Source organism: Proteus sp. TSJ240517, assembly GCF_047921575.1.
Taxonomy (GTDB): domain Bacteria; phylum Pseudomonadota; class Gammaproteobacteria; order Enterobacterales; family Enterobacteriaceae; genus Proteus.
This window is the reverse complement of the sequence record NZ_JBLRMH010000001.1, coordinates 1-115,343: the sequence shown is the minus strand read 5'-3', so window position 1 is coordinate 115,343 and position 115,343 is coordinate 1. Positions and strand designations below refer to the sequence as shown.

Genomic DNA, 115,343 nt, shown 5'->3' with positions numbered 1-115,343 from the left:
ATAAATTATTATTAAAAAAAACAGATGCTTAAGGCATCTGTTTTTTTACAATATCATCCAATCTTAGTAGGCTGTAACCTCTACAGGAATACCTGAACGTCGAATAAGCTCTGCATCGACTTTATTTTTATCGACTTTGCCACTTTCATACCAAGTATTGAATTGTTTCGTGAATGTAAGAGGCATGGTTTGTGGATCATCATTTTCATTACGTGATAATGGCTGATGGACTTCAATAAACTGTCTGCCATCAGCAGTTTCAGTAAATTTAATCGGTTTATTGATAATTTGAACACGACTGCCTTTAGGAACCACATTAAACAAGGTTTCAATATCATTTGGTCTTAAACGAATACAACCTGAGCTCACTCTTAATCCAATACCAAAATCTGCATTTGTACCGTGAATTAAATATTCGCCACGACTATGAGCCAATCTTAATGCATAAGCCCCCATTGGATTTTCAGGGCCAGCAGGAACGACCGCAGGGAGCGAGATCCCTTTTGCTGCATAGTTTTTACGAATATTGGCCGTTGGAGTCCATGTAGGATCTTTAATCAACTGAGAAATAGACGTCACCATTTCAGGCGTTTCTCGTCCTAATTGACCAATGCCGATAGGATAAACATCAACGGTGCCACCCTCTTTCGGGTAATAATAAAGACGTAATTCGGCAAGATTGATGACAATACCTTTATGTACCGTATCAGGCAAAATCATCTGCAATGGAATATTTAATGTTTTACCTGCATCAGGTAAAAGCGGATCAATACCAGGATTTGCTTCCATCATATTAAGCAATCCCACTTGATATTCAGACGCAATAGCTTCTAGTGAACGCTTATCATCTGGCACGATATACGAAACATTCTCGCCGATAATACGCTGACCATCAGTGGGTAACAGGTATTCTGTCGCATAAGATAAGTGGCTGTTCATCCCTAACAGCGATACTCCCAATAGGGTTAACCATTTATTCATCGTTTATCCCGTGTGTTAGAAATAAAATAAACTGACTATTATGATGATAACATTATCATTGTTATGCTATTCATATAATAAGTCAGTTTAGAACATTAATGTGGGATTAGGTAACATTTATGCTACAGCGTATTCTGAAAAACGCTTAATCAGTGTCGTGACCATCGCATGCAAGCCTTGAGTTCGAGAAGGTGTTAAGTGGCTTTCTAGCGCTAGTGATGAAAAATACTGTTTTACATCTGTGGATAATGCTTGTTCGAGCGTCTTCCCCTGAAATAAGATAATTACCAAGGCAACAAGCCCTTTGACAATGCCTGCATCGCTATCACCCGCGAGAATCAGTTGCTTATTCTCATTAAGAGCAACAGCGATCCACACTTGACTTTGGCAACCCTCAATAAAATTAGCTGAAGTGCGTTGTTCATCTGTTAATGGTGGAAGGCGCTCGCCTAACTCCATCATATAGAGATAACGTTGTTCCCAATCCTGACAACGAGAGAAATTGCGTAATAATTTTGCTTCATCTGGCAAATTGGCCACTGCCATGAATAACCTCTTTTTTAATCTTTAACCTAATAACATTTCAACACGTAATAACGCATTAACCAACGCATCGATATCATTTTTATCGGTATATAAACCAAGAGATGCACGACACATTGCAGGAACTTGGTAATAATCCATAATTGGCATTGCACAATGATGCCCTGTACGAATCGCAATACCATAATTATCAAGAAATGCCCCAACATCATAAGCATGGTGTTTACCTAAATTAAACGCTATCACACCTTGTCGAGAATCATTGCCATAAAGCGTTAAAGATTTTACTTTTTGCAACTGCTCTTGGGCATACTTCATTATACTATTTTCATACTCAGCAATATTATTCATACCTAACTGTGAAAGATAATCTAATGCAGCACCTAAGCCAATCATTCCCATTATATTAGGTGTTCCCGCTTCAAAGCGCCAAGGTGCATCTGCGTAGGTAATATCACCATTAATATGAACATGTTTTATCATTGCGCCACCGCCTTCCCAAGGCGGTAATTCATCCAGTATCGCTTTTTTACCATACAGCAAACCAATGCCAGTAGGCCCATAAAGTTTATGGCCGCTACAAACAAAAAAGTCACAATCAAGTTGTGAAACATTAATCGATTGATGCATAGCACTTTGCGCCCCATCAACCAATATATGTAGCTCCCCTCCTTGATCAATAGCATATTGGCGAGCATCACGAATAATTTGAGCGATAGGATTCACTGTGCCCAATACATTTGATTGGTGCGTAAGGCTGAATAATTTAGTTCGTTCGTCGATTAAGCGAGGTAATTGAGCTAAATCGAGCGTGCCGTCTTGCAATAGCGGTAACACACGAACATTAAAACCATACTGTTTTGCCAACATATACCAAGGAACAATATTTGCATGATGTTCCATTTCTGTGATGATGATATTGTCACCATCATTCAAAAATCGTTGGCTATAAACATTCGCAATTAAGTTGATGCCTTCGGTTGTTCCTTTAACAAAAATAATCTCGTCTTCGCTATTGGCACCTAAAAAATCACTGGCTTTTTTACGGACATTTTCAACTAAGGTTGTCGCATTTGCACTCAAGGTATGAATGCCGCGGTGAACCGCGGCATATTGTGTTAAGGCAAATTGTTTTTCATGTTCAATGACGCAAGCCGGTTTTTGAGCACTTGCGGCACTGTCGAGATAAACCAGTGGTTTTTCTTTCACTTGCTGTGAAAGAATTGGAAAATCATCTCGCGCTTTTTCAATGGAATGCGTCATAATGCCCTATTTTATACCTCTAATAAGCGCTGATTAATTCTGTCTAATACATGCGCCTTGATCACACTATTTTCTAGCGATTCAGTTAATTCAGCCGCAAATGCATGGATGATCATTTTACGTGCGTTACTTAAAGAAATACCGCGTGAACGCAAATAAAATAGTTGCTCATCATCAATTCGCCCCACAGTGGCTCCATGACTACATTTCACATCATCAGCATAGATTTCAAGCTGTGGTTTAGTATCGATTTGCGCTTTCTCACCCAGCAACAGATTATTATTAGTCATTTGACCATCTGTTTTTAAGGCTTGAGGTGTCACCGTGATCATACCGTTAAATACAGCTTTCCCTGCATCCATCGCAATACTTTTATGCAGTTGACGACTCTGGCAATTTTTCTCACTATGAACCAGCCATGTACGGGTGTCCGCTATTTCGCCTGCTTTAGGTAATACAACGCTATTCATTGAAAGCTCTGTATTTTCACCTTTTAGTGCCGAACTCGTGTGATGACGACTAAGTTTAGCGCCTAATAAGAAAGCATAACTATTGACACGAGCATCACGCCCTATTGTCAGATCGTTATGAGCAAAATGCTGACTTACGCTATTCTCAAAACTTAATTTGATATGGTTAAAAGAGGCATTATCACCAATCGTTGCGGTTAATCTTGCCCCTGTAAAGTGACGGTTTTCGTTGTCACTGCTGATATAATGCTCTACCACTTGCATCTGAGTATTTGCACTAACATCAAGGTGAAAACGATAATTTGCACTATTTACCTCTGCGCTTTGATCACCTTGAGTAATATTGAGGATATAAAGTGGTTTATCCGCAATAACACCCGCTTTCAGGGTAATCAACAAAGGATGTGGCGCTAAGCTTTCAACTAAATGCAGGAAAATTTCACCATTTACCGCTGTAGGTAATTCACTTTGATTATCAAGTAACGTCACTTGATAAGGACCAAAATCTTTACTGCTTTCTGTCGGTGAGAATGTGCCATTCACCATTACAATACGATAGCAATCAAAAGATAAAGCTTGTTTAGCTATTAAGCTTTGCACATCAAAAGGTGGCAATTGTTGATAACTTTGGCTTAACGTTTCGTCTAATGGCGTATAGTGCCAATCTTCATGACGATAAGCGGGAAAGCCCATTTTTTCAACTTGCAACCAGTGATTACGTGCATTCAGATTTTCGTCACCTTTACGTTGATGATATAACGTTGAAAACGTTTTTAATGCTTGTTGATTACGCAGTTCAACTTGGCGCTGTTTTTCACGCTTTTCATTGAGGGTCAATAAGCCAGCCATAACCTTGTTCCTCCAATTTTTGCGCCAATGAAAAATCACCAGATTTAATGATTTTTCCCTGATAAAGCACATGTACAAAATCAGGTTTAATATAGTCAAGAATGCGTTGGTAATGTGTTACAACAATAAAAGCACGTTTACCATCACGTAAGCTATTAACACCATTAGAAACGATTTTTAATGCGTCGATATCAAGTCCTGAGTCTGTTTCATCTAAAATACATAATTCCGGCTCTAACGCAGCCATTTGCAAAATATCGTTACGTTTTTTTTCACCACCAGAAAATCCCACGTTAACTGAGCGTGTTAACAAATCTTGTGGCATATCTAGCAATTTAATTTTATCTTCAATAAAGTCTTCAAAATCAAAGCGATCTAATGGCTCTTGACCACGATATTCTCTCACTGCATTTACAGAAGATTGTAAGAAAAATTGATTGCTGACACCGGGTATTTCAACAGGATATTGAAATGCCATAAAGATGCCTTCACCTGCGCGATCTTCTGGTTCTAATTCCAATAAATCTTTATTTTTAAAGGTGATTGAACCTTCATCGACTTCATATTCATCACGACCAGCAAGTGTTGCTGATAAGGTACTTTTACCCGAGCCATTTGGCCCCATAATCGCGTGAACTTCACCTGCACGAACCTGCAAATCTAATCCTTTTAGGATCTCGTTGCCTTCAACACTGACATGTAAATTTTTAATCTCTAACATAATATATGCCTTCGGTATCTTTATACTCAGAATTTGGTTAATAGTTAACCGACGCTATGTTCTAAGCTGATAGCTAATAATTTTTGTGCTTCCACAGCAAATTCCAGCGGTAATTCTGAGAACACATCTTTACAAAATCCGTTTACAATCATTGAGATTGCATCATCTTCGCTTAATCCACGCTGACGACAATAGAACAACTGATCCTCACCAATACGTGACGTTGTCGCTTCGTGTTCAAGCTGTGCTGAGTTGTTCATTACTTCAACATAAGGGAAAGTATGCGCACCGCACTGCGTACCAATTAACATGGAATCACATTGGGTAAAGTTACGGGCATTTTGCGCACTAGGGAGTACTTTTACGAGTCCACGGTAACTGTTTTGGCTTTTACCTGCAGAAATACCTTTAGAGATAATGGTTGATTTGGTATTTTTGCCGATATGGATCATCTTAGTGCCCGTATCTGCTTGTTGATTGCCATTGGTTAAGGCAACAGAGAAAAATTCAGCGCTTGAATTATCCCCTTTTAAAATCACACTTGGATATTTCCATGTGATCGCAGAACCGGTTTCTGATTGCGTCCATGACATTTTGGCGTTTTCGCCTTCGCAAATTGCACGTTTAGTCACAAAATTAAGAATGCCGCCTTCACTATCGCCACCAGAGAACCAGTTTTGCACAGTAGAGTATTTTACTTCGGCATCTTTATGGATAATAACTTCAACCACAGCGGCATGAAGCTGATAGCTATCACGAACAGGTGCTGAACAACCTTCGATATAACTAACGTAACTACCTTCATCAGCAACCAAAATAGTTCGTTCAAATTGACCTGTTTGAGCCGCATTAATACGAAAATAAGTCGATAATTCCATTGGGCAACGAACCCCTTTTGGAATATAAACAAAAGTACCATCAGATGCGACCGCAGCGTTTAATGCAGCAAAGTAGTTATCATGGCTTGATACAACGGTGCCTAAATATTGGCGCACTAAATCAGGATATTCTTGAATAGCTTCGCTAAATGAACAGAAAATAATGCCATGTTCAGCAAGCTCTTCACGATATGTTGTTGAAACGGAAACAGAATCAAAAATAGCATCAACAGCAACGGCTTGCCCTTCTCTTACAGGCACACCGAGTTGGTTAAAAGCATCTTCAACTTCTTTGGTTAAATAATCTTGCGTGGCTTGTTTATCACTCGTAACCGCTTCATTCGCGCCACCAGCACAACTGCCATTAGCGCAACATGAACTACAAGATGGCGCTGAATAATAGCTATAATCTTGATAATTAAGCGATGGATAATCTGCTTTTAGCCAATGAGGCTCTTCCATTTCTAACCAATGGCGATAAGCATCTAAACGAAATTCCAGCATCCACTCTGGTTCGTTTCTTTTTGCCGATATTGCACGTACAACCGCTTCGTTTAATCCTTTTTCTAAGGTATCGGTTGAGATATCGGTATAAAAACCTTCTTTATAGTGGTGATCGCTTAGCCATCCCTGAACTTCATCACCAATTTCAACATTGCTCTGAGACATAATCTGACTTCACTATGTTATACCCCGAAGCTCTCACCACATCCGCAGACGTTTTGAGCTTTAGGATTATTAAATTTAAACATTTGATTAAGTCCTTCACGAACATAATCAACAACCAACCCATCGATAAATGGCATTGCTTTTAATGAGACAAAGAGTTTTGCTCCATTATGTTCATAAACAAGATCATCATCATTTGGGGCAGTAGCGAGTTCAATAACATAACCATACCCTGTACAACCAGAGGGTTTAATACTTAAGGAAAGCCCTTGTTTTTCTGGGTTTTTCTCAACTAAATGGCAGATATGCTTTGCTGCATTATCCGTTAATACAATGCCTTGCCAAGGTATGTCATTAAGAGAAAAAGTTTCAACGTTGTTTGTCATTTCTGACCTCATTTCGAAAGGAGATTGATATCTTTCCTGACACTAATGGTAATGATAACCCTTATCACTTCAACCATGTCTTTTGAAAGGATATTCTATAAATGTGTATTTTTTGTTCTATTTTTGAGATTACCTTGTTAACAATTAATGTTAACACAATGTAATATAACACTTTTCTGCTCTTTCATTACAAAAAATAAAACTTTTAATTTTTCTTATATTTCGCACAATACGCATATAAGTTGCAATATAAATACACTTTATATGTTATCACTGAAATTTAGAGAAAAAAGCATAAAAATGTGTTTTTACATTACAGCCTATTAGCTCTGTTCACATTCACTTTTATGCTTATTATGAAGGATAAGATAGCACCACTTATGTGATGACCTCTTATTGGATTGTGTGCTCTTTGAACTTATTTACTGATAGTGATGGTTTGAATATATTTGTTTGTACATTCAAGGATTTGACTGTTTTTTTGTTTGTTCGATTGGCTATTGAAGTTGCTAATCAATTGTAGTTGCCATACTCGGTTCGTTTTAAGATCAGCCGCTAAAACACCTTCATAGCTCACATTCTCTTTTGCGTATTCCCCTTCAAAAAAGACATGTCGGCTTTCCACATTTGGGATAGTTAATGGTTTTATCGATGTGGATGTTTCATTCATACCATCTATTATCGCAATATTATCAACTATGCCTTGTGCTCCTGCATCCACATCGTAACTCATTGCATCAATCATTTTAAAATAAACCAGACGAACTTCTGTCAAATCACAAATAGGTTCTGATTTATAAACCATCATTTCTGTTGTGACGTCCTGAATATTATCTGGTAATGATTTAAAATAATTTTCAGTATCTTCTCTGCTCATTGTAAATGAAGTGGGATAAGCCATATTAAAGCCAGAAATAGTTTGTACTGGAATATTACTTATATCATTACTCGTTTCAGAGGTAGAATTATTATCGCATCCGCTGATTAATAAACCTGCAATTAATAATACTGTAGTGTTGAATTTAGAAATAGTTAACATTATTGATCGTCTTATCTTTTATTATGAAGATAATGATTATCATTAAAAATAAAATCTAAATAAAGAAATAATTCTATTTTCTCTCTATTTTTATTCTTTTTGACATTATCTATAAACATAAAAAAACGCACAAAGCGAGTATTTCACTTTGTGCATATGTCTTTTTTATTCTTTAAGAAATAACAGATGTTGTTAATCTAGAAATACACACTTGACGACCTTCATCATCAAATATTTCTATTGACCAGACTTGGTGTGAGCGCCCTAAATGAATAGGTTTGCATACACCTCTTACCTTGCCGTCTCTAGCAGAACGAATGTGGTTAGCGTTAATTTCTAAGCCCACAATTTTCTGTTCGCCTTCAGTACAAAGATAACCCGCAACAGAGCCCAATGTTTCAGCTAAAACAACAGAAGCACCACCATGCAAAAGCCCCAAAGGCTGCTTAGTACGATGATCAACCGGCATTGTTCCTTCAAGATAATCATCACCAAGGCAGGTCAATTCAATACCTAGATGGCTCATCATATTATTTTGCCCAATATGATTAAGATGCTCGAGTGTCGTTTCACGTTTCCATATCATGGCATAATCTCCAAAAGTGCCTGTAGTGGGTGTTTTAGCTCAATATTATCAATACGTTTCACTTGACTACGACAAGAGTAACCGGTGCTTAAACAACGCATTGTTGGTAATGTTTTTAATACATTACCCCATGAGAGTTGATAAATGCCCAACGAGTTTTCATAATTATTTAGTTCATGTCCATAAGTACCTGCCATTCCACAACATCCCGTGCTCACAAATTCGAGTTGCTGCCCATAACGTTGGAAAATAGCCTGCCACTGTTTCATACTTTGTGGTAGCGCCGTCACTTCTGTACAGTGCCCGAAAAGATACCATTTTTCAGCATCATCGCGAACTGCTATTGGCTCAGATACCAATTTACTTAGCCATTCATGAACAAGTTGAACATTAAAATCCCCACGTTTATCACCCAGTATTTCACGATATTCATCACGATAACAAAGCACTAATGCAGGATCGACTCCCACCATAGGGATACCTAATTTTGCAACACGATTAAGCATGGTTGAGGTTTTTTGCGCCGTTTTACTAAATTGCTGTAAAAAACCTTTAATATGCTGTGCTTTACCGTTAGGTGAGAATGGCAATAAAACGGGCTTAAATCCAATTTTTTCAATCAGTTTGATAAAATCTGCGACGACTTTCGCATCGTAATAGCTGGTGAAAGGATCTTGAACCACCAGCACATGATGACTACGTTGCTTTTCAGATAACCGCTCTAAGTCTTCTAACGTCATATCTAACGCTTTATGCCCAGCCAATTGCTGTTTTAATGTCGGTGATGACAATAAAGGTAAATCGACCATACCAATAGCGTGTTTACTTAACGATTGCACCAACGGTTGCTTCATAAAAAAGTTAAAGAATCCCGGTGCTTTTGCCATAATCGGCGTTGTTAATTCAACATTAGCAACAATATGGTCTTTTAACGGACGTAAATAACGCTGGTGATAAAGTTCAGTAAACTTAGAACGAAACGATGGTACATCAATTTTAATCGGACATTGCGTTGAACAAGCTTTACAAGCCAAACAACCGTTCATTGCAGCTTTAACTTCATGAGAAAAGTCATATTCGCCACGTTTGGCTTTCCAAGTATTACGTGTTTTCTCGATTAAACCTCTTAAGCTAGGTTTGTTATTTTCTAGGCTAGATTCAAGTTGTTTTGGGCTAACGCCTTGCTCTGTTAATAAGCGTAGCCACTCTCTTACAAGTGCCGCTCGTCCTTTCGGCGAATGAATGCGTTGCCCACTGATTTTCATTGAAGGACACATTGGGCTTTTGGCATCAAAGTTAAAGCAAAGTCCATTACCATTACAATCTAATGCACCTTTAAAATCTTGACGCACAGATAAAGGAATTGTGCGATCAAAAGTACCTCGTTTGATAGTATCAACCTGCTTCATAGGTTCATCGACCTCTAATGGAGGGCATATTTTCCCAGGATTCAGTCTATTTCGAGGATCGAACACCGTTTTGATTTGACGCAGTTCATGATAGAGCGTTTCACCGAAAAATTCGGGGCTGTATTGCGCTCTAAAGCCTTTTCCATGTTCCCCCCAGAGTAACCCACCATATTTGGCTGTTAACGTGACAATGTCATCTGAGATGGATTTCATCAATAATTCTTGTTGTGGATCACACATATCAAGCGCAGGTCTTACGTGCAATACGCCTGCGTCAACATGTCCAAACATGCCATAATTGAGCTGATGGCTGTCAAGTAATGCTCTAAATTCTGTAATATAATCAGCAAGATGCTCTGGTGGCACACAGGTATCTTCTACAAAAGGAATTGGCTTTGCTTGCCCTTTTGCATTACCTAATAAACCAACCGCTTTTTTACGCATGGCATAAATACGGTTTATATCTGCCAGATCTTCACAGACTTGATAACCGATAACACCACTCTGACCTTCTTTCATTAATAAATCTAAGCGTTGGCATAATGATGCGACTTGTGAAGCGATAAGATTTTCATCATCACCTGCAAATTCAACAATATTAAGGCCTTGCATATCTTTATCAGGGATATCAGTGATCAACTCTTTGACGGAGTGCCACACAATATCTTCACGAGCAAGATTTAAGACTTTGGAATCAACAGTTTCAACAGAAAGTGCATTCGCTTTAACTAAGAAAGGTGCATTACGTAATGCTGAGTCAAAAGAATCGTATTTTACATTGACTAGACTGCGCTGTTTAGGAATTGGCGTGATATCCAGCGTTGCCTCAGTAATAAACGCAAGTGTTCCTTCGGAGCCTGTTAAAATTCTTGTTAAATCAAATCGTTTCATGTCATCACTAAAAACATGACGTAAATCATACCCAGTTAAAAAGCGATTTAATTTAGGAAATTTTTCAAGAATAAGCTTTCGCTGCTCTTTGCAACGAGATAAAACGGTACGATAAACTTTACCGATCGCAGAGCTCTCTTGGGCAATATTTTCTGCTAACGCGGTATCCATAGCCCGCGTTTCAAGCAGTTCACCACCTAATAAAACTGCTCTAACACCGAGAACGTGATCAGAGGTTTTACCATAAACCATTGAACCTTGCCCTGATGCATCGGTATTGATCATTCCGCCTAATGTGGCGCGGTTACTGGTAGATAGCTCAGGTGCAAAAAAGAAGCCATACGGTTTTAAAAAGAGGTTTAATTCATCTTTAATGACACCAGCTTCCACTTTTACCCAACGTTCTTCTGGGTTTATCTCGATAATACGTTTCATATAGCGAGATAAATCGACGACAATGCCATCTGTTAAAGCCTGTCCATTAGTCCCTGTTCCTCCTCCTCTTGGAGTCAGAGAAAGAGAATGAAATCGAGGTTCATCAACTAAGCGAGCAATAATAGTTACATCGGCTGTTGAGCGAGGAAAAACAACCGCCTGTGGCAATAACTGGTAAATACTATTATCTGTTGCCATAGTGAGTCTGTCAGCGTAACTGCTGGAGATATCACCGGTAAAACCGTTTTTTCGAAGGGTATCAAGAAATTCTGTTGTGAGTTCACTGACTTGCGGTGCTTGCGATATACGTGGGATCATTTGTTATAGCTCTTTAATCTAATAGTCCACATTGCTTAATTTTAGATGTTGAAATGTATGCTAAGAGGTACTTTGCCTCATTTTGTACTTTCAGACCGATACCTGTTCACCTTATCATACAATTCTGGCAAATTGCGTAGTGATATAAACAACGTGATATTTGCAATGTTTATTCATCTGCTTCTAGCATTTTTATTCGTGTAGGGATTTAAAACCATGGAAAAACCGCAGATCCATACAGATATACCCAAAGTTTTATTCACTGTTCTTTTTATTTCTTTTTTTATTATCGCCAGTTTTTGGATCCTAAACCCCTTTATTGTGGGTTTCATTTGGGCTGGAATGATTGTTGTAGCAACGTGGCCTTTACTTCTTATTATTGAAAAACGGGTAAAATATCGTTGGCTATCAACCATGATAATGATGATTTTGATATTACTGATCTTCGTTATCCCTATTATCTTATTAATTAGTAGCGTCATTGATAATAGTGCCCCCTTAATTGAATTAGCGAAATCACCATCGAATATTCAACCACCGCAATTATTATGGCTTAACGATGTCCCTATGATAGGGAGTAAGCTTTATGATACATGGCACTCTATTCTTGTCTCAGGGGGTAATGCGCTAATCTCAAAAATCCAACCTTATGTTGGGCAAGCTGCAAACTGGTTTTTTGCTCAAGCCTTAAATATTGGTCGATTTGCCCTACATTTGGGGGTGATGTTGTTATTTTCTGGCTTACTGTTTTTACAAGGTGAAAATGTCGTTTCTTGGTTGCGTCATTTTGCTATTCGCTTAGCAGGCCAACGCGGGGATGCCGCAATCTTACTTGCTTCTATGTCTATTCGCGCCGTTGCATTAGGTGTGGTTTTAACTGCCTTAATTCAGGCTATTGTTGGTGGTATCGGCCTTGCTGTATCTGGCGTACCTTATGCTACGGTATTAACCGTCCTTATGTTTATTTGCTGCCTTGCTCAATTAGGTCCTTTATTAGTATTGATCCCTTCAATTTTATGGCTATTTTGGACGGGTGATACCACTTGGGGCATTGTCATGGTGATTTGGGGGGGGGTTGTTGCAACAATGGATGGCGTATTACGACCTTATTTAATCAAGATGGGTGCCGATTTGCCTATGGTATTAATTCTCACAGGCGTTATTGGTGGGATTTTAACATTAGGTATGATTGGTTTATTTATTGGCCCTGTTGTTCTCGCTGTTGCACATAGTTTATTAAATGCATGGATTAATGAAGTACCAAAACCTAATCCTGATTTAACTGAAACAGTAGAATTTATGAATAAAAACTTTATCGAAAAAGAATAAATAATAATGGAGCATGTAAGTGTAGCTACTTACATGCTCTAAAAATAACAGAGCAAAGTTTAATAAAGATTATCAATTTAGGAATAAATCATTATATTTCTATATTAAAACTTACATCTTGAAACAAATTACATTTTTTTAAACCTGTTTGTTACCAGCAAGTTATATTCAATTTTAAATAAACCAATATTCTTTTTATTGAGATAATTCTTAGAGCATAATTAACGCATTTCTCTTAATATAAATATCAACGAAACAAATGTTTCATCGAATTAATAATTTCGCCGTTCATATTAATAGATTAATTGGCGGGATTAAAGAATATAAAATATTGCTGTGTGTAGTCTTTGCCTGTCAGCCCATGATAGGCTTTTTTTTTGCCTATTATTTAATAATTGTATAAAAAAAGCTCACATAATATTGTGAGCTTTTTATTTATAACGATGATATTAATTCTATTGTGCTAATTTTACCCAAGTTTTAATTACGGTATCTGGGTTTAACGATAAACTATCAATTCCCTCTTCCATTAGCCATTGTGCGAAATCTTCATGATCAGAAGGTCCTTGACCACAAATACCCACATATTTTCCATTACGTTTTGCGGCTTGGATTGCCATTGATAATAAGGCTTTCACTGCATCATTGCGTTCATCAAACAGTGCAGAAACCACACCTGAATCTCGGTCAAGACCTAATGTTAATTGGGTCATGTCGTTAGAGCCGATAGAAAAACCATCAAAGTGTTCTAAGAATTTATCCGCTAATAAGGCATTTGATGGAATTTCACACATCATAATGACTTTTAAGCCGTTCTCACCTCGTTTCAGACCGTTTGCCGCTAATTCGTCAATCACTTCTTCAGCTTGGCGTACAGTACGAACAAATGGGATCATGACTTCAACATTTTCTAAACCCATATCATTACGAACACGTTTGACTGCTTCACACTCAAGGGAGAAGCAGCGACGGAAATCGTCAGAAACATAACGACCCGCACCACGGAATCCTAGCATTGGGTTCTCTTCATCTGGCTCATAACGATCGCCCCCTACTAAGTTGGCATATTCGTTAGATTTAAAGTCAGATAAACGAACAATAACGCGTTTAGGCCAGAATGCCGCTGCTAATGTTGCAATCCCTTCCGTTAGTTTACTGATGTAATACTCAACTGGAGATTCATAGCCCGCCATCATTTCATTGATTTCGGCTTTCAGTGCTTCAGTTTGGTCGTCATACTCTAATAATGCACGAGGATGCACACCAATCATGCGGTTAATAATAAATTCTAAACGCGCAAGACCGACACCATCATTTGGTAGGCCAGCAAAATCGAATGCACGATCAGGATTGCCGACGTTCATCATAATTTTGAGCCCTAATTCAGGCATATTATCGATTGCGGAGCTTTGAATAGAAAAATCCAGTTTGCCATCGTAAACAAATCCTGTATCACCTTCAGCACAAGAAACGGTTACAACTTCTCCTTCAGCAATACATTCTGTTGCATCACCACAACCTACAACAGCTGGAATACCCAATTCACGGGCAATAATTGCAGCGTGACATGTTCTACCACCACGGTTAGTTACAATCGCAGAGGCTTTTTTCATGATAGGTTCCCAATCTGGGTCTGTCATGTCAGTAACCAGCACATCACCCGCTTCAATTCTATCCATCTCACTTAAGTTATGAATAACTTTAACGGCACCTGTACCAATACGATGACCAATAGCACGACCTTCAATAATAACAGAGCCACTTTCATTTAACTGATAGCGCTCCATAACTTGTTGGTTAGAACGAACTGTTTCTGGACGTGCCTGAACAATGTATAAACGGCCATTATGTCCATCTTTAGCCCATTCGATATCCATTGGACGACCATAGTGACGTTCAATCAATACAGCTTGTTTAGCCAGCTCTTGAACTTCATGATCAGTCAAAGAGAAACGATTGCGCAGTGACTCTGGTGTATCTTCGATACGAACTTGTTTACCATGTTCAACACTATCCGCGTAAACCATTTGGATCTTTTTAGAGCCAAGATTACGACGAACAATAGAAGGTAAACCTTTTGCTAAAGTTGGCTTGTGTACATAGAACTCATCCGGGTTAACAGCCCCCTGTACTACCATTTCACCTAAACCATAAGCTGATGTAATAAAGACAACTTGATCAAAGCCAGATTCAGTATCGATAGTAAACATCACACCTGAAGAAGCAAGATCAGAACGCACCATACGTTGAACACCCGCAGATAATGCAACACCACGATGATCATAACCTTGGTGAACACGATAAGAGATTGCTCGATCGTTAAATAACGAGGCAAATACATGTTTGATTGCAACGAGTATGGCATCAATACCTTGAACGTTTAAAAACGTCTCTTGTTGACCTGCAAAAGAAGCATCAGGCATATCTTCTGCAGTCGCAGATGAACGAACGGCAAATGAAGCTTCAGATTCACCTTCACTTAATGTGAGATAAGCATCGCGAATATCTTTTTCAAACTGAGGCGTAAAAGGTGTATCAATTACCCACTGGCGAATTTGATTACCTGCTTGAGCCAGTTGATTAACATCATCAACATCAACGCTATCAAGCAATTCATAAATACGCTGATTGATACCGCTCTGTTCCAGAAAATCATTAAACGCTTGCGCTGTGGTAGCAAACCCATTAGGAACAGAAACACCCAGTTCCGCTAGGTTTGTGATCATTTCACCGAGGGAAGCATTTTTCCCACCAACACGATCAACGTCATTCATACCTAATTGGTTATACCAAAGCACATTGCACGGGGTGAGGCTATTGCTGGACATTGAGAACAATCCTTTTTTAAACAATTATGAGAGAGAGAAAAAAAGAAAAACCCGCTGTCAAAACGACAACTGAAATAAGCGTATCACAATGTGATGCTGAATATAGAAAGGTGAATCGATCAACCAGAAAACTTTATTTTTTTATCCTTTATAATCACTAAAAATGCTTTAGATAATATTGTTTGATTTGCTAATTCAGCTAAAAAAAGGTGAGCGTTATGATATTAAGCTTGAATTCTATTAATTGTGATAATAATGAACCCATTGATAGAACAGTCTTTTTTATCTCTGATGGTACAGCGATTACGGCAGAGGTATTAGGCCATGCGGTACTTTCTCAATTTCCATTAAAAATGAAAAGTTATACATTACCTTTTGTTTCTACTGTGGAAAGAGCTGAAGAAATAAAACAGAAAATCTCTGAAATTTATAAAAAGAGTGGCGTTAAGCCCCTTGTTTTTTATTCTATTATCAGTCCTGAAGTTAAACAGATAATAAATAGCAGTGAAGGTTTTTGTCAGGATATTGTGCAATCTCTCGTAATACCACTTGAAAAAGAAGTAGGGATCCAGGCATCGCCAAAATTAAATAAAACTCATGGACTGACTGAAAAAAATCTTAGTAAATACGATGCTCGTATTGCCGCCATCGAATACACTCTTTCCCATGATGATGGCATATCATTACGTAATCTCGATCAAGCACAAGTGATCTTAATTGGTGTTTCTCGTTGCGGGAAAACCCCCACCAGCCTCTATTTAGCAATGCAATTTGGTATTCAAGCAGCTAACTATCCATTTACTGCGGATGATATGGATTTCTTAAAACTCCCCGCAGAACTAAAAGAATATCAGCATAAATTATTTGGCTTAACCATTGCGCCAGAACGTCTTGCCGCTATTCGTGGTGAACGCCGCGAAAATAGCCGTTATGCCTCTATTCGTCAATGCAGAATTGAATTGTCCGAAGTAGAAGCACTTTTTAGAAAAAACAATATCCCTTATCTCAACACCACGAATTATTCTGTTGAAGAAATTTCAACCAAGGTAATTGATTCTATGGGATTAGCAAGAAGAATGTTTTAACCCTTTATGGCGACTTTTTTATTCGTTTTTCTCTGTGAACGCTGTTGAAATTAGCTGAATTTCGTTTATTGTGATCTTAATCACTGGGTAGACTTACCCTGTATATTTATTGAGATGAATTATGTTAAAGACAGACGAACTACGGACTAAGGCTTTAGACAGTCTGGTAACACCAGAAACCTTAGCAAAAGAGTTCCCCATTTCTGATGAGATAATCCAAAATATCACATCAGCACGTAAACGCATTGAAGCGATCCTTACCGGAGAAGACAAGCGACTATTAGTGATTGTAGGGCCTTGCTCTATTCATGATCCTAAAGCTGCCAAAGAGTACGCCACTAAGCTTAATCAGCTAAAAGAACGCTATCATGACCGCTTAGAAATCGTCATGAGAACCTACTTTGAAAAGCCACGTACGGTCATTGGCTGGAAAGGTTTAATCTCTGATCCTTACCTCGATAACTCTTGCAACGTCAACGAAGGTATTCGCCTTGCAAGAAAGCTATTAATTGAAATAAATGCGTTAGGTTTACCCACTGCAACTGAATTTCTCGATATGGTCACAGGCCAATATATTGCAGATTTAATTAGTTGGGGCGCCATTGGTGCTAGAACGACTGAAAGCCAAGTTCATCGCGAAATGGCTTCTGCGCTTTCTTGCCCTGTTGGCTTTAAAAATGGCACTGATGGTAATACCCGTATTGCGATTGATGCTATCCGTGCCTCTCGTGTTGGTCACACCTTCTTATCGCCAGATAAAAATGGCCGTATGACAATTTACCAAACCAGTGGTAATCCTTATGGTCATATTATTCTGCGTGGAGGTAAAAAACCGAATTATCACGCAAGCGATATCGCTGATGCGGTTGATGCACTAAAACAAGTGGATTTACCAGAGCATCTTATTATCGATTTTAGCCATGGTAACTGTGAAAAAATTCATCGTCGTCAATTAGAAGTAGCCAGAAATGTTGGTCAACAAATTAAAGATGGCTCACAAGCGATTGTTGGCGTGATGGCTGAAAGTTTTTTACAAGAAGGTTCACAAAAAGTGATACAAGATAAACCGCTTAATTACGGACAATCTATCACCGATCCTTGTTTAAGCTGGAATGACACAGAACAACTTCTTGAATTATTAGCACAAGCCGTTGAAAGTCGATTTCAATAAGCTAAATACTAATAAATAGCAAAAAGGAGAGCCTCTGCTCTCCTTTTTTATTGTGTCATTCACACAAAAAAATTGTGTTAACGCAATAATTCACCTTGAGATTGAATAATACTTTGATACCAATAAAAACTTTTTTTACGTTTTCTTTCTAATGAGCCTTTTCCTTGATCATCTCTATCCACATAAATAAAACCATAACGTTTAGACATCTCGGCTTTTGACGCACTCACTAAATCAATCGGTCCCCAACTGGTGTATCCCATTACATCAATACCATCTTCAATCGCTTCACCAATTTGCACCAGATGGTCATTGATGTATTGAATACGGTAATCATCATTGATTTCACCTTCTGGCGTAACTTTATCAATCGCACCAAGCCCATTTTCCACAACAAATAAAGGTCTTTGATAGCGATCCCACAATAGATTAAGCACGATGCGAATACCTTTAGGATCGATTTGCCATCCCCATTCAGAGCTTTCTAAATAAGGATTTGGCACCATACTGAGAATATTCCCTCGCTTCATCTCATATTCTTCTTTATCTGCTGTAATACAACCCGTCATGTAATAACTAAATGACACAAAGTCTACAGTTTGCTTGAGATCCTGACGGTCTTCATCCGTTATCACAACATCAATATGATTATCTTTAAAATAACGCAGCATATAAGAAGGATATTGACCACGACATTGCACATCACCAAAAAATAGCCATTTACGATTTTCGTTCATAGCTTCCCAAACATCATCTGGCTTGCACGTTAATGGATAAACTAAGCCTCCCAATAACATATTGCCGATTTTTGCATCTGGAATAATTTGATGACACGCTTTAACAACCCTGGCACTGGCAACTAACTGATGATGTATGGCTTGATAAATTTCTGATTGCGTTCTTTCACCCGCTAATCCAACTCCCGTCATTGGCGCATGTAATGACATGTTAATTTCATTAAAGGTGAGCCAAAGTTTGACTTTATTTTTATAACGCTGAAAAACACTACGGGCATAATGCTCAAAGAATTCGATAGTTTTACGATTTCCCCAACCACCATATTCTGTTACCAGATGATAAGGCATTTCATAATGAGATAAAGTTATAATTGGCTGAATATTGTATTTAGCCATTTCATCAAATACACGATCATAAAATGCCAGCCCCTCTTCATTAGGCTCAGATTCATTTCCCAATGGAAATATACGACTCCACGCAATAGAGGTTCTTAAACAGGTAAATCCCATTTCGGCAAAAAGTGAGATATCTTTTTCATATTGATGATAAAAATCGATGGCAATATCTTTGATACAAAAACCATTTCTTGTTCTTTCAACCACAGAACCAAAAATACCTTGTGGTTGAACATCTGAAGTACTTAATCCTTTACCCGCAGTTAAATAAGCGCCTTCAACTTGATTAGCGGCGACAGCACCACCCCATAAAAATGTATTAGGAAATTTTTTCATTGTTAACTCCTTATTTGTAATTAACGCTGATAAGCGCTGAACCTGAACTCATCGATTTATTTAATTCCAATCCAGTAATTGAACTGTAATCATCGGTATTACTCACAATAACGGGGGTTGTTAAATCGTAACCAGCCTCAAGAATTTTTTTACGATCAAAGGTGAGTAATAAGTCGCCAGTTTTAAATTTATCCCCTACTTTAACTTTCGGTGAAAAATACATTCCATCTAACTTAACGGTATCAATTCCAACATGAATAAATAACTCGATACCCTTCTCACTTAATAAGCCCAAGGCATGACCCGTTTTAAAAAATGACGCAACTTCACCATCAAAAGGCGCATAAACCTCACCAATACTTGGAATAATGGCGACGCCATCGCCTAATAAACCACTAGCAAAGGTTTCATCTGGTGTGTTTTTTAATAAGATCACCACACCTGATAACGGTGAAAAAATAGTTTCTTGCGTTGGATTTTTCCCAGCGCTATTAAATGGCGTTGCTGGTAATTGAATAGAAGATCTAGACTCTGCGTTATTTTCCTTTTTCAACCCAAATAAGCACGTTGCTATACACGCAAAAACAAATGAAATTAACGAGCCAATAATGGCACCCCAGACGGTGCTATCAATTCCCGTTGCAGGAATAATTTGTGTGAAAGTGAAAATATTTACCAGACCAAACGAAAACGTAAGTGTGTTGCTATAACCGACAATCGCCCCACCAATTCCCCCCCCAATACAAGCAAAAATAAAAGGTCGACGCAGAGGTAAAGTCACTCCATACACCGCGGGCTCAGTAATACCAAAGATACCCGCTGTTACCGATGAACCAGCCATAATACGTAATTTAGTATCACGAGTTGCCCAGAAAACCCCAAGTGTTGCGCCCACTTGTCCTGCAATTGCGGGTAATAATAGAGGTACAAGCGCATCTTGACCCAATACACTCAGATTATTAATACTAATCGGTATAATGCCCCAATGCAGACCAAAAATAACGCACACTTGCCAAATTGCCCCCATAATCGCACCGGCCACAACAGGTGTTACGTTATAAACAGCTTGGAAACCGTCTGCAATCAGCAAACTTATCCATGTTGCTAAAGGCCCTATAACTAAAAAAGTCAGCGGAACAATAATTAATAGGCACAATAACGGAGAAATAAAATTTTTCATGGATGAAGGCAAAATAGTGTTTAATTTTTTTTCTAATAAACAGCTCACCCACGCAGCAAAAATAATAGGAATAACCGACGCACTGTAATTAATAAATGTGACTGGAATACCTAAAAAGTATTCCGTGGTTTGTTGTTGAAATGCCGCAAGCATTAACGGATGCACTAATGCACCACCAATCGCCATAGTTAAAAATGGATTTCCTCCAAATTTATTTCCCGCGGTATAGCCTAAAACAAGCGGGAAAAAATAGAATAGTGAATCACTTGCAGCAAATAGGATCTGATAAGTTCCATTTGAGGCTGACAACCAATTTAAAGTGACGACTAATGATAATAGCCCTTTTAAAATCCCCGACGCAGCCATGATCCCTAATACTGGGGTGAAAATACTGGAAACAATATCTATAAAATGGCTAAAGATATTATCCTTACGTTTTTTCTTTTTGTTATTACTGCTATTTTCACTTTGAGTATTTCTATTTTGTACTTCACCGATAAGAGCAATAATCGCTTTATAAACCTCACTAACATGATTACCAATAACAACCTGAAATTGCCCTCCACTTTCAACGACTGTAATAATGCCTGTGTTCTGCTTTAACACTTCAGCATTGGCTTTAGTGTCATCTTCCAGTTTAAAACGCAAACGTGTTGCACAATGTATAACACTGGCGATATTGCCTTTTCCACCTACATTATCAATGATCTGTTCTGCTAATGTTCGGTATTCCATACTCAATTCCTTTATGACTTAAATAATGAAATGCTTAACCACCAATGAATATGTAAAAAAAAACCTGACTACCCCCATTAATAAATGAGAGTAAATCAGGTTTTGCCTACCGAATATCGGTAGTAACAATCCATCACATTTTAATTTAATATTTTTATATCAACACAATATACCTTAACAATTAATCGTGTCGTTTCTTTCTTATCCGTTCAATATGGATCACTAAAAACATACGCTCTTCATCCGTTAACTCGCGCTGATATTTATTCAGTAAAAACTGACTTATTTTTTCTGCACAGCACCAAGAAAGCGGATAATTTTCTTTGATAACAATATGCATAGAAATATCATCATTAGGCACTGTGTCTCGACTCATCATTCTGTGGGTAAAAAACTTCAAATGCGTAACAAATCTTTGGTAATCTAAAGTATCTTCTTGATATTCAATATTAAAATGATACTTAACAATATTCATGACTTCATGCATGATAGTCATGGTTTCCATCACAGCTGGCATATCACCCGTTAATTGCGCATTAACAAAGTGAAGAGCGATAAATCCCGCTTCATCAACCGGTAATGTTACTTGTAACTTTTGTTCAATCAGCTTTAATCCTTCTAATCCAAGTCGATACTCTTTAGGATATAAACGCTGAATTTCCCACATCATCGTATTTGAAATAGCCAAGCCTTTTTTCTGTCTTTCAATAGCATAATTGCAGTGATCTGTTAACGCGATATAAATATTTTCATTAAGCTCTCCTAATTGGCAGCGAGCAACAGAAATAATACTATCGCAGACTTTCATGACAGAAATTGGAATGTGGCTTAATAACTCACTTAACCGAGAAATAAGTTCGTTGCTACGTAACTCAAATATTTTCTCAATTTTATCTTGTTCAACGTCTTCATTTACTTTCTTTTGAAACGCCAATCCCCTTCCCATAACAACGAGCTCTTGGTTATTTTCACTTAAGGCAATGACCACATTGTTATTTAATATTTTTGCGATCTTCATTTTATTTCCCCAAAAATGAAAAAACCCGATAGTCCCATGACAATTCATGGTCTTATCAGGTTTTGCCTACCAATATCATTGGCAGTAACAATCCAGTAAACTCGCTTTTACTGTAAACAAATCCGAACCGTTATTCAAATCACAAATTTTAAAAGTGTGAGTTTCACATCATTTTTATGCCTCAAAAAGTTTTTTTCATTAGATTTATTTCTCAATTAAACCATTTTATTTATTATTGATTAATTTATTCATTTTTTAATTTTATTTCTTATCTATAAGAGTAAAAATTTTAATCTAACACCACATTCAATCTATTATTTATAAATAATAAAATATGTCCAATTTATTATTATCATATGAACTTGATCACACTTATTAATACTAATCATAAATAGTGTATTTTTTTATTATATTTGGTGCTAACGTTATCGATGTTGGATTGTTACTGTTAAAAACAGGCGAAACCTACGTAAGATAAATAGAACAAGCATAATGCCATTTATGTCTTGTCTCATTTCTCTAGCGTAGGTTTTTTTTTGCTTATTAAAAAGACCATTCTATGGGGATTATTATGAAAAAATGGCTTATAGCATTAATTTTAGCAATAAGTACAACAACCAGTTTTGCTGCAGAAACAGCTATGGATGTTAAAGAAGATGACGGTATCACTATCTATTTTGCTCGTCATGGCAAAACGTTGCTAAATACTTTTGATAGAGTTCAAGGTTGGGTAGATTCGCCATTAACAGAAGATGGTATTCGTGTTGCTCGTTATTTAGGTGAGGGTTTAAAAGGGATCCCTTTTGATAATTTTTATTCTAGCGACGCTGGACGTCAACGTGAAACAATGAGCGTAATATTAAAACAAGCGGGTATCGAGAATTATAAATTAAATGAACTTAATGGATTACGCGAAGCTTTCTTTGGTGGATTTGAAGGCGGATATAATAAAGATATGGCGGATGCAGGTGCAAAACAATTAGGCCTTAAAGATGGCGCGGCTTTATTTGCTCAAATGAAAGCTGGCACCATCACTGCAGAGAAAAACCAAAACGCGTTAGCCGCAGCTGATCCTAAAAAAATGACAGAGAATTATCAGCAAGTAAAGGAACGGACTCAAGCTGCACTTCAGACCATTGTTAAAAATGCCCAAGAACGTGGTGATAAAAATATTCTGGCAATTTCATCGGGCATTGCAATGCAAATTATGATCTCTGATTTAACTAATGATATTGCAAAAAATAAACCACTCTCTAATGCCGCTATTGTTAAAATTATTTATAAAGATGACCAATATACTGTAACTGAAATTGGCACATTAAAATATGTCGAGTTAGGAAAACAGTCTTTAGATAAAAAATAAAATTAATATCTAATCATTCAATGTAGTTATTAAATATAGTTATTCAATATGGTTATTCAGGCGAAATATTTTCGCTTGAGTAACTACGCCTATACCTCGGGGAATATTATGAAAATAAAGATGATAAGTATCATCATACTTTTATTAATTAATCCAATAAAAGCATTAGCTGAAACAGCAGAAAATAATATCAAAGAAACTACTTTTATTAATAATGTATTTGAAGATCCTTTATTTAGCCAATCTACTATGTCGCTATCATTAAAAAATTATTGGAAATACTTAAAAGAAGAGGATACAGGTAAAACCCGTGTCCATAATGCATGGGGACAAGGCGTTGGGCTTGATTTTAAATCTGGTTATTTCGCTGATATTATCGGCTTTGACGTTGCTTATTACGGGGCGGTTAAATTGGGTGCGAGTGATTATTTTAATTCTCGTGGCGTTTTGTATAATCGCGGTGAAGGGAATAATAAAAACAATGCCGAAGGTTACTCTAAATTTGGTCAACGTAATATAAAATTACAATATCAACTTGCTGATATTAATTTTAGTACCCGTTGGGGTTGGCAGACAATAAAAAATTTTGGTGTAATTTCTAATTCAACACGTTTATCACCAACTACTTATTCAGGTTGGACTGGAGCGATCAATTATGGTGCACTAACATTACGAGGTGCTTATATTGAAAACTCTATGGATCGTAATTCACCTGATAAAAAACAATTTCAAACCAATAGTGGCAAATATATTAATCATATCGCTAGTGGTGATTTATTGTGGAAAAGTAACAATCTAAATATACAATATGGATATGGTGAAAGCGATAATTACCTACGCCGAAATATCTTATTTTTAAATATAAAGCCTATAAAAGAGCTAAATATAGGTACACAAATTTATGCAACTCAGGCCTTAGATAAATATAAAATAATGCCTGCGAATAAACGTGACTTTGATAATAATGCTTGGCATTTTGCCATAGATGGTAAATGGCAGGCGGATAATTGGAGCACTAAATGGGGATTAGGTTATACCAATGCAGATAAATCCAATGAAGTGGGTTTTTATCCTCGAGCAATGAGTAAAAACTCACGAGGTACGTTTACTTCAATGGCGTTTGCTGGAAATGATTATATGCGTGATGGTGAAATTGTACTTTCAACGATGACTGATTATAACCTAACTCCTGAGCTAGCCATTGGGATTGCAAGTAATATTGCTCAATTTAACTATCGAGGTAATCATATTCGCACAGGTGAAATTAATACATTCAGCCGTTGGGTTCCGACTAATTCAAAACTCAAAAATCTCACTGTTTGGGCAATGTTTGGGCCTGGTTGGTCTTATCAAATGAAAGGTAAAACCCCTGTTCTAACTGAGGGTAAATATCATCACGCCAATACGCTCTCGTCAGAAGTTATCATCGAATATAAATTTAATTTATTTTAATTATTATGTCTCATCATTTTGGTGAGACATATTCCCTCTTCCCTATCGCATATTTAACGCTTAATCACGATAGCATTATAAAAAAATACCTTTTGTCATTCAGGTTATTAATCCTTTGTGTGATTTTTCTTCAGTTTCTCTTTCACATCGCCCAAATGATTCACAATATGACTTAAATTTACGTTTTCACGTTAAAAAAAGCTTGTCTAAACACTTTTGTTAACGATAATGATTATCAGAATGATAACGCTTATTACTCTTAGTGTATTATGAATAAAAAAGCTAATAATTTGGAGAGTTCTTTAATCAGACAGAACTCTCATTCTTCAATAATTCAATCTATTAATAGCGTTGAATTATTAGGCAAAGATGGCGTGGTTTACATTCAACATAACGGAGAGTTGTATCAACTACGTCAAACAAAAGCAGGAAAACTGATCCTGACTAAATAATCTTTTTTGACAATAACGTGCAAGCCACCTATCGACTCAGCTAGGCAGCCAGCTAAATAACTCCATATACAAGGGCTTTTTATGGATATTTATGGTATGTGTATGCTGAAAAAACATTTCAAATATTCAGGTATAGCAACAGCACTTTGTCTGCTGTATTCCCCTATTACCTCTGCACACCTTGAAAATACAGGAACGGACGCTCTTACTGTTATTGGCTATAACGACGATCGATCCTCAGATTTTCACTCTGTTATTGATGCTTCTTCAGCTAAAACACAAACCGCTTCAACTGCGGGAGAAATATTAAAAGATGTTGCTGGTGTAACGTTATCAGGAACAGGTATCACGAATGGCGCAAATATTCTGATGCGAGGATACGATCAAAAAGGCGTCAAGATCCTCGTTGATGGTATTTATCAACCACTAGAAAACACCATAAATAATTTAGGTGGTGTCTTTCTTGATCCTGCTTTAATTAAACGTGTTGATGTAAAACACGGCTCTGCATCCACTTTGCATGGTGCTGGTGCTATGGGGGGAGTTGTCGCGTTTAATACTCTTGATCCTCAATCTATATTAAGTACGGATAAAAAATTAGGCGCAAAACTATTTAGCTCAGTTTCATCAGCAGATCGCCATTTTTCTTATGGTGGCATTATTGCAGCAAGACACGATATTGCAGAAGGCTTATTTGCGTATAGCCAACGTCAACGTGGTCCTATTCGTCTTGCTAATGGTGATAAATTAGAAAATCACGAGCATATTAAAAATTTCTTTGCAAAAGCCTATTTTTATCCAACTGAAAATCAAACGCTTATTATTTCAGCTCGCCATTATGATAATTCAGGTGAACAACGAGAAGTTTTGCATCGAATGGGTGGATTTGGCAAGAATGAAAGTAACCAGATGCAGCGCGATACTCAGCAAAAAAATTATGCGCTCACTCACCACTATGCTTCTGATACAAACTCATGGTTAGATTTAACCACTTATCTTTACTATTCACAGTTTGATATTAACCAAACTTTTTTAACGGATACTAAATTAACAACGTCAGATTTAAAAAAAAATATCCAAGGTAAAATAGGTAAATACGAAGCACGTACACAATCAACTTACGGGCTTAAATTTGAAGATAATGCCAGTATCAATTGGTTTGACACATTCAATCAATCTGTGATTATTGGTACAGAAGCTTATCAGCAGAAAATGCAATCAAATGAAGAAGCAAAAAACTTTCCTTTAGCGAAAATGAATTATATCGCAGGTTGGTTGCAAAGTTCTCTCAGTACACCATCACTCCCTCTCACACTCACAACGGGTATACGTTATCACTATTACAAAAATATACCTGGTGAAGGACTTGATCCTTTCTTCAGTAAATTTTCGGCTAAAACATTACAAGCAGAAAAACATACATCGAGTTATCGAGGAACAACTGAAAATATCACGTTAGCATTCACACCAACACGTTGGTTACAACTTTATTCTACCTATTCAACTGCGTTTCGCGCGCCAACTTTAAATGAAATGTTTAATGATTCATTCCATTTTAAAGCGGGTTTTTTTAATGCGCATTGGGTGCCTAATCCAAACTTAAAACCTGAAAGAAATAGCACTTGGGAATATGGCGCTGATTTCTCATTTAAACAGCTTTTATCACAACAAGATAAACTCATTTTAAAAGCAGCTTATTTTGATACTAAATCAAAGGATTACATTACTTATGGTCCTTGGCATTCAAGTTCATTTGCGGGTAAATTAAATCTCCAAGCATTTAATATTCCCGAAGCAATGATTGAAGGTATTGATCTTAGTCTGCGTTATTCACACCCATTAATTTCTCTAGGTTTAAGTTATAACCGTACTCATACCCTTGAGTTAACCACACATGAAACCATTTCGCCTGTTCGCCCTGAAATACTGACGACCTTTATTCAACTTCCTGTTACTAAAACCCCATTCTCATTAGGGTGGTCAGGAAAATTCGCTAGTGCTACTGCCAATAAAGGTACACATCGAGGACAAGCGCCTCATGTAAAAGGCAAAACCACAAATCGAATGCAAGAACTTATTACCCAATATCCGGGCTATGGTATTCACGATTTTTCAATTAGTTATCAATCTCAAAACAATAAAGATATTCAAGCCGCGTTAGTGCTCGCCAATGCGTTTAATCGAGAATATTTCTCAGCATTAGGTGTGCCACAAGAAGGTCGAAATATCAAAATGTCCATCAGTTATCGCTGGTAGATGAGGAGCAATAATCTACATAACAAAGGGCTGTATTTAACAGCCCATTAAATAACGGAGATCCATCTACATGTCTCAGTCATCCCTATTGATTAAATTCAGTTTGCTGGCAATTGCAGTTTCTTCTGCTTGTGTATCTGCACAAGAGAAGACGCAAACTAATGAGAAGAAAAAAACAGAAGTGCTTACAGTTTATGCGACGGGTAATGAGCGTGATAGCTTTACATTACCTATGATGTCAACAGTTATAAAAAATAACAATGCGTTGTCAGAAACAGCAGGAAGTGCTTCTGAATTACTTCGCCATGTGCCTGGCATTTCAATTTCAGGCGCAGGTCGTACTAATGGTGAAACCATCAGTATGCGTGGATACAGTAAAAATGGAATACTGACACTTGTAGATGGCGTTCGCCAAGGAACAGACACCGGTCATATCGACAGTATTTTTGTTGATCCTCTGCTTATAAAACAAGTTGAAGTTATTCGTGGTCCTTCTGCTCTTTTATACGGTAGCGGTGCCCTTGGCGGTGTTATCGCTTACGATACGGTTGATGCAAGCGATCTACTTTCAAAAAACGAACAAGGCGGCGTACGTGTTACAGGTCTTGGTAATACAGCACAACATAGCCAAGGTCTTGGTGTAACAGCTTTTGGCCGACATGATAACCTTGATGGACTCGTTGCATTATCAGCCCGTGATAAAGGTGATACTCGTTACGGTGGGGGTTATCGCGCTCAAAATGACGAAACCATTATTAATCTCCTTTCTAAAGGACGCTGGTTAATTGATGATAGCAACACATTAAGTGGGCAATTCCGCTATTACCATAACAATACAAATCAACCTAAAAATCCTCAAGTTGCCAGTGACCCAACATCTGCAAACGTAGAAACTGATCGCACCACGACACAAAAAGATGTTCAGTTAACCTATCAATTTGATCCTTCAGATTCACAATGGATTAATTTGAAAACACAGGCTTATTACAGTGAAGTTGATATCAATGCCAAAACGATACAAAAAGGATTTGAAGGTCGAGAGCAAAAAACCTATGGCGTAAAACTGGAAAACCGCTCACAAGTGGGTACGTACAGCTTTGCATCACATGGCTTTACTTATGGTGGCGAGGTTTATAAACAAAAACAATCACCAAGCCAAAATGCAGAAAGCTTCCCACAAGCCGATATCCGTTTTATGTCCGGTTGGGTACAAGATGAAGTCACTTTACGTGATTTACCTGTCTCCCTAATTTTAGGAACACGTTTTGACAAATATAAGAGCCAAAACGATCGTTATGATGATATTACCGCAGACAAATGGTCATCAAAAGGTGCAATAAGTATTACACCTACCGACTGGTCAATGCTTTATACCTCTTACTCACAAGCATTTAGAGCACCAACTTTAGGTGAGATGTATAACGATGCGAAACATTTTGATGCACCTTTCCCTGGAGCACCAACAAACTATTGGCGCCCAAATCCTAATTTAAAGCCTGAAACCAATTCAACCACTGAATATGGATTCGGTTTTCAATTCGACGACTTATTATCTAATAATGATAATCTGAAAATTAAAGCTGCCCATTTCAATACTCGCGCAAAAGATTATATTGATGCAGATGTTGCTATTTTTCAGGGATATACACAGTCAACAAATATTCCAAGAGCAACTATTTGGGGATGGGATGTTTCGATGAGCTATCAATCAAAATTCTTTAATTGGGATTTAGCTTATAACCATACCAAAGGAAAAGATAATGCGACAAATGCCTCAATTACCTCAATTGAGCCAGATACATTAACCAGTCGCTTTGATGTTCCTGTACCAAGTACCGATTTTTCTGTGGGTTGGGTCGGTCAATTTACCAAAAAAACGGACTTTACCAAACATGACCGTTTTAATCGCCCAACCAATCGCCAACAAGCAGGTTATGGCGTTAATGATTTCTACCTTCGTTATGAAGGTAATGCCTCATTAAAAGGATTAACAACCTCATTTGTACTGAGTAACGCATTTGATAAAACTTATTACTCTTCTGCAGGTATTCCTCAAGAAGGTCGAAATGCAAAAGTACTTGTAAGTTATCAGTGGTAATTAACAATAAAATCAACGATATAATAGGAGTTTCTGTGAATAAACCTCTTTATGAGAGCTACCTGCAAGCTAAAGCGGACAAAAAAGCTTCATATGCACGAGATCTCGCTACTTACTTAAATGTCAGTGAAGCCGAACTCACTCATGCCCGTGTAGGACACGATGCAAAGCGTCTACGCAATGATGTACAAGAATTATTAAAAGCATTGAGTAAAGTAGGTGAAGTCAAAGCGATTACTCGTAATGATATTGCCGTTCATGAACACCTTGGTGAATACACAAATGCCCGTTTTAACGATCACGCAGGGTTAATCTTAAATCCGCGTGCAATGGATTTACGCTTTTTCTTCGCTTATTGGTCAAGTATTTTTGCACTTGCCGAAGAAACATCAAAAGGAACGCGTTATAGCATTCAATTCTTTGATATGCATGGTGATGCATTACATAAAGTCTATGCAACAGATAACACGAATATGGATGAATGGAATGCACTTATTCAAGCATTTTTATCTGAAGAAAACCCCGTTCTAAATATCACTCCTGTTGAACCATACTCAAACACGCCTGTTAGTAATGAATTAGCGGAACAACTTGAACAACAATGGCGTTCAATGACTGACGTTCACCAATTCTTCAAATTACTAAAAGAAAATAACTTAAGTCGTCAACAAGCATTCAAAGCGGTTCCTGATGACCTTGCTTATCAAGTTGATAACAACGCGCTGAAAACCTTATTAGAGCTCGCTAAAGAAGCGCAAAACGAGATCATGATATTTGTCGGTAGCCGTGGCTGTGTACAAATTTTTACAGGCCAAATTGATCGTCTAGTACCGCATCAATTTGAAAATAGTGAGCAAGTTTGGATCAACGTTTTCAATCCTGCTTTTACACTTCATTTAATTGAAAGTGAAATTGCAGAGAGTTGGGTAACACGTAAACCAACTCAAGATGGGTTTGTTACCAGCCTTGAAATCTTTGATAACAAGGGACAGCAAATTGCTCAACTCTACGGACAACGCACTGAAGGTACTGCTGAGCAACTACAGTGGCGTGAACAAGTGAATACCCTCACTAAAATCGCCTAATCGGAGAATGATTTAATGAAAAAATGGCTTCTTTTGATCCTGTGTAGCGTCATGTCGTTCATTAGCTCTGCCAATGAACGTATCGTAACCATTGGTGGTGATATCACAGAGATTGTTTTCGCATTAGGTGCAGGCGAGCAGATTATTGCAAGAGACAGCACCAGTTTAGTTCCTGAACAAGTGAAAACACTTCCTGATGTGGGTTATATGCGAATGCTAAACCCAGAAGGAATTTTATCTGTCAAACCAACGTTGATCATTACCAGTGAACTCGCTCGCCCTTCTTTAGCATTACGTCGTATTAAAGAGGCTGGAGTTGCTGTTAAAACGATTACAGGTACACATTCATTAGAAGCCATTAATGAAAAAATAGACACCATTGCGACGGTTTTAAATAAAGAACAAGAAGGCAATCAACTAAAAGAGAAACTCGCCCTCTCTATTAAGCAAATTTCAACCACTCCTATCAATAAGAAAGTCATTTATATCATGAGTCATGGTGGTGTTGTTCCAATGGCTGCGGGTCAAAATACAGCTGCGGATACCATTATTTCACTGGTTGGCGGTAAAAACGCCATGCAAGGGTTTACAAGCTATCGCCCACTTTCTCAAGAAGGTGTTATTGCAAGCCAACCTGATATTTTGCTAGTAACCAAAGAAGGTATTAAAGGTATTGGCGGAATTGAAAAACTATGGGAGTTACCTGGCATAAAATACACACCAGCGGGTAAAAACAAGCATTATGTTGTTGTTGATGACATGGGATTATTAGGCTTTACCCTTTCAACACCAGAAGTCATGCATCAAATTCGTCAAGCGTTGGAGCAATAATGTCTCGTTTTCGTTCACCGTGGATGAGTATTTTAGTTTTACTCTTTTTACTCACTACGGTTATATTAATTTCTGTGAATAGCGGTGCATTAGCCCTTTCGTTTCATACATTATGGAATAGCTCTTTTGATGATATGGAATGGCAAATTTGGCTAGATATCCGTCTACCTCGCGTATTATTAGCCATTCTTGTTGGAGGAGCTTTAGCAATATCGGGCGCAATAATGCAGGGATTATTTAGAAACTCATTAGCTGATCCTGGTTTACTTGGTATTAGTAGCGGTGCAGCACTAATGGTTGCCATTGTGATTATTCTACCGTTCTCTTTTTCGCCAGCCTTTGCATTTTACAGTCATATTGTTGCCGCCTTTATTGGCGGTTTAATTGTGGCAATGATTATCTTCTCATTGCATCAATTAAGTGATGGTAATTTAGCGCGGTTATTGCTTGCCGGTATTGCTATCAATGCGCTATGTATGTCTTTTATTGGTGTATTAAGTTACATCAGTACCGACCAACAGTTACGTCAATTCTCACTTTGGATGATGGGTTCATTAAGCCAGATTGACTGGAAAACTTTATCTATTGCAACCATTGTGATCATTCCTGTCAGCATTTTGGCATGTTGGCAAAGCCATAAATTAAACCTATTACAACTTGGTGATGAAGAAGCGCATTACTTAGGGCTAAATGTGAGAAGAACCAAGTTTATTTTGTTACTTCTTAGCGCTATTTTAATTGGCTGTGCTGTCGCACTGAGTGGTGTTATTGGATTTATTGGACTTGTTGTTCCGCACCTTATTCGTATGCGCATTGGGAGTAATCATGTATGGCTATTACCTGCCACTATTTTAGGTGGTGCGACACTATTACTCGCTGCTGACACATTATCACGAACATTGGTATCTCCAGCAGAAATCCCTGTGGGGCTCATTACAGGATTAATTGGTGGTCCTTATTTCCTTTGGCTGATCTTACGACAACCCGCAGGAAGAATGTCATGATTGAAAAACAAAACACGCCATTACTTTATGGAAATAATTTAACTTACCGAATCGGCAATAAGACCATTATTGATGATGTGTCGCTTTCGTTTAATGCTGGGGAATTAGTTACCATTATTGGCCCTAATGGCGCAGGAAAATCATCGCTATTACGCTTATTAACAGGCTATACAACACCAACACAAGGTCAATGTTATTTTAAACAAAAAAACTATTCACAATGGAATAGCCAGCAATTAGCGCAAAACCGTGCTGTTATGCGACAAAATAGTCAGCTTTCATTTTCATTTTCAGTCGAAGAAGTGGTTGCTATGGGAAGAACACCTCATGGGCAGCAACATAAAAAAATGGCAATTGAAACCGCACTACTCCAAACAGACTGTTTAAAATTTAAAGATAGAGACTATCGTCAATTATCGGGAGGAGAACAACAGCGAGTACAACTTGCTAGAGTGTTAGCGCAATTATGGCACCCTACACCACAAGAAGCCGTATTGTTCCTTGATGAACCAACCTCCGCACTTGATCTTTACCACCAGCAACACAGCTTACGTTTATTAAAAAAATTGGCAAAAACACAAAATCTTATGGTGTGTTGTGTTTTGCATGATCTTAATTTAGCGTCTCTTTATGCTGATAGAATTTTATTACTGCATCAAGGAAAGTTAGTTTGTGAAGGTACACCACACAGCGTACTCACAACAGAAAATATACAAAAATGGTATGGCGCAGATGTGAGTGTTAACACTCATCCAGAACATTTATATCCTCAAGTTTTTCTACGCCCCTAAAAAGAGCACTACCTGAATTTTTATTACCAAGCCACCTTTTAGCATTACTTTCTAATAGGTGGCTTAGTTAATTTATTATCAATAAACTTATCAATTGAAAATAAAATGGTGAAGGTAATATCACATTAATTGATTAATAAATCTTATTTTAATTTTTCGATACTCAGTCAAATAAATTGAATTTCAAATACACCTTAATCAATGATTAGCTTGCGTTTCACACCAAAAAGCATAACAGAGCGACAAATAAAAGGTATAACAGAACTATTAAGTTAAAAAAATAAATCAATAAATTCAACAAAGTAAAAGTCATACAAAATATCATTTTTAATCAGAAATATTCAGTAAACTGAACTTTACTTAAACTACATAAGTCACACCTATCGTTGTGATAATGATTATCAATCACGAAAAGCACTTTTTGCCTACCTGTTATTTTCCCCATGCTTAAAATAGGTTATAAATAACATACGTTACTATTCTATTTACTTGGGCACTGTGTCCCCACCATTTTTGTGGGAGGTTTTATGGCTGAAAATGTCGTTAATGATATTCTGAAATGGTTAGAAACCCAGTTACAACGTAACGAAGGTATAAAAATCGATACGATTGCAAATAAAAGTGGCTACTCTAAGTGGCACTTGCAACGCATTTTTAAAGATTTTAAAGGCTGCACATTAGGCGAATATGTTCGTAAACGTCGCTTATTAGAAGCTGCTAAATCATTACAAGAAAAAGATATGTCTATTTTAGATATCGCTTTAATGTATGGTTTTAGCTCTCAAGCAACATTTACACGTATCTTTAAAAAGCATTTCAATACTACACCCGCTAAATTTAGAGAAAATGGCAAAATGCCAGACACTCATTGCTTTATGTCATGTGAAAATCACTAATCAATTTCACATCACATTATTCTTCATGAAAAAACCAGCTTTTTAGCTGGTTTTTATGCTTATTGTTTATCGTTTTCTAACGTTGATAAAAATTACGCTATCGCTGTCACAAGCCATTCTTGAAGCTCGTTAAGCTCTATTTTATTATTAGGATATCGCTGAATGAGTTGCTCAATAAGCGCTTTTAGAGACTCAGGTGTGTAACGTTGCCCTACCAACATCTCTGATAATGCTTCTAATGGCGCAGGATCTAAACTGTCTGTATATATTTGACTTCTAATAACGTTGCCACGCTCAATATCAAAATGCAGCTCAACGCCCCCCCATTTAAAACGATTATCTAAAAGATGTGAAAATGCAGGTGCTTGTCCAAAATTCCATTCCCAACTACTTTGTTTAGTGAAAGTTTCTTCAAAACCGGGTAAATCAGGTAATTTTTGCGGTGAAATAATCTCTGCTTCTACTCGTTCACCATAGTATTCAAAAAAGCTTTCAGTGATAGTTTCACAAAGTTTTTCATGGGTAATATTAGGTTTAAGCTCGATCAAATTAGCCACTCGAGAGCGAACAGAAGTGATACCTTTAGCTTGAAGTTTTTTCGGATCTGGATTGAGGTAATTAGCTAGTCTAGATAAGTTAGCATTTATTAATAATGTACCATGATGAAAACCACGATCTTTAGTCTCTTTATAGGCTGATCCAGAAACCTTTCTTTCACCATCATCTTGAGGAACCACCAAATCGTTACGTCCTGATGCCGTAGCATTAATGCCTGCTTTTAACAATCCATCAAGAATAATTTGAGTTGAAATTGTTTTATTATATTCTGGCTTTCCTGCCATAAAGGTAAAACAGGTATTGCCAAGATCATGGAAAACAGCCCCACCACCACTTGAACGGCGAGCTAATTTCACACCATCTTCATCCATTTTACGGGTATTACACTCTTTCCATGGATTCTGTGCTCGACCAATAACTACCGTATTATCGTTACGCCAAAGAAAAAGTACGCGTTGATCAGCGGGCATTTGTCTAAAAATACACTCTTCAACAGCAAGGTTAAACCAAGGATCATAAGACTCGGAAATTAACAGACGCAATTTGCCTGACATAAGGAATACCTATATGAAGAAAATAAGGTATAAGATACCATAACTCTCAATATATTAGGCTGTTAAATGGCACGAAACTACAATCGGCGAGCCTGCCAAAATGTCTTTTTCCAATAGACATTATCAAGGGATGAACGAGTTACCCCTTTGCTAGTTGATGCATGAATAAATGTATTATCAGTATCATAAATACCGACATGAAGCCCATTTTCACCACCGCCCGTTTTGAAGAAAACCAAATCACCAGGCATTAAATCACTTTTACTGATTTGTGTACCATATTTGGTTTGATCAATGGTCATTCGAGGAAGTTTTATATCAAAACGATCACTGTAAGTTTTATACACGAAGCCTGAACAATCAATACCAGAAGGCGTCATTCCACCATAGCTGTAAGGCGTACCATACCATTGCTCAAGTTGCGATTTTAATTGCACTATCACCATGATGGGATCGGAAAGTTGTGTTTTTAAGGGAGGCGCTGGTGGAATACGCTTAGACGGACTAGATGAACACCCAGCCAGCAGAATAATACAGAGTAAGAAAGGATAAAAAACGGACTTTCTCATTGCATCCACCATTGTTATTACCATAGATTTTAAAATCTATCTGCTTTTTTAAGCAAAAACAAGTTATTGAAGATGAATGAGTGATGATTGGTAGAATAAATCGCACAATTAACAACAGGGATCAGAAAATAGATTCTGCAATCATTAAGTTAATGTGATTGTGCTTCTTTCGTTTTTTGGCTTATTAACCACACTCCGACCATGATAAATGCTACACCCGCTGTTTTTGTCCATGATGGTGTTTCTTGAAACCAAGGCAATATCACTGCAAGAATATAAACAAACACATAACTCAAGCTGATCAGCGGATAGGCTTTATTTAAAGGAATGGTACGTAAAGTGAATAGCCAGCAAACCATAGAAAGAACATAACCGACAAGGCCAGCAAACACGATAGCGAGTGGCGTTACATTGGCCCACAACCATGAAAAATCAACCCACTGTTTTTCTAGCTGTAAAGCTGGTAATTCAGACATACCAAACTTTAGCAACAATTGAGCCGCCGTCACTAATAATGCGCTTCCAATTGCCCATAGATAGCCTTTCATGCTTGTATACTCATCAATAAAATACCAATCATAATTGACGCGATACCAATCCAATGTTTTACATTAACGGGCTCTTTATAAACAAACTGGCCAATTAATGTCACCACAATAAAGTTAATACTTAACATAGGATAAGCAATACTAAGAGGCAGAATTTGTAATAATCGTAACCAAAACAACATCCCCAAACCAAGCATTGCAATGGCAATAAAAAGCCAGAAAATCGTTTTTCTGGCTTTTGTTAATGAGTCACTTTGCCAGCTAACCACCGCTTGCTTTTGACAAACTTGCCCTATGCAGGTCAAAAAGCTCACGATCAGCAATAAAACAAATGACATTAATTACGCTTCTCATAAGTTAAAATAGCAACTCGATGGTTTGTCACCAGCTCTTCAGGTCTTGGTAATTGTGCTAGTTTCTTAGGATCTTTAAAGGTAATAACAACTGAAACATTCCCTTCTTTTCTTGCTTCTTCTAACCACTGAGCAAAATTATCAGGTTTAATTAATTTATGCTGAGAATCAGGGTACTCTTCAACACCGTAAGTCAATTCGCCTGTTCTTTCATAAAGGTAAATATCGCTACGCTGTAATTCCCACGCTAATCCCGCGCCGATACCAACACTATTGCTCACAATGTATTTGCTTGCGTTTAATGTCTCTATATTTTGGCGAATAAATTCTTGAGGTAACTTTCCATCTACGCTGCTATTTGGTATTGCCTGACCGATACATAAGCTAACGCCTAGCGAACAAGACGCCGCCCATAACCAGTGTTTTCCATTAAGTGTAGAGCAAAGATAACCAATAATGCCCCATAATGAAAATGCCACTATAGCTAATACCCATTTAGACCATTCATATGGCATATATATAGGTTTTGAAGAAGCGAGTTGGATAATTAAAATAGCGATAACAACAGCAACACCAATAAAGATATTGATATAACCATTTATACGCAGCGCTTTCATTCTAAATTTGCGTGCACAATCTACGCCATATTTCGCCATTAGCATTGCTAGCGGCGCCATAAACGGCAGCATATACGTCGGTAGCTTACCTTTCGCAATACTAAAAAATAAGAATGGAACGACAAACCAGCATAATAAGAAAAATAATTCAGGACGCTTACGTCTTTTCTTCCATGCGCTAGTTAATGCTCCAGGCAATAGACCAAGCCACGGTATAACGCCGAGTAATACAACAGGAATGTAGTACCAAAATGGAGAACTATGTTGAGCATCTTCACCCGAAAAACGCTGAATATGTTCAACCCAGAAGAAGTAGTGCCAATAATCTGGCTCTGCCTTAGCAATAGCCAATGCCCACGGCAAACTAATTAATGCTGCACTAAATACGGCAAGTAAGCCATAGAGCAACATTTGCGTAAATTGTTTTTGATACAGCGTGATAGGTATCATAACAATGACCGGAATAGCTAACGCTAAAAATCCTTTGGTCATAAATGCCATACCACATGCAAGCCCTAATGTTATCCACGCCAATATTCGTGTTTTTACTGTGGTAGCTTTAAGCGCCCAAAAACAGCAAACCATACTTGCGGTAACCCAAAGTGCCAACATAGGATCTAATACACTGTAAGTACCTACGCTAAACACTAAGAACATGGATAAATAGATTAAACTAGAAACAAAGGCAACTTGGCGGTTACGCCACATCATTCTTGCCAATAAATAGACAAGTAATGTGCTTAAGAGAATAGAAATAACTGAGCCAAAACGTACAGCAAAATTGGTGTGGCCAAAAATTAATTGGCTAACATTATTGATCCAATAACCTGCTACGGGCTTCTCAAAATAGCGAATATCGAGCATATGAGGAACAATCCAGTTCCCGCTCACCACCATTTCACGGCTAATTTCCGCATAACGGGTTTCATCTGGTTGCCATAATAACCGGCTGTTCAATGGAAATAAGTAGGTAAGAACAAAAAAAAGAGCCAAGAGGATGGCCCCGATTTTACTCGCCCGGTTATTCAACATAGTTTCGTTAGACCTCTTGTTGGCACCCTAACCAGCCTTCTCGACCTGGAAAGTCAGATCGAACAACTTTACCCATCGGAAGCGTTTCTTTATCTAGTGGTAATAAATCGCTTAACGGACAGAATTCGATGCCTTCATTTGCAATCATTGCCAGTAACTGCTCAAATTGAGCGGCTTTTGACATTCCTTCAACTTCGGTATGGATAGTATAAACAGGTATTCCACTGTCTTTTTTGATTTCATCAATAATAAATTGATTAAAATCTTCATCCTTTACCTTTGTACCAACAACTTCATCATAAGTTGGTAATGTTACTGGAATTTGCACCGTACCGATAGAACCATTTTCTAAAATGGGCCTAAAAGGATGCGTTCCTCGACAATCGCTATTGTAATCGAATTGAAAAGTTTCTTTCACTGTTAATACGCGTTCATCTGCTCGCCATCCAGCAACTGCCGAACATTTTACAGGGTTTTCAAGTGCTTTTTCCAGTGCTTCAACACCTAAACGAACTTGTTGCATTAATTCTTCTGTTGACCAGCGCCCGACTTTTGCTTGCCAGCCTTGATGATCCCATGAATGCAATCCAACTTCATGTCCCGCATCTTGGGTTTCTTTCATCAAATAACCTAAATTTTTAGCAATTTTTTTACCCGGCCATGCTGTTCCTGCTAATAAAATATCTAAGCCGTACAGTGATGCAGCATTAGATCTCAGCATTTTCCATAAAAATTTAGGCTTTAAAAGGCGCCATAAATGGCGCCCCATATTATCTGGACCCACACTAAAGAAGAAGCTGGCATGAATGTTATGTCTGGCAAATACATCCAGCAGTTGTGGAATACCTTGTTTCGTTCCTTGATAAGTATCCACATCAACTCTCAAACCAACTTTCTTCATTATTTATTCCTATTTAGTGCCTAATTCTTCAACTGCGCCACGTAAGAAGAAATCTAACGTTTCTTCTACTGTTTGGCGAGTTTCAATACTTGGTTTCCAATCCAATAAACGCTCTGCGTTTTTAATACTTGGCTTACGGTGTTCAACATCTTGGTAGCCTTTACCATAGTAACTGCTACTTTCAATTTTCTTGAAGCCTGCAAATGGAGGGAAGTGACCACGTAACTCATGTTTTTCAAAGCAATCTAACAGCATTTCTGCTAATTCGCGAATACTTGCTTCGTTAGTTGGATTACCGATATTGATAATTTGGCCGTCACATTTGTTATCACGGTTTTCAATAATACGGAATAAAGCTTCAATACCGTCATTAATATCAGTGAAACAACGTTTTTGCTCACCACCATCAACCAATTTAATTGGAGAACCTTCAACCAAGTTCAGAATTAATTGTGTGATTGCACGAGAGCTACCAATACGTGCTGAATTTAAGTTATCTAAACGAGGTCCCATCCAGTTAAATGGACGGAATAACGTAAATTTAAGACCTTCTTTGGCGCCATAAGCCCAAATAACTCGGTCTAATAACTGTTTAGATACAGAGTAAATCCAACGTTGTTTATTGATTGGGCCAACAATCAGACGTGAATTATCTTCGTCAAACTCTTTATCATCACACATACCATAAACTTCTGATGTGGATGGGAAAATAATACGCTTATTATATTTAACACAATAACGTACAATTTTTAAGTTTTCTTCAAAGTCTAATTCAAATACACGTAATGGATTACGGGTATATTCAATTGGTGTTGCTATAGCCACTAATGGCAGAATAACGTCACATTTTTTAATGTGGTATTCAATCCATTCTGTATGAATGCTCACATCACCTTCAATAAAGTGGAAACGTGGATTACCAATAAAGCGCTCAATTGCAGAAGAACCGATATCCATACCATAAATATCATAGTTATCATCTTTCAATAGACGCTCTGTTAAATGGTTACCAATAAAGCCATTCACACCTAAAATCAGAACACGTTTACGACGTTTTACTTGTGCCGTGGCTTTGGGTCCAACGCGAACATCAGTCACAATGCCCATTTCTGCCGCTAAACGACTTCCTTGAACATAAAGACCATTTTCACTTTGACCAGTAACAACTTCGATTGCACCTTTCGCACACGCAATCACTAAAGGTTCTGTTGAAATGACAGTACCAGGACGTTTGCCTTGATTATCAGCAATAGCGCGTGAACGCCAGATAATCATTTTGCGTTCACCTAAGAAAGTGAATGCACCTGGGTATGGTTCTGTAACAGCACGTACTAAGTTGTGGACTGTTTTTGCATCTGCATTCCAGTCGATTAAACCATCATCAGCGCAACGACGGCCAAAATAAGTTGCTTGGCTTTCATCTTGTGCAGTTGTTGAATAATCACCTGATGCAATATGTGGCAACGCGCTAGAAAGTAACTTATCAGCGGCTTCTCTTACTTTTTCATGTAAAATCAGAGAAGTATCATTATCTGCAATAGTGACTTTTTCTTGAGCAACGATATCACCTGCATCAGCTTTCGCTGTCATTTTATGCAGAGTAACACCCGTTTCTGTTTCACCGTTCACAATCGCCCAATTAATTGGTGCGCGGCCACGATATTTTGGTAATAAAGAACCGTGTAAATTAAACGCGCCTTTTGGTGCCAAATTCAGGATCTCATCACTTAACATGTGACGATAATAGAAAGAAAAAATGACATCAGGTTTCATTTCACGAATACGTTCAATCCACAATGGGTGATTGACATTTTCAGGTGCAAATACTGTCAATCCCATTTCTGCACTCACACGAGCAACAGATGAGAAGAAATGATTTTCATTAGGATCGTCAGTGTGGGTAAATACAGCCTGAATATCATAACCTGCTTTTTCAAGTGCTTTCAAACCAACACAGCCAATATCGTGATAGGCAAATACTATTGCTTTCATTAGTCTTTTTCCTGATCTTCGTTGGGTTTATTAATACCAACCACTTTTTGGATAAAATACCGAGGACGCGCTCTTACATCATTATAAATTCGGCCTATATACTCACCTAATAAGCCCATTGCAACGAACTGCGCACCGATAAACATAAATAAGATTGCAAAAAGTGTGAATACACCTTCAGCAGCCCACATTGCACCGAAAATAATACGTAAAATAATCAACAGTAAGGCTAAGACAAAGCCAGATACAGCGATCACACTGCCGACAATGCTTAATAAACGTAATGGTGCCGTGGTTAAACAAGTTAATAGGTCGTACATTAAATTAATCAGCTTTAAAAAACTGTATTTTGAATCGCCATATTCACGCTCTGCGTGTGCAACATCAATTTCAATAGTACGACGAGCGAATGTGTTCGCAAGAATTGGAATAAATGTACTTCTTTCGTGACACTGTAACATCGCTTCAACAATATGGCGACGATAAGCACGCAACATACAACCGTAGTCTCCCATAGAGCGACCCGTTGCTTTAGTGATCATTGAGTTGATCATTTTTGAAGCGGTTTTACGAAACCATGAATCTTGGCGGTTACGACGACGAGTTCCGACAACGTCATACCCTTCTTCAGCAGTCGCGACAAGTCTTGGGATCTCTTCAGGTGGATTTTGTAAATCAGCATCCAATGTGATCACTAAATCACCATCAGCCTGATTAAAACCAGCCATAATTGCGGAGTGTTGGCCGTAATTACGGTTTAAAATAATTGCAATAACGTGATTTTCTTCAATGGCAGCCGCTTCTTCTAACATCTTAGCTGAATTGTCGCTACTACCATCATCAACAAGGATCAGTTCATATTCTTGTTCTAATTGTTTACAGCTTTTAATTGTACGTTCTAAAAGCTGAGGAAGGCTCTCTTCCTCGTTATAAACGGGGATTACAACCGATACTTTCTTGATTTCATCAAATGTTGACACTTAAATATGCTCCGAAAGAATTTCATTGATCGCATCTACAACGCGAATAACATCTTCATTACTCATATCAGGAAACAGCGGCAGCGAGCATAACGTTGCAGAGTTCCATTCTGATTGAGGAAGGGATAAAGAAGGATAGCGCTCACGATAATATTTTTGGGTGTGCGCTGCGCGGAAATGAAGCCCTGTACCAATATCTTTTTGCTTCAATTTCTCCATAAAAGCATCACGATCGATACCACAGGCATTTTTATCAACTCTCACCATAAACAGGTGATTTGCATGTAAATGTGAATATTCAGGGACACTCAACATTTCTAATGGAGAATCTTTGAGTTTTTCACGATACAGTGCAACCAACTCAGCACGTTTAGCATTCATTTCATCTAAACGCCCTAATTGCACCACAGCAATCGCTGCATGAATATCAGATAAGTTGTATTTATAGCCAGGTTCAACAACTTCTGCTTGAGGTTTACGACCTTGAATTTGTCTATCAAAGGCATCTACCCCTAAACCGTGGAATTTTAAGCAACGTACTCTATTGGCTAATTCGTCATTATCAGTAACAACTAATCCGCCTTCTGCACAAGTTACATTTTTAATCGCGTGAAAAGAGAAAATAGAGGTTCCTTTTTCACCAATCCATTCATTTTTATAGCGAGTACCAATAGCATGCGCTGCATCTTCAATAAGAGGAATGCCGGCATCTTGTGCAACTTTTCTTAATGCATCAAGATCGCAAGGTGCACCCGCATAATGAACCGGAATAATTGCTTTCGTTCTAGGTGTAATTGCTTTTTTGACGTCTTCTGCACTCACCATCAAAGTATCACGGTCAACATCAATCATCACTGGCTCTGCACCAAGTAATGTGATGATGTTCATCGTCGAAACCCAAGTTTGTGATGGTGTGATAACTTCATCACCAGCGCCAATTCCCATCGCCATTAAAACAACATGCATACCCGCAGTGGCAGAGCAAATTGCGATAGCATGTTTGCTACCAAATTTTTCACAAAAATCTTGCTCTAATTGATGATTTTGAGGGCCTGTTGTAATCCAACCTGAACGCAGTACATCCTCAACGGCTTTGATTTCTTCATCGCCAATCGCAGGGCGAGAGAAAGGAAGGAAGTGACTCATAAAAATGTAGCCTAGTTAATGAATGAATAAAAAACAATTATATACAAACTATTGTTCACCGACATCCGTCTTATTAAGAAAACATTAAAAAATCCTTAATAATTACTTGGGGATAAGCTTAACAATAGTCATATTATTGCAAAACCCGCCAATCAATATGATCAACATCATTGATGCACTTGATATTTGAATTAAATGTAGTTGATAATAATTTTTCGTCCAATAAGAGTGCAGATGCGCCAGAATTAACCAAATATCCATTTTTTATGAGCCAAACTCTGCCTGCTTTTTGATAAGAATGATTCAAATTATGTGTACTCATAATAACGGCACCACCTTGTTGGCAAAATTTATCAACCCATTTATCCAAAATTGCCAACTGTACGACATCTAAATTATTCGTTGGTTCATCAAGTAATATTAATTTTCCTTTTAAATCATAACTTGACCATAATTGGATAAATGCACCAACAATTCTAACCCTTTGCCATTCGCCTCCTGATAAATGATGAATGTTTTTTGACAATAATTTGTCAATTTTAAAATCATTTAACAGCATATTTAATTGCTGAACATCCATTTTCGACAATTTATGATATAGCGAGAGATAATGAAAAACAGGCATAAATGACAAAGCTTCCAATTGTTGTATAACAATGCTCTGCATTCTAGAAAGATCATCATATTTATAATGTCTTATTGAAGTTTCGTTTAGAATGATTTCACCATTAAATGGAAGCTCTCCTGCGATTGCCATTAAAAGTGTGCTCTTTCCCGCGCCATTTGCGCCAATTAAGTGAACACGTTCGCCATAATTTACTTGTTCTGTAAATGCGTTAAGTCGATTATTAACACTTAAATTCTCAAGTTTAAGTAACGCCATATTACAAACGCCCCATCTCTTTTGTTGCCAATAACCAGATAAATAAAGGTGCACCAAGCGTTGCTGTAATCACTCCTATCGGAACTTCTGCACCATTTAAAATCAAGCGAGATAGCAGATCAGCAAGCAATAATAATCCGCCACCAGCAAGCGCGCACGCGGGTAATAACGTTTTATAATGGGTTATTCCACATAGTCTTAATAAATGCGGTACAACAAGCCCTACAAAGCTTATAGCGCCCGCTAAAGCAACGCTCAGCCCTATCAATAACCCAACGGCTAAAATAAACCAATTTCGCCATTGATTAACGGATATACCTAATTGCTTTGCTCTGAATGAACCCAAAGATAAATAATTAAGAACATCAGCTTGTAGAATAAGAATTAAGACAATAGGGATAAGAGTCCAAAATAAGATTTGATGACGCCAATCAATGCCACTAAAACTCCCCATTAACCAATACATTAATTGTCTTAAATCCAAAGCTGAACTGAAATAAACCAGCCAAGTCATTATCGCGCTTGCCATAACACCTAATGCCACACCAATTAATAGTAACTGAGCATTAGACAGTTTTCTTATGCGAGTAAAAAACATTAATAAGAGAGTGATCCCTAATGCACCGAGTATCGCCGCACTACTTATTAACCAAGGACTTAAACCAATTTGTAAAACAATGATTAATACAACACACACTCCCGCACCACTGCTTACTCCTAGTAATCCTGGCTCTGCGAGTGGATTTTGGAATAGTGCCTGCATAATAGCGCCTGCAATTGCTAGGCTGGCACCAACAGCCACTACTGCAAGTATTCTTGGTAAACGGATCTGCCAAACAAATAAATGGGCTTCATCTGTTAACCATTGATGTGGAAATAACGTAATCTCACCAACAGAGAGGGAAAAAACAAACAAGAAACATAATACTAATGCCATTAGAAACAGCTTTTTTCTGTCGTCAATGCGTTGTCTTTTAGTAAATTTAATCAGAGGATTTATTTCTTTATTCATTTCATTCCCTATCCATGCAACAACGGCTCTTACTGTTTTTATTTATAAAATAATTTTTTAGCAACATAACATGTTCGTATTCAATGATGAAAAACTAAATTTAGAACATGTAAGCCAGTCTCTAATAATGGAGAAAAAATTGGAATTAACTATCACAGTGTTGATATAGGCAAGAGATGAAAAGAAAGAGTCAAAATAAGAAATGAGAATAAAAAGAAAGATAACGAAAAAATAAAAACCTTCCATCCAAATAGAAATATCCATTCAGACTATATCGATAAATATAAACATCCTAATGCGTTTATCATCAAAATTAAATACAGACAATTATGATAAAAAAACGGCTTTCAAAGAAAGCCGTTTTGGATGTTTTTTAAATCTTATTCTTTTGGTGTTGCGCTCTCAACCCGGCTTTTTAACTTTTGTCCTGGGCGGAAAGTAACAACACGGCGAGCTGTAATAGGAATGTCTTCCCCAGTTTTCGGATTACGACCTGGGCGCTGATTTTTATCACGCAGGTCAAAGTTTCCGAATCCAGACAGCTTCACCTGTTCTCCATTTTCAAGAGAACGACGCACTTCCTCAAAAAAGGATTCTACAAGGTCTTTTGCATCGCGTTTGCTAACACCAAGTTTTTCAAACAGATTTTCTGCCATTTCAGCTTTTGTAAGCGCCATAGGTCTAGTCCCTCAAGGATGCTTGGAATCGCTGTTTCAATGCTGCTACACAGTTACTCACTGTTGCAGCAATCTCATCTTCTTCCAGTGTATGCTCGATATCCTGCAAGATTATGCTAATAGCGAGGCTTTTATAGCCCTCTGCTACTCCCTTACCACAATACACGTCAAATAAGTTTATGCCAACTATTTGATTTCCGCCAACTTTCTTACATTCGGCTAAAATATCCTCTGCAGCAACATCATTCGGAACAACTACAGCGATATCTCTACGATTCGAAGGGTAACGAGAAATTGCTTTTGCTTGTGGTAAACTGCGATTTGCAATTGCATTCCAACGTATTTCGAATACTACCGTACGACCGTTTAAGTCAAGTTTACGTTCAAGCTCTGGATGAACAACGCCAATACAGCCAATATATTCATTTCTCAGATAAATCCCAGCACTTTGTCCCGGATGAAGTGCTGAATGATTAGCTGGTTTAAATGTAATTTCATCTAGCTGGCCTGTCAATTCCAGAATTGATTCAATATTACCTTTCAAATCAAAGAAATCAACAGTTTGCTTCTCTAAACCCCAATGTTCTTCATTACGGTTGCCCGCGATCACACCAGCTAACATAAGTTCCTGACGTATTCCATATTCTGCTTGATTATCAGGAACAAAACGCAGACCTGCTTCAAATAACCTAACTCTAGATTGTTGACGGTTCTGATTATATACAGTCGTAGTCAATAATCCGGTTAATAAAGACAGTCTCATTGCTGACATATCCGCTGAAATTGGATTAGGCAGAATTAATGCTTCTTCATTTGGATGTAGTAAAGATTGGATCTTAGGATCAACAAAACTATAAGTAATTGCTTCTTGGAAGCCGTTGTCTACTAGCATTGTTTTAACGCGTTTTAATGACAAGTTCGCTTCGCGATGATTAGTCATCACCAAATCAGCGCGTAATGGTACATCTGGAATATTGTTGTAACCATAAATACGAGCAACTTCTTCAATCAAATCTTCTTCGATTTGAACATCAAAACGCCAAGAAGGAACTGTTGCTAACCAGCCATCATTTTCAACAGAAACGTTGAAACCTAAGCGAGTTAATGAATCCAGAACTTGTGCATCATCAATTACGTGACCTAATAAACGGTCTAATTTTTTACGTGTTAATTTAACTGGTGCAATATTTGGTAAATGTGCTTTATTGGTTACATCAATCACTTCACCAACTTCACCACCGCAAATTTCTAACAGTAACTTAGTTGCGCGCTCAATTGCGTTGTATTGCAGCTCAAAATCAACACCACGCTCAAAACGATGAGAGGCATCAGTATGCAAGCCATAACGACGTGCACGGCCTGTGATGGATAATGGAGAGAAGAATGCACACTCTAAGAAAACATTTTTCGTTTCTTCATTAACACCTGATGATTCACCACCGAAAATACCAGCCATACCTAATGCTTGTTTTTCGTCAGCAATAACTAATACATCTTCTTTTAATGTAATTTCATTGCCATCAAGTAAAGTCAGTTTTTCACCTTCTTTACCCATACGAACAACAACAGCACCTTCAATGCGATCAAGATCGAACGCATGTAGCGGTTGCCCCATTTCAAGTAGGATTAAGTTGGTGATATCAACAATTGGGTCAATAGAGCGAATGCCTCCACGACGTAACTTTTCTTGCATCCATAAAGGTGTTTTTGCTTTCACATTCATATTAGTGAAAACACGACCTAAATAACGTGGACACGCTTCTGGCGCTTCAACACGCACAGGGAATGTTGCTGAAGAAGTTGCCGCAACAGGCGACATATCAGGTACTTGGCATTCCATTTTGTTGATAACAGCGATGTCACGAGCAACACCTAAAATACCTAAGCAATCCGCACGATTTGGTGTAATGCTAATTTCAATCGCATTATCATTTAATTTTAAGTATTCACGAATATCCATGCCAATAGGTGCATCAGCAGGTAATTCAATAATACCTTCATGATTTTCTGAAATAGCTAATTCAGAAAATGAGCACAGCATACCTTCAGAGGGTTCACCACGAAGTTTTGCTGCTTTAATTTTGAAATCGCCTGGTAATACAGCGCCAACAGTTGCAACTGCAACTTTTAGGCCTTGGCGGCAATTAGGTGCGCCACAAACGATATCGAGTAATCTGTCACCGCCTACGTTAACTTTCGTTACACGCAATTTATCGGCATTAGGGTGTTGTCCACATTCAACAACTTCACCTACAAACACACCGTGAAAATCACCGGCAACAGCTTCAACGCCGTCAACTTCAAGGCCAGCCATTGTCAGTTGTTCAGAAAGCGCTTCGCTACTAATCGCTGGGTTTACCCACTCACGTAACCAAAGTTCACTGAATTTCATGAGATAATCCCACCTTATTTAAACTGTTTGAGGAAACGAAGATCATTTTCGAAGAATGAACGCAAATCGGTGACACCGTAACGTAACATAGTCAGACGTTCCATACCCATACCGAACGCAAAACCTGAATAAACTTCAGGATCGATACCTACATTACGTAATACATTTGGGTGAACCATACCGCAACCCAACACTTCTAACCATTTACCATTCTTACCCATTACATCGACCTCTGCTGAAGGCTCAGTGAATGGGAAATAAGAAGGACGGAAACGAATTTCCATATCTTCTTCAAAAAAGTTTTTTAGGAAATCATGTAGTGTTCCTTTTAAATTGGTAAAGCTAATGTCTTTATCAACAATTAAGCCTTCAATTTGGTGGAACATTGGTGTGTGAGTCTGATCGTAGTCATTACGATATACGCGACCTGGTGCAATGATGCGAATAGGTGGCTGTTTATCTTGCATAGTACGAATTTGTACACCCGATGTTTGTGTACGCAGTAAACGCTTCGCATCAAACCAGAAAGTATCGTGGTCGGCTCTTGCTGGGTGATGTGCAGGAATATTCAACGCATCAAAGTTATGATAATCATCTTCGATTTCAGGGCCAGATTCTACAGAAAACCCTAATTCGCCAAAGAAAGTTTCAATACGTTCAATTGTACGAGTTACTGGGTGTAGACCACCGTTTTCAATACGGCGACCAGGCAAAGATACATCGATTTTCTCAGCAGATAAACGTTCGTTTAATAATGCTGATTCAAGATAATCTTTACGAGTATTCAGCGCTTGCTGAACCTCTTGTTTAGCCTGATTAATGACAGCCCCTGCAGCTGGACGATCTTCCGCGGGTAAGTCGCGCAGCGTGGACATCTGAAGCGTTAAATGACCTTTTTTCCCCAAGTATTCAACACGAACCGAATCCAGCGCAGCAACATCCTGTGCCTCTTCGATAGCTGCTTTAGCTTGAGCAACGAGTTCAGCGAGATGTGGCATCGTTTCCTCTTCCTTTGACCTGATGAGGTCTATTAGTTGTTATCAATGATGACGAATAAAATTGCCTTTTTGGTTTCTAACCCAGTATTGGGATCTGAAAACAAAAAAGCCTCCATATTGGAGGCTCAGGCGCTACTTTTCGTTTCTTTTCTTACGCGCAAAAGCCCCCTTGAATTAGGCGCTAAAGTAAAAAAAGAAACGGAAAAAAGCGATATTTAACATTGGTAATGTCTCTTAAAATATTAACTTATTGAATTTATATCATTAAGCCACAGATTTAGACAAAATAAAAGAGGGAGAAAACTCCCTCTTCCATTGCTTAATAAATAATTAAGCCAGAGCACCTTTCGCTTTTTCAACTAAAGCAGCGAATGCTACTTTGTCAAATACAGCGATGTCAGCCAGAATCTTACGGTCGATTTCAATGGATGCTTTTTTCAGACCATTGATGAAACGGCTATAAGACATACCGTTCTGACGAGCTGCTGCGTTGATACGCGCGATCCACAGCTGACGGAACTGACGTTTTTTCTGACGACGGTCACGGTACGCATATTGACCAGCTTTGATAACAGCCTGGAAAGCTACACGATATACACGAGAACGTGCACCGTAATAACCTTTAGCTTGCTTTAAAATTTTCTTGTGACGAGCACGGGCGATAACACCACGTTTAGCACGAGCCATATTAAACTCCTAAATGTCTATATTCTGTTAAAAAAGTGATACTTATGCGTATGGTAAGCAAGCTACGACCAGACCTAAATCTCCTTTAGAGACCATGCCTTTTGGACGTAAATGACGTTTACGCTTAGTTGACTTTTTAGTCAGAATGTGACGGAGGTTAGCATGCTTGCGCTTGAAGCCACCACCAGCAGTTTTTTTAAAGCGCTTAGCTGCGCCGCGTACTGTTTTAATCTTTGGCATTTCTATAATCCACTTCGCATTGTTAATAACATAAAATAATAAGGCGAATAGCAATCAGCCTTTAAAGGCTGACGCTATTACTTGAATTGCCCGACTATTTCTTCTTCGGCGCTAACACCATGATCATCTGACGCCCTTCAATCTTATTAGGGAAAGATTCAACAGCAGCCAGTTCATCCAAATCTTCACGGATACGGTTAAGCATTTCCATACCGATTTGTTGGTGTGCCATTTCACGACCACGGAAACGCAGTGTGACTTTGGCTTTATCGCCATCTTCAAGAAAACGAATCAGGTTGCGTAGTTTGACCTGATAGTCGCCTTCATCTGTACCAGGACGGAATTTAACTTCCTTAACCTGAATAACTTTTTGTTTCTTTTTCTGTTCTTTGAGAGTCTTACTTTTCTCATAGAGGAATTTGCCGTAGTCCATAATACGACAAACCGGCGGCTCGGCATTAGGACTAATTTCAACTAAATCAGCACCTGCTTCCTCGGCTTTCTCAAGAGCCTCTTTCAGACTAACAACTCCAATCTGTTCGCCATCTAAACCTGTTAAACGAACTTCATGAGCGCGAATCTCACCATTGATGCGATTCTGACGCGTTGATTGAATTCTTTTTCCGCCTTTAATACCTTATTCCTCCAACTGATGAAGACTTCTGCTTCTAATTTCTTGCAGAAGCTTTTCTTTAAATTCGTTAACGTCGATACTGCCAAGGTCTTTTCCTCGACGAGTACGAACCGCCACTTTGCCTGATTCAACTTCTTTATCTCCACAGACAAGCATGTACGGAACACGACGTAAAGTATGTTCACGAATTTTAAAGCCAATCTTCTCATTTCTCAAGTCTGCTTTTGCACGAATTCCGGCATCTTGCAATTCTTTGACGAGTTTTTGTACATAATCAGCCTGTCCATCCGTGATATTCATCACGACAACCTGCTGTGGTGCTAACCAAGTTGGGAAGAATCCTGCGTATTCTTCTGTCAGAATACCAATAAAACGTTCTAAGGATCCCAGCACTGCTCGGTGTAACATAACAGGTACTTTACGCTCGTTGTTTTCGGCAACATAAGATGCGCCTAAACGACCTGGTAGTGAGAAGTCTAATTGAACTGTACCACACTGCCATGCACGATCTAAACAATCGTAAAGTGTAAATTCTATTTTAGGGCCATAAAACGCCCCTTCGCCTGGCTGATATTCAAATTCAATATTGTTATCAGTTAAGGCTTTTGCTAAGTCTGCTTCAGCAACATCCCATAATGCATCTTCACCGATACGTTTTTCTGGGCGAGTAGACAGCTTAACAACGATTTTTTCAAATCCAAAAGTAGAATATACATCATAAATCAATTTGATGCAGTCATTTACTTCACTTAAAATCTGTTCTTCAGTACAGAAGATATGCGCATCGTCTTGTGTAAAGCCACGAACACGCATTAAACCATGCAATGCACCTGATGGTTCATTACGATGGCAACTACCGAATTCAGCCATACGTAATGGCAAATCACGGTAAGAACGTAAACCTTGTTTGAATATTTGTACGTGACCTGGGCAGTTCATTGGTTTGATACAATATTCACGGTTCTCTGAAGATGTTGTGAACATGTTTTCTTTGTAGTTTTCCCAGTGACCTGTTTTTTCCCAAAGAACACGATCCATCATAAATGGGCCTTTTACTTCTTGGTAATCATATTCTTTTAATTTACAACGTACAAATGTTTCTAACTCACGGAAAATAGTCCAGCCATCATTATGCCAGAAAGCCATACCCGGCGCTTCTTCTTGCATATGATATAAATCAAGCTGTTTACCAATTTTGCGGTGGTCACGTTTGGCCGCTTCTTCTAAGCGATCTAAGTAAGCTTTTAACTGTTTCTTATCAGCCCAAGCTGTACCATAAATGCGTTGTAGCATTTTATTATCGCTGTTACCGCGCCAATATGCACCTGCGATTTTCTGTAATTTGAAGTTATGACAGAAACGCATGTTTGGAACGTGTGGTCCACGGCACATATCAACATATTCTTGGTGATGATAAAGACCTGGTTGAGAATCTTGGCTAATATTTTCGTCAAGAATAGCAACTTTATAGTCTTCACCACGAGAAACAAATGTTTCACGAGCTTCAGCCCAGCTTACGCGTTTTTTAATAACGTCATAATCTGTTTTCGCCAACTCTAGCATGCGTTTTTCTAGAGTGTCTAAATCTTCCTGTGTTAGCGAATGGTCTAAATCGACATCGTAGTAGAATCCATTTTCAATAACAGGACCAATCGCCATTTTGGTGTGTGGCCATAATTGTTTAATTGCATGTCCCAATAAGTGGGCACAAGAGTGACGAATAATTTCAAGACCTTCATCATCTTTTGCGGTGATAATCGCCAGATTTGCATCATGTTCGATTAATTCACAAGCATCTACCAGCTCACCATTAACACGGCCTGCAATACATGCTTTCGCAAGTCCAGGGCCGATATCTGCAGCGACATCCATGACAGAAACTGCATTTTCAAATTGACGTTGGCTTCCGTCAGGAAGAGTAATAATTGGCATTTAAAATCCTTATTTACAGTGGTGACCCATACGCAAGATCACTTGTAAGCTTTTTATTTCATATATATTCAGTACGTTACGACAATTTCTCACTTTACCTCGCGAGGTTTGTACACAGTTATGTACACATATTTATTTTATAAATATCCATAGCATTACTGAGCCTTATCGTAACTCAGGGGGGATATTATCACAGACTATAAAGATTTATACATTTATCTCATCGGTAATTTTAACATCTCTTTTTTTAATACAGGGAGATAGATAGAATTTTTTCTTTAATTTGACTACCATAACGAGCAAGCGGAAACCGTGGCTTTTAAAATAACATTCTCTGGGGCGGACCAGAATCTTCATTGTTAATATATAAGGTGTGTAACGTGTTTTATCTAAAGCCCCGCTCTCGTAAATTAGTCTATGCTATTACCTTTGAAACTCTTGCGATTTTATTAAGCACTGTTTTACTAGCGATATTAAGCCAAAGCCAATCACATAATTCACTACCCGTTGCAATCGCTGTTTCTGTTATTGCCTTGATTTGGAATTATATTTTTAATTCTTTCTTTGAATTAATTGAATCAAAACTAAAAATCAAAAAGCGTACCGTTATGGTACGGCTTACTCATGCAATAAGTTTTGAATTAGGTCTGTTCTTCTTTACCATTCCACTTTATATGTGGTGGTATAACGTGGATTTTATCAAAGCAATTAGTATGGAAATCACGATATTAGTGTTCTTCTTTGTCTATACCTATTTATTTACACTTGCCTTCGATAAATTATGCCCTCGAGTTTATTCAACAGGAAATAAAGTGGTGTAATGGCTTAATCTTGTCGATACTCAGTAGGACTTTTATTAAAGTATTGGCGAAATGCCTGACTAAATGCAGAATGCGAGTCATATCCTACAACTAAAGCAATATTTTCAATATTTACTGATGTGTATTTTAATAATTCAGCGGCTTTGCTAAGTCGCTGTTGAGTGACATATTGCATCACAGATACTCCCACCTCTGCTTTCATTTTTCGTTGTAACGTACTCACTGACGTATTAAAAGCGCAAGCAATATCATATGTGGTTAATGGTGTATGTAATTTATTCACTAACCAAGCATCCAAACTATCGCGCCAACCTTTTTGTATTTTCATTTGAGCGAGTAATAAACGTGTGATCGTTGAATATTGATCTGGAGGTTGAGGATATTGATGTAGCCACTCTAATAAACCAATGGCTGCTGGTGATAACACAAATTGTCCACCTTTCTCACTTAATTGCCATTGAGACGTTGCAGGGAGTTCTAGAATAAGATTTTTATTATCTATATTGCCTGAAAAGGCATGATGAATAGTTGGAGGGATAATCAAACAGTTTTGATTGGAAATCAGAAAATCTTCTCGATTGAAATTAACTTCCATCGAACCCGAAAGCCCGAAAATAATCTGCCATAAATTATCATGCTGATGAGATACCGTCTCTTGTGTATAACATCGCAAATGCAATTGAGGTAATAACAAAAGACACTCCTTTATATCCATCCTGCTATTGAATAATTACTATATCAAAACTCAGCCGAACATCACTATTTAAGAGTGTCTTATCAAGATACTTATTTTTTAGGCTAAACGCGAGCCATTTGGTAAAGGTAAGTTAAACTCAGCCAATACAATTGCTCCTGTTTCATCAGGTGCCCCTGTAATTAAAACTTCAGATTTTATACCTGCAATGCGTTTAACTGGAAAATTACATACACATAAAATACGACGTCCCACAAGCTCTTCAGGTGTATAGTTTACCGTAATTTGAGCACTTGAACGCTTTATACCTAATTCGCCCAAATCAACTTCCATAACATAAGCAGGTTTATTCGCTTTTTTATTTATTTCTGCGCTAATAATCGTTCCTACTCTCATTTCTACTCGTAAAAAATCATCCCATTCAATTAAATCTGTCATTTTTTTACCAATCTATTGTGTTTATGGTTATATCACTATTACTGAATTATAGATTAACACGCATGATGCTGGCTCACCTGTGGTGAGACAATCATTCTCTGTTGCGAAAGAGTCACTCACACTCTTTTTTCTCTATTTTCATCATTCTGAAATTTATCTACTTTTTAATAACCTTTTAAATAACCATATCAATTCATAAATTTGTTATGTATAAAAAGTATTCTTAAGAAATGTGTTTTTATTCCCCCCAGAGAATATTTATGATGAAAAAAATAACAGAGTGGACAACATTAGAAGGAAAACTTGTGCGTTTAGTGCCCCTAAGTATGGAACACTACTCAGAACTCTATGAACTAATTGAAAAAGATAGACCCGATGAGCTTTGGTATACCACCGTTCCTTCAGTAACAGAATTACAACGCGATATTGAGCATAAACTTCAGTTACAACAAAAAGGATTAATGTTGCCTTTTACCATTATTTCTAAAGCTAATAGCCGTGTGGTTGGCATAACAACCTTTATGAATATTGATAGCCAAACTCCAAGATTAGAAATTGGTTCAACGTGGTATACCAAAGAAGTACAAAGAACAGGAATAAACACTGAAGCTAAATATCTCTTACTTAAATATGCCTTAGAAGACTTGCAATGCATTGCTGTTGAATTTCGTACTCATATATTAAATCAAACTAGCCGTAGAGCGATTGAACGACTTGGTGCAAAACTGGATGGTATTTTACGTAATCATAGATTAACGACGACGGGACAAAAAAGAGATACTTGCGTTTATAGCATTACTGATTATGACTGGGGATCGGTAAAAATGCATTTAGAATGGCTTATGAAAAAATACTAATAAACATTAAGAATATTACGAGGAAAATAACTTTTATCTCGTTTAATTTGTTATCATAATTACTCCTTAATTACCTGTTATTGGGAGCTTTTATATTCCATGCACTCTGTTTACCAGTTTTTTCAGGCTATCGGTCTTGGTCTTATTTTGCTTTTGCCTTTAACTAATCCATTAACGACTGTTGCTCTTTGGCTTGGCCTTTCAGGCAATATGACAAAGGAACAACGTAATCAACAATCCTTAATGGCATGTGTGTATATTTTCCTTATTATGACCATCGCGTTCTATGCGGGACGGATCATAATGACAACCTTTGGTATTTCGATCCCCGGTCTTCGTATTGCAGGCGGAATGATAGTTGCCTTTATTGGCTTTAGTATGCTGTTTCCAAATACACCTAATGTCGATGATCCTATTTCAGACGATAACAATCCACATCGTAATCCCAAAGAACCTAATATTGCCTTTGTTCCTTTAGCAATGCCAAGTACAGCGGGTCCCGGAACAATTGCAATGATAATCAGTACGGCGGCTTCAATTCCCTCACGTACTGATATTGCACAATGGGTATTGTATATCGCCCCTGTGACAAGCTTCTTTTTAATTAGCGTTATTGTTTGGGTATCACTTCGTGGCTCCACCAGCATTATGAAGTATTTAGGCCACAGCGGTATTGACGCTATTTCTCGCGTAATGGGATTTTTATTAATCTGTATGGGCGTTCAGTTTATGATCAATGGCGTTCTTGAAATTATTGCTGATTTGCCTGCTTTATTAAAACAGGCTCAAGCCGCTGCTAATTTGCCAGATTAATTATCACCTGCATGGTAAGCCGCTCTCACTTTTGCTAAATAACGCGGCGCTTGAGAAGCTGGATGATTTTTTTCGACATAACGATAAAAATCATCCGCACTCATTGAATTAATTTTAGCGATGGCATTATCTCTATCTTTATCAAATGTTCTTAATAAAGCGCCTGCGCCATTTACATAAGCAAGGATAGTGGCGTAATAAAGAGTTTCAGGATCGGCAATACCAACAAGGTGGCGCTCTCTTAATAATTGAATATAAGCTGTACCCAAATCGATATTAATGGCGGGATCTTTTAGTTGAGCCGTTGTTGGTTGCCCTGCCTTACCTCTATTTTGGTAAACATCTCTTCCCGCAGTTGATGCTTTAATTTGCATTAACCCAACTGCATTTGATTTGCTAATAACTTCAGGTCTAAAGTTTGATTCAACTTGGATAATCGCCTTAATTAATGTTTCATCAACATCGTAACGGCTTGATGCTTGCTGTATATGGTTATCAAAAGGTGTTGATTTCCATTGTGCCGTTGAAATTGAAGCATTATTAACGCGGTTCTCTACTGGTTTTTGGCTTAAGAATCGTGATGTTTCTTTTTGAACAGGTTGACGAGCATGATCAGCACAACCAGCAAGAAGCAAAATTGCCAAAGAAAAGATGATGTTTACTTTCACGTTTTATCCTTTTGCATAAAGGGTTGTACGAAGACATATTTATATATCAATAATTTATAGATATATTATTCTATTTTCATTCAAAAATGCATGCTAAAATATGGCAAAACATGAGAAATAAATCAATCTATTACGACTTCTAGTGTGTGCGTTTTATCTCAAATCTATCCTATTCACAATATTACCGCCCAAATATATTAATCAGAATAGAATCTAGCCATAGCAGGTTTATATTGTGTTATTGCTTATTTTTTAATAAATAACGTGCGTTAAATGCAATGTAAAAGCGATATTGAAAGGTAGCGATAAAAACGGTAGAGACATAATCCACATTGGATTAATAAGGGAAAGTGTATTTTTATACGTAATAAAAATAACCTTTTACACAAATAGTTACGAACTATTGTTAATTTTTGTGACAAAACTCGACAATCTACTTAACATTTATTGGAATACATGTTGTTATCTTATTTCTGGTCGTTATCAAATGAAGCTTTTTACACAGAGATAACTTGACTTTTTTGAGATGATATTGATAATCATTATCAATTGAGAAAATAACTCTGCAACTATAAGGCAATAATAATATGGATATATTTCGCTCTGTAAACAAACTTTCACTTACGGCTTTATGCCTTATGGCATCCGTATTTTTAACAGCACCTACACAAGCAAAAGATAAACTAAAAGTCGTCACCACATTTACTATCATTCAAGATATCGCTCAAAATGTAGCTGGAGATGCAGCTATTGTCGAATCAATCACAAAACCTGGTGCTGAAATTCACGATTACCAACCTACTCCTAAAGATATTGTAAAAGCTCAAAAGGCTGATCTTATCTTATGGAATGGCTTAAACCTTGAACGTTGGTTTGAACGCTTTTTTAATGAGTTACGTAACGTACCTGCTGTTGTTGTCACTGAAGGCATCACACCAATGGCAATTAGTGAAGGTGCTTACAAAAACAATCCTAACCCACATGCGTGGATGTCACCGAATAATGCATTAATTTATATTGAAAATATTCGCAAGGCACTTGTTGAACACGATCCCGATAATGCGGCTATTTATAATCAAAATGCGGCACGCTACGCAGAAAAAATTAAACAGCTTGACGCACCATTAAGAGAAAGACTATCCCGTATTCCACAAGAAGCGCGTTGGTTAGTGACCAGTGAAGGTGCATTCAGCTATTTAACTAATGACTATGGCTTTAAAGAAGTTTATTTATGGCCCATCAATGCAGAAGAACAAGGCACACCACAACAGGTTAAATATGTGATTGATACCGTTAGAGAACACAAGATCCCTGTTGTCTTTAGTGAAAGTACAATTTCAGATAAGCCAGCTAAACAAGTAAGTAAAGAAACTGGCGCAAAATACGGTGGTGTTCTTTATGTTGACTCACTTTCCGCTGAAGGTGGCGAAGTTCCTACTTATATTGATTTGATTACTATTACAGTAGATACAATTGCGAAAGGATTTGGGCAATGAGCAATATAAAAGCTAATCCTACGTTGACTGTTGATAATGCCACAGTGACTTACAACAACGGTCATACGGCTATTTTCGATGCAAGTTTCTCTATCACTGGTGGCACTATTTGTGCCCTAGTGGGTATCAATGGCAGTGGTAAATCCACACTATTTAAAACCATTATGGGGCTGGTAAAGCCCTCTAAAGGAAAAGTGACGTTAAACGGTAGCCCAATCCAGCAGGCGTTAAAACAAAATATGATCGCCTATGTTCCACAAACAGAAGAAGTTGACTGGAATTTTCCCGTCCTCGTTTCTGATGTTGTAATGATGGGGCGTTATGGAAAAATGGGATTTTTTCGTATTCCTTCAAAACGTGACCATGAAGTTGTTGAAGCATCATTAGAGCGCGTTGGCTTGTCAGGCTTAGGGCATCGCCAAATTGGTGAACTTTCTGGCGGTCAAAAAAAACGTGTTTTCTTAGCTCGAGCAATGGCTCAAGAAGGTACTGTTTTATTACTCGATGAACCTTTTACTGGTGTCGATGTTAAAACAGAAAATGCCATTATCGAGCTGCTACGCAATTTGCGCGAAGAAGGACACTTAGTTTTAGTTTCAACTCATAACTTGGGAAGTGTACCTGAATTTTGTGACCACGTTATTTTAATCAATAGAACAGTGTTAGACAGTGGTCCAACTGAAACGACATTTACACAGAAAAACTTAGAGCACGCATTTGGTGGTGTGTTACGTCACATTAGCCTATCGGGTTCTGATCTTCATGATGATGACGATCCTCGTTCACTCACTGTCATTACCGATGATGAACGTGCTGCTGTCTTTTATGGTCATCAAGAAGAACACACTCCAGCGCACCAAAGCCAGCGCAAACAAGGAGATTAGCCATGCTAGATTTACTCCTACAGCCTTTTGAATATAACTATATGGTGAAAGCGATTTGGGTGAGTGCCTTAGTCGGTGCTGTCTGCGCTTTTCTTTCATCCTATCTTATTTTGAAAGGTTGGTCGTTAATGGGGGATGCCCTTTCCCACTCAGTTGTTCCCGGTGTTGCAGGGGCTTATATATTAGGTTTGCCTTATGCAGTTGGTGCTTTTTTTACGGGTTTGCTTGCCGCATTATCAATGACATTTATTCGTCATATCACACGCCTTCGTGAAGATGCCGTTATTGGTTTTATTTTCTCCACTTTTTTTGCCTTTGGTCTGTTGCTGGTTTCGCTTAAACCGACAGCCGTCAACGTTCAGACCATCATTCTCGGAAATATTTTAGGTATTGCTGATGAAGATGTATGGCAAGTTGTGATTATTACAGGTGTCTCTTTCTTAGTTTTATTTTGTATTTGGAAAGACTTGCTGGTGGTTTTTTTTGATGAAGTTCATGCAAAATCAATCGGTTTATCGCCACTAAAATTAAAAATTATCTTTTTTACTCTTTTGAGCGCATGTACTGTTGCGGCTCTTCAAACTGTTGGCGCCATTCTTGTCATTGCTATGGTAGTGACTCCTGGTGCAACGGCTTATTTACTCACAGACCAATTCAAACGACTTGCTATTATTGCTATCTGTATCGGCACAATCACAAGTGCAGTAGGTGCTTATCTTAGCTACTTCTTTAATGGTGCAACAGGTGGTGTGATTGTCACAATGCAAACATCACTCTTTTTGTTGGCTTTCTTATTTGCCCCTAAACACGGTATGTTAGCCGCTCGCCGTCGTGCTCGTCAGAGTTCACAACAATTGATCACACAATCTCATCAGCATAAAGGATCAACAAAACCAGAAGAGGTGAAACTATGAATGAGTTGTTGGCGTTTTTCATTGAGCCTTTTCAATACCCGTTTATGCAACGCGCTATTATTGCAGCCATTATCATAGGTATCGCCTGTGCTATTTTATCTTGCTATATGGTATTAAAAGGCTGGTCTTTGATGGGAGATGCAATCTCTCACGCTGTTTTACCCGGAGTTGTTCTTGCTTATGTCACCGCAATCCCGTTAACAGTAGGCGCCTTTCTTTCAGGTCTATTTTGCTCTTTTGCCACGGGTTATTTAAAAGATCACAGTCGCATTAAAGAAGATACTGTGATGGGAATTGTGTTCTCAGGTATGTTTGCAGTGGGTTTGGTCATTTTTGCCAGTGTCGATACAGACCAACATTTAATGCATATTTTATTTGGTAATATTTTAGGCATTACACCTGATGTATTAACTCAAATTAGTATTATCTGTGTAATCACCATCACTATTATGCTTGTTAAGCAAAAAGATTTTATGCTTTATTGCTTTGATCCTAACCAAGCAAGGATTATTGGTTTACCTGTCACATTATTGCACTATGGATTGTTGTCTATTTTGGCATTAACTATTGTTGCTTCAATGCAGGCTGTTGGGATTATTTTAGTGGTCGCCATGCTTATTTCACCGGGGATCACCGCGTATTTATTAACACGCAGTTTTTCACGCATGATTATATTAGCAATTGTATTTTCTGTCGCATCTAGCGTTATAGGAACATTTATTAGTTTCCATATTGATGGAGCAACAGGCCCATGTATTGTGCTAACACAAGCTGTATTCTTTATTATTGCGTTACTCTGTAATCAGATAAAATTGGCAAAAATAAAGCGACAAACAAAACCCGCTAACGCCTGATAATATTCTTTATCTTAGCAAAAACGGGATAATAATCCCGTTTTTTAGCTTTATACTTTATTGGTTTAATTAAAGTGTTATTGTCATAGTATAAACATCGCTCGTTATTATTTTATTTGGGTCTACTAAGTAAACAACTTTGCGAGGTGTAAGTATGTGGCAGAATATAGGTCGTTTACTGGAATCAAACTTAGGATTTTCAGCAAAGATAAACGAAAAAATCCACCTTTCTAGTGGCGATATTCATCATACATGGAAAATTTATTATGGTGAAACGCCAGTTTTTGTGAAATCTAATTTGCGTGAATTTCTGCCTAATTTTAAAAATGAAGCAGAACAACTCGAAATGTTGGCAAAAAGTCAAACCATTCGAACACCTCGGGTTCTTGGTATCGGTAATAGTAAAGATGCCAGTTTTCTACTCCTTGAATTTTTGCCTGTTCAACCATTTACACCTCATAGCGCCTACTGTTTTGGACAACAACTAGCAAGACTACATCAGTGGGAAGAGCAACCTAGCTATGGCTTTGATTTCGACACCCAAATCGATACAACACCTCAACTCAATAGCTGGGAAAAACGCTGGAATCACTTTTATTCTGAAAAACGTATTGGTTTTCAGCTACAACTAGCTTCCGAGAAAGGCATGATTTTTGGGGATATCGACGAGATAATTCAAATCATCAATCATCGCCTTGCTGATCATAATCCACAACCCTCTCTGCTTCACGGCAACTTATGGCCTAAAAACTGTGCTGCGATTGGTCAATCAGAAGGTACAGTATTCGATCCTGCTTGTTATTGGGGTGATCGAGAGTGTGATATCGCGATGTTACCACTTTGCACAGCAGTGCCTGCGAATATTTTCGATGGTTATCAAAGCGTTTGGCCATTATCAGATAAGTTTTTATCACGTCAGCCTATTTACCAACTCTATTTCTTCCTCAACCGTTGTAATTTATTTGGGGGCGAAGAAAATTATTTAGAAGTCAGAAAAATAATTGATGACCTATTAGCAACACCTTAATAGGAAAAGAGTGAAATAGCTCTGAGATAAGATACGTAAACTAAAAAATATAACCTCGCCAGATTCAGTTGTGCGAGGTTTATTTTTCCCTTCAGTTAATATCAATGAACCGTCCTCGTTCACTTTAAAGCAGTATTACCATCCTAAAAATTTCATCAAGAAATAACCTATTGCAATAACAACTAAAGGTGACAGATAAAGCACCATAATTTGAGTAAAGATAGTATGTCGCGGTAATTTGATATTTTGTTGCAACTCCTCAGCCGTCACACCACTTTTCATTGCACGTTCGATAATAAGCTGATCTTGTATATTTTCTTTCAAATATTTCACTTGGCGATAAATTCGTAATCCTGATGCGCTGAATGCTAAACCAATAAACATAAAAAGAAAAATGACAAAAAAAGTGATATTTTCTTGGCTAAATCCCATTTGAGTATTAGGGATAGGTGAATTTCTCCAGAAAAAACCTAAAAAAGGTGTGTTAAATTGCACCATTTCCGCTAATACACGAAAAAAGTCATTAATTACGGCATTTACACCATCACCACTTGGGCGTTGTATTGCAGCCAACCCTGTCAATGATACGGCTGTCGAAATAAAGGCAGGAATAAAAATAAGCCAGCCAAGTACACGCTTTAAAATGGCATACAATCCTGCATATTGATAACTCATCACATCCTCACTAGTAGAATTCGTCAATATTTATCTGTTTTGTTTATCGTAGTCTAATTAACGGCTAATACGACAATAAATTAATAGTAGCTATTCTCTCTATTTATTTTACAAAATAAATAAGAAACTGATTAAAAAGATTTTCCTTGTAACTCTTGCTACAATCGCCACTCGACAACATAGACCTTATTTATGGAGAGTAACATGTCTTTTAAATTCCCTATTGAAGCTGCAATATTTGATATGGATGGTTTATTAATCGACTCTGAACCATTTTGGCAGCAAGCAGAACATGAGGTCTTTGCTGAATTAGGCGTCGATTTATCCCTTGCATCGGCAATGCCCGATATGGTTGGGTTAAGAATAAATGAAGTCATTGATTTATGGTATAGAGCATCACCTTGGCAAGACGTTTCAAAACAAGAAGCAAAACAAAAAATGGTTTCTCGTGTTGTCAAATTGGTTGAAGAAACAAAGCCACTATTACCGGGTGTTGAACATGCCTTAGAGCTTTGCAAATCATCGGGGTTAAAAATTGCACTTGCTTCAGCATCTCCTGATTTTATGCTTGAGCGTGTACTTGAGTTGTTTAATATTCGTCATTACTTCTCAGCCGTCGTGTCTGCTGATGAATTACCACACAGCAAACCACACCCTGAGGTTTATCTAAACGCAGCTAAAGCACTTAATCTTGATCCTATCCACTGTGTCTCATTAGAAGATTCTCGCAATGGTATGATTGCTTGTAAAGGCGCAAGAATGCGCTCTATCGTTGTACCAGCAACAGAACAATTTAATGATAAACAATGGGGCTTAGCTGATGTAAAAATTGCATCACTCAATGAGCTAACACAACTGCATTTATTAGGCTAATTTCCATAAATAAAAAGGATATCTTGCCTTGTCAGATATCCTTTTTGTTCTATTTTTAATGTTTATCGCCTCGCGAGCCATTTTCTACTTTTAAGTATTCCTTTTATATATTTTGCTTACTGCCATTCGCTGTTATCTCACTTTTTAGTTTCTTATCCTAAATTCGATCATTTTTAAATCAATCAAATAAAATATCCCCGTTATTCCTTAATATTTAAGACAATTTTTATCTTTTTTGTCTGTTAGTTATCGTCAAAACCTTTTATACTTCATTACTGTATAAATGAACAGCAAACGAACAGATATGGAATGACAGCAGAAGGACATCTACTTTTTTCTGTGGCAACACTTGTGTTAGCACAGAAGCTTGAAATAACGCCAGCTCTTGCTGATGGTGATTGGTTTCACATGATCCCTGCTGTCTTATTAGGCTCACTTCTACCTGATTTAGATCACCCTGGCTCTATTCTCGGACGATTATTCCGTATTATTTCTCTGCCGCTATCAAAGCTCTGTGGTCATCGAGGTTTTACGCATAGTTTACTTGCGTTTTGTGGTTTAGCTATTTTGTGGGAAACCCAAGTTTCACCACGTTGGGATATTTCTGCCGATATCTTCCATGCCCTTTTATTGGGTTATCTTAGTCATCTCATTGCAGATATGTTAACTCCCGCTGGCGTTCCTTTCTTGTGGCCTTTGAAAATACGTTTTGCATTACCTATTTTAGGTAAAAAGAATAATAAAAAAGGCGAGAGATTTATCTCTGTTTTGATCCTTGTTGGCGCACTTTTTTTACCTCCACACCTTACTGTTACACTGCCTTCGCAAGTCAACAACTGGTTACAGATGTACCACGATAAGCGCACTAATTTTTAACACCCCCTGACAAAACCCTACATTTTTCTATTTATTTATAAATTCTTACATCTTTTTATGCCTACTTTCCTTGTTTTTATAACCAAACGATTATATAAAATAATAATTAATTATAAAAAGTTATTAACAATCCTGTTACCATATAACGAATTGATGCTGTTATATCCTTTCTTATTACCTAAGAACTCATATCGCATCCAATCGTTGAAATTATATAAATAAAGATCTCGTTGGAGAGTTAAGATGAATTTTCCGTTAATCATTAACGTACTCGTCTTTGTTGTGCTATTACTCATCTTGGCTAAATTAAGTCAACGTCAGTGGAGCCTTTCAAAGAAAGTTCTTGTTGGTTTAGTTTTTGGTGTCGCTTTTGGACTAGCACTACACGCATTTTATGACTCACACGATCCTATTATTAAAGAATCTATTCTTTGGTTTAATATCGTGGGCAATGGCTATGTACAGCTGTTACAAATGATCATTATGCCATTAGTATTTGCCTCTATTCTTAGTGCTGTAGCTCGTTTGCATCAAGCATCATCACTAGGAAAAATCAGTGGCCTAACTATTGGTACACTGTTATTTACCACCGCTATTTCTGCCTTAATCGGTATTGTTATTGCTAACCTATTTGGCTTAACAGCAGAAGGCTTAGTACAAGGTGAACAAGAATCACAGCGCTTAATTGCGCTTGAACAAAATTACATGGGCAAAGTTTCTGACTTAACGATGCCACAGCTTATTTTGTCATTTATTCCTAAAAATCCATTTGCTGATTTAACAGGTGCAAGCTCAACATCGATTATTAGCGTTGTTATCTTTGCAACTTTCTTAGGCATGGCTGCATTGAAATTACTCAAAGAAGACCAGCCTCGTGGTGAGAAAGTTTTAGCCGCGATTGATTGCCTACAATCATGGATCATGAAGCTGGTTCGCATTGTTATGATGCTAACACCTTATGGTGTAATGGCTCTGATGACTAAGGTTGTTGCAAGCTCAAATATGCACGACATCATTCAATTAGGAAGCTTTGTTGTTGCCTCTTATGTTGCTATTGGCTTAATGTTTGTTGTTCATGGATTACTGGTCAGCTTCACGGGTTTAAACCCTATTAAATTCTTCAAAAAAGCGGGACCTTTATTAGCATTTGCATTTACAAGCCGCTCAAGTGCTGCAAGTATTCCGTTAAATATTGAAACTCAAATTAAACGTGTTGGTGTTCCTGAATCTATTGCAAGCTTCTCATCATCTTTTGGTACAACCATTGGTCAAAATGGTTGTGCGGGTATTTACCCTGCGATGTTAGCTGTTATGGTTGCGCCTACCGTGGGAATTAACCCATTAGATCCAATGTGGATCGCAACTTTAGTGGCTATCGTGACTGTTAGCTCTGCTGGTGTTGCTGGCGTGGGTGGTGGTGCAACATTTGCAGCCCTTATCGTTTTACCTGCAATGGGCTTACCAGTGACATTAGTTGCTCTGTTAATCTCAGTAGAGCCGTTAATTGATATGGGACGTACAGCATTAAACGTTAGTGGCTCAATGACAGCGGGTACAATCACCAGTCAAATTATGGGACAAACGGACAAAGCAGTCTTCAACCAAGATGAAGAAACTGAACTTACCGTAAAATAAACGTTATCTACCTCTATTGATAAAGCCAGTTCATTTGAACTGGCTTTTTTTTGTATCTATATTAAGTTACCTATCTTCTATCTATGCAATTCACCAATATCAATAAAAAACCTATAAATATAACAAGGTAAAATCGTGCAAAAAATTATGCGAGTTTTACGTAAACTCTATAAATATGAAAATAGCCAATATGATCCAGAACGCCAAGTTTCACTGTATCCCCTTGATATTCTTTCAGACAAAGACCAAACCTTATTATCTGAGGCCAATTGGCAACCTAATATCATAGAAAAATTTGCTGATCACACTGATGTTATTTCGAAATTAAATAGCTTAAAGAATGATCCATTACTCACCCAAAAGCGTTGCTTAGATGCTTTTGTTGCGGGTGTTGGAGGCAGTTATCTTAGAGGTCGTTCTGTTCTAGGGGCTTTTCATAAATTACAAAATCTGCCATTACATAATTATGAAGAAAAACCTCAATATGCCTGCTGTTGGGTTTGTAGTGATGGGGATCAGCAAAAACATATTAATGACAGCTATTTTCAATATTGCCTCTATTACGGTAATTCTTATACGGGCAATCCTTCCTATGCTTACTTGAATTTAAAACATCTACTGACCGTCGCTCCAGTCAGTCCAACACTCGCAGATAAAGAGATCTTTAAGCAATTACTCCATTTATTACGCCAAGCTCCTGAAGATGAAACTCCGGGTAAGTTTGAAAAGCGGTTAAATGAAGCTAAATTAATTTCTGGTGATAAATATACCAAACGAGGTATTTTGCACTCACTTGCCTTAGTTGGTGTTATTCCCAATGCCTATATTCCATTATCTTTGGATCATTGGGCTAATTTCGGCGATATTACCATTGCAGAAAATCAACTTAATAACACAAAAGGTCGCTCTGATATGGAAATGCCGTGGGCGGGCTGGAAAGGCAGTCTTAAAATTGATGAGGAAAAAATGGTGACATACTTTGGCGAGTATTTAGATTAAAGCCCTATTCTTCACAAATAGAAAGCGCCCAATACTTTCATATTGAGCGCTTTAATTTTTTGAGAGTTGGCGATTAAACTCTCAATCTTATTTCAGATACTCACCATTGCGCAGTGCTTCAATACGCTTATCTAATGGCGGGTGAGATAAAAATAACTCGCTGAATGACTTATTACGGCCATTAATACAGAAAGCCATCATGCTACTTTCTTCTTGCGGCTCGTAACTCGTTTTCAAACGTTGTAATGCAGCTATCATTTTCTCACGGCCAACAAGCTTTGCAGAACCAGCATCCGCATGGAATTCACGATAACGAGAGAACCACATTGTAATAATGCTGGCAAGAATACCGAATACAATTTCCAGAATCATTGAAACTCCCATATAGACCCATGGGTTTCCATTGCTATTTTCACTCTCTTCATCATTAGAAATAAAGTTAGCAACAAATTGAGCGATGATACGAGAAATAAAGATAACGAAGGTATTCACAACACCTTGCAGCAAGGTCATGGTTATCATATCACCATTAGCAACATGGCTAATTTCGTGGGCAATAACCGCTTCTGCTTCATCACGGCTCATACTAGCTAACAAACCAGTACTCACGGCCACCAGCGAAGCATCACGACGAGCACCTGTCGCGAACGCATTAATATCAGGTGCGTCATAAATTGCTACTTGTGGCATTTTAATACCGACTTGTTCAGATTGTCGTCTTACCGTATCTAATAACCAACGCTCTACTTCTGAAGTTGGGTTTTCAATAACTTGACCACCCACTGAACGTAATGCCATCCATTTTGACATTAATAGTGAAATGAATGCACCACCAAAGCCAAATAAGCCTGCCATGATCATCAAGCCTTGAACACTACGACCTTGTATACCTGTTAAAGATAAGATGATCCCAAAAACAAACATAACGGCTAAGTTTGTTAACAGGAATAAAGCAATTCTCATCATATTGATACTGTTCCTATTTTATCTAATTATCACATTGCTAAAGCTGTCTTATAAATAAGGCTTTTTCAGATTTTATCAAGCCTTTTAACTTATTTAATATTAAAAACGATATAACTTTACATTTTGATAAAAAAATAGCCAGTGAACACCTAATATTAGGCATCATTTAAAACTTAAATATAAAGTGTGATTGATAATAGATGATATGAATTTTCTGTTTTGTCGAACGGAAGGAATTTATTTAAGAAAGGCTTGTATTGTTTAATATCATAACAATGGGTTTACCATAAAAAACAGCGCAAGTTGGCATATAGACGCCATCTTTTACGATAATCGATAGAGCAGCTATCTCTGTATTTTTATGCACGACTCACAATGTATGCAAGTCGTGCATCTGATACGAGCAATAAACTCAATTAACGCTATAGATTACATTTTAAAACGATATGTTGTTGTCATAGAGCCAGACAATGAGTGAGCTCGTTGTGAGTGACCATCATAAAGTTTTGGTGTGGTATAGTCGTTTTCTTGCTGGTGGTGCCAGCCAATACCACCGCTTAAAGAAACAGAAAGATTCGCGGTTGGTTTCCAGTAGCTAAATAAACCAAACTGTCCTTGTTTTAATCTTTCGCCAGAATAGCTGAATTCACTATAGTTGGTACGCGCGCCAATAGACAGCTCTTTGCTAACTCTGTATTCAGCTTCCAATGCACCCATAACCTCACCATCACGTACATAGTCGATATCGGCGTAAGCTGGTGAGTTAAAGCGTCCACGGGTATTACCAATTGGGTTACGAGCAAATTGACCAACACCATTAGCTTTTTCTGCATCGGTATACGTCACGCCTGTACGTAATGTCCATGGTGACTCAGGAATGCGCCATTCCATAGTACCTGCAAAGTGCCATGCGTCATTATCAAAGTTACGTTTACCCTTATTGGCATCACTTAATGTACGTTTACCATCACTGCCGTAATCATGATAATAAACAACACCGCCAACAGTAACATCTGAGGTTAATTTATATTTTGCTTCTAAACCATGTTGACGGAATACATCATCCGCTTGACCATAGAAATAAAATACTTTTAACGGTTTGGAGTTGTAGTTAATGCCACCCGTAAGAACATGATCGATATTATGTCTAACACCATTACCATCACTGAAATACATTCTGTCGATATTTGGGCTATCACGACGCATTACTTTTCCGTCAAGGAATAGTAAATCTAAGCTCCAGTCGCCCATTGCTGTATTAGTTGCATAACCATTGTAGCTGTTTAATGATAAACGCTGTGAGTTTGTAAAAATACCGGTATTTTTCAGTGTAAACCACCCTGCTTTACCGTTAATTAATACAGGATCTAAATCGAATTTAACTTTTGCAAAACGTTGACCAATTTTGTTATAGCCTTTTGCATCGCCATCATCATTATATAAAATTGCACGAGAGGCGAAGTCTTTACTTGCACCTAATTTGATACCACCATAATAAGAGACATCAAATCCTAGAATGCCACCTAAATAACCTGATCTGAAATCAGCTTGGAAGTTTTGCCCCCAAGCATTAGCAACTTGCTTTCTGTAGCGTTGCTCTTCTTTATCAAAACGGTTTTCAGTTTTCAAGTATTTCCACATATTGATTGTAGAAAGTTCAAGTTCTGAATCTGAAATAAACGCACTTTCTTTAATTGAGTCTTCCCAATTCGCAGCATTAGCAGCGCTTACCGCTAAGAAGCAAGGAGACAACATAAACAATACTATTTTTTTTACTTTCATTTAAATGCAACCTGGTTAATAAATATTTGAATTAAGTTATACTGACTTATATTCAGCAAGTTTAATAAAACACCATTTCTTTATTTAGCTAAAAAATAACCTTTGATTAAATTTATAGTTGCACCATTTTCAAGCAATAGAGTCATTTTTTGGCGTAAAAAATCCAATATGGATATCTCACCATATTTATATTCACTTATTTTTTTGCAATAAAATCCTATAAGCAAATTATAGATTATTTGCCTTTAGTCATTATCCCTTACGTAGAGAACCTTACTCTGAAAATATATTATTTTAGTTATGATATGTTGCTCTAAAAATATATTTTTGAACTTATAGAATAAAGATAACTCATCATTTAGGTAAGATTTTAGCTAACGCGTCAATATCCAAAAATGACGCAAATATTTCATAATCTGTATACTATAGTAATCTTATGTCAATTTTAGAGATCATTGTCACAACATGTTACATTTATTACAATAGATATGCCTTCAAATGAGATCTTAATCACAATAAATAATCCCTTTATCTTTTCATTCCACTTATTAGATAAGAAACTCACTTCTTATCTAAAAATTAACCTAGTATTCTCTCTATAGCTTACAAAACTTATTCAAGATATATTTCGAATTAAAAATTAAGTGACATAAAGTAAAATTTAAATATCCATTTATTAATAATTATTTATATTACTGGTAACTTAATATAGTGAATAACTAAAAATATGAAGGGTCCTATCCAAGAAGATATTATTGGTTTTGTTAAGACGATTTTTGATGAAAAGCCTGATGAGCATTGATTGGCAATGATAATCTTATATCTTGATCAATATAAATACAAAACCCCCCAGCAATTGGTTATCCAACTATTGGGGGGTTACTTTAAGTATCCGTTGTTATAACTGATAACTTAATTTAATAATTTCTTAGGCTTAAGCACTTTTGAGAGATCAACCGCGATTGCAGCAGTTTCATCTAAATAAGGATCTGGCCCCTCATAATCCTTAGGCAAATCATCGAGTGATTTCAACGCAGGCTTACCCTCTAATTTAAAACGCTCATTAATGCGGTTTAATTTAATGGCTTCCAGCTCTTTGTTTTCTTTCTCTCTTTCAGCGAAGTTTAAGATAACAAATTTATCTTCACCTTTTGCTTTAGCATCGTTATAACGCTGAATATCAGTAAAGATGTATGAAAACTCTCTGTCATTTGCAATACGCTTAGTATGCTGTTCAGTTAATGGTGCTAACGCCGCTTTCAGCTTGTCTGAATACTCAGATAGCTGATAGCTTGCTGGAGAGATACTATCCCAAGGCAATGCGTTATCTTCAAAACTTTCACCCATTTCAGCACTATCAAAGCTTGGTAACAGCAAATCAGGTGTTACCCCTTTAAGTTGAGTACTACCACCATTAATTCGATAGAATTTTTGAATAGTGTATTGCACTGAACCTAAACCAGGCCAATCAGGGCTTAGCATTTGATCGTAAACACGGGTTAATGGGCGATATTGCTGAACTGTTCCTTTACCGAACGTTTGCTCACCGACAATTAATGCTCGTCCGTAGTCTTGCATTGCAGCAGCAAAAATTTCAGAGGCAGAAGCACTAAAGCGATTCACGATAACAACCAGTGGCCCTTTATAATACACGACATCATCTTTATCGAAATCTTGTCGTACACGACCATTATTATCTCTGACTTGCACAACGGGACCACTTGGAATAAATAATCCTGAAAGTGAAATCGCCTCGGTTAATGCTCCACCACCATTGCCACGCAAATCAATGACTAAAGATGAAACATTATCTTTCGCCACTTTTTGTAACTGTGTTTTTACGTCATTGGTTAAGCCAACATAGAAGCTTGGAATATCCAAAATTGCAACTTTATCACCGTTAATTACTTTTTCAGTTAGCTTAACAGCTCTGTCTTCTAAACGGATTTGCTCTCTGACTAAAGTGATTGTTCTTGGTTTAGCGCCTTTCTCATCAGAAATAACTTCTAATTTTACTTGGCTACCTTTCGGCCCTTTAATCAAAGCAACGATATCATCAAGTCGCCAGCCGACAACATCAACCATCGTTTTATTTTGTTGCCCTACAGCAATAATTTTATCGCCAACTTTCAACTCTTTGCTTTTTGCAGCGGGACCACCCGTTACCATAGAGTTGATCATAGGATAATCATCATCCATCTGTAATACAGCGCCAATGCCTTCTAAGGATAGACTCATTTCAGAATCAAAGGCTTCGGTATTTCTTGGTGATAGATAACTTGTATGAGGATCAATTTCGCGGGCGAATGCCGACATAATGATTTGGAAAACATCTTCGCTTTGGCTTTGCGTTTGACGACGTAATGCAGCTTTATAACGCTTAGTGAGTGTCTCTTTAACTTCGCTATCTGTTTTTTCAGATAGTTTCAGCGTTAGCCAATCATATTTTACTTTTTCATCCCAAAGTTTATCTAGCTCAGCTTGAGTTTGCGGCCACGGCGCTTTTGTTCTATCTAACTCAAACTTATCTTGACCAGTTAAATCTATGGGTTTATCTAGGCGGTTTAAAGCATATTGAAAACGTTCAAAACGTCTTTTTTGCGCTAAATTAAAAAGATCATAAAGGGGCTGAAGCTCACCTTTTTTCAGATATTCACCTACTTTGGTTTTTTCTTTATCAAATTGGGCAATATCTGATGCTAGCAACACATTGTGGCTATAATCTAATAAATTAAGATAGCGATTAAAAATCTTTTCAGAAAAGCTCGCATCTAGCGAGAACTGACGGTAATGAGAGCGTTCAAAACGAGAGGTTACTCGCTCGCTCACGGTAGAATGCTGTGGCTCTTGCTTTAAGTCGGGTAACTGATCAATAGTTACCATTGCTGGAGTGGCTGGTTTTTCAGCCATCACAACAGAAGTGCCTGTTAACGTTAATCCGATTGCAAAAGCCACATTTAAAAGTTTGTTCATGCTCTGGTTGGCCTCCGTATCAGAACTTTAAATGTTCCGTGCGTACATTCATTGCCAAACCGTTAGGCAATTGTACACGTACACCCTCTTTCGCTATCTCTAGCACTGTCGCGTCCATCACGCTGCTACCAACGTTAACTTTCAGCGATTGACCAACAGTAAGAACTGATGTGTCTTTCACTGGAATTAACTTTTCAGTATTTTGGCGTGGTGGTGCTTTACGAGGTGCTTGAGTCGCTTTTTGAGGACGAGGCTGCCGTTTTTCACCCTCTTTAGGTGGCTGACGACGCGTATTATTTGGCTTTTTCGCTGCCGGACGTTTGCTGGTCTCCTTATCACCTTCAGCTTCGCGCTTCTTAGCACGTTGTTCTGCTCTCTGAGCTTGAACGCGCGCCTTAGCTTCTGCTAATTGTGTACGAGCATGTTCAATATGCTCAGCTTCCAGTTCGCCGCAGTCATTACCATTCAAATCGACACGTTTTGCTCCTTCTTTAACTCCATAAAGGTAGCGCCAACTTGAGGTATATAAGCGTAATGCCGAACGTAACTGTGTTTTACTCAGTTGAGTTTCATCTTTTAGATCTTCAACAAGATCTTGAAAAATGCCAACTTTCAAAGGGCGAGCTTCGCCCTCAGCGATAAAACACTTAGGGAAACGTTCAGCTAAAAAAGCGATGATTTCTTTACTACTATTCAACTTAGGTTGATTTTCCATGAAATTTCCTGATTACAACGGTTTTGCCAACCAGCGCAGGCATGAACAAGCGACATTATAATAGTGTTGCCAACAATTTCTATGGCAAACGCCTGTTAACTTACACAAAATTCACAATATTTTGCTGTATGACAAGTTTTTAAATGCTCGCAGAGCACGTCACACAACGCTTTAAGCCCATTTTCATCTTTTTTATCAAAACGATCAAAAATAGGACTATCAATATCGAGAACGCCGATAATTTGTCCATTTACTTCTAACGGGAGAACAATTTCAGACTGACTTGCACTGTCACAAGCAATATGACCACTAAATTGGTGAACGTCGCTTACTCTTAAAATTCTGTTTTCAGAGTATGCAGTTCCGCAAACTCCTTTCCCAAAACCTATTCTGACACAAGCAATTTTGCCTTGAAATGGGCCAAGGACTAATGAATCACCATCATTAAGATAAAACCCAACCCAATTTATCGTATCTAACTTCTCGTAAAGAAGCGCGCTGGTATTAGCAAGTGATGCGATAAGATCATTTTCACCAGACAACAAGGCTGACAAATTATCAGTGAGTTCCTGATAAAAAAGCGATTTTGGCATCATTAAACCCTATTTGCGTAACTAAAATAGATAACATACTCGTAATTTAGCCTATTTTATCTTGAGGTTGAATACTCCATTTTCAAGAATTGGGTAAAAAAACGATAATATTCACTTAACACCCACAAAAAAAATCAGACACTTTGTATTGTAAAATGAAAGGCATAAATATAATAAAAATGATAACTTGTGAACCATTGAGTATAGGTACTTTTTTTTAGCTTAATCAAACGATAACTCTTGAGAAAACCAACTTAGGCGAATTAACGAGCAACATAGTGAACAATATCGCAACAAAGGAAAAAAAATCAATACGCTGTCAGGAGTGTGATCACCTCGTGACACTACCTCTCACATTGAAGCGTGGAGAGGATGCCTATTGCCCACGTTGCCAAGCCAAACTCGCATCTTATCGATATTGGTCATTAACTCGTCTACTTATTCTCTCTATTACAATGCTTATTTTGGCATCAATAGCATTTACTCAGCCACTAATTAAAATTCATCTATTAGGCACGATGATAACGGCGAATGTGCTTGACGGTATTCGCATGATGTCAGAGCAAGGCTCTCCTCTTACAGCAACGATGGTAGCTTTTTGTGCTATTGCTGCACCACTTAGCCTCCCCATCGCTATTTTATATCTTCATTTAGGATCTCGCTTACGCCTTAATCTTCGCCCAGTCTTATTAATGTTAGGGAAATTAAAAGAATGGGTAATGTTAGATGTCTATTTGATTGGTCTTGGTGTTGCAACAATAAAATTAGGTGACTATGCAACCGTCTATATTGGCAATGGCTTAATTGCTTTTGTTTCTTTAATGATACTCAGCTTATTAATGCTAATTAACATTAATATGGACCAACTTTGGCAACGCTTTTATCCACAAAAAGAAATAGAAAAAAGCCCTGCGACTTGCCATGCTTGTCATTATCATTTTAAAAGAACACCATCAACACACTGCCCACGTTGTAAATCTTGCTATACCCCAAGACAACCAATGAGTTTACAAAAAACATGGGCGGCATTAATTTCAGCAATAATTTTACTCATACCTGCAAATTTATTACCTATTTCTATTTTCTATTTAAATGGTCGACGTAGTGAAGACACTATTTTTTCAGGTGTGCTTTCCTTAGTGAATTCAGGCAATACTCCGATCGCAGTTATTGTTTTTATTGCCAGTGTTTTTGTGCCTTTTTTCAAAATTATAATTATGCTGGGCTTATTATTAAGCATTCATTTTAATTCTCGTATTGACCCCCTACTTCGAATGAAACTATACCGTTTTGTCTCTTGGATAGGTCGATGGTCAATGCTTGATCTCTTTGTGATTGGGCTGATGATGTCATTGATTAATCGAGATCAATTGATGACTTTCACAATGGGACCAGCGGCTTTTTATTTTGGTACTGCGGTTATTCTTACTATCCTTGCCGTTGAATGGTTGGATAGTCGTTTACTATGGGATACTTATGCAACAAGAAGAAAACGACGTTCAGGACACACAAGCCCAAATACGCCGTAAGCGTAAAATTTCGACATTTTGGCTACTCCCTGTTATCGCCATTTTTATTGCTAGTTGGTTGCTTTTCCAACATTGGCAAGATAAAGGCGTACAAATCACGATTGATTTTCAATCCGCATCAGGAATTGTCTCTGGCAGAACACCTATTCGTTATCAAGGCGTTGATGTGGGTCTTGTTAAAGATGTCACTTTAAGCGATGACTTACGTCGAGTTATTGTTACAGCTGATATCCGCAAAGATCTCGCGACTACACTGCGCAAAAACACACAGTTTTGGTTAGTTACACCTAAAGCCAGCCTTTCTGGCGTATCTGGGCTCGATGCTTTAGTTGGTGGTAACTATATCAGCATGTTACCGGGTGACGGTGAAAAGCAGTTTAAATTTATTGCTCAGGAAGTTCGTCCTCAAGCTAATATTGATAAAAATCAGCAGTTAATAACGCTAACGACAGAGAAACTGGGATCACTCAATGTTGACTCTCAAGTTTATTATCGCCAAGTTCCTGTTGGTAAAGTATATAGCTATGCGATTCGCCCTGATAATCAAGGCATTTTTATTGAACTTAGTATTGATAAACAATACGCCCACTTAATTCGCCAAGATAGTCATTTTTGGAACGTCTCGGGCTTTCAAGGTAATTTCAATTTAAAAAGTGGCGTATCAGTGAAAATGGAAAGTGTTTCTGCTTTAATCAATGGCGCAATTGCGTTTGATTCCCCAGAAAACAGCCCTCCAGCACAAGAAAACCAGCAATTTGTTTTACAATCAGCAACCTCCGTAGATGCGGGTAAAGCAATATATGGCGAAGATGGATTAATCATTTCTCTAACCAGTGAAGAAAGTTGGGGCGTCGATGCAGGACAACCTATTCTTTTTAGAGGAATTACTATTGGACAAATCATTCAGCGTAATATGAGTGATGATGGGGTTATTTTTGATGCAATTATTGCCCCTGAATATAAACATTATATTTATGAAAATAGTAAATTTGTTGCCAATAGCCGAATTAACGTCAATATGGGTCTAAATGGCATTGAAGTTCAAGGTGCGACACCTCAAGAATGGCTTGAAGGAGGCATTCATCTTATTCAAGGTACTAAAGGAACACCTAAAGAACAGTATCGCCTTTATCGTAACGACTTTTTTGCTAAAGCCAGTGTTGATGGTAATGAATTACCCGTGACACTCACTTTAAAAGCATCAAGCCTTCCTGGGATACAAAAAGGTTCAGTGGTTCTTTATCATCAATTCCAAGTCGGTGAAATTACTGATGTTCGACCTTTAATGGATGAATTTGATATTGATGTTTATATTTCAAAGCAATATCGCCATCTGCTTACAGAAAAGAGTGTATTTTGGACTGAAGGGGCAGCTAAAGTCTCTGTTAATGGCTCAGGATTAACTGTTGAAGCAACACCACTAAATCGCGCATTAAAAGGCGCAATCAGTTTTGATAATTTCGAAAATATCAATAATAACGTTTCACGTTACAAACTCTATCCATCAGAAACTAGCGCACGAGCTATCGGTGCTCAAATTACTTTAAAAACATATGACGCAAGCAAACTCTCTGAAGGAATGCCTATTCGTTATTTAGGCATTGATATTGGACAAGTCGAATCATTAATCCTTTCACCAGATAGAAAAGCAGTGACTGTATCTGCTGTTCTCTACCCTGATTATGTCAAAACCTTTGCGAGATCAGGCAGTCGCTTCGCTGTTGTTACTCCCGAATTAACAGCATCAGGATTAGATAACTTAGATTCACTTATACAACCTTATATTAAAGCAGAACCAGGCAATGGTGGCGTATATCGTCAATTTGAATTGCAAACATCTAACATTACAGACTCACGCTATCTCGATGGATTAAACCTTGTGTTAAATGCCACTGAAGCGGGTTCGGTACAAATTGGTACACCAATTTACTACCGTGGTCTTGAAGTTGGCGCCGTAACAGGTCTTGAACTAGGAAACATGTCTGACAGAGTATTAATTCACATCCGTATTAGTAAAAAATACCAATACCTAGTTCGAAATAATACTGAGTTTTGGCTCTCATCGGGATATAACTTCTCGTTTGGTTTAACTGGCGGCGTTATTCGTAGTGGTACATTCAAGCAATTTATACGCGGGGGGATCACTTTTGCAACCCCCCCTTCCACACCATTACAAGCGAAAGCAAAACAGGAACAGAATTTCATTTTAAATGATAAAGAACCCAAAGATTGGGATGAATGGGGAACAGCAATACCTAAACCTTAAAAATTAGACAATTCTGCCCTATTTCAGATAATTTATTTAAAGCGGATCACAAAAAATGATCCGCTTTTTTTATTTCCAAAAAATATTTTGGAAATAGATTCCATTTATACTATGCTTAATTTTGTTCGGTCAAAAAGCATTCTTTAAAATAAATGCCACCAACAAAACACAACAGAACACAACAGAACACGACATCGCTTAATCCGGAGTTTTATTATGAAAAAGACAACGTTGAAAATTGCTTGCTATGAAATTGAAGATATTACTTTGAAACACTCTTCTGATAACCAATTAACTTATATTCATATTCCATGTGATTATGACAAAGAGTTTTGCATGCAATTAGATGGATGGGATGAAAATACAAGTATTCCAGCCCAATTAAAAGATAAAAATATTCTGCTTTATCGTCATGCTTATGATAAAGATAATCACCACTGGATCTTAAAAGTGGCATAACGAGATGCTAAAGCGAAATAACATAAAAAAAGCCAGATAAATCATTTATCTGGCTTAGGGAAATGGCTCATTGCGAGCCGTGCGCTAAAAAGTAATTGTTGATTACTGCATAAACAAAAATCGAGGACTAACTCAGACTTTTCTATCTCACAACCTACTGTTAAATATTAGCTAACAATATGTAAAGATCCAGTAAACAAACTAGTAGCACACCATTTTCTATTCAAAAAATCTTTGCTTTTAATTTTTATTATTTAAATCAATACGATAAAAATAAAAAATCTTAGTCATATTATCAATCACTTGATTAATTACTCTCACAGAGCAACTTAATCGCATTCTGTATCACTTCTACTGATTTTTTCTTTTCAGGTGCATTAGGATCTGGCAGTAAAATAACATCAATTAACTGTGCTTTTACTTTCCCACTTTCCATTTGTTTCATTGCAATTTCATTAAGTGGATACTGCATCAGTGTTGCTGGATTAATCACAAACCAAGCACCATCAGCACGGCAATTGAGCATCACTTCTTCTCGAGTAAATGGCCAATCGTCACCAAATTGAAGTTTACTGACCGTTGAAATAGGTGCCGCCGAGAATGCTTGAAAAGAGAAAAGCATTAACATTCCCGCTAATAAAAAACGTTTCATGTGGATGTCTCACTTAAGAAATTAGGTTTTTTCGATTATATAACAATCTATACGGGTGAGTTAATCGCAAAGATGGCTACAGTAAAAATAACCATTGTTCCAAGTAATAGTTCAAACCAACTATTTACTAGCAACCATTGAAAGTTATTTTTCTTACGGATATGAGGAACTAAGACATAACGATTGATTACAGCTAGGCCAAGCATTAACACCACTAAGCTAATTTTAAGCCATAACATACTTTGATATTCAGATGATAATTGTACTGCTGGCCATTCTGGAATTAACATAACGGCACTGATAACACCAGTAATAATAACCAATAAAACAGCAATATGACCAAAAAGTGAAAACCGCTTCATTGTACTAATGATAGGTTTGATCATTCCATCTGCAAGCTCGTCTTTATTCCGTAAAAATTGCAAACAAGCGACAAATGGCCATAAACCACCAAACCAATAGGCAGCACTAATAAGATGAATACTTTGGTTAACTTTGTAAAATATCGCTTCTGATCCTGCAAACATGGCACCATGACCAATTGATGCATGTAAGATCAACATAATTGAAGCAACAATTAATAAAGAGAAGTTACGTATATAACGTTGGTGTATAAATAAAACGGCTAATGCAACGGTTGCTAATACCAATTGCCATTGCCAAACTTGACCAAATGAAGTACCTAATACCGCTTTCCATATTTCGAATGACCAAGCGTCTTCCCATCCATTTCCCATAATACCAGATTGCACAACCATCCATAAATAAGTCGTAATAAAGACAGTGACAGTACTAATGGCTAATGCAGGGCGCAAACGGACTTGAATAAGAGGAATGAACTTATCTTTTGCAAGAATGGCAGCCGAGAAGCTCAGTCCGAACATAAACATGACTGCCACGAAATGGAAAAAACGGCATAAAATATAAACGTCTTCAGGTGTCATTATTTTACACTAAATTGATAAGAACCTTTTGTCTTGTGCCCATCAACAGAAACAACGTTCCAATTAACTAAATAATTACCTTCTGCTAAATCACTTTCTAAAGGCAATAATAATTTAGTGTTGTTAACAGGATCTAAACTCAGTTTTCCTACGGTAATTTCTTTACCGTCGCTATTAGTGACTTTAATTTTGCTAAAGGCTAATTCAATACCTTCAGAAAAGTCTAGTGTGATAACTTTAGGCGCTTGCGCTTGTTCAATAGCAGCACCTTCAGCAGGTAACTGTGATTTTAAGTGTGCGTGTGCTAATGCTTGTTGGTATGACATACCAAGGAATAAAACAGCAATAGCCGATAATTTACCCCAAGATGTCTTAAGTGTATTTAATGACATAATAACCTCTTAAATTACAGGTGATTTTTTTATTTATGAAAATATTTTATAGCAAATTTACGTCAAGATCTTCGCTTCTTGATATTAGAAATAAAAGGTTGTGAACTAGCACTCAAAATATATGTTATTTAGACCAGTTTCTGTTTCAAATATCACCCATTTTTACACTTTGAGAAAATATAATACCCATATTGACAGTCTAAACAGTTCAATACATAACCAAATACAACTAAAAGTAAAATAACCACTCTGTATAAATAACATGGGATAGGTATTTTTTAGGGTAAAAAACAGACAATGTAAGTAAGAGAAGAGATAAGAATAGCAACAATAGAAAGGGAGGTAATATAGAAGAATAAAAAACGCCCTGCTATTCATTCACAGCAGAGCGCAATAATTCATTTATTAATTTAAGCTATTTAAAGCTTTATTAATAATTAGACATGTGCAGATGTTGATAATGTGTTCAGATCTTTATCTAACAAGAATAAAGCTTTTCCACTGTCACCAACCATTGCTAATTTATCAAGGATTGATTTGAATAATTTTTCTTCTTCATGCTGCTCTGCAACATACCATTGTAAGAAGTTAAATGTTGAATAATCCTGAGTTGTCATTGCAACATGCGCTAATTTATTAATCTCAGATGTAATATGTTTTTCATGTTCGTAAGTTTTATCGAATAACTCAGATAATGATGAAAACTCAGCAGGTGGAGCTTCAATCGCCCCAAGTAAAGGCATTGCACCTGTATCACTTAAGTAATCAAATAAGCGGTGCATATGTTCCATTTCTTCACGAGAGTGAGCTTTTAAAAATTTAGCAGCCCCATCAAATCCTTTATCGTCGCACCAAGCACTCATTTGCAAATACAGATTTGCCGAATAAAACTCTAGATTTAGCTGTTCATTCAATTTGTTGATCATATCTTGATGTAACATATTTTACGTCCCTTGCGATGAAAATTAACATTATGGATATTATGCACAGTTAAAAATAAAAATATAGCTATTTAAGTGTGCTTTTATTTATTTTTTTCAATTAACCAGCCGTAATAAAAATAAAAACCAATCTCATTTGTAATATGCTTTTAATACTATTAAAAAGCTAAATATTATTTATTATCATTAAGACAAAACATGTATTTAATCATTGCATAAAACAACCTAACACATTGAAATATATAAATATAATATTTAACTTTTGACTTTTAATTTTAGCTTTTATATTTATTAACTTTTTCTTTATAATCCAAGAAATTAAAATTAGCATTAAATAAAAATCACATTCCAATCATTAAAAAATATTCAAAAATAAGCTTTACCCTATATCAATAAATATATACAACGTAATATCTACAATAATCATCATTAGAAAAATAAAATATCCTTCTATTACTTGTTATCATTCCCTATTTTTTTATTATTTCGATTTGATATTGCTACATATTTATTTTTCAGACAGCAGTTTTTTTCACTCTTTTCACGTAAAAAAATACATAACTCTCAAAAAATAAAAATAATTCCAATTTTTGTGCAGTTTTTCATTTTGACTGATAAGATTAGTAGGTAACTCATATTTGTATGCACAAAAAGTTAATATAAAAGCCCTAATCATAATAAAAGGTTAATTAGGAGCCACTATGACAAAAACAGTGTTAGTACCCGTTGATTTTACAGAGCTTGGTTTATTAGACAAGGTTGTGTCTCATCTAAAAGCATTGTCTGTCGCTGACAAATTGAATATTCATTTTTTATCAGTCATTCCAAGTTATGAGTCTTTTGTCGGATTTGCATTCGCAGGCCAAGATAGACTAGCAAGTGACAAACAACGTATTGAAATTGCATTATCCACACTAAAAGAAAATTTATCGCACATTGATATTCCCAATAGTACAACTCAATTTTACGTGTCTATAGGCAATCCTCGCGATAAAATTTTAGAAACCGCAAAAAAAATTCAAGCAGAGCTGATTGTCATTGGTTCTCGTAATCCTGGTATGAAAACTTATCTTCTAGGTTCTACCGCATCTTCAGTGGTTAGTTACGCAGAATCATCTGTATTAGTCGTGCGTTAATCACCCACTTCCTGCTTCCATAAGAAATCTGGTATTCGTCATAAGCCAGATTTCTTATTCTTTTCACCATAAAATCCATTCAAAATGATATTTTATTTTATCCTGTTTATTTTTAAGAGTAATTATTAAAAATATATTCTGAAGCAATAAGATAATTATTAAAAAATGGCTAGAAATACAGTCACTTTAATGCTTTTTATATAAACTCTTATATTAATAATCTCTTAATAAATTTATATTGTTCATGATGTTAAATTATGTAAAGATACTTTTCTATTAAGGCTAAATTTAATCAACAGAGTAAAAGGAATTAAAATGAATAAAGAACTTTCTGAAAAATGGCAAGAGCGTTTTTCATTTTTTGATAAATATGGCTCACCTAAAACGCCAGAATTTAAAGCTGCTTATAAAGAACTCTCCTTTGGTAAACGTATTCTTATTGGAATGAATATCTGGGCATTTTTCTTTGGTTTTATTTACTTTCTTATTTTAGGTTTATGGCGCAAGGCATTAACATTATTTGCTATTAATATTGCCATTTTTACTATTATTGGTTTTTTACCTGTAAACAATGGTGTTATCAATGCTGTGGGTATCGCAGTTAACATTTTATGGGCGATAACAGCCAACTATGCATACTACTTAAAAGAAACCAAAAATGATCAAAGTTGGAACCCGTTCGAAGGTGTTCTGTAATAATAAAGGGGCAACGCCCCTTTATTTTCCCTTATATCTTTTTTTTAATAAAACTATATCCTCTTATCCTTATTTCATAGTAATTTTATCCATTACTCTATTTAAATATTTTCATCTAATTTACTAAAATAGAAAATAATGAAATAACACTAAAAGTTCGTTTTTATCTCAGAAGAGCACCTTGTTAATGCGCTATAATTCATTAACGCTAAATTGGGGAAAACGTATGTCTGAACACTTTCAAGGTAAATTTGAAGCTGAACTAAAATATCACCTTCAAAATCCACAAAATTTTATTAATGAATTAAAAAAATCAGGAGCCACATTATTTACACCTGAGAATAAAGAAACAGATTGGTACATGGAACATGATAATACTGAATTTTCAACTGCAACCATCAGTTTATGCGTAAGAAAAATGCTACCCTCAGGAATAAATCTTCTTATCGTTAAAGGCCCTGATTTATCACAATGTGAAGCCGTTCGCATCGAAGATGCAGAAAAAACAGTCTCTATGTTTACGACACTTGGCTACCATTGTATTCTCAATTATACAAAATCAAGAGAAATCTATTTTCTAGATGAGTTTCATATCACGATTGATAAACTAGATAAATTAGGCTCATTTGCCGAGTTTGCTATCATGACGGACGACCACAGCAAACTATCACGCTACACGGATCAATTAAGACATTTAGCCGCAAAATTTGGTTTTACAGAAAAAGATCTTGAGAAAGATAACTATAAAACACTCATGTTAAACAACCTCAAATCATAAACAATTTTATTCAGTAAACATCTCTATAAAAATAATTAAAAACTTTCTCATCTAAGCATCGATATGCTATCAACAGATATTGATGCTTTGTCATTTCTAATGCTTTTTATCTTACCCACTAACAATAAAAAATGGGGTTTAAATAGAAGATTTATTTGAATCCTATATTTATTACATTTATCCAATAATTTTATTTTCCTTATCTTAAATAAACCTCACTCTTAGTCAAAAAATGTCATTTAGATCTAATTTTAAAGATATTTTTGCAATACCACTTATATTAATACACTGTTTTTACTAGAATTAGTAAAAAAATATATTAACAGGAGGGTTTATGCTTGAAAATTACCTTAATATCTTTATTAAGGCAACTTTTGTTGAGAATATGGCATTAAGTTTCTTTTTAGGAATGTGTACTTTTCTTGCTGTTTCTAAAGAAGTAAAAACCTCATTAAAACTAGGTCTTACTGTTACTGTCTTACTTATTATTGCTACACCTATCAACAACTTAATCTATCATTTTATCCTAAAGAAAGACGCGATAGTTGAAGGTATTGATCTTAGCTTTCTTAGATATATTACTTTTATTGGCGTTTTAGCGGCACTAGTTCAAATTTTAGAAATGTTTTTAGATAAATTTATCCCTTCACTTTATCATTCATTAGGGATCTTTTTGCCTTTATTGACTATTCATTGTGCTATCTTTGGTGCCACCATTTTTATGGTTGAACGTGATTACACCTTTACTGAATCAGTGATATATGGTGCAGGATGTGGCATAGGTTGGTTACTTGCAATTATAGCTCTCTCAGGTTTACGTGAAAAAATGAAATATTCAGACATTCCGAAAGGATTGAGAGGATTAGGGATCACATTTATCACAGTAGGATTAATGTCACTTGGTTTTATGTCATTCTCTGGCATTTCACTTTAATAACTTGTTTTTATCTTTAATATTATGTGAAATTTTCATACATCATTAGGATCATTCCCGATGTGATCTTTATTTATAGGCGGAGGGATTATAGCCCTTCCGCTTATAGCGATTTCGTCTGATTTCTTATTTTTTATCTATTGCAATCTTTTTATTTCTCTCTCATTTATAACGTTAAGTTCTCTTATTTGTTCTATTAAATAAACAAAAAATAATTTAATTTATTGCTGTTTTAATCATTATTAATTTTTTATTTTATAAATAGAAACACTGGCATTATTTAAATCTAATTGTTCAAAAATCAACCAGTTAATCACATAAAGTTAATAATAAATCAACAGGTTAACTATATTCCACGAAGGTGATCTCTTTTATATCATTTTTATTATTTATCTTTAACTTTTAATATTTAAAAAAAATTAATTAAAAATCAAAGTGTTACAAAACAAATAAATACATTTAATAAATTTATTAATCAGAACAATAAATAAGCATAAAGAATATTTATAAAATGCCGATACTATTTTTTAGTATTTGAAAAAATCAAAAGGATATATGGCATTAAATCAAAGAGTGACCTAAAAACATATTTTCATTTGTTTTTTAATTCTTTGTCTATACCAGTTACAGGAAGTAAAAATAAAACTTAAAAATCAATAAATTACACAGTTATATTTTTATGAAAAAGGAAATAACATTACATGTTTAAGAACTTCAAACAACGTTATTTGCCAAACGTCTCTTTTAATATGTCGAGTTTAAAAACAACCACCCTAGTTTGGCTTATTACAGGCTCTTTAATCTTACTTCTTGGGCTAGCTTGTGTTTTATTTCTCTCTTCAGTTAATGATTACAAGAGAAACTTAAACACACTAAATAATATCTACCATGAACAATCACTACTAAGCAATACTTGGGAAAATCTACTACAAACACGTAATACCTTAAATAGGGCTAGTTCTCGCCACTTATTAATCATTAATAAAATGGCTACCGCAAATACTGACATCTCCTCATTATTACAACAAACTAAAGAAAAACTTCAGCACGTTGAAAATGGATGGGAAAGTTTCAAGAATTTTCCTCATAATGTTGAAGATCAAAGTTATATACAACAATTAGAGCAGAAATATACTGAGCTTAATGCCGCGCTCATTGAATTTTTAGCCTTTCTAGAACAAGGCAAAACATACGAGTATTTAAATCAACCAACACAAACCTATCAAGACAATTTTGAGCAAGCCTATACTAACTATCATCAACAGCTAGAAAATTATTACACGGCTTCATTGGGTGAAGGAGAATTACTGTACGATAAAATTATTTATAGCTTAATCGCTATTTCAATATTAATTGTTATTTTTTCTTTCTTAGTTCAAGTTGTACTACGAAAAAACTTTATTTCACCTTTAAACGCTATAATGAAAAATATCGAAGATATTAGTAATGGAGAATTAGCGACCGATGTCACCACAAAAGGTCTATATGAAATAAATATTCTCACTGCCAATATTCAAAAAATGCGAGATCAGATAAAACGGATCGTCAATAACATCAATCACAGCTCAGGTCTTATTAATTCAGAATTAAGTGATATTGCTGTTATGAACAATAATCTTGCTATTCGTGTTGAACAACAGTCAGCAGCTGTACTCGAAACCTCCGCAGGAATACGACAATTAAGCGTTACATCAAAACAACATGCAGAAAATACACAAGCATCATGTGAGCTAGTAACAAAAACAGATACGATGATCCATCAAAGCAATGAAATGCTCGCTAACGTTGTTGAAAATATGCATGAAGTTGTCACGTTCTCTGAACAAATAAACGACATTACCTCTACAATCGATAATATCGCCTTCCAAACAAACCTATTGGCTTTAAATGCTGCCGTAGAAGCGGCAAGAGTCGGTGAACACGGAAAAGGTTTTGCTGTTGTTGCTAAAGAAGTAAGAGAATTATCTATTAGCTGTAATTTGGCATCAAAAGAGATAAAAGTACTTGTCGCTAATTCAAGTAAAAAAATAAATCAGTGTTTTCAGCTAGCCGCTGACGCAAACGATAATATGGTAGATATTTCTAAACATACTGAAAATATTAATGAAATGATCCACGATATTTCTATTTCTACAAATGAACAAAGTAATGGTATTGCCCAAATTGAAGATGCAATAAATCAATTAGATCAAACCACACAAGCTAACTCAACAATGACACGAGAATTAGTCAGTTCATTAGATTCTTTGCAAACACAATCAGATAGACTAAAACAAGAATTAACTGTTTTTCATCAGTAAATGTTAAGTCTACTCACAGCATAAAAGCTATCTTTATCTTAGGATAGCTTTCTTATTATTGATTTAACCCAATATTAAAAATGGCTAAATTCAGGGATCTCTTTTTTACCATGTGACTCTAGAAAATCTAATACCCTTCTTGGAGTTACATTTAATATACGCTCTTGTGGAAAATCTATTTGAGCTAATACTTCTAATACTCGATCAAAATTTCCTAGTGAAGAAGCAATGTGTGAGTCAGAGCCTAGTGCAATTAATCCTCCTGCATCACGCACTGCTTTCGCTATTTCTATGCAATTCTTCTCACTTCCTACTCTAGAATGAATAAATGATGAGTTATTCATTTCTAAAGCAACGTTGTAAGTAGCAGCTGCTTTTGCAACTTCAGCAATATCTATTGGATATTTCGGATTCCCTGGATGCGTAATCATTTGGACACAGCCACTTGCTATTGTTGCAATTAACGCTTTTGTATTATCAACAAGGCCTAATGAACTCATTACTGGATCATGAAAACCAGCAAGTACAATATCTAATTTCTTGCTCATTTTCTCACTACAATCTGTTTCACCTTTAATATTTTTAATATTCGCTTCTATACCATAAAGAATACCAACACCATCAATAATACGAGGGATCACAGGTAAGTTAGAAAAATGCCATTCATGAGGTGCATCATCCATATCTGGGCCATGATCAGTAATTGCAAACAACTGAATTCCCTGCTTTTTAGCTTGCTGGAAATATTCACTAACTGTACTGTAAGCATGTGTACTAGCAATAGTATGAGCATGTAAATCAACGGGATACATAAACAACTCCTTTCTAAAAACACCTTATGAACATCGATAAGATGGCTTTTATTGAATATAAGATCTATCTAGAATTAATTATCAATTCCAGTAAAAATACGTAATAACCAACAAGCAATGTACTATCTACTGCACTTTTTCTCACATTAGCAAGAAATGAAGATAAATTTTAATAAATATGCTTTAATCTTTAACATACTATTTAATATCAAATAGATAAATAGAGTTTCACTTTAGTACTATACACAGGGATTTTGAAAACACATTATATTGTGTAATTTCATGTTAAACCTAGTTTTCAACTTTATAAAAGGCTATTTATGTTCAACTATCCAGCAGTCGCTCATTTTGATAAAGAAAGTGAAACTTACGAAATTACCTACCGTGATTTTGATAATATACACGCTGTTGCTTATACAGAAGATGATATTGAACTAGAAGCCTCTGATATTTTACATGTGGGTCTTGAGGAGTTTATTGCGAGTAAACAGCCTATTCCTGCTCCATCCAAAGCCCAAGATGGTGATTTTATTGTCTACTTACCTCTTATTAGCTGTTTAAAAATTGCATTACATAATGCGATGTTAGAAACAAAGACAAAAAAATCCGATCTTGCAAAAAAGATGAATTTAACGAGTGCGCAAATAGAGCGTTTACTTGAAATTAATCAAACCTCAAAAGTAGATAGTCTAGAGCAAGCACTTTATTTATTAGGCTATGCTATTTCTGTCAGCGTTAATAAAGATATTAACCAACAATAATAAAAAAAATAAAAATGGCTCTAAATTGATTAGAGCCATTCGTACTAGATTATTTCACAACAAGCATACAGGATAATTAAAGCTTTTTACTTGCTAAGAAATTCGCATGGTTTGTATAAATAGCGATGATATCTTCACCACGCCCTACTAACCCAGCAACCTGATTTACCATATCCAGATGATCTTCAGCATAATTATCTTTGATCAGTTTACCTAATCGCATACTTGTACGACCTACCAAGCCATCATTTTCACGCTCAGTAAAGAATGCACTTAATACACGCATTGCGGCATGAGTAGGATCCAGTAAATTGCCTCTTTCACCAGCAATCAAACCTTGGATATAGCTACCAAATGAATAGTAATGAACGCCATTTACGATTTCTTTACCTTCACCACCACGAACAGCTGGCAACCCTTGTGGGTACTTTTTATTAAATTCAGTTACATTTTCAGTTGTTAACGCTTCTAATGCAGCGACAGCATCTTGTGGATTGCCACGATTACCTGAAAATGCAGAAATAATAGTACCAATAGCTTTCATTACTGCATCAGCAATATATTCTGGCACACTATCCTTGCGCATAATACGTCGTACTAAATCTGCAATTTCTGAACCGTGGTTTACACCATTAACAGAAGTAACAGAAGCAATGCTCTTCGCATGTTTTGCAGCAACATAACGGCAAGCTAATGGGCCTTGGCTATGACCGATTAAATTTACTTTTTTGGCTTTCGTTTCTTTGAGAATTTTTTGCACAAATTCCCAAAGTTGTTCACCACGAACTTCGTTAGAGTTAAATGCAGAAAGAGATGCGGTGAAAACTTTATGGCCATCTTTTTCTAAGGCATCGGCGATACCATAAAAATAAGGATAACCGACGATATCATCAAAACCAGATAAACCATGAACTAAAATAATTGGATATGTAGTTGACATATTTTCCACTCCTTGGGTTTAAATTAATCTATTTAATTTGCTAAACATCCTATTAGCAATACTTAAAACAACACTTAGAATACAAAGTTTAAAATACAACTTTGAAGTACAAAAATTATAGTAAGCATCGTATTTTTATACCTTAATTATTCTAAGTGTTTTTAGCTTAATCTTTATTTTACGATCGTAAAGCATTATTTTAATTTTTTATTTATAGTCTTAATTAGCACCCGAGAAAATCAGCATACCTTCAATCATACCTTCTGCTTTTTTCAGTTTTTTTCCAATATATGTATCCGAACATTGATCATATTTTGCAAGCTGAATAAACGTTTTACCAAAAACATAATAATTAATAAGCAACTGATAGTCCTCTTTATTGTGCGCCATCAATCTTTTCATTAAGTCATTAATAATATTAGCATTATGATGAGTACATTTTTTTCTTAACTTTATACGCTCTGGAATAATTTCTTTATTATTCAATATATTAATAGCATTTTGATCATTAGCCACCCATGATCCCCACGCTTCTAAAGTTTTTGAAATATTTTCCATATTAACATCCTTATTTTCCATAAAGTAATAATCGCATCCTGCAATCATTTGATAATAATCCATTAACACTTAATGAATATTGATATTAATATAGTGAACAACGTGTAATTTACAACTCTGGTTTATAAAGATATTGAGTTTTTAACTTAATTTATTGATAGGAATGAAAAATAAAATAGATGCAACTAGCCACTTTAATTAAAAATTAAATTATTTTTAAATTATAAAAATATTTTCTCTTAAAATGGCTATAAATATAAAAGAGTAGCAATTATGGTAATACTTCTTCTGGACGTAAAGTGAGTACTTCATACCCTGTTGCTGTTACCAAAATAGTATGTTCTGATTGAGCAGATAACTTTTTATCTCTTGTTACAACAGTCCAACCATCTTTCTTAGTTTTTATTTTAGCGCCGCCTTGATTTATCATTGGCTCAATCGTAAAAGTCATGCCTTCTTTTAATTCAACGCCCTGTCCTTTTATACCATAATGTAGTACCTGTGGCGCTTCATGCATTTCTCTTCCTATTCCATGCCCACAGTATTCTCTCACTACACTATATCCATGACTTTGTGCAAAGCTTTGAATAGCATGACCAATATCGCCTAATGTCGCACCTGGTTTTACTTCCTTAATACCTTCCCACATTGCTTGATACGTTGTTTTTGCTAATTTACGCGCAATAGGAGATGCCTCTGGCATAATATACATTTTACTAGAGTCAGCAATGAATCCATTTTTTTCTAGTGTGATATCAACATTAACAATATCTTTGCTTTTAAGGCGCTCATCTGCTTTTGGTACACCATGACAAACAACTTCATTGATAGATGTATTTAGCACATACTCATAACCATATTGACCTTTACTTGCTGGTCTTGATTGAAGTTCATTGACAATAAAATCATCAACTTTATCGTTAATCTCTAGTGTAGAAACACCGGGTACAATAAAATCATCAAGCATTGTAAAAACTTTCGCCAATAAACGCCCTGACTCACGCATTAATTCAATTTCATCAGCCGTTTTAATCGTTATTTTATCCACTCTTCTTTCCTCTTATTCTACGTCTTGCTTGATGGCTTCTTTTTCCAGCATTTCATTGATAATCATTGGAAATGTCTTATCTGGGTTTAATTCTGCTTGAATGCCAATTTTTATCCAAAACTCTGCCTGAGCATTAACAGAGCGTGACATCACATTACTTGCTTTTCGCAAGTACTCATGTAATTCATCAGAAATTTTTACAATACCCACGCCAATCCTTATATACAAATCATAATAAAACATATACGTTCTATAATAGAATCAAACTCTTCTTCTTTCAATTGCTATTCAATACCGCCATAGGCATAAAATGCCTAAATAAAAAAATAAGGAGAAATAGGAGAAAATAAAAACTCAAAATAATGAGATCATTTTTTTATTTTCATCTACTTTATTACACCAACCCACAAATGAATAATATTTGGTCTCAAATTATCCTAAATTACAGCTGTTTATCTTAAATACGATTATCCTAAGAATTAGCTGAGAGACAAATTAGAAAGTAAACGCTAATTTGATATTAATAAAAATTAGAAACAAATCTCGCATAAATACTAAGGAAAGCAAGAATATGAATCTATTCAAAACAATCGCATCACTTTCGTTATTGAGTAGTATTTTAATACTAACCTCTGGTTGTACAACAATTGAGAGAAACTATCCCACTAGCTTAAGTGTTGCCAATGAGCAAACTGAAAATAGAGCCCTTTCAACAAAATGGGGAGAAAGTTTATCTTCTGTTACTGAAAGTGTTGAAGCGTATCGATTATCACAAACACCTTCACAAACAACATCTATATTTTATCAAAATGGAGCGCCTTCCAATTCTTATTCAAAAATTGTGCGTATTAGTGAAAGTCCAGTACAGATATCAATCTTGACTGAATACAGAAAGATAATGCCATTATATCACACACAGAATAATCAATATTTACTGTATGGAAAACAGAATGAGCGCTATATTATTTTCTTACATAACACTAGCCATAAAATAATATATGAAGCTGTTATTACTGTTGATGGATTAGATGTCATTAGTGGAACAGCAGGCTCTTATCAAAATAGAGGTTATTTATTAAGACCTGGAGATACTTTATTTGTTGAAGGTTTTAGAAAAAATCAGCAACAAGTTGCCGCTTTTCGCTTTGGCGCTCCTGATGAAGGATATGTAAATTATAGTGCTCAAGGTGATAAAAGAAATATGGGGGTAATTGGTGTTGCACTTTTTGAATCAGAAGAAGGCTCACAACAAATGATGAAGAAATGTAGCTATTTACCAAATCCTTTTCCAAATAGTAACTATGCACCAGAGCCTTGTATCCCTTAATCTTTATCCATTAAATTTCTTCTGCTAAAAATAGCGTAAATTATTACGCTATTTTTTTGAGCAACTATGAAATAAAGCGGCTTAAGATTTATATTAGCATTTAATGCTAGTGCACTTTTTCTAGCTCTATTTCAATCGTGTTAAATTCTAATAAGAAGCCATGATCTGCAAATCAGGTTTTTCTCCTCGCATAATAGCCCGCTGTTGTTCATGAACAGCCTCATTAATTGATTTTTGCTCTCCTGGTGTTCGAGCATTTTTACCACAAACTAATGTAGAACATACTGGACTGCCTATTCTATGGCTCCCTGAATTACCCGTACTAAAAGTAACGTTATCAGTAGTACAACCCAATAATAGAAAAGATAATAAGGTGATTGCTATGCGCATAATTTATCCATATAAAATTAAATTTTAAATTGATATTAAAATATTAATAGGCATCAAAAGTATAATGTGGCTTTTGTTTCCATTTGAATTCAACAGTTTGTTTTTTTTCATTCCAAATAGGCTCAGCAACTGGCATAGTAAAACTTATTTTTTGAATAGGCTTTAATGTTGAATTATTATTTAAATACTGATCGTTAATTGATGGTTTTTTCTCATTTAAACCAACTTTAAAAACTTGTCCAAGTCTTTGTTTTTCTTCTTGAACTTCCATTTCAAAACGAGATTGCTTTCCTAACATAAAAACCAAGTTATTATTAACTGCGTGACTATCAGGAATGGAATTATCGGTGTATGTTTCAATTAATTTAGTCTGAGTTACTTTATTATTGGTACATCCAGAACTTACAAATACAGAAAGTAATAACAATAAAAAATAATGCATAAATTGAATATCAATAAGAAATAGGAGTAAATAATTATTCCATAAAATCGATTCATCAACAAAATAAATTTTCCCATTTATATAAAAATAAAGAAACCTGCTCATAAATCGACGATAGAAAATTATTTAAGCTATAACTTGATAAAAAATACAGAGCAAACAAATAACTTAACTAAAATAATAAGAATAAACAAAAATACATCCAACAGAAATGCATGGTAACTAACTATATTAAATTATTATCATATAGAAATAAGAAAGGACACCAATAAGGTGCCCTCAAAATTTAATAATTGATATTTAATTATGTTTTTTATAATGTGATTTAACAAAAGAATCTAAATACACTTCTGTTTTATGATGAGTAAATTCTATTTTTTTATCATTTGGAATAAATAACGGTATGCCCTCACCCAATAAAATTGGTATTCTAGTTATTATAAGTTCATCAACAAAACCTTCATTAATAAATCCTTGAACTGTTTTTCCACCGTCAACATACACTCTATTATATCCATCATCTTTAAGTCTTTTTATTATTTCATTAACATTTCCTGATAAGATATTTACATTACTAGGTAATGAGCTTGGTAATTCTTTAATGGTATTACTTAATACAAAAACAGGCTGAACATAGGGCCACTCAATATCAAAACCCATTATTGTTTCAAACGTTGTTCTTCCCATAATAATTACATCTATTTCACTAAGAAAGTCAGAAAAACCAAAGTCTAAATTTTTAGGGTTTTCAATACTGGTAAGCCAATCAATATTACCTTGCTTATCAGCAATATAACCATCTAAACTTGTTGCAATATAAACCACTATGTTCATTTTCAATACTCATTCTTAGAGAAGGCATTTGATATTAACATTAAATAAATAAAATTGAAAACAAACATAGAAGTAATGAAAATAAATTATTTTTTAATTTTAAATTAGATTTAATAAGAAGATATTGCGATATAAAAAATATTTTTATCTTTTAGTCATAAAAAAAGCCTTATAACTTTAATTATTATAAGGCTTATCGAAATAAAATAAAATTTATTGACCTGCTGACATTTTTTTCATTTGCTCTAAAGAATCTAAAGCTTGCTTACAAGTACTTTCCTGTACATCTTTAGGTAATGCTGCAAATTGTTCTTTAGCTTGAGTATATTGCGCTTTCATCGCTTCTGCTTGAGCTTTAGTTGCATCATTTTTTGCCATTAATTCGACATAAGAGTCAGTTTCTTTAAAATAGTCTTCACATGTTTTAGATAAATCAGCAGAAACAGCGATAGAAGAAATTGATAATAAACCCAAAGCTAAAATAAAATTTTTCATAAATATCCTTTAAGTATTGTTAACAGTTAGAGAGTTACTTCCATTATCTTTTAAGTCAGTATTATCTCAAAGAATAATAAAATGGGGATAAGTATTATCTTAATTAAAAAATAAAGCCTAATCTAATAATGATTATTATAATAAGTGGAATCAAAATATGATAATTAAATTTAGTTTATTATTTTCCGTATCAGCTAACACATGGATGGTCTTGCATTTCTTATCCAAGTTTGTGACGAGAAGTTTATTAGTGATGACTTGAGTGATGAAGGATATGCATTTACACAATATTATTATGAATCAGAAAATAATAGCTATTTTGAAGATTTCGAGCGTGTTTTAGCCCAAGGGTTATATTCTTCATATTATGTTGAAAATACATGGGATAATTATGAAAAAATTGCATCTTTAATTACAGATGCATATACAAAGAGGAAAAAGAAGTAAATAGTTAAATTAATCCTTTTCTAAACATCATTTTATACTCTTCATTATTGGAAATAAGTTATTTAAACAATAATTAACTTATTGCTCATTAAATTAACATTCTTAGATTCTAAAAATTATCTTATCTAGTTTATTAATTTTGACGTGATCTATATAAAAGAATCATACGTTATTCTTATATATAGTTGCTCCGTACTTAATAGGTTCTATTAGTCAGGGGGCTTCCCCCATCAACGGAGGCATTTGATGTCTATAAAATGGGTTTTAATCCTATCTGGATTTATTATTGGTACTCTTGCGTTACTTCTTGGTATTAACGGAAATCCACCTAATATGGGGGTTTGTGTAGCGTGCTTTATTCGTGATAGCGCAGGAAGCATGGGCTTGCATCACACCGAAACGGTACAATATCTTCGCCCAGAAATATTTGGTTTTATTCTTGGTTCTTTTATTGCCGCACTTATCTTCAAAGAATTTCAATCAAAGGCAGGCTCTGCACCTATTATTCGTTTTACACTGGGTCTTCTAATGATGGTAGGTTGCTTAGTTTTTTTAGGTTGTCCATTAAGAATGGTACTTCGTATCGGCGCTGGTGATTTAAATGCTGTTATAGGATTAGTTGGATTAATAATAGGAATTGGCATAGGTAGTTTATTTGTCAAAAAAGGATTTTCTCTACCAAGAAATTATAACCAATCTCCTATAGAAGGTTTTATTTTACCTATTATATGTATATTCCTATTTGCACTATTCTTATGGAATAGTGATATATTTAATGCCAGTGTGAAAGGCCCTGGAGCAAGTCATGCGCCAGTGTGGATGTCTATCATCGCAGGGCTTATTATTGGTTTTATTATTCAACGCACAAGATTCTGCTTTATTGGAATGGCCAAACATGTATTTTTATCGCGCAATTACAATATGGCGTTTGGTGTAATCGCATTAACACTCGTTGTTTTTTTGGGTAATCTCTATTTAGGCAAGTTTAATCTTGGTTTTGAAAATCAACCAATAGCCCACAGCGATGGTCTATGGAATTTGCTCTCTATGGCGCTTGTAGGCTTATGTGGTGTACTCATTACAGGTTGCCCATTACGACAACTAGCTAATGCGGGTCAAGGTAACTCAGATGCAGCTGTAAGCGTCATGGGTATGTTAGTGGGGGCAGCATTTGCTCATAACTTCACTTATGCCTCAAGCCCTGCTGGAGTTACCGATAATGGTAAGCTAGTTGTTATTATTGGTTTATTGTTTGCTGTCATTGTTGCTGCTATTTATACCTATGTCGCAAATAAAGCAAAAGATAATGGAATTAGTAAAAATGGCGCATAACTATTTATTCCTTTTTCATGAGCAATACGCTGTAAAAAAACTTCAGCAACAACTCCAACAAGATAATTTTTCCGCAAAAATTATTGATGCTCCACGAAAAATATCGTCAGAATGTGAGTTAGCCATATCCATTTATTTTTCTGGCGATGAAATTTATAAACAGTATATTAATGATAACGTTAGAGCTGTTTATAAAATAGATTCAAACCATTTTGATGTACTTTGGAAAGATGAGTTTTAGCATAGTACATAACTAAGTTATTATATTTAGAACCTAGACAGTTAAAAGGCTACAATAGTAGCCTTTTCTTTATATATATAACTATATGGTTTATATAATTTTTTAATTAAAAATAAATTATCTTTCTAAAAACGAAAAACCATCCCTTTTTAGTTGGATGGTTTCTGCATCTTTATGTATTTATAGAGTAATTATTTTTTATTACTCACGCTTCTTCCGGTGGGTTTTTGAGGATCTGATGAATTTCCTCTTTCAGTTTTAGTTTTTGTTTTTTGAGCTCAACAACCTCTTCACCATATCCTCTTCTATCTTTATGTTCTAATCTAACAATTTTATGGTCAAGTTCGTTATGTTGTTCAAAAAGAGCACGAAAATGGGGGTCAGTCTGACGAAGTTTTGAAATTAAATCACGATATTCTGGAAACATAAATAGCTACCTTCCTTATTAATAGTGAATTAAATACTCTTATAATATTTACTCAAACTGATTAATCTGTCATTGTCTTTATGTTAAAAATAAGACCAACATCAATTAATATTTCTAATTCTTAAAATAGCTCAATATTTTTATATTATATACTCTCTGCATAGTTATAAAATTCAATACGTAAGAGCATATAAAAGTGTAAATCTACTTAATCTAAAAATTATAAATACTTATTAATTTATCTCTTCAAACCAAACATCTTCATATCCATCTCTATCAATAATAAAATTATATCCTTCTGGTAGATAAAGATAATTTATTACTTCAGGTAGCAGTTCTTTCAAATGTTCTGTATGCAATGGTTGATAAAAGTCGTCCTTTGCACAATATTCCTCACAATAGAAAAACCAACTTATAGTACCACCTTCTAAGTGTTTTATGCGTGTACCGTAAATAGGATTACCATTTAGGTTATCCAAAGCAATCGCTACCATGTCTTCTGGCTTTTGAGGTAAAACACCATATCTTTCACACATTATGTTCTGTTGTTCTGAAATTAATAACCTATTGTTTTTATTCATATTATATCTTTAATTTTACAAAAAACACTCGAGAAAAGAGTTTATAAGTTTTTGATTATAATTAACTTATCGTTATCTACCAAGTATTGATAAAAGAGCACATCGCTCCCTCTATTCACATAGCCAAAAGTATAAAAATGAGTAGATCTACGAAACTCCACACAATTAAATAGAATGAAAAAACATCAATTTGCTTTAAAACTAGACGACGTAAAGCATAACAGCACTTTTTACTTAAAAAAAAGCATTTATTGTTAATTTATAAAATGAAAATTCACTACATTTATATCGGTCTCTAATAGTTTTTTATACCCATCTATTCGAGTCACTAAGCCCAATGCCGCCACATTGGGCTTTTTTATTGGCAATGGTTGTTGATATCATTTTCTCATTACAATTAGCTTTACATCTCTTTAACTTTACTCAAATATTTTTTTAGTTTTATTAATATCCATACCTATATCTTAAAATTAATGGGCATAAACTATAATCCATTATTACTGTTACGACTCAATTTTATTGTATAAGTAATAAAATAAGGATGCCGACTCAATTCCATTTTTGCCGGCATTTGTAACTATTTATTAGATGAAATATCTTGCTCTTGTAATTTAGAAAGTGCTAATTCTTTCATCCAATCTGCAAGTAGTGGTGCTGTTTTTATTGAATCCAATAATGCACGCTCTTTTTTTGTTAAACGAATAACAATAACTTCTGTTTTCATTGTAGACATAATAATTCCCCATTTGTAAAAGAGAAAATATTGGCACAAAACAGTAACAGAACGGTCTGACTTACACTGTTTTACAAAATCATCATTTAAAGATGATTAGCAGTACATTATCGATAGGATATTTACGATATAGTTCGTTGTTTAAGTTTAGAAAAAACATTAATATATTTATGATAAATTAGTCTTTCTGATGATGGACAGTCACCGCAAGAAATTCAAAAAAGAGAATTTAATAAATTTGCAGATAAAACCGTTGATAAAGTATCTACAATGATTGGTTGTTTTGAACGATCGGAGAAAAAAAGTAAAAGCCCTAACTCTGATAAGCCTCTGCCTTATGAGAAATTAGACAATGAGTTTCTTAAGCTTACTGTATCATTCTTTCAAATTATTCAAGAAATCAAATATTCTGGCGATACAAGTCAATACGCAAAAAATAGAATTACCAGCTCATTATTTGGGATAACGCGTTGGTTAGATAATAAATACCCATTATGGAATAATGAAAGAGCTGAAGTAGAAAGAAACGGCAAAGAAATTGAGAAAAGAGTTAAAAAAAAATTTAAAGCAAAAAGATTTTATAAAACAAAATTTGCTATCCTAGCAATTGCCACTTTTTTTGCTCCCTTTATTTTTTGCTGGTTTTCTCTACAAAAAAAATATCCTAAATGGTTTAAAGTTATCAGTTTCTTATGGGCTCTATTTTTTGCTATTTTAGTATACAGAAACCCCAAAGTATAATAGCTAGGCTATTATGATATTCTCTTATTTAGCTTATGGTGCTTTTTTAAATAAAAAACACCATAAGCTAAATAACCCATCTAAGATATATTATTCTATATAGCAAATAATTATATTTTTCTTTAATAGAATTCACCTTAAGAAAGATTATATTCTAAATAAATTTTTTTACGGTTATTTAAATTGATAAAAAAAACAAATAACATAATCATTAAGCATAAATTAATTATTTTTCACACAATAAAAAATAAAAAGGTCATTTTTTATGCTATTGAATAAACATTTTAGTAAGAATATTATTACTATAAGTGTATTATCTTTCTTAGCCAGTTCTGTTTATGCAAAAGAAAATAAAGGTGTTATTCTCTCCAATAATGAAATTACTTCTAATTCTACTTACAGTGATACAACAAATCTTTATATAGATAAAAGCCACGAAATACAAAATATTACTCTTTCAAACGAGGCAATATTAAGAATGAATGGTGATAGTCTCGCGATAGGTACTATCGTTAAAGACAATGCTACTATTAGCATGTATGCTCATGATGCAAAAAAAATAGGTATTCCTACTATTAAAGATACTATAGTAACAGGCACAAGTAATATTGATATGAGCGCAGGTTCATCATCTATAGGCAAATTATTTATAGATAAAAATGCTGAATTATATATTGATAACATTGATGCTGAATCTACTGATGTATCTAAAAATGATCCTGTCCCTTCAACTAAAATCTTTATAGAAAACTTAACACTAGCAGGTAAAACATATATTTTACCCTCATGGAACGAAGATTATGGTGATGATGGCGATGCTCCTAGACCAGAAAAACCAGGCCCAGAATTAATTACTCATATTAACAATCTAGAGATGCAATCTGGTAGCCAACTTGAAATGGAACATTATATTTCTGGCATGCAATTTAATCGGCTTGAATTGAAAACGCTCACCGGTGAAGGTACTTTTATTTTAAGTAGCAGGTTAGCCAATGGTTTAAGCGATAATATTTATATTTCAGATCATGCTACTGGGCATTTTGGATTAAAAATAAATGATAGCGGAGAAGAAATTTCTGATCCTAAAAATACTCAATTAGTTTATGTAAATAGAGGTGATGCTAATTTTAATTTATTAAATAAAGAGGGTCATGTTGAAGTTGGTGTTTGGAAATATAAACTAAATAGCAAAACTAATGATGGTCATACAGAGTGGTATCTTGTAGGTGGAAAATCAGGCGAGCCGGATACTTCTAAACAGCCTGATACCTCCAAACAGCCTGATACATCCAAACAACCTGATACATCTAAACAGCCTAATGTTACTCAACCTATATTAAGCAATAGTGCTCAAGCCGTTATTAATATGGCCTCAGCACCACAGCATATATTGAGTATTGAGACGAGTACTTTACGCCAAAGAATGGGCTTCTTGCGTGAAAATAATAATGATCTCGGAGTGTGGGTTCGCTATTTAAATGATAATTCTCATTTAAATGATAAAGGTTATAGTCAATTCAATTCAAACTTAAATGGAATGCAAGTTGGTATAGATAAGAAGATAGCCATAAATAATAACCAATTACTATTTGGTTTAATAACTTCTTACACTAAGAGTAAGATCAAATCTGACAATATTAATAATGGTGATATAAATAGCTATAGTGGTGGTATTTATTTAACTTGGATTAATCATTCTGGTTTTTATGTAGACTCTTTATTTAAGATGAATCATCTTCATAATGAAATCAATACTAATATGAATGAAGGTAGAAGAGTTAAAGGAAATTACAATCAAAATGCGGTTACAACGTCAACAGAAATAGGCTATCCTATTGCGTTCTCAAACGCATTAACACTGACACCATACAGCCAGATCTTTTATTCTCATATTGGTAAGTCGCATTATTTATTAGATAATGGTATGAAAGCAAACATCCACAATGCGGATAGCTTAAAAGGTGAATTAGGAACCACATTAGAAAGTAATTTACTGATTGCAAACCACAATGTTAAGCCTTACATAAAAGCAGCAATATCTCGTGAATTCATTAAAAATAACGAAATAGAAATTAATAACGTATCATTTGATAGTCGTTATTCTGGGAATACTGGTAAGTACGGCGTTGGTTTAACAACTAATATAGGTAATGATGCTCTTTTCTATACTGAAATAAACTATCAAAATGGTAATAAAATAGAAACTCCGATATATGTAACAGCAGGATTTAGAATGAGTTTTTAACTATTTTATTTTTCATTTTATAAAATTAACACATAAAAAACCTCATAACTTATGAGGTTTTCTATTTCAGTTTCATATTAGTATGTTTTTGCTGATATCAGTTCAAAACCTATTGCATTTGTTTTCTTAAAAACTTCTGCATTTCCCGTTTCATAAATATTACCGTGAACAATTTTAGCACAAATCTTTACTTCACCTTCACTTTCATCATTTATTTTTATACCAGAACATGATCTTCTTCCTTCTACGTATGAGTAACTAGACTTATAGCTACTTATTTCTCCGCTAGTAAAATAAACAATATTAGAAAGTATGAAATATACAATAATAAATATAATCATAATTAATGCTAAAGGAAAAATTAATAAATTTTTTATTTCCTTATTAAAAGTTGGTTTTTTATATATAAAGAAAAAGCATACTAACGAGGCAATAAAAGAGAACCCTAATGCTATTTTAATCGATACATTTGAAACTATAACATACTCTTTAATTTCAATTTTCCAATAGAAAAATACAGCTATAATAAATAAAATTGAAAATACATAACTAAATAACTGAGAATATGAGTATTTTTTCATACCACCCCTAACCTATTTATTGTAAGAAAATAATTATATTTTCATATAGTGAATTATATCCATATGGTGATCGCAAGGATAAATTCGTGTTGTTGTATTCTTCTTTCTGTATAATGGTTTTTTTATCATATTTCATTAATCATATATAATAATTTTAAATTGCTATTTGATTATTTTATAATCCATTATAATTTTCTTCTTCCTCCTTAAAAATTGTTATTTGTATCAAATTTCAAATTTATCAACTAAATATACAAAAAAAGGTCACCAAAGTGACCTCTAGTAAGAGCGCTAAATGATTTTCAATAAAAATAGTGGTAATTAACTAGCTTTGCAACCACTCAACACTGGTTTATCTTTTCCTTCGACTAAATCGGCATTATCACCTTTAGTATAAAGCTTATAAGTATAATTTTTATTCATCGCCTCATAGTTTGCACCAGAAGCCATTTTCATGATTTTCATTGGGATCATTTCATCCATTTGATTAATGATCGCATAGCTATCTTTTGCTGTATTTACATAGATAACTTCCATCACTTTATTATTTTCGCACACATAAGAAATTTTGGTTATCTCATCAGTATTATCTGCCATAACAAAACTAGAAGACAAAATACCTACTGCAAGAAAAACACTTTTAAATAAAAATTTCATATAGTCTCCTAAATATCATTAAGTTAGCGTTTATAGAGTATTCTTTTACTCTTCACTAATTTAAAAAAATCTATCTGAAACTCTAATGGGATTTATCCAATTTATAAAATTTACTATTAATCAATTAGTTATCTTTTGTTGGCCCCATACAACGACTATTATGACAACTAGCGAACCCTGCTATCGCTTTATTTGAATATACTCGAGTAAATTTGGGATGAGTCCAAACATTAGGTTGAACATATAACCTAAAGCTTTTACCTGTTGTGTAGTAATAATGTGCTTGCTGAAAAAAGTGATCATAAGAAGAGGCCCAACCTGACTTGTTAGATACTGCACAGGCGATAAATTCACCGCCATGATTCATGGCCTTAACACAAAAATACCGACCATCTTCAATTTTTCCCGAATTAAAATCCGTTAACGTAACATTAGAATAATATTCAATATTATGACTTAATGTATCTGTGGCAAATGCCGCTGGTGTTAATAATAAAAAGGTAAAAAATAGGCTACGCATTAACATACCATTCCTTAAGAAAATAAAGATAAAAGGTCTCTAATCCAGAATAATATTTCTTATTATTTTTTATTCTTCGCGGTGAACAAAGCGACAGTACCTTGTACATGAATAGAGATGTCATGAAATAAAGAAGAAAGCATTTCTTCCAAAGAGTCCACCGAATCAGAATAATTGCAAAAAATACCTTTTTTGTTGTAAATAGACATTAATTTTTTACCAAAAAAATTATGTTTGACTCCCTGCCCTAAAATCGTTGTGCCATATAAAACCCCTTTTTCTGTCAGTAAATAACTTATATTTTCTATCGCTTTTTTCTTATCATCCATCGTTCCTGGTAAACAATGTAGTAAATAAAACAATGAGATAGAATTATAAGATGCATTTAATTTATTAGAAAAAGGCTGAAAAACATCATGCTGAAGGCAATTTATTAATTTATCATCAGGTATATACTTTTTAGTATGTTCCAGACTGTGCAAATTAAGATCAGTCAATGAGATTTCTTTTATATAATTTAATGATTTTTTTAAATAAAAGCCCGTTCCAACACCAATATCCATATGGCGCTCACCGAGATGATTTTTAAAATGTGGAATTAGATATTTATTCGTATCACAGTGCCATGCATAGCTATTAGAAATATTAAGCACCCACCAATCATATAGCTTCAATGACACTGGTGTATATACTTTGACTCCATCATGTGTACTTAATGTCATACAATACCCTATCATAAAATGACTATTTTATTTTTTATTTATTGTATGAATAGTTGAAAATACCGAATAATAAATCAGGAAATATTTTTAAAACATTATCTACTCACTAAGTCACTTACTTTATTTCTCTTAATTATAAAAATTTTTTTCATTACTAGAGACTATCAATAATAACAATGAGATATGATTTATTATCCTATTTTTTCAAGTAAATCTCAGTAACAACTAGCAACCATAACTTACCTTTATAATCTAAATATGATTAAGTAATAATACTATTAACTAACTTATTCTGGTGATAGTTATGTCTTGCAAGCACAAAATTCCTCTTGGAATAAATGTGTTAGATGCTACTCAAACGCGAATTGAATGGTTATTTGATACTTTTGAACAAATCTCTCTCTCCTTTTCTGGAGGTAAAGATTCTACTGTTCTTTTTCATCTTGTTGCTGCTGAAGCAAGAAAACGACATCGAAAATTCAATGTCATGTTTCTTGACTGGGAAGTGCAATACTCCGCAACCATTAGCCATGTTGCAAAAATGAAATCTTTGTATGAAGACTGTACGGAGCGATTTTACTGGATTGCATTACCTATAACGACGGAAAGCGGGATCTCACAATATGAACCAACTTGGACGGCTTGGGAACCAGAAAAAAAATGGGTAAGGCAACCTCCAGAATACGCAATCACTGATCCAGACTTTTTCCCTTTTTATCATCTGAATATGATTTTTGAAGACTTCACACCTGCATTTAATCAGTGGATCACAGGAAATCATCGTAGTTCAGTTATTTTATTAGGGATCAGGACGGATGAATCATTAAATCGCTTTATTGCTATCAATAACAACCAAAAACTACGTTATGCCGACGATATCCCATGGACAACGGCATCACCCGAAGGTTTTTATTATATGGCCTATCCTATTTATGACTGGCATGTAAAAGATATTTGGACATACATTTCACGTTTTAACCTACCCTATAATTCTATTTATAGTCTAATGCACCAAGCTGGGGTTAGTTTAAGTCAAATGCGCATTTGTGAGCCATTTGGCCCTGAACAACGCAAAGGGCTATGGTTATATCATGTTTTAGAACCTGAGACGTGGAGTCTAGCCTGTGAACGAGTGAGTGGTGCTGATGCGGGTATGTTATACACCCAGCCTCGTAATAAATCAGGTTTTTTTGGACAACGTAAAATCAGCAAACCCGCCCATCATACATGGAAATCTTACGCCCACTTTTTACTAGCGAGCGTACCAGAACAAACAGCCGAACATTACCGAAATAAAATCGCAGTTTATCTTCATTGGTATACTGAGCGAGATTATCCAAATGGAATACCAGATGAACAAGAGGGTGATACTAGCAGTAAACAAATTCCGTCTTGGCGACGGATCTGTAAAACTATTTTACGTAATGATTTTTGGTGTAGAACATTAGCATTTAGTCCTACCAAATCACACTGTTATGACCGATATTGCAAGCGGATACAGGAAAAACGTAAAAATTGGCAGTTGATTTAATAAGAGGTGAATATGACTATTGAAACAGTGTTTTCTTCGCTAAAAGATTATCTGCTAAAACTAAATGATGAGCAAAAAATCGAAGCTATCAACAAAATCAAATTATTTCTTCATCAAATTAGTCCGTTCAAAAATGAACCCATAGATTGTGTTCTTTGGATAAAACAAAATCAAGTCGTAGCAAATGACTACAACCCTAATGTTATGTCTCCTACAGAAAAGAGATTACTCAAAACCTCATTGATAAAAGACGGTTATACTCAACCCGTTGTAGTATTATCTGCACAACAAAATAAAACTAAACAATTGCAGTGGCAAATCGTTGATGGCTATCATCGTTATTTATTAAGTAAAGAAACCGCCTTAAAAAAACGAATTAATAATTATTTACCAGTCACCATCCTTGATGTTAAAAACAACACAATATCAGATCAAATAGCAACCACTATTCGTCATAATCGAGCAAGAGGACAACATCAAGTCGCAGCTATGTCAGATATAGTTAGAGATCTATCCAGATTGGGATGGAGCGATAAACAAATTGGTGATGAACTAGGTATGTCACAAGATGAAGTATTACGCTTAAAACAAATCTGTGGGTTAGCAGAATTATTTTCAAAACACAATTTCTCAGAAGCTTGGACAGTAAAATAAGGCGAACAAGTCACCCTAAATACGTTAACCACAACGTTTAAAAAAGCGAGAGATAAATGTGGGTTAACTTGGGGGAAAAAGCACTGCCCCTACTTTCCATGAACAACGATCTTTATCCGAGCGACTTTATCGTGAGCAAGGAATTAATACACAAAAATTATTGAGGCATAAAACACAAAATATGACCGCTAAATATCACGATAATAGAGGCAAAGTGTGGTAATTATTGCTGTTTAATTGAAGAGTTTTGGGGATATTTTGGGGAAGAATTTTATAGTACAAAAAATAAACGGGAACTAATAAGCTCCCGTTAACTATTTATCAAATCAACAATTACATATGTTTGATAATCGCGTCACCAAACTCGCTATATTTCAGCAGTTTAGCGCCTTCTAGCTGACGTTCGAAACCATAAGTGACGGTCTTAGCAGCAATCGCGCCTTCCATACCTTTAATGATTAAGTCAGCCGCTTCTGTCCAACCCATATGGCGTAGCATTATACCCATAATAATTAAGTAACTTATTAAATAAATTATAATTATTGAGGAGATAATTTATTTTTTATGTGATCTTGATTTGTATGTAACTGGTTGATTTTTAGTTTTGATTGGGGTGGTTTTGGGGAAGATATTTTAAATGTTCGAGTGATTATCAGGCTTGATATCAAGTATTAAAACCTATTATTTATATTAAATAATAGAAAATAATGCTTTAGTTATAATAATTCATATTAGAAACAAATTAGGAAAATTTATTTAAATTAAAAATTCTTCACTATACTAATGTAGTGAATATTTTAAAAACAAAAAAATTTATTATGTAATAGCTCAAAACTGATTGTCAGCTTTGAGCGATCTGTAAACATAGCTAACAGCATTCTGTGTGAGTCAACGGAGAGCAGGTCACCAGCTCAGGTGAGCGTAACAACCGTTTATAGTATTGTAGGCTGAATTCTGGGTTGAAGGGTAAAAATCGAGCTGACTTAAATTAGTTTATAAATATTAATCAGTTACGTTTACTCTCACGAATTTAAAATTAATGCATATCCATGTGTTATTTTGTTATCCTCGAAGCTAAAAGCTTAAACGTACTACCATCCCCTTCTGCAATACAAATTATCAGTAATATAAAAAGTATCAATTCATCAACATCTTCCTGTGTAACTACAATAGATTCACGACCATGCGCAATTATGTTTCTATTAGATTCAAAATTTTTATATCCAGAAATTATTGAAGTGTAAATTTCATTTTTATTTACATCACCTACCGCATTTTTTATCATATGGGACATGATATCTTTAAGTCTATCTTTGGTATCATTAGTATTCATTTTTTCATTGATATAACTTTCTAATGATGAAAAGGCTAAGAAATATGAAATCTTAAAGTTTTTAATTGACATTAAATTATAAGCTTCTGCCATTAAATCTCGATAAAATGAATTGCCATATTCTGAATGACTTTTTGTACCCATAACTTTACATTCAACATATATATTCCAATCAAGCGGTTGGATATGCGAATAATCCCCACTAAACGAACCAGAAAAAAGAATTTTTTTAGTAGAATTGCTAATCCCGACAACTTTTGTTGTTCTTAATTCAAAGTCACAAAACTTTAGACCTATAGAATAAGTATCCAAACAATCATTATCGATCTCATAAATTTCATTTATAAGTCCTTCTAGATCATCAGAAAATACATGGGCATCATGTTGTTTTCTCATTTTGCAAATATTGTCACTATGTATGATAAAATTATTAATAATTTCCACTGATATTACATTGCTAAATTCATAAGGCATTTCGACTTCATTTTCAAAAAAATAAGTCATAATTCGCGCACTATCATATCCCGATAAATCATAGTCAGGATAATTATCCAATACAAAAACTAAATTTTTCTCATGAATTATATTCAAATGCTTGAGCAGCTTAAGTTGAATGTTGTTAATTGCTTTAAATTCTTTAAACTTCATAAAATGATTTATTCCTTTGGGAGCTGTTGTTATATAGGTTCAAAATTATAATTGATTAGAAGTTTAGAATAAGCAATTTCTACCTTCTTTTATGGGATAAATACTCAATTTAACCCTCATGACTTTAAATCATTAGCTTACCACTTAAGCATAATGAGTGAATTTCAAGTGAAGAACCATGGAGACCTGTGAAAGCCAATCAAATAATACTGGCACAGAACAGACAAAATTCTTCGCTGTCAGGTCTGCTATGAGCGAAGAGCAGACGCTCGCATCTGTCCCAACACACTGGGGGGCTTCACGAACACCTAGGTGTACTCGTCAACTGGGAAAAGGTCAGATTAGCTACGTAAGTTTCAGCGTAAAAATTGGGCACTATAAAAGTGCTCAAACTGTAGAAAAATACATGATGCTATGTATCTGAGCCAAACATAGAACGCCGCCTTGTTATTTTATAATAAGTGGAATTTTCATCATCCACCTCAAAATCAGAGAAAAAGTGGTTATCTCTTAATGCTGTTAATAAACTTTGATTAGTTGAATCAACTTCAATTTTAGGTTTGCCTCGCCCCAATATTTTACTGAACTCAGATAAACCAAGCAGATCAAGATACTCTTTGCAAGTCGTCTTACTCAAACCCTTACCCAGCAACAAAGCGATTAGCAGTGCTATTTTATTCTGCATATTCAGTCCCTCTGCGACAAACAGGTTTTTTAGTAACGGTTCAGAAACATCATTAGGGCTTGCTATCAATGCTGATATATCCTGTATTGCTCGACTCAAGATGAGTGACTGAGTAGAAGTTCCCCAAGTTTTATAAGATGACGTCAAGATTAGAAGTTCATCTGGTTTAAAATTATTTTCTAAAATATAGTCATTAACGACCTGAGAGTAATTCTTACCATGAATAGCCAACGGTGTTTTAACAAACTCGAGTAGCTTAACTTTCAAATCATCATCAACTTGCCAAGAAAATATTGATATAGCCTCATCCAAAATAAAGTTATCAATCGTTATTAATTCAACGTATGCCCTGATATTCTTATCAATATAATAGGAAAGTTGCTCCGAATAGTTATCTCGTATGAAATTAAGTGGGGCAATACTCATGCGAATAATATTTTTATCCACTAATATTTTGAACTTATCACCCGAGATATTACTAACGCTAAAGGAGGTTTTATAAATAAGACTTAGTGAACAAATTAATTTTTCATATTTATCATTTGATAAATCATTACAGATAACAATCGAATTAAATAATTTACCTTTAAGGTCATCATCAATGTTGACATTATTAAAATTCAACTCTACATCAGCTCTATTGATAAATTCGATAAGTGAGTTATCCAGTCCATCAACATGTTCAAAATAAGAGACAATATTTTCCTCAGAGCAAACTGCTCTATCTTTATCCAACAAAGATGACCATAAGGATTCGCTCTCAACCTCACTCAGCGAGGTCACGAAAGTTTGCAAAGAGTTTATATAATGGCCTTTTTGTTCATCAGATATTTCCTCATTATTAAGAACGGATAAAACAATAACTTCATCATCCGCGATTGTACCATCACAACTAGATAAAACCATATCCAAATAGTCACTAATATGGTTATTAACATAACTAGCCAAGGGAGAATCAGGCTGTGACATCACTAGTGTATAGTTCTTATGGCGAATATCATCTTCACTGTTAAGCGTGTAAACCTTACTCAGAATTAAGGTCAGGTTGGCAAAATTAATATCATAAAGTGAATGCTGATAAACCGCATCAAAGAGTACTTTATTTGCGTTTTCAAAATTAATACTGACAAAAGAGACGTTAAGCAAATTAAAACCACTAATTAACTTGTCAACCTTCGGCTCTGATATTGCTAAATAATCCGCCGAATTCGAGAGGTAATCAGTCAAACAATTATCAATGTTAATGGCCTCAATGTCGTTACTGGCAGAATAATAAAATGTGCCTATAGAGTAGCATCTAACCCAATCAGCAGAAAATTCACTCTCTGTCAGCGCATAAGAAAAGAACTCAGGCCACTGTGTATTTAATCGATTAATGAAGCCTGGCTGAGCCCTCTCAGTTTCAAAGTAGCCGCGAATAAACTCAACTCTTCTATCTTTTCTTAGTTGTTTGAATAAACGTTTTATTAAGTTTACTTGGGCTGGCGTTTGAAGCAGATAAGCTAATAGATCAAAATTAAGCGCCTCTTCCTGTTCAAAATCAACTTCTCGAAGGCGGGCAACTACCAGCTTGGGGTTCTTGAGTTGATAAGTGAACTCTTTGCCTTTTTGATCGGTAATGCTGCGTAAAAACATTTTATCAACTCGACTCAGGCTATTTTCATAAAAATAGGTCATATAGTCGGCATAGGTTTCATCAATATAGCCATCACGTATAAGGTATTTAAGCAAGTCAAAATACTCACTACTTTTTATTTCATTAAAATCTCTTTTTTCTCCAATTTCATTGATATAGGTGAGCTTAAATATTTCATCAATGTTTTCTCTTGTTATTATTTCTTTAAGTTTTTTATTCCTAGAATAAACCAAACTCTCTCTTGACCTTGATATAATCTCATTGATTTCTTCTATTTTTCCATTGATTTTATTTTCAACACTTTCTTTTCTAGCCGCCCTTCTCTTTTCTATATCAGCTTTCTCAGCCTGATGATAGTAAGAGTTCTTATATTTAGACAGTTCCTTATCATATATAGTATCAACCTCCTGACTAGAATTGAGTATTTCATCATTGATTACCTCAATCTCTTTTTTTCTATCACTAATATCTTTTTCTATTTCTTTTATTTCTCTTATAATAAGATTGTCCTTTTCACTAAATAAGGCAAAAACCATACCTTGATTAAGTTGCAACTCACTAAAATCTCGTGGAAAGATATTTTTATAGGCAATAATGGCCAACATTTTATTACAGTCAAGTTCTGTCGTATTTAATTTATTATAATAAATTTGAAATTCATTATAAATATTCTTCAATATTCTCATGTCATCAATATATAGCGACATCCCTTGTAGAAATCGTTCATTGAACAACTTGAGAATACCCCCATCATCAAAATGTGAGATAAACTGATCATAAGAGTTAGAACTATCAACAACAGGAATAACTGGAATGATATAATCAAAGAATTTCGTTCTATCCTTCGAAATGAAGATGTCATCACGAAGTAAGTAAATAAAACGTAACGTCGATTTCTTGTTCCCTGCTATGTTCCGTTGAATATTAACCAGTCTATTCACCTCATGAAGACGTTCAAAGATGTTATTACTATTAAAACGATCCATGTCTTCAAAAATAATGGCATCAGCATCAACGTTCTCGAAAAGGTACAATACTTCATTTAAATACCTATCAAAATAAGACTCTTTACTTTCTTCAAAAATCTCTATTTCATTGCCCTGTAAATTTATTTTCTTAAGAACATTACGATTCTTTTGGGTTTTTATTAACTTGTAAATAAAAACACAAGATAGGATAGTACATATAAATCCACTAATTAAAAGCGTATCGTATTTAGTTGACAATGTAAGTAGTGTCTTTAAATTACCATCAGATAAAAGTGAAACATATTTCTCCCACTTATTAAATAGAGTGATGTGTAGTACCGTGGCGATCAATAACACCGTGAAGATGGTATTTATCACAACGCTGCTTGTTCTGATTTTTTTCTTTACTTTAAAATGCGTCTGGGGAATATCATCAGCATTAATCTGGTGAATTAATTGGTTAAGAATTTTACCTTCTAACGCGATTTCATTTATATCTTTACCTAGTTCATTAGTTTCAGTTTCCTCCATCGCTCTGAAATGAGCAAGTGAGATATGAACAAATTTTATATTCGAATGACTTTTCTTATAGGATTCGACAAGGCTACTTTTCCCTGCGCTATATTGCCCTGATATTGCAATATTTTTTAGATCGTCATTGGCAAAAACAAAATCAATAGCATTTTTATATATACCCAGCTCAACATCGTTGATCGGCGTTAGCTTTTGAAATTTATAGCTATCATCACTCATTGATATCCTTTCCCCATCTTCACCGAGAGAGCTACTTCTCAGAGTTAATCAAACAAAATCATACAGATAAAATTTCGCCCTACTATAGCAGAAACAATGCTAAAGATTAACCAAAGCCCCTTTGTTTTTCTTCACCTATCCCTCTGACTTCACGCTACTGTTAGCACTGGCAATGCCTGAAAACTTTGCTCGTAAAGAGCACAATGGCAAGTCAGCAAAGCATGACTTCGCAATCTAGCGCCGCTAAAAACAGTGCTGAATCGCTACGACTTAGGCAGCCATCTTATCGGTTGGCAGACAATAGAACAAAGCAGATCACAAACAAATATATTCTTTTATCTAATGGTCTTTCGTACTCAATAACTAAACTAACTAAACTCTTCTATCACCCACCATACTCCCTCACATCAATATAAAAATACTGCTTTCCTAATGAGGTTGTTGACATCTGTCCTGAAACTATCATGGAATGAGGGATAATACGGTTACCTCGTCCACAAAGAGTTACTCTAATCGTTTTTCCTCCCATCGAATCCATCATCCCAATATGCCCAATTGTTGTGATTAATACTGCACAGGGGAAACCGACATCCACACCACTCCAATTATTTCCTGTGAGCACAAAGTTATTTCCCTCTAATAAATTAAGCGGTCTTTGACTTGAAGCGTGTGTAATAACACCTTTATGATAGATTTGAATTCCCCATTTTTGAGGATGAAGTGAAATATGATAAGAAGACTTCACAAATACATAGAGCTCATATTCTGCTGAATTGCCTTGAATAGTATCGATTAAATTCACACACCACGCATTGTTCTCATAAATTACTTCAGATAATCCACTTAATGATGGATTAGAGGAATTAAGAATTCGAATAAAAATAAGTGGCACAGCGTTATTATTACCTTCAATAACTTTAATTATTCCGGGTTTTGTTTTTATCTTTTTTAAAAATACGGCTGATTCATAAGGTGTTAATTCTTCGGTAATGCCCTGATTAAAAAATAATGCACCATATTTACTCATTTAATTAGTACCATAATAATTCCATTAATCGATTGACTACCGCGTAGAGAATTCCACGAGATTTTATTATTCTCGACTCTAACAGTGAAATAAGATCCTCGATTTCTAGCGACAATATAGGCGGCCAATGACCGCCCTTTAGGAATATTATTATAAGTTTTACTGCCATTTTGAGTGACCGCTATTTGGTCAAAAATAAACGAACGCCCTGTGATTTTTATTGGCTTTCCTTTTTCATATATCTCTATTCCCCACGACATGAGAAATCCTCTACCGCATCAGGAGATACCCACCCTCCCAAGAATTTAAATCCTAATTGAGGTACAGCATGATAAAGAGGCCCTTTAATGGTTTCTCTCTTTTTATCAAACTTCACCAATACAGGTTGTTGATAGTGAAAAGTTTTTATTTGGTAAACACCTTGGCAATCGACTTTTTTATATCCAGAGGTACACCCTGACAATAATAATGCTGTAATTAAAACAATAAACTTCATACGCTACCCTAAATAACCTATTTTTGCCGCTAATTGATTGTTTTCATCGTAAACATAAATAGTATTATTCGTGATCACTAACCGCCCTTTTGTTCCTCCTGAGTTAATATCTAACCGTCCACGAAATACTGCATCATTTAATTCAACATTCCCTGTTGTGGCATCAATATTAAATCCTTTCTTACCCGCTAAATAATTAGTGGATGTGATTTTTTTACCTACCGATAATTTATCAATGGTTGCCTTACTAAATAACGCATCATTGAAAAAAGCTTGTCCATTTTGGATCACAAACGGTGTCACCACTTTACCGTTTAATGACGATATCACTGCAAAGTTTTGGGCATTAACCAGAAATTGACTATTTCCTTGTGCATTAAACCCTAAGCCAATGCCGGTAATGACTTTATTCCCTTTGCTATCTTGTTGGACTTTCATTGTCCATGATGCCGAAATTTTGCCATTTATGTCTGTGACCACTTTCGAAGTTTGTTCGATTTTGGCTGAACTTGTTCCGACTTGGCTTTCTAGGCGAGTGACTTGCTGGGCGGTAGAGGTAACTTTGCCTGAAACCTCAGTTACCTTAGTTTCAAGTTGGTTTACCGCATTCGCCGTTGCATTGGCTTTCTGTTCGCTGGACTTAGGTACTTCATTCGCCACAAACCCCTTTGGTGCCACCGATTGCTTGTTGTTGGTATAAGTGCTGGTGATAATTTGATGGTTAACACTTTTATGCTTAGTAAGTTGGTATTTAGCGCCTCCTCGCAAATAAATAAATTCCACAGAACCATTTATTAATTGAGCTGGCCCCATCACAGGAGATTGATTTGTCCATTTCCAATCAAAGTTATCAATAATGCGGTTTTCAGACTGGGTTCCCCATCCAGAACCACTCACTTGCCATTCCACAATCATGGCAAAGCCTTTGGTGCTGTGCGTCGCATAGCTGGGTTTATTGTCTGAATATTGCCCTAAGGTTCTAAAAACCTTAAACGCGTAACGTCGAGAGGTC

110 protein-coding genes, 2 pseudogenes and 1 other annotated feature are annotated in these 115,343 nt (G+C 35.8%); of the genes and pseudogenes, 43 read left to right on the top strand and 69 right to left on the bottom strand.

Translation table 11 applies throughout. The annotated features are described in order from the left end of the window. Positions 1-63 precede the first annotated feature (63 nt). The 10 genes from ACNARN_RS00560 to ACNARN_RS00515 all read right to left on the bottom strand — a co-directional run bounded on the left by ACNARN_RS00560 (position 64) and on the right by ACNARN_RS00515 (position 11,438). Complete coding sequence (locus ACNARN_RS00560; RefSeq protein WP_198629821.1) at positions 64-981, bottom strand: L,D-transpeptidase family protein; 918 nt, start codon at positions 979-981, stop codon at positions 64-66. Between the two features lie 117 nt (positions 982-1,098). Next, complete coding sequence (gene sufE / locus ACNARN_RS00555; RefSeq protein WP_198619606.1) at positions 1,099-1,527, bottom strand: cysteine desulfuration protein SufE; 429 nt, start codon at positions 1,525-1,527, stop codon at positions 1,099-1,101. Positions 1,528-1,548: 21 nt separating this feature from the next. Next, positions 1,549-2,787 carry a cysteine desulfurase SufS gene (sufS, locus tag ACNARN_RS00550; protein ID WP_198625572.1) on the bottom strand — a complete coding sequence of 413 codons (1,239 nt, stop codon included), beginning with the start codon at positions 2,785-2,787 and terminating at the stop codon, positions 1,549-1,551. Positions 2,788-2,798: 11 nt separating this feature from the next. After that, on the bottom strand, positions 2,799-4,106 hold the full coding sequence (gene sufD / locus ACNARN_RS00545; protein ID WP_416304007.1) for a Fe-S cluster assembly protein SufD: 1,308 nt from the start codon (positions 4,104-4,106) through the stop codon (positions 2,799-2,801). Then, entirely contained in the window at positions 4,081-4,827 is a 747-nt protein-coding gene (sufC, locus tag ACNARN_RS00540) for a Fe-S cluster assembly ATPase SufC (protein ID WP_023582353.1), read from the bottom strand. The genes sufD and sufC overlap by 26 nt, the downstream gene beginning before the upstream one ends. A gap of 44 nt (positions 4,828-4,871) precedes the next feature. Beyond that, the gene (gene sufB, locus ACNARN_RS00535; RefSeq protein WP_198619609.1) at positions 4,872-6,374 is read right to left on the bottom strand and encodes a Fe-S cluster assembly protein SufB; all 1,503 of its coding nucleotides are present in this window, start codon (positions 6,372-6,374) and stop codon (positions 4,872-4,874) included. Between the two features lie 17 nt (positions 6,375-6,391). Continuing rightward, positions 6,392-6,760, bottom strand: a complete 369-nt coding sequence (sufA, locus tag ACNARN_RS00530) for a Fe-S cluster assembly scaffold SufA (RefSeq protein ID WP_416304006.1) — start codon at positions 6,758-6,760, stop codon at positions 6,392-6,394. Positions 6,761-7,178: 418 nt separating this feature from the next. Beyond that, positions 7,179-7,799, bottom strand: a complete 621-nt coding sequence (locus ACNARN_RS00525; RefSeq protein WP_198619610.1) for a hypothetical protein — start codon at positions 7,797-7,799, stop codon at positions 7,179-7,181. A gap of 172 nt (positions 7,800-7,971) precedes the next feature. Continuing rightward, complete coding sequence (menI, locus tag ACNARN_RS00520; protein ID WP_109372431.1) at positions 7,972-8,385, bottom strand: 1,4-dihydroxy-2-naphthoyl-CoA hydrolase; 414 nt, start codon at positions 8,383-8,385, stop codon at positions 7,972-7,974. Next, positions 8,382-11,438, bottom strand: a complete 3,057-nt coding sequence (locus ACNARN_RS00515) for an FAD-binding and (Fe-S)-binding domain-containing protein (RefSeq protein ID WP_198625568.1) — start codon at positions 11,436-11,438, stop codon at positions 8,382-8,384. Before ACNARN_RS00515 ends, menI begins: the two co-directional genes overlap by 4 nt. A 216-nt stretch (positions 11,439-11,654) precedes the next feature. Here ACNARN_RS00515 and ydiK point away from each other — a divergent pair, with 216 nt between their 5' ends. Then, a complete protein-coding gene (gene ydiK, locus ACNARN_RS00510; protein ID WP_198619612.1) occupies positions 11,655-12,767 on the top strand; it encodes an AI-2E family transporter YdiK in 1,113 nt (370 codons plus the stop codon). Positions 12,768-13,222: 455 nt separating this feature from the next. Here the strand turns inward: ydiK and ppsA are convergent, their stop codons facing one another. Continuing rightward, positions 13,223-15,595 (bottom strand): phosphoenolpyruvate synthase, encoded by a 2,373-nt coding sequence (gene ppsA / locus ACNARN_RS00505; RefSeq protein ID WP_198619613.1) that lies wholly within the window; start codon positions 15,593-15,595, stop codon positions 13,223-13,225. Positions 15,596-15,813: 218 nt separating this feature from the next. Here ppsA and ACNARN_RS00500 point away from each other — a divergent pair, with 218 nt between their 5' ends. Next, positions 15,814-16,680, top strand: coding sequence for a pyruvate, water dikinase regulatory protein (locus tag ACNARN_RS00500; protein WP_198619614.1), 867 nt, complete (start codon positions 15,814-15,816; stop codon positions 16,678-16,680). A gap of 121 nt (positions 16,681-16,801) precedes the next feature. Further along, positions 16,802-17,851 (top strand): 3-deoxy-7-phosphoheptulonate synthase, encoded by a 1,050-nt coding sequence (locus ACNARN_RS00495; protein WP_198619615.1) that lies wholly within the window; start codon positions 16,802-16,804, stop codon positions 17,849-17,851. Positions 17,852-17,928: 77 nt separating this feature from the next. Here ACNARN_RS00495 and ACNARN_RS00490 read toward each other — a convergent pair whose 3' ends face one another. The 3 genes from ACNARN_RS00490 to licT form a co-directional block, all read right to left on the bottom strand. Then, entirely contained in the window at positions 17,929-19,320 is a 1,392-nt protein-coding gene (locus ACNARN_RS00490; RefSeq protein ID WP_198619616.1) for a glycoside hydrolase family 1 protein, read from the bottom strand. 10 nt (positions 19,321-19,330) lie between these two features. Further along, positions 19,331-21,235, bottom strand: a complete 1,905-nt coding sequence (gene bglF, locus ACNARN_RS00485; protein WP_198625565.1) for a PTS beta-glucoside transporter subunit IIABC — start codon at positions 21,233-21,235, stop codon at positions 19,331-19,333. Positions 21,236-21,416: 181 nt separating this feature from the next. After that, the gene (gene licT, locus ACNARN_RS00480; RefSeq protein WP_416304005.1) at positions 21,417-22,253 is read right to left on the bottom strand and encodes a BglG family transcription antiterminator LicT; all 837 of its coding nucleotides are present in this window, start codon (positions 22,251-22,253) and stop codon (positions 21,417-21,419) included. A gap of 571 nt (positions 22,254-22,824) precedes the next feature. Here licT and ACNARN_RS00475 point away from each other — a divergent pair. The 10 genes from ACNARN_RS00475 to ACNARN_RS00430 all read left to right on the top strand — a co-directional run bounded on the left by ACNARN_RS00475 (position 22,825) and on the right by ACNARN_RS00430 (position 34,481). After that, a complete protein-coding gene (locus ACNARN_RS00475; RefSeq protein WP_416304004.1) occupies positions 22,825-23,616 on the top strand; it encodes a histidine phosphatase family protein in 792 nt (263 codons plus the stop codon). A gap of 108 nt (positions 23,617-23,724) precedes the next feature. Further along, positions 23,725-25,068, top strand: coding sequence for an OprD family outer membrane porin (locus ACNARN_RS00470; protein ID WP_198619620.1), 1,344 nt, complete (start codon positions 23,725-23,727; stop codon positions 25,066-25,068). A gap of 269 nt (positions 25,069-25,337) precedes the next feature. Beyond that, the gene (hemP, locus tag ACNARN_RS00465; protein WP_198619621.1) at positions 25,338-25,520 is read left to right on the top strand and encodes a hemin uptake protein HemP; all 183 of its coding nucleotides are present in this window, start codon (positions 25,338-25,340) and stop codon (positions 25,518-25,520) included. Positions 25,521-25,601: 81 nt separating this feature from the next. Further along, positions 25,602-27,776 (top strand): TonB-dependent receptor domain-containing protein, encoded by a 2,175-nt coding sequence (locus tag ACNARN_RS00460; protein ID WP_198632651.1) that lies wholly within the window; start codon positions 25,602-25,604, stop codon positions 27,774-27,776. Positions 27,777-27,846: 70 nt separating this feature from the next. After that, positions 27,847-29,874: a TonB-dependent hemoglobin/transferrin/lactoferrin family receptor gene (locus tag ACNARN_RS00455; protein ID WP_198619623.1), complete on the top strand. Its 2,028-nt coding sequence runs from the start codon at positions 27,847-27,849 to the stop codon at positions 29,872-29,874. 35 nt (positions 29,875-29,909) lie between these two features. Continuing rightward, positions 29,910-30,959, top strand: a complete 1,050-nt coding sequence (locus ACNARN_RS00450; RefSeq protein WP_368887728.1) for a hemin-degrading factor — start codon at positions 29,910-29,912, stop codon at positions 30,957-30,959. 15 nt (positions 30,960-30,974) lie between these two features. Next, positions 30,975-31,790 carry a heme/hemin ABC transporter substrate-binding protein gene (locus ACNARN_RS00445; protein WP_198619625.1) on the top strand — a complete coding sequence of 272 codons (816 nt, stop codon included), beginning with the start codon at positions 30,975-30,977 and terminating at the stop codon, positions 31,788-31,790. Continuing rightward, positions 31,790-32,794 (top strand): FecCD family ABC transporter permease, encoded by a 1,005-nt coding sequence (locus tag ACNARN_RS00440; protein ID WP_416304003.1) that lies wholly within the window; start codon positions 31,790-31,792, stop codon positions 32,792-32,794. The genes ACNARN_RS00445 and ACNARN_RS00440 overlap by 1 nt, the downstream gene beginning before the upstream one ends. Beyond that, positions 32,791-33,585 (top strand): heme ABC transporter ATP-binding protein, encoded by a 795-nt coding sequence (locus ACNARN_RS00435; protein ID WP_198619627.1) that lies wholly within the window; start codon positions 32,791-32,793, stop codon positions 33,583-33,585. Before ACNARN_RS00440 ends, ACNARN_RS00435 begins: the two co-directional genes overlap by 4 nt. Before the next feature lie 527 nt (positions 33,586-34,112). Next, positions 34,113-34,481, top strand: a complete 369-nt coding sequence (locus ACNARN_RS00430; RefSeq protein WP_069369334.1) for a helix-turn-helix domain-containing protein — start codon at positions 34,113-34,115, stop codon at positions 34,479-34,481. Between the two features lie 92 nt (positions 34,482-34,573). Here ACNARN_RS00430 and ACNARN_RS00425 read toward each other — a convergent pair whose 3' ends face one another. The 19 genes from ACNARN_RS00425 to thrS all read right to left on the bottom strand — a co-directional run bounded on the left by ACNARN_RS00425 (position 34,574) and on the right by thrS (position 53,186). Then, a complete protein-coding gene (locus ACNARN_RS00425; protein ID WP_198625559.1) occupies positions 34,574-35,593 on the bottom strand; it encodes a lipoate--protein ligase A in 1,020 nt (339 codons plus the stop codon). A 77-nt stretch (positions 35,594-35,670) separates the two neighbouring features. Then, on the bottom strand, positions 35,671-36,162 hold the full coding sequence (locus ACNARN_RS00420) for a C40 family peptidase (RefSeq protein ID WP_036937364.1): 492 nt from the start codon (positions 36,160-36,162) through the stop codon (positions 35,671-35,673). Between the two features lie 149 nt (positions 36,163-36,311). After that, the gene (gene arnF, locus ACNARN_RS00415; protein WP_198619629.1) at positions 36,312-36,710 is read right to left on the bottom strand and encodes a 4-amino-4-deoxy-L-arabinose-phosphoundecaprenol flippase subunit ArnF; all 399 of its coding nucleotides are present in this window, start codon (positions 36,708-36,710) and stop codon (positions 36,312-36,314) included. Next, positions 36,707-37,048, bottom strand: a complete 342-nt coding sequence (arnE, locus tag ACNARN_RS00410; RefSeq protein WP_198619630.1) for a 4-amino-4-deoxy-L-arabinose-phosphoundecaprenol flippase subunit ArnE — start codon at positions 37,046-37,048, stop codon at positions 36,707-36,709. The genes arnF and arnE overlap by 4 nt, the downstream gene beginning before the upstream one ends. Further along, entirely contained in the window at positions 37,048-38,712 is a 1,665-nt protein-coding gene (gene arnT, locus ACNARN_RS00405) for a lipid IV(A) 4-amino-4-deoxy-L-arabinosyltransferase (RefSeq protein WP_160230314.1), read from the bottom strand. The genes arnE and arnT overlap by 1 nt, the downstream gene beginning before the upstream one ends. Before the next feature lie 7 nt (positions 38,713-38,719). After that, positions 38,720-39,613 (bottom strand): 4-deoxy-4-formamido-L-arabinose-phosphoundecaprenol deformylase, encoded by an 894-nt coding sequence (gene arnD, locus ACNARN_RS00400; RefSeq protein ID WP_109372449.1) that lies wholly within the window; start codon positions 39,611-39,613, stop codon positions 38,720-38,722. Between the two features lie 9 nt (positions 39,614-39,622). Continuing rightward, a complete protein-coding gene (gene arnA / locus ACNARN_RS00395; RefSeq protein ID WP_109372450.1) occupies positions 39,623-41,605 on the bottom strand; it encodes a bifunctional UDP-4-amino-4-deoxy-L-arabinose formyltransferase/UDP-glucuronic acid oxidase ArnA in 1,983 nt (660 codons plus the stop codon). Next, entirely contained in the window at positions 41,605-42,585 is a 981-nt protein-coding gene (arnC, locus tag ACNARN_RS00390; RefSeq protein WP_196533292.1) for an undecaprenyl-phosphate 4-deoxy-4-formamido-L-arabinose transferase, read from the bottom strand. Before arnC ends, arnA begins: the two co-directional genes overlap by 1 nt. Beyond that, the gene (gene arnB, locus ACNARN_RS00385; protein ID WP_109372452.1) at positions 42,586-43,731 is read right to left on the bottom strand and encodes a UDP-4-amino-4-deoxy-L-arabinose aminotransferase; all 1,146 of its coding nucleotides are present in this window, start codon (positions 43,729-43,731) and stop codon (positions 42,586-42,588) included. It abuts the gene before it with no gap. Positions 43,732-43,864: 133 nt separating this feature from the next. Further along, positions 43,865-44,614 carry an ATP-binding cassette domain-containing protein gene (locus ACNARN_RS00380; RefSeq protein ID WP_198619634.1) on the bottom strand — a complete coding sequence of 250 codons (750 nt, stop codon included), beginning with the start codon at positions 44,612-44,614 and terminating at the stop codon, positions 43,865-43,867. 1 nt (position 44,615) lies between these two features. Beyond that, on the bottom strand, positions 44,616-45,626 hold the full coding sequence (btuC, locus tag ACNARN_RS00375) for a vitamin B12 ABC transporter permease BtuC (RefSeq protein ID WP_416304002.1): 1,011 nt from the start codon (positions 45,624-45,626) through the stop codon (positions 44,616-44,618). Positions 45,627-46,006: 380 nt separating this feature from the next. Then, a complete protein-coding gene (ihfA, locus tag ACNARN_RS00370; protein ID WP_023582381.1) occupies positions 46,007-46,303 on the bottom strand; it encodes an integration host factor subunit alpha in 297 nt (98 codons plus the stop codon). 4 nt (positions 46,304-46,307) lie between these two features. After that, positions 46,308-48,695: a phenylalanine--tRNA ligase subunit beta gene (pheT, locus tag ACNARN_RS00365; protein WP_416304001.1), complete on the bottom strand. Its 2,388-nt coding sequence runs from the start codon at positions 48,693-48,695 to the stop codon at positions 46,308-46,310. 14 nt (positions 48,696-48,709) lie between these two features. Further along, on the bottom strand, positions 48,710-49,693 hold the full coding sequence (pheS, locus tag ACNARN_RS00360; protein ID WP_023582383.1) for a phenylalanine--tRNA ligase subunit alpha: 984 nt from the start codon (positions 49,691-49,693) through the stop codon (positions 48,710-48,712). Positions 49,694-49,792: 99 nt separating this feature from the next. Continuing rightward, positions 49,793-49,916, bottom strand: a sequence feature (Phe leader region). Continuing rightward, positions 49,868-49,915, bottom strand: coding sequence for a pheST operon leader peptide PheM (pheM, locus tag ACNARN_RS00355; protein ID WP_120655563.1), 48 nt, complete (start codon positions 49,913-49,915; stop codon positions 49,868-49,870). Its footprint overlaps the feature before it by 48 nt. A gap of 107 nt (positions 49,917-50,023) precedes the next feature. Further along, positions 50,024-50,380: a 50S ribosomal protein L20 gene (gene rplT / locus ACNARN_RS00350; RefSeq protein WP_006537111.1), complete on the bottom strand. Its 357-nt coding sequence runs from the start codon at positions 50,378-50,380 to the stop codon at positions 50,024-50,026. 42 nt (positions 50,381-50,422) lie between these two features. Then, a complete protein-coding gene (gene rpmI, locus ACNARN_RS00345; protein WP_004263702.1) occupies positions 50,423-50,620 on the bottom strand; it encodes a 50S ribosomal protein L35 in 198 nt (65 codons plus the stop codon). Positions 50,621-50,714: 94 nt separating this feature from the next. Further along, complete coding sequence (infC, locus tag ACNARN_RS00340) at positions 50,715-51,254, bottom strand: translation initiation factor IF-3 (protein WP_036937410.1); 540 nt, start codon at positions 51,252-51,254, stop codon at positions 50,715-50,717. Positions 51,255-51,257: 3 nt separating this feature from the next. Next, positions 51,258-53,186 carry a threonine--tRNA ligase gene (gene thrS, locus ACNARN_RS00335; protein ID WP_023582384.1) on the bottom strand — a complete coding sequence of 643 codons (1,929 nt, stop codon included), beginning with the start codon at positions 53,184-53,186 and terminating at the stop codon, positions 51,258-51,260. A gap of 380 nt (positions 53,187-53,566) precedes the next feature. Between thrS and ACNARN_RS00330 the strand changes: the two genes are divergently transcribed. Continuing rightward, positions 53,567-54,007 (top strand): PACE efflux transporter, encoded by a 441-nt coding sequence (locus ACNARN_RS00330; protein ID WP_198619637.1) that lies wholly within the window; start codon positions 53,567-53,569, stop codon positions 54,005-54,007. A gap of 4 nt (positions 54,008-54,011) precedes the next feature. Here ACNARN_RS00330 and ACNARN_RS00325 read toward each other — a convergent pair whose 3' ends face one another. Next, on the bottom strand, positions 54,012-54,701 hold the full coding sequence (locus ACNARN_RS00325) for an AraC family transcriptional regulator (protein WP_109372519.1): 690 nt from the start codon (positions 54,699-54,701) through the stop codon (positions 54,012-54,014). Between the two features lie 99 nt (positions 54,702-54,800). Next, positions 54,801-55,139, bottom strand: coding sequence for a tRNA-binding protein (locus tag ACNARN_RS00320; RefSeq protein ID WP_088495790.1), 339 nt, complete (start codon positions 55,137-55,139; stop codon positions 54,801-54,803). 263 nt (positions 55,140-55,402) lie between these two features. Here ACNARN_RS00320 and ACNARN_RS00315 point away from each other — a divergent pair, with 263 nt between their 5' ends. Then, positions 55,403-55,996, top strand: a complete 594-nt coding sequence (locus ACNARN_RS00315; RefSeq protein ID WP_198619692.1) for a GNAT family N-acetyltransferase — start codon at positions 55,403-55,405, stop codon at positions 55,994-55,996. Positions 55,997-56,095: 99 nt separating this feature from the next. Then, positions 56,096-56,809: a MarC family NAAT transporter gene (locus ACNARN_RS00310; RefSeq protein ID WP_099075216.1), complete on the top strand. Its 714-nt coding sequence runs from the start codon at positions 56,096-56,098 to the stop codon at positions 56,807-56,809. Here the strand turns inward: ACNARN_RS00310 and ACNARN_RS00305 are convergent. Further along, a complete protein-coding gene (locus ACNARN_RS00305) occupies positions 56,806-57,477 on the bottom strand; it encodes a transglycosylase SLT domain-containing protein (protein ID WP_109372521.1) in 672 nt (223 codons plus the stop codon). The two genes, ACNARN_RS00310 and ACNARN_RS00305, sit on opposite strands and share 4 nt — an antisense overlap. A 638-nt stretch (positions 57,478-58,115) precedes the next feature. Between ACNARN_RS00305 and ACNARN_RS00300 the strand changes: the two genes are divergently transcribed. From ACNARN_RS00300 to ACNARN_RS00280, 5 genes are all read left to right on the top strand, one after another. Beyond that, the gene (locus ACNARN_RS00300) at positions 58,116-58,973 is read left to right on the top strand and encodes a metal ABC transporter substrate-binding protein (RefSeq protein ID WP_232797469.1); all 858 of its coding nucleotides are present in this window, start codon (positions 58,116-58,118) and stop codon (positions 58,971-58,973) included. After that, entirely contained in the window at positions 58,970-59,857 is an 888-nt protein-coding gene (locus ACNARN_RS00295) for a manganese/iron ABC transporter ATP-binding protein (protein ID WP_006537128.1), read from the top strand. The genes ACNARN_RS00300 and ACNARN_RS00295 overlap by 4 nt, the downstream gene beginning before the upstream one ends. A gap of 2 nt (positions 59,858-59,859) precedes the next feature. After that, entirely contained in the window at positions 59,860-60,771 is a 912-nt protein-coding gene (locus ACNARN_RS00290; RefSeq protein WP_099073583.1) for a metal ABC transporter permease, read from the top strand. Beyond that, positions 60,768-61,625, top strand: a complete 858-nt coding sequence (locus tag ACNARN_RS00285) for a metal ABC transporter permease (protein ID WP_416304000.1) — start codon at positions 60,768-60,770, stop codon at positions 61,623-61,625. The genes ACNARN_RS00290 and ACNARN_RS00285 overlap by 4 nt, the downstream gene beginning before the upstream one ends. A 154-nt stretch (positions 61,626-61,779) precedes the next feature. Then, on the top strand, positions 61,780-62,652 hold the full coding sequence (locus tag ACNARN_RS00280) for a fructosamine kinase family protein (protein WP_198632334.1): 873 nt from the start codon (positions 61,780-61,782) through the stop codon (positions 62,650-62,652). A 135-nt stretch (positions 62,653-62,787) separates the two neighbouring features. Here the strand turns inward: ACNARN_RS00280 and ACNARN_RS00275 are convergent, their stop codons facing one another. Then, positions 62,788-63,327 carry a YniB family protein gene (locus ACNARN_RS00275; RefSeq protein ID WP_109372526.1) on the bottom strand — a complete coding sequence of 180 codons (540 nt, stop codon included), beginning with the start codon at positions 63,325-63,327 and terminating at the stop codon, positions 62,788-62,790. Between the two features lie 204 nt (positions 63,328-63,531). On the opposite strand from ACNARN_RS00275, the gene hxpB reads away from it, so the two are divergent. The 4 genes from hxpB to ACNARN_RS00255 all read left to right on the top strand — a co-directional run bounded on the left by hxpB (position 63,532) and on the right by ACNARN_RS00255 (position 67,710). Continuing rightward, positions 63,532-64,200: a hexitol phosphatase HxpB gene (gene hxpB / locus ACNARN_RS00270; protein WP_198619646.1), complete on the top strand. Its 669-nt coding sequence runs from the start codon at positions 63,532-63,534 to the stop codon at positions 64,198-64,200. Positions 64,201-64,509: 309 nt separating this feature from the next. Then, positions 64,510-65,076, top strand: a complete 567-nt coding sequence (locus ACNARN_RS00265) for a metal-dependent hydrolase (protein WP_198619647.1) — start codon at positions 64,510-64,512, stop codon at positions 65,074-65,076. Positions 65,077-65,319: 243 nt separating this feature from the next. Next, positions 65,320-66,711, top strand: coding sequence for an L-cystine transporter (locus ACNARN_RS00260; protein WP_198619648.1), 1,392 nt, complete (start codon positions 65,320-65,322; stop codon positions 66,709-66,711). 135 nt (positions 66,712-66,846) lie between these two features. Beyond that, positions 66,847-67,710, top strand: coding sequence for a hypothetical protein (locus tag ACNARN_RS00255; RefSeq protein ID WP_311747726.1), 864 nt, complete (start codon positions 66,847-66,849; stop codon positions 67,708-67,710). A gap of 87 nt (positions 67,711-67,797) precedes the next feature. On the opposite strand, the gene htpX is transcribed toward ACNARN_RS00255, so the two are convergent. From htpX to ACNARN_RS00230, 5 genes are all read right to left on the bottom strand, one after another. Continuing rightward, positions 67,798-68,676 carry a protease HtpX gene (gene htpX / locus ACNARN_RS00250; protein WP_368887736.1) on the bottom strand — a complete coding sequence of 293 codons (879 nt, stop codon included), beginning with the start codon at positions 68,674-68,676 and terminating at the stop codon, positions 67,798-67,800. A 429-nt stretch (positions 68,677-69,105) separates the two neighbouring features. Then, positions 69,106-70,458, bottom strand: a complete 1,353-nt coding sequence (locus tag ACNARN_RS00245) for an OprD family outer membrane porin (RefSeq protein ID WP_198619649.1) — start codon at positions 70,456-70,458, stop codon at positions 69,106-69,108. 912 nt (positions 70,459-71,370) lie between these two features. Beyond that, positions 71,371-73,431, bottom strand: coding sequence for a carboxy terminal-processing peptidase (gene prc / locus ACNARN_RS00240; RefSeq protein WP_109372531.1), 2,061 nt, complete (start codon positions 73,429-73,431; stop codon positions 71,371-71,373). A gap of 19 nt (positions 73,432-73,450) precedes the next feature. Beyond that, positions 73,451-74,146, bottom strand: a complete 696-nt coding sequence (gene proQ / locus ACNARN_RS00235; protein WP_023582406.1) for an RNA chaperone ProQ — start codon at positions 74,144-74,146, stop codon at positions 73,451-73,453. Between the two features lie 95 nt (positions 74,147-74,241). Beyond that, positions 74,242-74,739, bottom strand: a complete 498-nt coding sequence (locus ACNARN_RS00230) for a GAF domain-containing protein (protein WP_088495806.1) — start codon at positions 74,737-74,739, stop codon at positions 74,242-74,244. A gap of 278 nt (positions 74,740-75,017) precedes the next feature. Between ACNARN_RS00230 and yebS the strand changes: the two genes are divergently transcribed. The 3 genes from yebS to ACNARN_RS00215 all read left to right on the top strand — a co-directional run bounded on the left by yebS (position 75,018) and on the right by ACNARN_RS00215 (position 78,993). Beyond that, on the top strand, positions 75,018-76,268 hold the full coding sequence (gene yebS, locus ACNARN_RS00225; protein ID WP_198619650.1) for a membrane integrity lipid transport subunit YebS: 1,251 nt from the start codon (positions 75,018-75,020) through the stop codon (positions 76,266-76,268). After that, positions 76,216-78,534, top strand: a complete 2,319-nt coding sequence (locus ACNARN_RS00220) for a PqiB family protein (RefSeq protein ID WP_198619651.1) — start codon at positions 76,216-76,218, stop codon at positions 78,532-78,534. The genes yebS and ACNARN_RS00220 overlap by 53 nt, the downstream gene beginning before the upstream one ends. A 216-nt stretch (positions 78,535-78,750) precedes the next feature. Next, positions 78,751-78,993, top strand: coding sequence for a DUF1480 family protein (locus ACNARN_RS00215; RefSeq protein ID WP_023582410.1), 243 nt, complete (start codon positions 78,751-78,753; stop codon positions 78,991-78,993). Positions 78,994-79,300: 307 nt separating this feature from the next. Here the strand turns inward: ACNARN_RS00215 and ACNARN_RS00210 are convergent, their stop codons facing one another. The 4 genes from ACNARN_RS00210 to ftnA all read right to left on the bottom strand — a co-directional run bounded on the left by ACNARN_RS00210 (position 79,301) and on the right by ftnA (position 81,922). Then, positions 79,301-79,645, bottom strand: coding sequence for a YebY family protein (locus tag ACNARN_RS00210; RefSeq protein ID WP_109372534.1), 345 nt, complete (start codon positions 79,643-79,645; stop codon positions 79,301-79,303). 47 nt (positions 79,646-79,692) lie between these two features. Beyond that, positions 79,693-80,589, bottom strand: coding sequence for a copper homeostasis membrane protein CopD (copD, locus tag ACNARN_RS00205; RefSeq protein ID WP_198619652.1), 897 nt, complete (start codon positions 80,587-80,589; stop codon positions 79,693-79,695). Beyond that, the gene (gene copC, locus ACNARN_RS00200) at positions 80,589-80,981 is read right to left on the bottom strand and encodes a copper homeostasis periplasmic binding protein CopC (RefSeq protein WP_023582413.1); all 393 of its coding nucleotides are present in this window, start codon (positions 80,979-80,981) and stop codon (positions 80,589-80,591) included. Before copC ends, copD begins: the two co-directional genes overlap by 1 nt. A gap of 437 nt (positions 80,982-81,418) precedes the next feature. Continuing rightward, a complete protein-coding gene (gene ftnA / locus ACNARN_RS00195; RefSeq protein ID WP_075673382.1) occupies positions 81,419-81,922 on the bottom strand; it encodes a non-heme ferritin in 504 nt (167 codons plus the stop codon). A gap of 701 nt (positions 81,923-82,623) precedes the next feature. Between ftnA and ACNARN_RS00190 the strand changes: the two genes are divergently transcribed. From ACNARN_RS00190 to ACNARN_RS00170, 5 genes are all read left to right on the top strand, one after another. Beyond that, complete coding sequence (locus ACNARN_RS00190; protein ID WP_072062602.1) at positions 82,624-83,058, top strand: universal stress protein; 435 nt, start codon at positions 82,624-82,626, stop codon at positions 83,056-83,058. Positions 83,059-83,373: 315 nt separating this feature from the next. Continuing rightward, a complete protein-coding gene (locus ACNARN_RS00185) occupies positions 83,374-83,754 on the top strand; it encodes a DUF2628 domain-containing protein (RefSeq protein ID WP_023582416.1) in 381 nt (126 codons plus the stop codon). A 226-nt stretch (positions 83,755-83,980) separates the two neighbouring features. Beyond that, positions 83,981-84,532, top strand: coding sequence for a class IV adenylate cyclase (cyaB, locus tag ACNARN_RS00180; protein WP_416303999.1), 552 nt, complete (start codon positions 83,981-83,983; stop codon positions 84,530-84,532). A gap of 334 nt (positions 84,533-84,866) precedes the next feature. After that, on the top strand, positions 84,867-85,466 hold the full coding sequence (nqrE, locus tag ACNARN_RS00175; RefSeq protein WP_109372536.1) for an NADH:ubiquinone reductase (Na(+)-transporting) subunit E: 600 nt from the start codon (positions 84,867-84,869) through the stop codon (positions 85,464-85,466). 701 nt (positions 85,467-86,167) lie between these two features. Further along, complete coding sequence (locus ACNARN_RS00170; protein ID WP_198619653.1) at positions 86,168-87,766, top strand: methyl-accepting chemotaxis protein; 1,599 nt, start codon at positions 86,168-86,170, stop codon at positions 87,764-87,766. A 74-nt stretch (positions 87,767-87,840) separates the two neighbouring features. On the opposite strand, the gene ACNARN_RS00165 is transcribed toward ACNARN_RS00170, so the two are convergent. Next, entirely contained in the window at positions 87,841-88,578 is a 738-nt protein-coding gene (locus ACNARN_RS00165; RefSeq protein WP_109372537.1) for a phosphatase, read from the bottom strand. Positions 88,579-88,898: 320 nt separating this feature from the next. Here ACNARN_RS00165 and ACNARN_RS00160 point away from each other — a divergent pair, with 320 nt between their 5' ends. Next, positions 88,899-89,339, top strand: a complete 441-nt coding sequence (locus ACNARN_RS00160; RefSeq protein WP_416303998.1) for a hypothetical protein — start codon at positions 88,899-88,901, stop codon at positions 89,337-89,339. Between the two features lie 76 nt (positions 89,340-89,415). On the opposite strand, the gene ACNARN_RS00155 is transcribed toward ACNARN_RS00160, so the two are convergent. The 4 genes from ACNARN_RS00155 to ACNARN_RS00140 form a co-directional block, all read right to left on the bottom strand. Beyond that, positions 89,416-90,279, bottom strand: a complete 864-nt coding sequence (locus tag ACNARN_RS00155; RefSeq protein ID WP_109372539.1) for a lipase family alpha/beta hydrolase — start codon at positions 90,277-90,279, stop codon at positions 89,416-89,418. A 219-nt stretch (positions 90,280-90,498) separates the two neighbouring features. After that, on the bottom strand, positions 90,499-90,837 hold the full coding sequence (locus ACNARN_RS00150; RefSeq protein ID WP_416303997.1) for an antiterminator Q family protein: 339 nt from the start codon (positions 90,835-90,837) through the stop codon (positions 90,499-90,501). A gap of 271 nt (positions 90,838-91,108) precedes the next feature. Beyond that, positions 91,109-91,885 carry a type I methionyl aminopeptidase gene (gene map / locus ACNARN_RS00145; RefSeq protein ID WP_100158067.1) on the bottom strand — a complete coding sequence of 259 codons (777 nt, stop codon included), beginning with the start codon at positions 91,883-91,885 and terminating at the stop codon, positions 91,109-91,111. Between the two features lie 12 nt (positions 91,886-91,897). Beyond that, positions 91,898-92,095 carry a ParD-like family protein gene (locus ACNARN_RS00140; protein ID WP_109372589.1) on the bottom strand — a complete coding sequence of 66 codons (198 nt, stop codon included), beginning with the start codon at positions 92,093-92,095 and terminating at the stop codon, positions 91,898-91,900. A 361-nt stretch (positions 92,096-92,456) separates the two neighbouring features. On the opposite strand from ACNARN_RS00140, the gene ACNARN_RS00135 reads away from it, so the two are divergent. Continuing rightward, positions 92,457-93,212 (top strand): hypothetical protein, encoded by a 756-nt coding sequence (locus tag ACNARN_RS00135; RefSeq protein ID WP_198619655.1) that lies wholly within the window; start codon positions 92,457-92,459, stop codon positions 93,210-93,212. Between the two features lie 147 nt (positions 93,213-93,359). Here ACNARN_RS00135 and ACNARN_RS00130 read toward each other — a convergent pair whose 3' ends face one another. The 4 genes from ACNARN_RS00130 to ACNARN_RS00115 all read right to left on the bottom strand — a co-directional run bounded on the left by ACNARN_RS00130 (position 93,360) and on the right by ACNARN_RS00115 (position 95,373). Next, complete coding sequence (locus ACNARN_RS00130) at positions 93,360-93,602, bottom strand: hypothetical protein (protein WP_416303996.1); 243 nt, start codon at positions 93,600-93,602, stop codon at positions 93,360-93,362. Positions 93,603-93,645: 43 nt separating this feature from the next. After that, positions 93,646-94,149, bottom strand: a complete 504-nt coding sequence (locus ACNARN_RS00125) for a hypothetical protein (protein ID WP_416303995.1) — start codon at positions 94,147-94,149, stop codon at positions 93,646-93,648. Positions 94,150-94,344: 195 nt separating this feature from the next. Beyond that, on the bottom strand, positions 94,345-94,878 hold the full coding sequence (locus ACNARN_RS00120; protein WP_416303994.1) for a dihydrofolate reductase family protein: 534 nt from the start codon (positions 94,876-94,878) through the stop codon (positions 94,345-94,347). A gap of 213 nt (positions 94,879-95,091) precedes the next feature. Continuing rightward, entirely contained in the window at positions 95,092-95,373 is a 282-nt protein-coding gene (locus ACNARN_RS00115) for a DUF5339 domain-containing protein (protein ID WP_196533314.1), read from the bottom strand. 201 nt (positions 95,374-95,574) lie between these two features. Between ACNARN_RS00115 and ACNARN_RS00110 the strand changes: the two genes are divergently transcribed. The 3 genes from ACNARN_RS00110 (at position 95,575) to ACNARN_RS00100 (ending at position 97,393) form a co-directional block, all read left to right on the top strand. Beyond that, positions 95,575-95,820 (top strand): hypothetical protein, encoded by a 246-nt coding sequence (locus ACNARN_RS00110; protein WP_416303993.1) that lies wholly within the window; start codon positions 95,575-95,577, stop codon positions 95,818-95,820. Between the two features lie 246 nt (positions 95,821-96,066). Then, on the top strand, positions 96,067-97,152 hold the full coding sequence (gene yedE, locus ACNARN_RS00105) for a YedE family putative selenium transporter (RefSeq protein ID WP_416303992.1): 1,086 nt from the start codon (positions 96,067-96,069) through the stop codon (positions 97,150-97,152). Further along, entirely contained in the window at positions 97,127-97,393 is a 267-nt protein-coding gene (locus ACNARN_RS00100) for a putative Se/S carrier-like protein (RefSeq protein WP_198625540.1), read from the top strand. The genes yedE and ACNARN_RS00100 overlap by 26 nt, the downstream gene beginning before the upstream one ends. A gap of 205 nt (positions 97,394-97,598) precedes the next feature. Here ACNARN_RS00100 and ACNARN_RS00095 read toward each other — a convergent pair whose 3' ends face one another. The 3 genes from ACNARN_RS00095 to ACNARN_RS00085 all read right to left on the bottom strand — a co-directional run bounded on the left by ACNARN_RS00095 (position 97,599) and on the right by ACNARN_RS00085 (position 99,134). Beyond that, a complete protein-coding gene (locus tag ACNARN_RS00095) occupies positions 97,599-97,820 on the bottom strand; it encodes a DUF465 domain-containing protein (protein ID WP_109372547.1) in 222 nt (73 codons plus the stop codon). Between the two features lie 233 nt (positions 97,821-98,053). Continuing rightward, the gene (locus tag ACNARN_RS00090; RefSeq protein ID WP_198629801.1) at positions 98,054-98,401 is read right to left on the bottom strand and encodes a hypothetical protein; all 348 of its coding nucleotides are present in this window, start codon (positions 98,399-98,401) and stop codon (positions 98,054-98,056) included. A 577-nt stretch (positions 98,402-98,978) separates the two neighbouring features. Then, a complete protein-coding gene (locus ACNARN_RS00085) occupies positions 98,979-99,134 on the bottom strand; it encodes a hypothetical protein (protein ID WP_194952313.1) in 156 nt (51 codons plus the stop codon). Between the two features lie 270 nt (positions 99,135-99,404). Here ACNARN_RS00085 and ACNARN_RS00080 point away from each other — a divergent pair, with 270 nt between their 5' ends. Both ACNARN_RS00080 and ACNARN_RS00075 read left to right on the top strand, forming a co-directional pair. Next, positions 99,405-99,875: a hypothetical protein gene (locus ACNARN_RS00080; protein ID WP_416303991.1), complete on the top strand. Its 471-nt coding sequence runs from the start codon at positions 99,405-99,407 to the stop codon at positions 99,873-99,875. 265 nt (positions 99,876-100,140) lie between these two features. Beyond that, the gene (locus ACNARN_RS00075) at positions 100,141-102,120 is read left to right on the top strand and encodes an autotransporter outer membrane beta-barrel domain-containing protein (RefSeq protein WP_416303990.1); all 1,980 of its coding nucleotides are present in this window, start codon (positions 100,141-100,143) and stop codon (positions 102,118-102,120) included. Positions 102,121-102,197: 77 nt separating this feature from the next. On the opposite strand, the gene ACNARN_RS00070 is transcribed toward ACNARN_RS00075, so the two are convergent. From ACNARN_RS00070 to ACNARN_RS00055, 4 genes are all read right to left on the bottom strand, one after another. Continuing rightward, positions 102,198-102,701: a hypothetical protein gene (locus ACNARN_RS00070; RefSeq protein WP_198625536.1), complete on the bottom strand. Its 504-nt coding sequence runs from the start codon at positions 102,699-102,701 to the stop codon at positions 102,198-102,200. Between the two features lie 321 nt (positions 102,702-103,022). Then, positions 103,023-103,358, bottom strand: a complete 336-nt coding sequence (locus ACNARN_RS00065; RefSeq protein ID WP_198625535.1) for a c-type lysozyme inhibitor — start codon at positions 103,356-103,358, stop codon at positions 103,023-103,025. A 124-nt stretch (positions 103,359-103,482) separates the two neighbouring features. Next, entirely contained in the window at positions 103,483-103,878 is a 396-nt protein-coding gene (locus ACNARN_RS00060) for a subtilase family AB5 toxin binding subunit (RefSeq protein WP_416303989.1), read from the bottom strand. 62 nt (positions 103,879-103,940) lie between these two features. Further along, positions 103,941-104,600: a class I SAM-dependent methyltransferase gene (locus ACNARN_RS00055; RefSeq protein ID WP_196533324.1), complete on the bottom strand. Its 660-nt coding sequence runs from the start codon at positions 104,598-104,600 to the stop codon at positions 103,941-103,943. Positions 104,601-104,904: 304 nt separating this feature from the next. Between ACNARN_RS00055 and ACNARN_RS00050 the strand changes: the two genes are divergently transcribed. From ACNARN_RS00050 to ACNARN_RS00040, 3 genes and pseudogenes are all read left to right on the top strand, one after another. Continuing rightward, a complete protein-coding gene (locus ACNARN_RS00050) occupies positions 104,905-106,131 on the top strand; it encodes a phosphoadenosine phosphosulfate reductase (RefSeq protein ID WP_416303988.1) in 1,227 nt (408 codons plus the stop codon). Between the two features lie 12 nt (positions 106,132-106,143). Further along, positions 106,144-106,785 carry an IbrB-like domain-containing protein gene (locus tag ACNARN_RS00045; RefSeq protein ID WP_198619666.1) on the top strand — a complete coding sequence of 214 codons (642 nt, stop codon included), beginning with the start codon at positions 106,144-106,146 and terminating at the stop codon, positions 106,783-106,785. Continuing rightward, positions 106,786-107,008: pseudogene (locus ACNARN_RS00040) on the top strand (integrase); the annotation flags it as partial. It abuts the gene before it with no gap. A gap of 110 nt (positions 107,009-107,118) precedes the next feature. Here ACNARN_RS00040 and ACNARN_RS00035 read toward each other — a convergent pair. The 7 genes and pseudogenes from ACNARN_RS00035 to ACNARN_RS00005 all read right to left on the bottom strand — a co-directional run. After that, a pseudogene (locus ACNARN_RS00035) lies at positions 107,119-107,286 on the bottom strand (NADP-dependent isocitrate dehydrogenase); the annotation flags it as partial. Between the two features lie 553 nt (positions 107,287-107,839). After that, the gene (locus tag ACNARN_RS00030) at positions 107,840-108,766 is read right to left on the bottom strand and encodes a hypothetical protein (RefSeq protein ID WP_416303987.1); all 927 of its coding nucleotides are present in this window, start codon (positions 108,764-108,766) and stop codon (positions 107,840-107,842) included. Positions 108,767-109,178: 412 nt separating this feature from the next. Beyond that, on the bottom strand, positions 109,179-112,808 hold the full coding sequence (locus ACNARN_RS00025; RefSeq protein WP_416303986.1) for a hypothetical protein: 3,630 nt from the start codon (positions 112,806-112,808) through the stop codon (positions 109,179-109,181). 385 nt (positions 112,809-113,193) lie between these two features. Then, positions 113,194-113,835 carry a hypothetical protein gene (locus ACNARN_RS00020; RefSeq protein WP_416303985.1) on the bottom strand — a complete coding sequence of 214 codons (642 nt, stop codon included), beginning with the start codon at positions 113,833-113,835 and terminating at the stop codon, positions 113,194-113,196. Then, a complete protein-coding gene (locus ACNARN_RS00015; protein ID WP_004242500.1) occupies positions 113,832-114,095 on the bottom strand; it encodes a hypothetical protein in 264 nt (87 codons plus the stop codon). Before ACNARN_RS00015 ends, ACNARN_RS00020 begins: the two co-directional genes overlap by 4 nt. Then, a complete protein-coding gene (locus ACNARN_RS00010) occupies positions 114,080-114,331 on the bottom strand; it encodes a hypothetical protein (RefSeq protein ID WP_004242498.1) in 252 nt (83 codons plus the stop codon). Before ACNARN_RS00010 ends, ACNARN_RS00015 begins: the two co-directional genes overlap by 16 nt. A 3-nt stretch (positions 114,332-114,334) precedes the next feature. Then, a partial coding sequence (locus ACNARN_RS00005; protein WP_416303984.1) for a phage tail tip fiber protein occupies positions 114,335-115,343 on the bottom strand: 1,009 nt, incomplete at its 5' end.

Bases quoted from the DNA above. Each gene is read 5' to 3' on its own strand.
- ACNARN_RS00055 (WP_196533324.1), bottom strand. From the start codon at position 104,600: ATGACATTAAGTACACATGATGGAGTCAAAGTATATACACCAGTGTCA.
- ACNARN_RS00045 (WP_198619666.1), top strand. From the start codon at position 106,144: ATGACTATTGAAACAGTGTTTTCTTCGCTAAAAGATTATCTGCTAAAA.
- ACNARN_RS00320 (WP_088495790.1), bottom strand. From the start codon at position 55,139: ATGACAGATTTAATTGAATGGGATGATTTTTTACGAGTAGAAATGAGA.
- ACNARN_RS00090 (WP_198629801.1), bottom strand. From the start codon at position 98,401: ATGAATAAAAACAATAGGTTATTAATTTCAGAACAACAGAACATAATG.
- ACNARN_RS00030 (WP_416303987.1), bottom strand. From the start codon at position 108,766: ATGAAGTTTAAAGAATTTAAAGCAATTAACAACATTCAACTTAAGCTG.
- bglF (WP_198625565.1), bottom strand. From the start codon at position 21,235: ATGGAATACCGAACATTAGCAGAACAGATCATTGATAATGTAGGTGGA.
- hxpB (WP_198619646.1), top strand. From the start codon at position 63,532: ATGTCTTTTAAATTCCCTATTGAAGCTGCAATATTTGATATGGATGGT.
- ftnA (WP_075673382.1), bottom strand. From the start codon at position 81,922: ATGTTACATCAAGATATGATCAACAAATTGAATGAACAGCTAAATCTA.
- cyaB (WP_416303999.1), top strand. From the start codon at position 83,981: ATGTCTGAACACTTTCAAGGTAAATTTGAAGCTGAACTAAAATATCAC.
- ACNARN_RS00020 (WP_416303985.1), bottom strand. From the start codon at position 113,835: ATGAGTAAATATGGTGCATTATTTTTTAATCAGGGCATTACCGAAGAA.
- thrS (WP_023582384.1), bottom strand. From the start codon at position 53,186: ATGCCAATTATTACTCTTCCTGACGGAAGCCAACGTCAATTTGAAAAT.
- ACNARN_RS00095 (WP_109372547.1), bottom strand. From the start codon at position 97,820: ATGTTTCCAGAATATCGTGATTTAATTTCAAAACTTCGTCAGACTGAC.
- sufE (WP_198619606.1), bottom strand. From the start codon at position 1,527: ATGGCAGTGGCCAATTTGCCAGATGAAGCAAAATTATTACGCAATTTC.
- ACNARN_RS00050 (WP_416303988.1), top strand. From the start codon at position 104,905: ATGTCTTGCAAGCACAAAATTCCTCTTGGAATAAATGTGTTAGATGCT.
- rpmI (WP_004263702.1), bottom strand. From the start codon at position 50,620: ATGCCAAAGATTAAAACAGTACGCGGCGCAGCTAAGCGCTTTAAAAAA.
- ACNARN_RS00190 (WP_072062602.1), top strand. From the start codon at position 82,624: ATGACAAAAACAGTGTTAGTACCCGTTGATTTTACAGAGCTTGGTTTA.
- ACNARN_RS00110 (WP_416303993.1), top strand. From the start codon at position 95,575: ATGGATGGTCTTGCATTTCTTATCCAAGTTTGTGACGAGAAGTTTATT.
- htpX (WP_368887736.1), bottom strand. From the start codon at position 68,676: ATGATGAGAATTGCTTTATTCCTGTTAACAAACTTAGCCGTTATGTTT.
- ydiK (WP_198619612.1), top strand. From the start codon at position 11,655: ATGGAAAAACCGCAGATCCATACAGATATACCCAAAGTTTTATTCACT.
- prc (WP_109372531.1), bottom strand. From the start codon at position 73,431: ATGAACAAACTTTTAAATGTGGCTTTTGCAATCGGATTAACGTTAACA.
- ACNARN_RS00440 (WP_416304003.1), top strand. From the start codon at position 31,790: ATGTCTCGTTTTCGTTCACCGTGGATGAGTATTTTAGTTTTACTCTTT.
- ACNARN_RS00065 (WP_198625535.1), bottom strand. From the start codon at position 103,358: ATGAAATTTTTATTTAAAAGTGTTTTTCTTGCAGTAGGTATTTTGTCT.
- ACNARN_RS00150 (WP_416303997.1), bottom strand. From the start codon at position 90,837: ATGGAAAATATTTCAAAAACTTTAGAAGCGTGGGGATCATGGGTGGCT.
- ACNARN_RS00265 (WP_198619647.1), top strand. From the start codon at position 64,510: ATGACAGCAGAAGGACATCTACTTTTTTCTGTGGCAACACTTGTGTTA.
- ACNARN_RS00025 (WP_416303986.1), bottom strand. From the start codon at position 112,808: ATGAGTGATGATAGCTATAAATTTCAAAAGCTAACGCCGATCAACGAT.
- ACNARN_RS00515 (WP_198625568.1), bottom strand. From the start codon at position 11,438: ATGATCCCACGTATATCGCAAGCACCGCAAGTCAGTGAACTCACAACA.
- arnT (WP_160230314.1), bottom strand. From the start codon at position 38,712: ATGTTGAATAACCGGGCGAGTAAAATCGGGGCCATCCTCTTGGCTCTT.
- ACNARN_RS00060 (WP_416303989.1), bottom strand. From the start codon at position 103,878: ATGCGTAGCCTATTTTTTACCTTTTTATTATTAACACCAGCGGCATTT.
- ACNARN_RS00500 (WP_198619614.1), top strand. From the start codon at position 15,814: ATGATATTAAGCTTGAATTCTATTAATTGTGATAATAATGAACCCATT.
- ACNARN_RS00170 (WP_198619653.1), top strand. From the start codon at position 86,168: ATGTTTAAGAACTTCAAACAACGTTATTTGCCAAACGTCTCTTTTAAT.
- ACNARN_RS00420 (WP_036937364.1), bottom strand. From the start codon at position 36,162: ATGAGAAAGTCCGTTTTTTATCCTTTCTTACTCTGTATTATTCTGCTG.
- arnD (WP_109372449.1), bottom strand. From the start codon at position 39,613: ATGAAGAAAGTTGGTTTGAGAGTTGATGTGGATACTTATCAAGGAACG.
- btuC (WP_416304002.1), bottom strand. From the start codon at position 45,626: ATGAATAAAGAAATAAATCCTCTGATTAAATTTACTAAAAGACAACGC.
- menI (WP_109372431.1), bottom strand. From the start codon at position 8,385: ATGATATGGAAACGTGAAACGACACTCGAGCATCTTAATCATATTGGG.
- arnE (WP_198619630.1), bottom strand. From the start codon at position 37,048: ATGTCATTTGTTTTATTGCTGATCGTGAGCTTTTTGACCTGCATAGGG.
- sufB (WP_198619609.1), bottom strand. From the start codon at position 6,374: ATGTCTCAGAGCAATGTTGAAATTGGTGATGAAGTTCAGGGATGGCTA.
- ACNARN_RS00130 (WP_416303996.1), bottom strand. From the start codon at position 93,602: ATGCGCATAGCAATCACCTTATTATCTTTTCTATTATTGGGTTGTACT.
- arnA (WP_109372450.1), bottom strand. From the start codon at position 41,605: ATGAAAGCAATAGTATTTGCCTATCACGATATTGGCTGTGTTGGTTTG.
- ACNARN_RS00160 (WP_416303998.1), top strand. From the start codon at position 88,899: ATGTTCAACTATCCAGCAGTCGCTCATTTTGATAAAGAAAGTGAAACT.
- sufA (WP_416304006.1), bottom strand. From the start codon at position 6,760: ATGACAAACAACGTTGAAACTTTTTCTCTTAATGACATACCTTGGCAA.
- ACNARN_RS00085 (WP_194952313.1), bottom strand. From the start codon at position 99,134: ATGTCTACAATGAAAACAGAAGTTATTGTTATTCGTTTAACAAAAAAA.
- copD (WP_198619652.1), bottom strand. From the start codon at position 80,589: ATGACACCTGAAGACGTTTATATTTTATGCCGTTTTTTCCATTTCGTG.
- ACNARN_RS00125 (WP_416303995.1), bottom strand. From the start codon at position 94,149: ATGAGCAGGTTTCTTTATTTTTATATAAATGGGAAAATTTATTTTGTT.
- ACNARN_RS00525 (WP_198619610.1), bottom strand. From the start codon at position 7,799: ATGTTAACTATTTCTAAATTCAACACTACAGTATTATTAATTGCAGGT.
- ACNARN_RS00260 (WP_198619648.1), top strand. From the start codon at position 65,320: ATGAATTTTCCGTTAATCATTAACGTACTCGTCTTTGTTGTGCTATTA.
- ACNARN_RS00230 (WP_088495806.1), bottom strand. From the start codon at position 74,739: ATGCCAAAATCGCTTTTTTATCAGGAACTCACTGATAATTTGTCAGCC.
- ACNARN_RS00495 (WP_198619615.1), top strand. From the start codon at position 16,802: ATGTTAAAGACAGACGAACTACGGACTAAGGCTTTAGACAGTCTGGTA.
- ACNARN_RS00075 (WP_416303990.1), top strand. From the start codon at position 100,141: ATGCTATTGAATAAACATTTTAGTAAGAATATTATTACTATAAGTGTA.
- ACNARN_RS00080 (WP_416303991.1), top strand. From the start codon at position 99,405: ATGATTGGTTGTTTTGAACGATCGGAGAAAAAAAGTAAAAGCCCTAAC.
- ihfA (WP_023582381.1), bottom strand. From the start codon at position 46,303: ATGGCGCTTACAAAAGCTGAAATGGCAGAAAATCTGTTTGAAAAACTT.
- ACNARN_RS00435 (WP_198619627.1), top strand. From the start codon at position 32,791: ATGATTGAAAAACAAAACACGCCATTACTTTATGGAAATAATTTAACT.
- nqrE (WP_109372536.1), top strand. From the start codon at position 84,867: ATGCTTGAAAATTACCTTAATATCTTTATTAAGGCAACTTTTGTTGAG.
- proQ (WP_023582406.1), bottom strand. From the start codon at position 74,146: ATGGAAAATCAACCTAAGTTGAATAGTAGTAAAGAAATCATCGCTTTT.
- ACNARN_RS00460 (WP_198632651.1), top strand. From the start codon at position 25,602: ATGGATATTTATGGTATGTGTATGCTGAAAAAACATTTCAAATATTCA.
- ACNARN_RS00315 (WP_198619692.1), top strand. From the start codon at position 55,403: ATGAAAAAAATAACAGAGTGGACAACATTAGAAGGAAAACTTGTGCGT.
- ACNARN_RS00215 (WP_023582410.1), top strand. From the start codon at position 78,751: ATGAAAAAGACAACGTTGAAAATTGCTTGCTATGAAATTGAAGATATT.
- ACNARN_RS00155 (WP_109372539.1), bottom strand. From the start codon at position 90,279: ATGTCAACTACATATCCAATTATTTTAGTTCATGGTTTATCTGGTTTT.
- ACNARN_RS00475 (WP_416304004.1), top strand. From the start codon at position 22,825: ATGAAAAAATGGCTTATAGCATTAATTTTAGCAATAAGTACAACAACC.
- ACNARN_RS00120 (WP_416303994.1), bottom strand. From the start codon at position 94,878: ATGAACATAGTGGTTTATATTGCAACAAGTTTAGATGGTTATATTGCT.
- sufC (WP_023582353.1), bottom strand. From the start codon at position 4,827: ATGTTAGAGATTAAAAATTTACATGTCAGTGTTGAAGGCAACGAGATC.
- arnF (WP_198619629.1), bottom strand. From the start codon at position 36,710: ATGAAAGGCTATCTATGGGCAATTGGAAGCGCATTATTAGTGACGGCG.
- ACNARN_RS00010 (WP_004242498.1), bottom strand. From the start codon at position 114,331: ATGAAGTTTATTGTTTTAATTACAGCATTATTATTGTCAGGGTGTACC.
- copC (WP_023582413.1), bottom strand. From the start codon at position 80,981: ATGTCATTAAATACACTTAAGACATCTTGGGGTAAATTATCGGCTATT.
- ACNARN_RS00490 (WP_198619616.1), bottom strand. From the start codon at position 19,320: ATGAAAAAATTTCCTAATACATTTTTATGGGGTGGTGCTGTCGCCGCT.
- ACNARN_RS00210 (WP_109372534.1), bottom strand. From the start codon at position 79,645: ATGAAACGTTTTTTATTAGCGGGAATGTTAATGCTTTTCTCTTTTCAA.
- ACNARN_RS00070 (WP_198625536.1), bottom strand. From the start codon at position 102,701: ATGAAAAAATACTCATATTCTCAGTTATTTAGTTATGTATTTTCAATT.
- ACNARN_RS00560 (WP_198629821.1), bottom strand. From the start codon at position 981: ATGAATAAATGGTTAACCCTATTGGGAGTATCGCTGTTAGGGATGAAC.
- ACNARN_RS00285 (WP_416304000.1), top strand. From the start codon at position 60,768: ATGAATGAGTTGTTGGCGTTTTTCATTGAGCCTTTTCAATACCCGTTT.
- ACNARN_RS00275 (WP_109372526.1), bottom strand. From the start codon at position 63,327: ATGAGTTATCAATATGCAGGATTGTATGCCATTTTAAAGCGTGTACTT.
- sufD (WP_416304007.1), bottom strand. From the start codon at position 4,106: ATGGCTGGCTTATTGACCCTCAATGAAAAGCGTGAAAAACAGCGCCAA.
- ppsA (WP_198619613.1), bottom strand. From the start codon at position 15,595: ATGTCCAGCAATAGCCTCACCCCGTGCAATGTGCTTTGGTATAACCAA.
- ACNARN_RS00185 (WP_023582416.1), top strand. From the start codon at position 83,374: ATGAATAAAGAACTTTCTGAAAAATGGCAAGAGCGTTTTTCATTTTTT.
- ACNARN_RS00445 (WP_198619625.1), top strand. From the start codon at position 30,975: ATGAAAAAATGGCTTCTTTTGATCCTGTGTAGCGTCATGTCGTTCATT.
- rplT (WP_006537111.1), bottom strand. From the start codon at position 50,380: ATGGCTCGTGCTAAACGTGGTGTTATCGCCCGTGCTCGTCACAAGAAA.
- ACNARN_RS00015 (WP_004242500.1), bottom strand. From the start codon at position 114,095: ATGTCGTGGGGAATAGAGATATATGAAAAAGGAAAGCCAATAAAAATC.
- ACNARN_RS00455 (WP_198619623.1), top strand. From the start codon at position 27,847: ATGTCTCAGTCATCCCTATTGATTAAATTCAGTTTGCTGGCAATTGCA.
- ACNARN_RS00470 (WP_198619620.1), top strand. From the start codon at position 23,725: ATGAAAATAAAGATGATAAGTATCATCATACTTTTATTAATTAATCCA.
- pheS (WP_023582383.1), bottom strand. From the start codon at position 49,693: ATGCCACATCTCGCTGAACTCGTTGCTCAAGCTAAAGCAGCTATCGAA.
- ACNARN_RS00295 (WP_006537128.1), top strand. From the start codon at position 58,970: ATGAGCAATATAAAAGCTAATCCTACGTTGACTGTTGATAATGCCACA.
- sufS (WP_198625572.1), bottom strand. From the start codon at position 2,787: ATGACGCATTCCATTGAAAAAGCGCGAGATGATTTTCCAATTCTTTCA.
- ACNARN_RS00300 (WP_232797469.1), top strand. From the start codon at position 58,116: ATGGCATCCGTATTTTTAACAGCACCTACACAAGCAAAAGATAAACTA.
- ACNARN_RS00165 (WP_109372537.1), bottom strand. From the start codon at position 88,578: ATGTATCCCGTTGATTTACATGCTCATACTATTGCTAGTACACATGCT.
- yedE (WP_416303992.1), top strand. From the start codon at position 96,067: ATGTCTATAAAATGGGTTTTAATCCTATCTGGATTTATTATTGGTACT.
- ACNARN_RS00430 (WP_069369334.1), top strand. From the start codon at position 34,113: ATGGCTGAAAATGTCGTTAATGATATTCTGAAATGGTTAGAAACCCAG.
- ACNARN_RS00100 (WP_198625540.1), top strand. From the start codon at position 97,127: ATGGAATTAGTAAAAATGGCGCATAACTATTTATTCCTTTTTCATGAG.
- hemP (WP_198619621.1), top strand. From the start codon at position 25,338: ATGAATAAAAAAGCTAATAATTTGGAGAGTTCTTTAATCAGACAGAAC.
- pheT (WP_416304001.1), bottom strand. From the start codon at position 48,695: ATGAAATTCAGTGAACTTTGGTTACGTGAGTGGGTAAACCCAGCGATT.
- licT (WP_416304005.1), bottom strand. From the start codon at position 22,253: ATGAAGATCGCAAAAATATTAAATAACAATGTGGTCATTGCCTTAAGT.
- ACNARN_RS00425 (WP_198625559.1), bottom strand. From the start codon at position 35,593: ATGTCAGGCAAATTGCGTCTGTTAATTTCCGAGTCTTATGATCCTTGG.
- ACNARN_RS00280 (WP_198632334.1), top strand. From the start codon at position 61,780: ATGTGGCAGAATATAGGTCGTTTACTGGAATCAAACTTAGGATTTTCA.
- ACNARN_RS00380 (WP_198619634.1), bottom strand. From the start codon at position 44,614: ATGGCGTTACTTAAACTTGAGAATTTAAGTGTTAATAATCGACTTAAC.
- ACNARN_RS00290 (WP_099073583.1), top strand. From the start codon at position 59,860: ATGCTAGATTTACTCCTACAGCCTTTTGAATATAACTATATGGTGAAA.
- ACNARN_RS00115 (WP_196533314.1), bottom strand. From the start codon at position 95,373: ATGAAAAATTTTATTTTAGCTTTGGGTTTATTATCAATTTCTTCTATC.
- ACNARN_RS00310 (WP_099075216.1), top strand. From the start codon at position 56,096: ATGCACTCTGTTTACCAGTTTTTTCAGGCTATCGGTCTTGGTCTTATT.
- arnB (WP_109372452.1), bottom strand. From the start codon at position 43,731: ATGAGTCACTTCCTTCCTTTCTCTCGCCCTGCGATTGGCGATGAAGAA.
- ACNARN_RS00245 (WP_198619649.1), bottom strand. From the start codon at position 70,458: ATGAAAGTAAAAAAAATAGTATTGTTTATGTTGTCTCCTTGCTTCTTA.
- ACNARN_RS00135 (WP_198619655.1), top strand. From the start codon at position 92,457: ATGAATCTATTCAAAACAATCGCATCACTTTCGTTATTGAGTAGTATT.
- ACNARN_RS00220 (WP_198619651.1), top strand. From the start codon at position 76,216: ATGCAACAAGAAGAAAACGACGTTCAGGACACACAAGCCCAAATACGC.